Origin of the sequence: Niallia endozanthoxylica (assembly GCF_008710145.1) — a bacterium.
Taxonomy (GTDB): domain Bacteria; phylum Bacillota; class Bacilli; order Bacillales; family Cytobacillaceae; genus Bacillus_BD; species Bacillus_BD endozanthoxylica.
On sequence record NZ_VYKL01000015.1, the window covers coordinates 519,043 to 634,385 of the forward strand.

A 115,343-nucleotide genomic window follows, 5' to 3' on the forward strand; every position below is an offset into this window, starting at 1 on the left:
TCATTTAGAAATGTGCCTCGTACGGCTGAAGTTACCGTTTTTGAGCCGGGCTTTTTAACTCCACGCATAGTCATACACATATGTTCTGCTTCAATTACAACCATTACTCCATAAGGCTCTAAAGTTTCGTATATGCTGTCTGCAATAGTTGATGTAATTCTTTCTTGCAGCTGCGGTCTTTTGGCAACAGCCTCGACAGCACGGGCAAGCTTGCTCAGTCCGGTAACCTTTCCATTTCGCGGTATATATGCCACATGAGCCTTTCCAAAGAAAGGAACTAGATGATGTTCACACATCGAATAAAAAGGTATATCTTTGACTAATACCAGTTCTTCATGATCCTCACCAAAAATGGTTTCAAAATACTCCTTTGGATTTTGATTTAGTCCACTAAATACTTCTTCGTACATTTTCGCCACTCTTTTGGGTGTATCACGTATTCCTTCTCGATTTGGGTCTTCTCCGATTGCTTCGAGTATTAAACGTACCGCTTCCTCAATTTGGGTACGATTCACATTTGACATTTCCATTTCCTCCTACATTCTATATAAAAAAACAACCTGTTCACTAGAAAAATTCACTTTTCATCTATCAAAGGACTTTTCTTATGTATGGTGCTTTGTCTTTTACTTTTTATATTAGCATACTTATTCATTTTATATTAGGGGAAAAATAAGGGGAGAAACGAGACATCAAGAATATTTTTTAATAAAAAATAACGATAGGGGAACAAATGCTTAATAATAGGCCCATTCATATAAAGAACCGCGATTATCTCGCGGTTCTTTATAAGCACTTTATGTAATTATTTAACTGCATCTTTAAGCGCTTTACCTGGTTTAAATGCAGGAACTTTGCTTGCAGCAATTTCGATTTCATCACCAGTTTGAGGATTACGCCCCTTACGAGCAGCACGCTCACGAACCTCAAAGTTTCCAAAACCAATTAGTTGTACTTTATCTCCATCTTTTAAAGCATTTAAGATAGAATCAAAAACGGCATCAACTGCTTTAGTAGCATCTTTTTTTGAAAGCTCGCTTGCTTCAGCAACTGCGTTAATAAGTTCTGTTTTGTTCATGCCAGTCACCTCCTCCCAAGAAAACCTAAACTTTCCTAATTGTTTCTTACATACATTTGTAAACAAAATATGCCAATTCTATACGTTGTTGTCTATTTTTAATAACAAGCATATCTTAAAACAACAAATAGAATATTTCAACTGTTTTTTGGCAAAAAAACCTTTATTTACAAGGGATTAGTATTAATATTTAGTAATTCTGATAAAAGGTTATCATAATCATATAATGTTAGCAAGAAAAATTCTTAGCATGCGCATACTCTTTGCTATTTATGTCAAATATCCCACAAAAAAGATTATGAATATTTGCTAATCTTTTAACAGTATGGCCAAGAAGAAAGAGAAACAAACTGTTTGACCCCATTAAATTTAATGATTGACATAAGTATTCATAAAAAAAAACTCTCAAAATGAGAGTCCTTTAAAGAATAATAGCTATTAACCCGCCAGAGCCTTCGTTTATAATTCGTTCAAGAGTTTCCTTTAATTTATAGCGGGCATTTTCTGGCATTAATGATAACTTCGCTTGAATACCCTCTCTAACAATGGAACTTAAGCTTCTGCCAAATATATCTGAACTCCAAATAGATAATGGATCATCTTCAAAATCCTGCATTAAGTATCGGACCAGTTCTTCGCTTTGCTTCTCTGTTCCAATAATCGGAGCAAATTCACTTTCTACATCTACTTTAATCATATGAATAGATGGAGCAACCGCCTTTAACCGTACGCCAAACCTGGATCCCTGCCTAATAATTTCCGGTTCATCCAGACTCATGTCTGCTAGGGACGGAGCTGCAATACCGTAGCCTGTTTGTTTAACCATTTTCAACGCCTCGGCAACGACATCATATTCAGCTTTTGCATGAGCGAAATCCTGCATCAGTTCAAGCAGATGATCTTTCCCGCGAATCTCAACACCGACAATTTCTTTTAAGATATCATCATATAAATCATCAGGTGCATAAAGGTCAATTTCGGCAATTCCCTGCCCCATTTCAATGCCGGCAAGACTTGCCCGATCGATAAATTCAAAATCACTGAAGTGGTTAACCACTCTGTCAACATCCCGAAGTCGTTTGATATCCTTTACTGTTTCTTTTACGGCTTCTTGGTAGCTCTCACGCAACCAATGGTTTTCTCGTAATACCATAACCCAGCTCGGAAGATTCACATTTACCTCAAGGACAGGGAATTCATATAAGGCCTCTCTCATCACGTTTAGAACGTCTGATTCCCTCATACCCTCTACACTCATCGCCAGCACTGGAATATCATATTTCTCTGAAAGCTCAGCACGTAAGCTTTCTGTATTTGGATGATGTGGCTGTACACTGTTTATAACCATGATAAAAGGTTTACCAACTTCTTTAAGCTCATTTATGACCCGCTCTTCCGCTTCAATATAATTACTCCTAGGTATCTCGCCAATTGTTCCGTCTGTTGTAATCACTACACCTATCGTAGAATGTTCCTGAATGACCTTTCTTGTGCCAATTTCTGCTGCTTCATGAAACGGAATCGGTTCCTCATACCATGGAGTTGTGATCATACGGGGACCATTTTCATCTTCATAGCCCTTAGCGCCAGGCACGGTATACCCAACACAGTCAACCAAACGGATATTTACATCTAATCCTTCTCCGACATGAACCGTTGCAGCTTGGTTTGGTACAAATTTAGGCTCGGTTGTCATGATGGTTTTTCCAGCTGCACTTTGAGGTAACTCATCTTGGGTACGAGCGCGTTCGGCTTCATTATTCATGTTTGGCAATACAACCAATTCCATAAACTTTTTAATAAAAGTGGATTTCCCTGTACGAACTGCACCTACCACTCCAAAATATATATCACCGCCCGTTCTTTCGGCAATATCTTTAAAAATATCTACCTTTTCCAAGTGATCCCCTCCCGAATCCCTGCGTTAGTGGATAGTTATTATCCTATTATTTATTTTATGACAATATATATTTATGATGTTGTCCTACATCGTTATGACAGTTTTATATTTTTTAACCTCCTTGCCATTCAATTTACTAGTTTTCCATCTCTTCTTATTGACTCATTCCTCTAAAAAGAAGAAGTTTTTGCATTCACATAGCAGTATAGGATACGTTCACTTCTGAAATGATTGGAATAATTTCATTGGTAGTTTGAAACTGAGGGAATAAAAATACCCTTCTCCTACAATATATTTTGCAAAAGAAGGGTTATGACTATTTCGTTAATAAAAAGATGGGCTCTTTCGTATTGCCATCTACTGTATAGGGCAATGAATAGGCCGGAACAAATACCGAGTCCTTCAGTAACGTCTCTCGAATATCTTCCCCTGGCTGGTACTCCGTTTCTGCCTTTTTTAAAGCTTCAACTAAATCAGATCGGTAATCCACAAATATTTCAGCCTGGCCGTTTATAACAAAGGGAAGTTTCTTATTTGTATAAGGACTTATAACAAAAGGCTCCTCCTCATACCCAAGCTTTCCATAATCAAGTGTGTACACACCCTCAGCCACTCTTTCTTTATATGGAGGATAGCCTTGAACGTTAATTCGCATCTTCAATTCACTAATCATTTCTGAAATTCTAAGATCAAACATTTTAACCTCTGGATTATTTTCAGCATTAACAATTACATATTGAAAAACACCACCACTTTCGAAGGCATTTCCGGGGGGCTCTGATAGATATTTTGGAGTGATTTTTTTAAAATCAATTAAGTATTTTTGATAAATAGGGGTAGTCTCTTCAGAATTTTTTATCGGTAAAATGCCCCCGTTTTCATCTTTAAACTTCGTTACAGCTTCTTGAACTGTTTGGACCTGATCTTGATAAGGTATTTGATTTTGCACAAGCTTGTCCTCCGGATACATACACCCAGACAAAGCCACTACGAATAAACTCACTAACACAGCTATTAAACTTCTCTTCATTTTATCAATCCTTTAAGTCTATGCACTTTAAGCATTTGTTGGTCCGCTAAATACGACTAAAAACATGATAAAGCCGGATAATGCTAATAGAATGTACGCTATTACAGCGGAAATTGCCTTTAAAACACCATGTTTTAACTTATAACGGCTTAGAAAAATCAATACAATTGAAACGAACATAAACCCCATTGAAGCAAGCGAAATCCACATTTTCATTAACGCAGGTGACATCCTATCCACTCCTTTATTCGAGAGTATTATAACACAAGAAGGAATTATTTTTATATATTTTTAGTTTTTTCTGTAATTTTGATAAAAACAAAAAAAGACCTCTATAAAGAATTGGGGCAAATTCTTTATAGAGGCGCAAGTAGTGACTAAAATAACCCATACGCGCTTATTCAATACACTAGGTTGCTTCGATTGCATTTTATTCTAGATAAAGATGTTTTGCATCCTTAAAAAGCCAAAAAAAGAAATAATATTATTCATCTTGCAAACGGCCGACAAGTACGTTTGCTAAGTCTTCCATTTCATGTGTTTTCATCCTTGCCATTAAAGAATCTACAGCATCCTTAGCGTTCACTCCATTAAATAATACATCATAAAGCGCATTGGCAATCGGCATATTCACATTGTATTTTTGCGCAAGCTGATGCGCTGCTTTTGTTGTTCTGACTCCTTCTACGACCATTCCCATATTATCTAGTACTTCCTGCAGGTTCTTACCTTTCCCTAACAGATTTCCGGCCCGCCAATTTCGTGAATGTACACTTGTACAAGTAACAATCAAATCTCCAATTCCCGCAAGACCAGCAAACGTTAGAGGACTTGCCCCCATTTTTGTTCCGAGCCTCGAAATCTCTGCAAGCCCTCTCGTTATTAAGGCAGCCTTTGCATTATCACCGTATCCGAGTCCATCAGAAATCCCTGCTGCAAGAGCAATAATGTTTTTCAATGCTCCTCCTATTTCAACCCCGATAATATCAGGATTCGTATAAACACGAAAATGCTGATTAATAAACAAATCTTGAATGTGCTCCGCAGCATCCATATCCTTTGATGAAACGGTAACAGTTGTCGGTTGCCGAACACTTACTTCCTCCGCATGACTTGGACCGGATAACACGACAATATGCCTTATTAAATGCGCTGGCATTTCTTCTTCAATCACTTCTGAAATTCTTAGTAATGTATCTGGCTCAATCCCCTTACTTACATGGACAATGTTTAACGGCTCGTCCCGGATTTCCCTAATATTACGAAGAACCTCCCGAATCGCTTTTGCTGGAACTGCCAGCACCATAATAGCTACACCAGACAAAGCCTCCGCTAAAGAACCATAACCCATTATTGAGTCCTGCAAAATAACTTCCGGAAGATACTTTTTATTTGTATGAAGTGTATTAATTTCTTCAATTTGCTCTGGTTTATGACCCCATAACCGGACTTCATGTCCGTTATCAGCAAGGACCATTGCCAAGGCAGTCCCCCAGCTTCCTGCTCCAATAACGGCTACCTTTTCATGTATACGCTGCATATGCTCACAACCTTTAAATCAGTTTTTACTTTCTTTCACGGGGATAAATTTTGATTGGCGTTCCTTCAAAGCCAAATGCATCCCTGATTCGATTCTCCAAGAAGCGCTCATAAGAAAAGTGAAGTAACTCAGGTTCATTTACAAATACGACAAAGGTTGGCGGCTTTACAGCAACCTGAGTCGTATAATAAATCTTCAAACGCTTTCCTTTATCAGTAGGAGTTGGATTCATTGCAACAGCGTCCATAATAACATCATTAAGAACACTTGTTTCTACTCTTCGAGCATGATTTTCACTTGCTATATCTATCATTGGCATTAATGTATGAATCCGTTTTTTCGTTTTTGCTGATAAGAAAACGATTGGTGCATAATCCAAGAAAAGAAAATGCTCACGAATTTTCCGTTCAAACTCTTTCATTGTTTTTTCATCTTTTTCAACAGCATCCCATTTATTAACCACAATAACAACAGCCCGTCCTGCTTCATGAGCATAACCGGCAATTTTTTTATCCTGCTCGATAATCCCTTCCTCGGCATTAATAACAACAAGAACAACATCAGAGCGTTCAATTGCACGCAAGGCTCTTAACACACTATACTTTTCTGTTGTTTCATACACCTTTCCTTTTTTCCTCATCCCTGCCGTATCAATGATGACATATTTCTGACTGTTATAGGTTACATAGGAGTCAATAGCATCTCGCGTTGTTCCGGAGATATCACTAACAATTACACGCTCTTCTCCTAGAATCGCATTCACAAGTGAGGATTTCCCCACATTCGGGCGCCCAATTAGAGAAAAACAGATGACATCATCTTCATAGTCCTTTGTGTCTCTTTTCGGAAAATGCTTAGCAGCCTCATCAAGCAAATCCCCCAAACCTAAACCATGTGAACCTGAAATAGGAAAGGGTTCACCAAAGCCTAACGCGTAAAAATCATAAATTTGATCACGCATTTCTGGATTATCTATTTTATTTACAGCCAAAACTACAGGCTTTTTCGCTTTATATAGAATTTTTGCAACCTCTTCATCAGCAGAGGTCACTCCTTCTCTCCCATTTGTCAAAAAGATAATAACATCAGCTTCATCAATAGCTATTTCCGCCTGCTGACGAATTTGTTCTAAAAAAGGTTCGTCCCCAATATCAATACCACCTGTATCAATAATATTAAAATCATGATTTAACCACTCTGCTGAACTGTATATTCTATCTCTTGTCACACCCGGGATATCTTCAACAATCGAAATTCGCTCACCAACAATTCGGTTAAAAATGGTTGATTTCCCTACATTCGGACGTCCCACTATGGCAATAACCGGCTTTACCATAAATATCATCCTCCTCTTTTATGTTAAACTCCTATTTTATGTATCGGAATATATTTCCAGTATTTAGACAGGCCTAACTTAACTAGTTTATCAAAGGAAAAGCGTAATATCAATGCTTCACAATGATATAGACTTCATCTGTTATTGCATGTGCAATTCCATCCAAAATGGCTTCCAGATTGGTGGCATAATAATCCATTTCCTCTTTATTTTCGCATACAAATACAGATGCACCGCTTGGCACCCTTTTCGGATTTGTTGTAACAACCGCAAGTATATATTTTTCAATATTCATAACGAATTACTTCCTTCCGTTTCCACGTTTCTTTCTTTTGGCATACGAATGGCATTTTCTAATGTAGGAACAGCTCCGATGATCTCTATTGCTTTTTGAACATCCCGTTCCTGCGGCAGAACAAATACAGCCACTCTGCCATCATCCAAATCACGTTTTGCAAGCGGAACTAACGCAGGTGTTCCGGAATCCCTGTAGACACCCAATGCTGTAGAAACATCATGCAAAATAGCTTGTCTTTGTCCTAAATTGGCAATCGTAGAACGAGAATTGAAATTTTTCGGTTTTAAAATAAAACCCATTCCATACCGCAGCACTTCTTCTTGTCGTGCAGGTATCCCGATATTCATAATATAAATGTTATCCACATAAAGTCCCGCACCATCAAATCTCGGTTCAACATATGTAATATCAACAATATCCTTAATCTTGCTGCCAGCCATTAATTTTTTTGAAATCAAAAGTGAAATAAGAGCAACGATTAGACCAACCCACAGATTAAATACTAAGTAAGCCAAGGTAGATAACAAGGAAGTAAAAATGACTAAATAGTTTCGGCTTTCAAAGGCAACGGCGATGCCTTCAATATAGGTTTTTCCACGCGGGACCATTTCATAGCTGTCTAATTCCGTCAGGGTGTTACGTTCCATGTTACGAACATCCCGGAACTGCGAAGCAGCTAAAGTCAAAAAGGTTATAGCCGTAAAATCTTCCTCCATTATGGACGGTACGGCTACCGTCCCTAGACCAGCTGCAATAAAACCAAGTGCAATATGGATAATTTTCCCATGCAAATAGGTCGGATATTGACGATAATCCGTTCGAAGCATATAAATTCTCGTAAGTGTTCCAACAGTCATTCCTAGGATAATTGGATAAGTATATTCATTCATGTTAGTTTTTCTTTCTCCTTTTCTATAGAATGCAGATTTTTTTCAACATAACTTATAACAAATTCTAGTGTGTTCCAGCCAATTAATACAGCAGCGGCCAATGCCAAAGGATCAAGAGCGTATAACGATGCAATTGGATAGGAAAATGAATACCTCGTTAAGATAAAAGCATAGAGTATTTCACCTTGAATCATTCCAAGCAGCACCACAAGTAACCTTTGCTTTTTGTCAGAATGCAGAAGGACTACAACACAAGCTACCAGGATAGCCAAAAGCCAGTCCCTTTTTATCAGAATCCAGATTGGATCAAACAGTTCAAATAAAAGAAAACATACAGATGTCAGCATTACTATAAAGGAAGTTAACATAAAGTAAAGAAGCTTTTTAGCTGATAATTGAGCTGACCAAATATAAACGGACAATATAATAAATATACCTGTTCCGTGTATTTCAAAACCCATAATGTTTATTGAAACCGTTGATAATGTAATAGCTGCTAAAATCCAGGCAGAAAGGAGCAGGCGGTCAGGATGTGTCTTGCGATAAAAAAAAGTCGTAATAATCCAGCCAAACCAAAATAGCCAATAAAATAATAACCCATCCACGATAAGCACCCCCTATCCTTTCCATTATGGCTAAAGTTGATTGACTTTAGTCGTTTTGGTTTCCAATTTTCCAATTATCTTCTTGATAAATTTCCCTTACGGATGCATAATCCTGCGTACAAATACCATGTTAAAGAGAGGAGGTGTCAAAAGATTATGGGTAGAGACCGACAAGAGAAAAAGCTAAAAAATAGCGGACGTGTTGAATCTGACAGAGATCAAGCACTCCACTATCCTGGTGCAACGAAATTGCAAAGTCCCGAAGAAGCAAGACGATTAAACGACAATAAAGATGTATAAAGAAATAAAGCTCCCAATAATGGGAGCTTTATTTCTTTATACATCTTTGACTATATTGTTTTGTATCTATTCCCCGTTCTTGAAGCCAGTGGTGAGTTTTCCCGCTGATAACAAGCGGAGCCGTTTGCAACTCCGGTATAGTCGCAGCTCCAATTGCCGTCATAATGAGAGACAGCTCCTCTTGAAGAAGCTTTATTTCGTCGATTAAACCTTCTACTCCCTCATCAAGCAATATTTTAAGGAAATATCCCGCTATTCCTACCAGATTTGCGCCAAGAGCAATCGATTTAGCAATATCAAGACTGGTTTGGATACCGCCCGAGCTAATGATATCAATAGAGGTTCCACTATTTTTTGCCTCAGCAAGAGCGGCGGCAGTAGGGATTCCCCAATCATTAAAAAAACTGAGCAATCTCTGCCTTCGTTCATTTTCTATTTTGGCAAAATTAGTCCCTCCGTACCCGCCAACGTCAACTGCTTTTACCCCAATGGAAGCAAGTTTATTTACAACCGTTTGATTCATACCAAATCCAACTTCCTTGACAATGATAGGACAGTCAATTCCATTTACAATGGCTTCGATTCGCTTGAGTGCATCAGTAAAATCCCGTTCCCCTTCCGGCATTGTCAGCTCTTGAATGACATTTAGATGAATTTGAAGCATATTCGCTTCAATCATATCAACCGCTCTTTTAGCATGTTCAACCGTTGCCTCACTGCCAAGATTGCCAATAATGATACCATTTGGATTTTCCCTGCGAACAATTCTGTAGGTTTTTTCCTCCTCAGCATTTTTCAAAGCAGACATTTGTGAGCCGACAGCCATAACCATCCCGAACTCTTTAGCTGCGGCTGCCAAATCCCGATTAATTCGCATTGTTCTTTCCCCACCGCCGCCTGTCATAGCATTGATAAAAATTGGCGAACTTACAGAAAGTTCGCCAATTTTAGTATTCAATGAAATATGACTGACCCCAGTATCAGGCAGACTTTGGTGAATAAATACAATGTCGTCCAAACCGGTTACTCTTTCCTGCCCTGTTGTAATAGCATGCTGAATATGTTCCCATTTTCTCTTAGATCTGGACAAATTATATCACCATTATTTTTTCAGATTCTTTAACTGGTCACCAATCATATCCCCTAATTGGAAACCTTTTGATTCTTCAGGAAGTTCATAAGCAATTTCTTCCGTCACGTTTTCTTCTAGTTCCTTTATACTTAATGATAGGCGCTGATCTGCTTCATTGACATCAAGAACTTTTACTTTTATTTTTTCTCCATCGCTTAATACTTCATGCGGTGACCCAATATGTTTATGGGAGATTTGAGAAATATGAACAAGTCCTTCTACACCAGGGAATACTTCAACAAATGCACCATATGAAACAATTCGTTTTATTTGGCCATCTAAAACGGCTCCTTTTGGTGCTTTCTCTGCAATATTTGTCCAAGGTCCAGGCAGTGTTTCTTTAATTGATAATGAAATTCTTTCATTGTCCTGATCAACACTTAAAACTTTAACTTGAACCTTTTGGCCTTCCTCCACAACATCTGATGGTTTCTCAACATGCTGATACGATAATTGTGAAATATGAACAAGTCCATCAATACCGCCAATGTCAACAAACGCACCAAAATCTGTAATTCTTTGTACAGTTCCTTCTAGCACTTGACCTGCCTTTAGTGAAGATAATAACTGTTTCTTTTGTTTCCCCTTCTCCTCTTCTAATACAGCACGATGAGAAAGAATAATGCGGTTCTTCTCTTTATCAAGCTCAACAATTTTAAATGTAAGGGTTCTTCCTTTATAGTCAGAGAAATCTTCTACAAAATGTGATTCTACTAAAGAAGCTGGTACGAAACCGCGAACACCAAGGTCAACCACAAGTCCGCCTTTGACAACATCTTTAATCTCAGCTTCAAATATTTCCCCTTTGTCAAACTTTTCAACAAGCTGGTCCCAAGCCTTTTCAGCATCTACTTTTCGTTTTGATAATATCAGTGCCTCTTCTTCAACTTTTAACACTTGAAGATCAAGAGCATCTCCCTCAGCAACTACATCGCTGGCCTTTTCAATATGAAGACTCGATAATTCGCTGATTGGAATGATTCCATCAAGTTTACTCTCAGAAACTTCAACAATTACTTGCTTTTCTTCCACTTTTGTTACGATACCGCGAACAGTATCTCCTACTTCAAAATTTCTAACTTCTACTTGATTCATTTCTTCTGACATATGTATTCCTCCTTAGTTCGCAGAACTTGCTTTTTATATAAGATTATTTCCTTTGTCGCTATCATCCAAAATGAAGCTTAAAAATTCTATCGAAAGAATTTTCAAAAAAAATCTCTTTTTATAAACTTCTTATAAATGAGTCTTTTTGTCAAGCAAGACGAATCACTTATGGGCTAAGATAAGCTGTTTAATTTCATTCATAATGACTTCAGTCACTTGTTCAGCTGAAGCTTTATTCTGCCTGTATTCATCCATAGAAATCGGCTTACCATAAACAACTTTCAGCCTTTTAAATGGTTTATACGGTCCAATAATGGCGCATGGCACGATATGGGCATTTGAACGAAGTGCAAAAAAACCTGCTCCGGCTAACCCTTTACCTAATTCTCCGGTTTTACTTCTCGTTCCCTCCGGAAAAAGCCCCAATACGTTGCCAGCATTTAATACATCCAATCCCTTTCTTAAAGCTCCTCTGTCACTAAATCCCCGCTTAACTGGAAAAGCATTAATATGCGGCAGGATTTTCCCTAGAATTGGTACTGAAAATAATTCTTCTTTGGCCATGAAGTGAATCGGCCTTGGCGATGTAATACCAATAACCTCAGGATCAAAATTATTAATATGATTACAGCAAAGCAGCACACCGCCATCAGCAGGAACATTTTCCTTGCCAATTACCTTAAACTGATAAATTGGAAATAAAATAAAATTACAAATCGTTCGACCCAATGGATACAAATTCAACTCTATCTAACCCTTTCTTTTACCAGTTCCATTATCTTTTCAACAACCTGCTCAATCTCTAAAGCTGTTGTATCTATTTCAATTGCATCCTCAGCTTTTTTTAGCGGCGCAATTTCCCTCTCTGAATCAAGCTTGTCCCTCTGCTCTATTTCTTCTTGAAGTTTCTTTAAATCCGATGGGTAGCCCTTTATAAGGTTTTCTGCATGTCTTCTTTTAGCTCGCTCTTCTACCGAGGCAAGTAAAAATACCTTTACCTCTGCATGGGGCAGCACATGAGTACCAATATCACGACCATCCATTACAACACCGCCGTTAGCGGCAAAGCTCTGCTGCCTCTTTGTTAAATCATTTCTCACTAATGGATGACGAGCAACAATCGAAACAGAATTGGTCACGTCTGGTGTTCTAATTTCATTTGTAACATTTTTTCCATCTAAATAGATGGCTTGGCCGCCTTTTTCTGGAATTAATTCTATTTTAGTTTCAGCCAATATTTGACTTAGCTCATTCTCATTCTCGAGATTGGCCTGCCGAAGAATGGCCTTATATGTTACGGCTCTGTACATCGCTCCCGTATCGATATAAATGTAAGATAGGTTTTCAGCCACTCTCTTAGCAACTGTACTTTTTCCTGCTGCAGCAGGGCCGTCAATGGCGATTGATAGTTTATCCTTCATAGTGCCTCCTGTAGTAATAGTATATGTTCAATTTTTTTCCCAAAATATCCAATGAGTCACTTTTCTTTTTCCCCTAACTATTCTATTTTAACATATGTATATAATACCGTGTTATTTGAGGAATCTTTGTTATACAATTCAAAAAAGCAGGGAAGCCCCTGCAATTTATTTACCAGAAAAAGTTTCTAAAAACTCGGTTAAGTCATTTTCTGTTACTCCTTCATACTGTGCTATCTGCTGAAGCTCAGGAAATGAATTAAACCGGTGAAAAAAGACTTGAGTCAACAGTAAAAATACAAAATGGATAATAATCATTTTTAATAGCAATCTTTCTATTAATTTCATCCCATTCAAACCCCATATCTTGTTATACATATTTCTATTATGGGATGGACATAGGACTATTATTCGCTTAGCTCTATTCCTTTTTTCTTAAGAGCCATTTGTCTATCAAAAGTAAACCGAAGCAGCTGCTGTCTTTGCTGGGGAGTGACCTCTGAAAACAGGATTGAAAATAAATCCTGATGCGTATTTTCCTTTTTCACAATTCTAACTACTTTACTTTCCAAATTCATGTAATGAATCTCCCCATTCTGCATGGGTAAAACAAATACCGACCTGATGTTCATTCCCGGTTTCACATTTACTAAGTGATTTAAGACAGCTAAAGCTCCTCCGGCACTGAAATCCTTTGTAATCGTCGTAAAAGGCTGAAACTCATGATTAAATGGATGGATGGCAACATCAACAGCTGTATCTATACGTACAAATTTACGCCTCTGAATTTTTATTACATTTTCATTACCAGGATAGAAAAGTTTCACCATAGGTATTCCTTGCACGATTCTTCCCAATATTTCTGTGTCAAAAGAATAGACTGATTTTCCTTCAATAAAGGAAACTCGAAGCTGGGTACCATCTATCAAAAATGTAGTTTTGTTAGTCTCTATGTTTTTCGGATAATCAATATAAAGGATATTACCCTTTTTCTCAACTAATCTGCACTTGTATCTTTCCGTTTGCTCTGGATATTTCAGTTCTAAAGTAAGTGAATTTCCTGTTGTTATCATATAATCAATCTTTCCTTTAAGAGCTTCCTAATATGTAAATTATGCCATGCTCTAATATGTTGGTGCAATAAAAAGAATAAGTTTCATAGATTAAATCTTAAAACATGGCTTTGTTACAGAATATTGTTGGTTTTCGACTCATTTAAACTGAAATATTCATTTCACATGAATGAGTCGAAAATCTGGCTTATCAACATCGTACTTTAACACAGCCTAAAACATAAAAAAATCTGCGTGATCATTCACCCTTTGCTTAAGTCTTAAAATTCGAGCAAAGAGTGAGAAAGGAACACGCAGCATCTTGTATAGTTTCTAAACTACTTTTTCATAGATAGGTTCAGCATTTTTCATTTTCTCAACTTTTTCTTCAATTCCCGATTCAGCATTAATAAAAATTCGATACGTATCCTGATCAAGAGTACCCATAAATTCATAGCATAGCACTTCTTTATTCATATCATTCATTATAACAGCTAAACCATCATCCATTACTTTTACCTGTGGATTAATTTTCTTTCGCGCTTCATCAATCGTAAGGGATGGTTCCGCTATCTGTCTCTTATCATTTACCGATTTCAAGTAATCTTCTTCCGAAAAACCGACAATTTGCCCGTTATCAAGCGCTACCTTCATTTTTACGGATTCAGGGTAAATTCTTACCCCATTCTCCGTTTTCACAAAGGTAAATACCCCAAGATTATCATATTGAGCACTTTCAAACATTTCCAAGTTCTTAAAACCGTTTTCTTTCAAAAATTGCAATGCCTTGTTAGCAGCATCATTTAGGCTGATTTTCTGTTCATTGACATCCCTTGATAAGATATACCAAATGGGATAGCCTCCTTTTTTCGTTATATCCATATTAGCTATTTGTTTCGTTTTATTGTCTTCGATGGAAACGCTATAAAACTCATAATGTGAACCATCTCCGTTTTTTGTTACATTAACCTCTACATCTTTTCCCAAATTGGCATATTGAGCAGCTATCTTCATTGCCTCTTCTTTAGAGATGTTTTTGCCTGATAAATTATTAAATCCATCATCATCCTTCTGCATATTGACAAAAGCAGGTCCGAAGTCCGTCTCTCCGTAGCTGTCTACTGCTTTTTCAACCGTTTTAAATCCATCAATAATGGTGTTATCAGCTGTTTCTTTTCCTGTTGCTAATGCAAGCTCCACATCCATCCAGCGCAGATTATTTTCCAGCGCCATGTGCTGAACATTTCTCAATTCATTTTGAATCTCTTCTGCTTGACCGTATAATTCCTTCAGAGCTTTATACTCTTCATCACTTAATGGTTCTTTTTCTAAATCCCGAATGGCCGTTTGATAACTGAAATCTCCAATTTTTGATAAAAACTCTTCTGTTTTATTAAATGGAAGCAGAGTTAATGGCAATTGCCCGACATCATTATGTGCTTGGGAAGTAATTTTCCAAACCTCTGCCAGTGCCGGTGATAAAGACTCACGAGAATTCATTGCCAGCGTGGCGCCAATTTTGTCGTGCAATAAATCCATTTGATAGGACAAATCATGAAAAGCCCTTTGATAGTTATTTTCTGCATTAATTAATACAGCATTTTTTTCCCGATGCTCCTGGTATCCCCACAATGCCGTGCCTGCAACACCTAATGACAGAACTGTAATTAAAATTCCTCTAAACATGTTCTCACCTCTTTATTTACAGAATATATGCTTGCCAATCTTTTTAATTTGCGGGCGTGTCCAAATCCAGCCGCTAGTTGCCGTATCAGGATTGAAATAATATATCGCATCACCAGTCGGATCCCAGCCATTTATGGCATCAAGCACAGCTTGTTTGGCGTTTTCATTTGGTGTAAGCCATATTTGTCCATCTGCAACAGCTGTAAATGCACGAGGTTCAAAAATAACTCCGGATACTGTATTAGGGAACGATGCACTGTTTACCCGGTTCAAAATAACCGCAGCAACTGCCACCTGTCCGATATACGGTTCACCTCTTGCCTCTCCATATACAGCGTTAGCCATTAACTGAATATCGTTTTGAGAAAATCCGCCTGGAACATTTGCAGCGGTCGGTTTATTATTGCCCTCGGGTGCTGCTGTGTTCGGCTGTTGATTTGCTTGTGTTTGCGGTTGTGCCTGAGGCTCGGGAGTTTGTTTAGCTGGCGCCTGGTTTTGTTGATTACCTCCTGCCGGTGCTTTTTCCGGTTGTTTTTGTTTATTTATATCGGTTCCTCCATAATGAGTAAATTTATTCCCTTTATTTATTTGTTCCTTAACAAATTGCTTATTGTATTTAGATGCTTTCACAAGTTTACCCTTTGTTTCCGTTCCAGCTAAACCATCTATCGGCAGGCCAAACTCATATTGAAAATTCCGTAACGCCCAATATGTACCCCAGCCGAAGACGCCATCAATTTTCCCGTTATAAAAGCCTAAATATTGCAATCGAGATTGGAGTTCAATGACATCATCACCAACAGCTCCTTGTTGTATAATCTGGTTGGAAAAGGCATTCACTTCGTCTTCTAACGGGACAATGAATAAGAATATAGAGAAAAGGACAATGAGTTTGGATTGAAATGTTATTCTTTTCATGTATCTACTACCCCCAATTATAAATCATTCTCACATTAGTCGTATTTTTTGTAGTAATTGGTTTTTTATACAGCAAATTTACAAGAAGGATAAAATTTTCCCAAATATGAACAATGTGTAAGAACTATTTTCAAATAACAAAATGCAAAAAGCCCCTCATTCACAAGAATGAAAGGCTTTTTGCATTTCAGCATATTGTGCACTTAGTGTATGGGCTTTTTTTACTTTCCATAAGCCCAACCACCATAGAAAAATCATAAATGGAAGCATAATATAGACCCAGTTGGTTTGTGAAATAAGAATATAATCATAAATACCATGTAAGAGATAGGGAATGAGGAAAGATAAGATAAGCCATTTAAGGTTTGAGGATGATGAAAACTTTCCTTTTCCTAAATAATAACCCATAATAACACCAAACAAGGCATGGCTTGGAACAGGCAAAAGCGCACGGCCAATAGCAAATTCAAGCCCGTTTGCAATCAAATATAGAATATTTTCTGTAGTTGCGAAACCTAATGATACAGAAGCACCATATACAATACCATCATATGGCTCATCGAAATGAAAATGGAGAAATGCTGTATAGTAGACAATAAACCATTTAAAGAACTCTTCAAGTAAACTAGCTGATAGAAATGCATCAGCTAAATTAGAATGTATGATATTTTCCGTTTCTAGTACATACTGAATAAACATAATGGGAAAGACAAGAAGTGAGCCGAATAAAAATGTTTTTATAACCATTGAAATAGGTTCTACACCGAAACGGTCCTTTAAATAAAAATAGCATAATAAGGCTAAACCAGGTGCAATCCCGGCTGACAATATTCCTAGCATTAGCCGTCCTCTTTTCAATCTATTTTCCTTAATCCTACCATGATATGCTCATATTGAAAATGACCTATTTTATTAGATAGGAATATTTTGTAAACAAAAAGAGCTTCAGCTTTTTATTTTTTAGGCTTTGTTAAAGTACGATGTTGATAAGCAAGATTTTTAATTCATTCGTGTGAAATGAACCAAAAATCAACAATATTATTTAACAAAGCCGTGTTTTAAAGTTATACCATCATTATTTGGAGGCTTTTATATGTCAAAGAAAATCTTAATCATTCATACCGGTGGGACTATTTCCATGAGCGAGGATGAAACTGGCACTGTGAAACCAACAGATCATAATCCAATTACAAACCATACAAAAGAATTAACCGATTTAGGAGAGCTGATCATTGAAGAGCCCTTTCAATTGCCCTCTCCACATATTACCATAAAAGAAATGCTAATCTTAAAAGAAATAATCGAACAATATCATAAACGAGGAATTGATGGGGTTGTTATTACACATGGAACCGATACACTTGAGGAAACAGCCTATTTTCTTGATTTAACCATTGACGCTCCGTTCCCCATCATCGTTACCGGTGCTATGAGATCTAGTAATGAAATTGGTTCAGATGGCTTATATAATGTCATTTCATCGATTAGGGTCGCTTCCTGTGAAGAGGCCAAAAATAAAGGTGTACTTGTTGTGTTAAACGATGAAATACATACGGCAAGCAACGTGACGAAAACACATACGAGCAATGTCTCTACTTTTCAAAGCCCGCAATATGGCCCTATTGGTATTATCACAAAACGAGGAATCATTTTTCATCACTCGCCACTGGAACTGGAATATTACCGTATTGATCAGATTTCACAACGTGTTGCTCTATTAAAGGCACATGCAGGGATGGACTCTTCCCTATTTTATGCTATTAAAGAGCTGCATTATGACGGAATTGTGATTGAAGCACTTGGACAAGGGAATCTTCCGCCTGCAACCATTGATGGGATTAAACAATTACTAAATAAAAATATTCCAATCGTTCTTGTTTCTCGCTGTTTTAATGGAATTGCAGAAGATAACTATTCCTATGAAGGCGGAGGCGCTAATTTAAAACAGCTTGGTGTCATATTCTCAAATGGCCTAAACGGTCAAAAGGCAAGAATTAAACTTTTAATTGCTTTAGCAGTCATGAAAGATATCAAAAAGATTGAGCAAATGTTCCAATAAAAACCAAAATACCAAAAAGGTCCTTACTATGCTAAGGACCTTTTTAGTATTTTTACGACATCGATTGGGATTTTGTTTTCTTTAAGGCGTTAGCAATTTTCCCTCCATGAAAACGCCCATTTTCAATAAATATCTCATTCGCTTCATTTCCAGCAGCAATGACCCCGGCAATAAAAATGCCTTCTACATTTGTTTCCATCGTTTCCTCATTATAATGAGGACGTCCGGTTTCACCATCAATAATTACACCCATTTTTTTAAGAAAATCCTTATCAGGATGATAACCAGTCATAGCAAATACAAAGTCATTTTTAATCGTGTATTCCTGACCATCTTTTACATATGTCAATGTATTTTCTGTTATTTCTGTAACGGAGGATTCCCATACCATTCGGATACGCTCATTTCGAACATGTCCCTCAAACTCAGGCAGAATCCACGGTTTAATCTTAGGTGAATATTCACTGCCGCGATATAAAACAGTCACCCTTGCCCCCGCCTTTACAAGTTCAAGTGTTGTATCAACACCTGAGTTCTTTAATCCAATGACAACGACATCCTTATCAAAATATGGGTGTGCTTCTTTAAAATAGTGGTAGACCTTTGGCAAATCTTCACCCGGTACATGTAAATAGTTAGGATGATCATAATAACCTGTTGCTACCACAACAGAAGCTGTTTCATACTGCTCTTTACTAGTTGATACAATAAAGCTTGAATGATTCTTTTTAACATTTAATACTTTTTCAAAAGCATTTACACGCACATTTTTTCTTTTAACCACTTCTCGATAATAGGACAGAGCCTGACTCCGGTTTGCTCTGCGTGTTTCTGTTATAAAAGCTACATCCCCTATTTCTAATTTATCACTAGAGCTGAAAAAGGTTTGGTGTGTAGGGTAATGGTAAATAGCATTCACAATGTTTCCTTTTTCAATAACCAGCGGTGTAATTCCCACTTCTTGTAACGCAATGGCTGCAGCCAATCCACATGGACCGCCGCCAATAATAATGACCTCTTCCTGTCTCATTCTTTGTTCACTCCTAAACAAACATATCTATGAAATAATATGGCAATAAAATAATAACTCCTATCTATACTATGATAGGAGTTTTAATGAAAAGTTTCAATAATATATTAAACCCAGCCCCGATATCTGGAAGCTTCCGCCATTTTCCTTACGCCAACCATGTAAGCGGCAAGTCTCATATCAACACGGCGGTTATGGGCCGTTTCATATATCGTATTAAAGGCTTTGACCATCACTTTTTCTAACCTTTCAGCCACTTCTTCTTCTGTCCAATAATAGCCCTGATTGTTTTGTACCCATTCAAAGTAAGACACCGTTACACCTCCAGATGATGCCAACACATCTGGAACAAGAAGAATTCCTCGGTTTGTTAGAATTTCAGTTGCTTCTAAAGTTGTTGGCCCATTTGCAGCCTCTACTACAATTTTCGCATGGATATTATGTGCATTTTTTTCTGTAATTTGATTTTCAATGGCTGCTGGGACAAGAATATCACATTCCTTTTCCAATAGTTCCTGATTGGTAATCGTATGACTAAATAGCTTCGTAACCGTTCCAAAACTATCTCTTCGATCCAGTAAATAATCGATGTCAAGCCCATCTGGATCATAAAGCGCCCCGTAAGCATCTGATATTCCAATTACTTTTGCACCTGCATCATTCATAAACTTTGACAGAAAACTTCCGGCATTTCCAAAACCTTGAACAATTACACGAGCACCCTTTAGTTCGATTCCCTTCTTCTTAGCTGCTTCACGGATGCAAATGGTTACACCTTTAGCCGTAGCTGATTCACGTCCATGCGAACCCCCAAGAACAAGCGGCTTACCAGTAATAAAACCAGGAGAATTAAATTCGTCAATTCGGCTATATTCATCCATCATCCAGGCCATAATTTGTGAATTGGTAAATACATCAGGAGCTGGAATATCTTTTGTTGGACCAACTATTTGACTGATTGCCCTTACATAGCCTCGACTTAAACGTTCTAATTCTCGAAATGACATATCGCGAGGATCACATACAATTCCGCCTTTTCCACCGCCATATGGAAGATCAACAATTCCGCACTTTAAGCTCATCCAAATCGAAAGTGCCTTTACTTCATTTTCTGATACAGTTGGATGAAACCGAATACCTCCTTTTGTCGGTCCTACTGCATCATTATGCTGAGCCCGGTAGCCTGTATAGATTTTCGTTGATCCATCATCCATACGGACAGGTATCTTGACAGTCATCATACGAATAGGCTCTTTAAGAAGCTCAAACACTTCTTCTGGATACCCAAGCTTTTCAAGAGCTTTGTGAATGACGGTTTGGGTGGATTTTAATATATCATGTTTCTCTTCTTGCGACTTATTTTCTTTATTATGATCGGCTGCCATTTGTAAACCTCCTAAAAAAGACAAACGAGTGTTGTTATCTTAAAAAAATAATATAATCTTTGTACTCTTTATGCAAGAAGAAAGATTTTATATTTAAAATTTTAAGAATTTTTAACATAATATTACTTATGTACTGCTAAAATTTATACGATGATCCCCCACTTGCGGATAATATTGCACGAAACCAATGTGGGGGATTTTTAAAACATAGTAAGATTATCCTCATGTATGCAAAAACCTCCTTAACTGGAAGTTTTTTAGTCAAAATATGTCATAATTTGACTAACAGCATTATCCTTCATGATGGTTTTGCCATATTCCTGAATGACATGAATACTTCTAAAAGATGGATTACCGTATTCAGCCATTATCGCAACAATTTGAGTCTGAATGTCCGAACAAACATTATCAATTAAAAAATAATAAGCATTGTTCATTGAATATAACGTCCCACCTGAAAAACCAATTACTGCTAATCGTTTAGCCAATTGAATAACGTGCTCAAAGTCTTCTATTTCAAACAGAATCTCTACATTCCCCTCCATTGTAACTTGCATATCAATAAAACTGTCCCCAAAAACATCTTCCTCTTGTTCTTCCACGGTTACAATCATGACCATTCCCTGTGCCTGCATGGAGAAAATCTCTACTGCAACAGAACCCTGTATATCAACATCAAGGGCTTCACTTGCTTCCTCAAGCATATCGTGAAAAAGCTGGTGCCATTTTAATGAATCTTTCCAAATATCTTCTTTCGTTAAACCTCTGTCAAATAAGTCATCCAGAGATAAAAATATCTTAATTTTATTTGCATTCAATCGTTCTAAGCGCATGATTATGCCCCCTACCGTGAACAAACTCTTAATGTAGTGTATGAAAAAACGCTCTGTTTGTGAGTCGTCTACAATGACTGTAACTTAATATTATTCGAATCCACCTAGGAGGTCATTTCTAAAATGACTGATTGTGTCCCTGACAAATCGTCAAAAGATGTGTTTCTGCTTTAGCCCCAAGACGGAGCGGAACCCCCGTTGTTCCATAGCCATTACTAATAAGAATGGTACGATTGTGCTCCCTTTTTAATCTCCCTTTCTCATAAAGACTAAAACCTAGAATATGAATTTGTCCTCCATGGGTATGTCCAGACAACATAAGACTTATTCCTTGGTCCTCACGAATCTTCCTATTCATTTCCGGATTATGACTGACTAAGATTTTAAAACTATTGTCGTCTGTTTCGATTAACGCTTGATCAATATCCGCCCGATTTGTACTTAAATCATCAACACCAAGAATATAAAATCGCTCTCCTTGCTTAGACTCAAAAAAAATAGAACGATTGACGAGTACCTTTACATCTAAGCTTAAAAAAAGCGAGTCTAAAAGGGGAATTTCGATTTCATAATCATTATTACCCCGCACAAAAATGACTGGTCCGAGTTTCTTCAATTGAAGAATATTGTCTTTTACCCGTTCTAGCGGAACACCCTTTTCCGTCATATCACCACCGATAATAACAATATCTACGTTCCCTTTGACTTTTTCAATTATTTGATCCGATATCCGTCTACGATGGATATCGGATATAAAGAAAAGATTAACTTCACCAAAGCTCTCCGGAAAATCAACGAACTGTAATTCCTGATAGACTACTCTATCAGCAAACGCCTCTTTAAACATATAAAAAAGCAATCCTGCTCCTAGCAAAAAACATAGTATCAATATAAAGATAATTACCATAAGTCCCCCAATAATATTGAATTGGTTTTCCCTCACTTCTTTTTCAATCTTTAGAAATCATATCATAAATGACAAAAAAGACTACTATGACAGATTGCAGCCAATAAAAAAAGTACATAGAAAGAATTTTCTCTCATATGATTTAAAGACGCATACGAAGGAGGGATTGTATGTTTACGAATACAAAGTTTTATCATCCATATATAAGTCCATTTGATCCATGCAAACCAATGAAAACAAAAAAATATTCCACTCCTCCACATCTATATATAGGATTTCAGCCACCTAACCTCGAGCAATTTTCACCCATGGAAGCACTGCGGGCCGGAACACTTTGGAAAGCTTTTTATGACCCCTATTACAACTCCTATGAACTAGCTAAAGGAGGAATAAAAGGAGGAATAAAAGGATGAAGCAGCTGCCTCCAGAATATTATCAGTTACTCGAACAACTTCAAGCGGTTGATTTTGTTCTCGTTGAACTGACTTTATATTTAGATACCCATAATGAAGATGCAGAAGCGATTAACCAATTTAATCAATACGCAGCGGAACGAAAAAAAATAAAAAAGGCAATCGAAAGTAAATATGGTCCCCTCCAACAATTTGGCAACAGCTATTCCGGATGTCCCTGGAACTGGGATGACCCGCCATGGCCATGGCAAATCTAGGATGCGGAGGAGGCTTGCCCAGGGACGACAAGCATAAGACGAGCCGCCAAGAAGGTTGTTCTTTCATCTTCTTGGCGGATTGGCCAGACTTTCGTTCCTAGCCCTCGCAGCTCGACTGTCTAGAAGTGATGACGCCTTGTCCAGTCGCGGCAGTGTAATACCTCGTAAAAAAGGAGGAATCGAGCAGAATGTGGATATATGAAAAAAAATTACAATATCCAGTCCGAGTCAGTAAATGTAATCCAATGTTAGCGAAATTTTTAATCGAACAATACGGCGGGGCCGACGGTGAATTAGCTGCTGCTCTGCGTTATTTAAATCAACGTTACACAATTCCAGATAAAGTTGTCGGTTTATTAACAGATATCGGCACTGAGGAGTTTGCCCATTTAGAGATGATTGCAACAATGGTCTATAAATTAACGAAAGATGCCACTCCTGAGCAAATGAAAGCAGCAGGTCTTGATGGGCACTACGCGAACCATGATAAAGCCCTTTTTTATCATAATGCGGCCGGAGTGCCGTGGACGGCTACCTATATTCAAGCAAAAGGAGATCCAATCGCAGATCTTTATGAAGATATTGCCGCCGAAGAAAAAGCAAGAGCCACCTATCAATGGTTGATTAATATGAGTGATGATCCTGATATAAATGATAGTCTCCGCTTTTTAAGAGAAAGAGAAATCGTTCATTCCCAGCGTTTCCGTGAAGCCGTAGAGATACTGAAAGATGAGAGGAATCAAAAGAAAATATTTTAACCCCATTCAATATATGAAAACAAATAAGAGCAGGTACCTGCTCTTATTTGTTTTCATGATATAAATTAATATCATAATTCTTTTTCATCATTTCAAAAACAAGATGACGATTTTGCCATGCATCTTCCTTTTTCCATAAATCCTTACTTTTATCAATGATTTCACAGCGCAAAGCATGAAATTCCTTTTCTGCCTTATCTCTTTTTTGCCGATAAACATTCATCAAACCAAATAAGCCAAATATCACCATTAGCATGAATAAATTACTTGAATGATTAACAAAGTTTGAGAAAAGTGCAGCGAAAGAGTATGAATAGGGATTTATCGTTGTGAAATAAAGAAAAATTAAATAAACAAATGTAATGAGAATTGTACTCCACATAACCATTAAATGTAAGCGCGTTAAGTGATCAAATTTTTGTTTTCTTTCTACCACCTTTTGTAACATTTTTCTTGTAGCTTGATCGGTTCTTTCATCAAGCATCATAATGGATGATTCCATACTATCCCCGCCTTCCCCTAACAATCTATGAACTTGTCCGAGGATATATGATTAAAAAACCGGACTCAAGTATGAGACCGGTTTTACTTGTTAAACGGAATAATTAGAACCTGCCCTACCCTTATCTCATTTGAAGTAAGACTATTGGTTGCTTTTATTGTATCAATACCTACTTTCGATTGATAATACATCATAGAAATTCTAAAAATGGTTTCACCAGGCTTTACAGTATGATAGACAGTATCCTTTGGCGTTGAATCCGAACTTCCGTCACCTGCTTCAATCAAGGCGGATTTATCAATTGATTGATTATCCGCGTCCTGTTGATCAAGGCTCGCATCTATTTCTTCACCGCTCGGTTCCGTTTCTAGTAAACCTGAATCTTCTTCCGCACCATCATCCGTTGATTGGCTGTTTTCCACATCAGGAGAATTTTCTTCAGGATTATCTATATCAATAAATTCAAAACCATCCGTGGATTCTCCAACGGCCGGCTCTGAATCACCTATTTTATTCTTGGCCACCGCAGAGTAAATACTAAAGATAGTGATTGGAAGCAGAATAAAGAATAGCACTAGTAAGCGAATAACTGGATATTTCAACTTCCATTTATTCTTTTTCCTTTTCTGTTGATGAACACGGCTTCTTGGCGGCAGCTCCTCTCTATCGACAGCCTGTCCCTCTTCAAAATCCGCCGGTTTTATTCTTTGTCGAAGTTTTTCTGCTTGATCTCTATATGGACCTTCTTTATTCATGATTGTCCCTTCCTATTCAGTATGTTTCTTTGCTTTGTTTTTAATGACGCATCCTAGTAAAAAATCAATTAAAAAGTGCATAAAAATAGTAACAAGGATATTTTCTGTTTGTAAATAAATATAGCCAATCAAAAAACTTAATCCGATTACATTTATAAATAAAAACCAATTAAATAAATAGCGATAATGTACAAAAGCAAAAATAAGACTTGATATCACTAGACCGAGATGAGTTTGTATAATCCCTCGGAATAATATTTCTTCACTGATTGAGACAATAGCCGCTATAAAAGCCACTTGAAGTATGGATTTTCCTTGGAAAAGCCGGCTGTTTAATCCACCATCATCGTAATATTTATCTGGTAATATTCTCATCAATATCAAATCTAAAAAAAAGACAGCAAGTCCTGCGGTTCCACCAACTAATAATATATTCGGGTCATTCCATCTAAACAGCATAAAAAAAGCAGAGTAGTTATCAAATAAAAATATACCCAAAAAAAATGAACATAGGATAAGAAAAATTTGTGTAAAGTATAAAGAACGAATCAACTGTTCATCTGTAAGGTCTTGAATAAGGTCACGATACTTTTTTTTCATCGTTTCAGCTCTCTTATAGCATTTTTATAAACAACAACCCGTATTTTAATTTAATAATATATCAGCTAACCGCTGTTTCCAACTAAATTCGTCATTATTCTTGGCAAAATCAGGTGTTTTATCAAACTTACTCCATTCCAAACCGCAAATATCACAACAGTTTTCCGGTCTGTTATCTATCAGTTCTTTCTCTCCAAAATAAGTAAGGATGTGCTCTCTTCTGCAACTATTAGAGTTGCTCCAACTTGTCATGAACGAAATCTTTTCCCGTTTTAATTGCCTTCTACTTTCCAATTCTTTTTTATAATGACTAAAAATCTGTTGTACATCTTTCCTTTCATCCATCCGTAAGAGATAATCACATAACATCCGCCATTGAATATCAGTAAACCCCCCTATTTTTTTCCATTCATCTTGAAATGGTATCTGATAAACGGAAAAATTCTTTGATGTTTTCATCACTTCAACTAACCAATCCAACTGCTCCGAAGAGGGAATTTCTGACTCTGCCAGCTGATAGGCTATTTGCTCATCTCCTGTGGAATATAAGAGCACGGCAATACTTGGCTTTCCATCTCTTCCCGCCCTCCCAATTTCCTGAAGGTAAGACTCCATTTGCTGAGGCATATGAAAATGAATAACAAAACGAATATTTTCTTTGTTAACCCCCATTCCAAATGCACTTGTCGCACAGATAATATCAAGCTGATTATGTAGAAATTGTTGTTGAATTAAGATTCTTGACTCTTGGTCCATCCCGCCATGATAGGCCATTACCTTAGAAATTCCTTTATTTTGTAAAAAGCTAACTGCTTGTTCTGCCATTTTTTTACTTGAAAAATAAACAATACCAGGCTTTTCCAACTTCGAAACAAACTCATTCAATATTTCCCATTTCTCCTGATGACTGGCAATATTACGGACTGCCAAAGCAATATTCGGACGATCAACTGAAGCAAACACTTTTTTACAACGGTCAAGCTCCAATGTTTGAGTGATGTCTTGAATAACAAGTTTTGTCGCAGTTGCCGTTAAAGCTAATGTTAACGGCTGACCTAAGCTTTTACGAACAGCGCCGAGTTTAATATAGTCAGGCCGAAAATCATATCCCCACTGTGAAATACAATGAGCCTCATCAATCACAAATAACGAAATATTTAAACGCTTGAGGTTCTCTATTATTAGATCATTAGCCAATGTTTCAGGTGAAATAAAAATAAATTTATACTTTTCTAATTGCTTTAATACCTTTATTCTTTCCACTCTAGAAAGAAAAGAATTAATTGCTACCACACTTTTTTCACCATTCATTTTCATCTGCTCAACCTGATCCTGCATTAAAGATAATAATGGGGATACAACAAGCACTTGGCCTGGCAGCAAATAACCCGGTAATTGATAACAAAGTGATTTACCTGTTCCAGTTGGCAGCATTGCCATTGTATGACAGCCATTAAGAACAGAGGTAATGACTTCCTTCTGACCCGGACGAAATGAGGTATATTGAAAATATTGAAATAAATAATTTTCCAGTATCATAATTCTTCACCATACTTTGCTAAAACAAGTCTTATTTCGAAGTAATCAGTATTTGAGACCATACTGCGAATTTGCTTAAGCTGCTTTGTTTGCACTGCCTTTGCAGCCTTTTTTATTAATTCTTGTTTTTCAATTGATACATAAGAGTCAATCGAAAAACTTTTTATATTTAAAGCTAATTCAACAAGATGATCTTCAATTGTGCTTTTTTTTAGTCCACGAATGGTCATAATATCAGTAACGGAGTTACCTTGTTTTAATAAAGCATAGGTTTTTTCCGTTGAATTGGTCAGTTGATGCTTTTGTGATTTTCCCAGAAAGGAATGCAGTATTGGAAGTTGGCCCGGATTTTCTTCAATATAGCCAGTTACGTAATGAAGAGTACTTAAAAAATGATAATGGTAATAAGATAACTCCATTTGGAAGGTTTGCGCAGCTTGTGATTCTGTTAAACCCATGGAACGAAATCCGCTCAGTCTAATAACTAAGTATTCCGGCACTATTGAAAAGTCACTTTCTAAACACATGACCAATTCTTCATATAACTGCAATCCGAGAGCATCTCTGCTCAGCCTATTTTGCTTAAGAAATTGTCTCATCCACAAAAGTGTATCCGCTTTTCTTTGAATAGGTATATACTTTGATTCACGTTTTTTTAAATGCGAAATAACTTGAATAGCAAGAGATAATCTTTCCCAAAACACAATAGCTGTTCGTTGATATTTCCAGCCATTTAAATGATTAGGTATCGGCGTTTGCGCTAACGCTTGATTTAGCCGATTCTCGCCTTTTAATGTAACGGAATAATGCTGATTTGCTTTTTCAACAATTAACTGCTCGTTTAACAAGAAGGAAATATTTTTTTCCAATAACTCTCTGCTCATATTCGTATCGGTTTGAAAAAAAGGGGTTAACTGAAATAAATGGGCATCCTGAATAGTCTGCGAAGATTTTTTCCCATGTAATAAATGATAAATGGAATAGATTGTTCGTTCACCTTGAAGTTTATGTAAACAAAATAGAATAATCAATTGATTAAATGTCAGCATTATTTCATCACCATATTTTATCTTTTTTTGTCAAAATAATGAACACCGTAATACAAATCACAGAATTTTGTCTTATTACATCATATCATGAAAAAGTGGAACTAGTTATTATAATATATGTTTCACGTTTTTCATAATAAAAAGCTTAAATGGTATTCTCAATATTTTTTCTATTGAAAAGTTTTTCATACAGCTTTACAATAGGGATTAGAAAAGCGTTTATCGTTGAAATATTTTCGTTTAGACGATAACAATAAAAAGCTTATATTTTTTGGGAGGTTTTATTAATGGCAAAATATACTATCGTAGACAAGGAAACATGTATCGCATGTGGAGCATGTGGAGCAGCAGCACCAGACATTTATGATTATGATGATGAAGGTATTGCATTCGTAACACTAGATGATAATCAAGGTTCTGTCGAAATTCCAGATGTATTAATTGATGATATGATGGATGCTTTTGACGGCTGTCCTACAGATTCAATTAAAGTTGCTGATGAGCCATTTGACGGAGACGCAACTAAATTCGAATAATTCCAGCAAAAAAAGCTCTCTGCTTTCAGGGGGCTTTTTTTCACGGCTGTTTCATACTGTTTTTTATACACGCGATAAAAAGCACCCGTTAAGGTGCTTTTCATCGCGTGCATGATATTTAGATTTTATACTCCTTATAGGAAGTTTGTTTATTTAGCCATGTTCCCATTTTTGTAAAAAGAAGCATGAATACAAGGGACATCGCCAAACCTTTTATTAAATTAAACGGGAGAATACCTGCAACAATATATTGACGTATTTCCGTTCCGCTCATTGCTGGCCAATTAAGGAAAAATGTATATGCCGGTAAAATAATATAATAATTAAGAATACTCATAATGCCTGACATTAAAATGGATCCAATAATTAAGGCAAACGTCATGCCCTTTTTAGATTTCATTTTATTATAGATATAATAAGTTGGCAGGATAAAAAGAATTCCTGCAATAAAATTCGCCATATGACCTACAGGTACGCCAGTTTCACTGCCTGTCATAAAGTAATCAAGAACATTTTTTAATAATTCAACTAAGATACCCGCCATTGGACCAAAAATTAAAGCCCCAATTAATGCCGGAATATCACTGAAGTCGATTTTTAAGAAGTTTGGAAACGGCGGAATTGGAAAATTCACCAACATTAAAACATACGCTATGCTACTTAACATAGCAATTGACACTAGTGCTCTTACTTTGTTTTGACCTTTACCCATTTTACTTTCTCTCCTTCTTTTGGATCCATCATCTCCAAAGAAGCAGGTTTAGCATTTTATACCTGATAAAAATTCCACAAAAAAACCTCAAGCCTTATCACTTGAGGGAGAATTTTTATTAGAAGGTATGCTTAATAAACATTCAATAATTAAAATTTTTGAATGCTGCCAAACCCCCATCTTCTCCCATCCAGACTGTACTGTCGGCTTTGGAATTGCACCAAATCCTGCCTAAAAAATCAGGCTCACGGGCTTAGAGAATCTCATCTCATCACCGTCGGTCGGGAATTTCACCCTGCCCCGAAGATAGATCTTATTTTATTTTACAAGTTAATTATACTAGGGGATTACACCCTTGTGAATCCATTAGTTTAAAAATTATTCATTTATCTTTTCTATCGCCATTTTTTCAACAAAATCTCCATAAAAAAACAAAAGGACAGCTTGTCCTTTTGTTCTTTTTCGCATTATTTTAGAATCAACTTTTGCTCTGGAATAATAAGGTCATTTTTCAAATGATTTTTCTCTTTTAATTCCCAAACACTTATATTCATTTTTTTCGCAATAGAATACAATGTATCACCAGCCTGAACGACATATTCAGCTTTTACATCATCCATTAGGCGACCAGCTGTTTCAACTGCCAACTGATCTTTTTGGACCGCAGCAACTGCTTGTCCAACCTTTACCTCGCCTAATGCCAGCATCGGATTAAGCGCATTTTTTTTATCAACTGTCCAATGTGATTGATGTACTTCAAAATGCAAATGGACACCAGATGAATCTCCTGTGCTGCCCATTTTTCCAATGACATCACCCTTGTGCACTCTTGTCCCTTTTTGGACCATTCTTGCCTGTAAATGGGCATATACTGTCTCAAAGTTTTTATCATGTTTGATGAACACTACATTTCCATATGTATCAGAGTAATACGATTTAGAGACAACTCCGTTTTCCACTGCATGTATAGAAGTACCTGGGGATGATGCAATATCAATCCCCATATGCTGTCCCTGTCTTGTACCAAAAGAATCAGTAATAACCCCATCAGACGGCCACATCCAATTGGCTGTCACCTCGTTAATGCTGCTGGCAGCCTCAGCGTGTTTTATTCCAAAGAATAATAAACTAACACACACAGCCATTATTCCAGCAATCAAAAAACGCTTTATGTACTCTCGCAATTCTTTTCCTCCTTGTACTTGTACCTCTTTTCACACTATGAAAGCCTGGCTGAATTTAGAACTCCGGTTCTTGCAAAAACACATCTATTAGAATGCAGCCAAAAGGAAGATTTTATACAAGAAAAAAACAGATATTTACAAACAAAAAACACCTGTCGATGACAAGTGTTTTTGTTTCTTGTGAATCAAGAACAATCGGCAAGTTTTAACTTTTTTTTGCATTTCTCGGCAGATTAAACGAAAAGATTGTCCCTTTCCCAAGAATACTTTGTACAGTAATATGACCATGGTGTGCTTCAATGATATTTTTAGCAATAGCCAATCCAAGACCTGTACCAGACCGGCCACGCGTTCTTGCTTTATCTGCCTTATAAAAACGTTCAAAAACAAACGGCAAATCTTCTTCAGGGATGCCAGCTCCATTATCCTTTACTTCAATAGACAGTCCTCTTTCATCGCTGCGTTCGATAATTGTAACTGAACCGCCCTCCGGAGTATGACGAATCGCATTATCGATTAGATTAGTTAATACCTGTTCAATTCGATCTGAATCAAACTCAAAGCTTCCCTCATCATTTTCTCTATCAAACAATAGAGAAATCTTCTTTTCCTTAGCTAATCCTTGAAACTTACGGTTGATTTTATCCAAAAATGGTCCAATTTCAACCTTATCTAACATTAAGTTAAAATATCCAGATTCCATTCTTGCCAGGTCAAGCAGCTCATTGACAAGTCTACTCATTCTCAGTGATTCATCATAAATGATTTTAGCCATTTCTTTTTTCTCTTCGTGAGACTCCGCAATATCATCGACAATGGCTTCACTATATCCCTGCATCATAGCAATAGGGGTCCTCAGTTCATGAGATACATTGGCGATAAAATCACTTCTCATTTTATCTAGTGTTCGTTCTTCCGTCATATCCCTAACAACAGCAACAGCCCCGCGGATACTCTTATGGCTATAAAGCGGGCTCACAATCATTACCCAATAGCGTCCCTGGAGAGTTATTTCTCCTATCTGCTCTTTTTCCGTACTTACGGCTAATTCAAACAATTCCATTACCTTCGATGGTACAGCGTCAGAACTGTTTTCCTTATTTTTCTTTTCATAATACCAGCTTTGTAAAAACAATTCGGCGGGCGGATTGGTCATTAGAATGGTTCCATCTCGATTAAACGTGATAACACCATCAACCATCCCGCTTAAAATACTGGACAGAAGTTCTTTTTCTTGACTTAAAGCGTTTAAATTAAATTTCAGCTGTCTGCCCATCTGATTAAAAGCAGTGGCTAATTCTCCAATTTCATCGTGGGTTAAAATTGGAACTTTTGTATCAAACTTACCACGTGCCACTTCAAAAGCAGCCTGTTTCATCTTCCGGAGCGGTGCGTTAATCCTTGTTGACAAGAAAAAAGCAAAAAAGGTAGTTAATATAATGGCTACACCTGCAGCGAGTAAGATAAATTTAGTTGTTTCTCTTGCTGTTTCTTTTCCTACCTCAACCGATTGATATATATAGACAGCAGCGTTTTGGCCATCCTGAAGGTTTAAAGGCACACCAATAATAATAAGCTGATCAGCATCTGTCTGTTGATTTCCTGCAGTAAAGGAAGTAACAACCCTTTTCGTTTTCTTTTCATCCATTACTTTCGCTAACTCGTTATCTTCAAAAAAGTATGTAACAGGGAGTTTAAGCGTATTCTCCTTTTCAGGTGACGTGTAATACTCCTGTGGACTCAAGACAATCGTAGCGTTGGTTACATCATTAACAAATTCCCAAGAAATTTCTAGAGCAGTTGAAAGATCATATTTTCCGACAATTTCTGCAATTTTTTCAGCATTATGAACCAAATTTTCTTCATTTTGCGATGTCGAATAATTTTGTAAAAATTCCATAATCATAATGGAAACGATAAAAAGGATAAACGACACCAGTAAAAGAATGGTAAACCACAGTTTAACAACTACACTTCGCCAAAACATCATTCATTAATGACCTCAAATTTATATCCTACTCCCCAGACAGTAATAATCATTTTAGCTGCCTGCTCTGAAACTTTATTTAATTTCTCACGTAAGCGCTTAACATGTGTATCAACCGTTCGTAAATCACCAAAAAATTCATAATGCCATACTTCTTTTAGTAATTGTTCACGATCAAATACTTTATCAGGTGATTTTGCGAGGAAAAAGAGCAACTCATATTCTTTCGGTGTCAAGCTGACTTCTTGACCATTCGCGATTACCCGATGGGCATCATTATCGATTGTTAAATGCGGGAAAACAATGATATCTTTTGTAACAGGTTCCGTTTGAATATAATTCGTTTTTACAGAACGTCTTAGTAATGCTTTTACCCGTAAGACAACCTCACGTGGACTAAAAGGTTTCACGATATAGTCGTCAGTACCAACTTCAAAACCTTGAACTCTATTTACTTCTTCACCTTTTGCCGTCAGCATAATAACAGGTGTACCTTTTTTTTCACGCAATTCACGGCACACTTCAATTCCATCCTTACCTGGCATCATTAAATCAAGGAGAATGACATCATAATCATTTGCCAATGCCTTTGACAGCGCTTCATCTCCATCTTCAGCTTCTTCAATTACATAGTTTTCCCTTTCCAAATACATTTTTAATAAACGTCTGATTCTTTCTTCATCATCAACCACTAATATTTTCACATTATTATCCAAAAGAATACCCTCCTAGCAAGTCTATTGTACATAAAGAATTGGGTTTTTTCTATGATTTCATAGGCTTTGACAAAAAAAATTCTTTTTAAAAAAAGCCTGCACTTAAAAAGTGAGGCAAAAATAAAATAATATTCATCATGAACCCGCATACGAGTGTAAACCAACAATAACTAAATTAACCGCAACAAGGTTAAACATAATAATAACAAATCCAATAACAGCTAACCAAGCAGATTTTTCACCATGCCAGCCTTTTGACAGCCTTAGGTGTAAAAAGGCTGCATAGAAAAGCCAAGTAATCAGTGCCCAAACTTCTTTTGGATCCCAGCCCCAAAAGCGTGTCCATGCAATTTGTGCCCAAATCATGGCAAAGATTAAAGCACCTAACGTAAAAATAGGGAATCCAATTAAGACAGACCGATAGCTGATTTCGTCAACAAGATCTGACTGAATATTTTTTACTAGCGGCTTCAAAAGCTCACCGATACGTTTTCTGGCTATCAATCTGATGAGACCATATAATACTAGTCCGGCAGCCACTGACCAAATAACCGTATTAAGTTTTTTCGCATCAATAATGGCAGGCATATATAACATTGGCTCAAAATTTTCTTTTGTCAGAAGTTCTCCCTCATGAGGTCCAACCAGCGCCGGCATGGTATATTCAACTTCTGCTTCTGCACCACCCTTATCAACCCAATTGAATCCTGCCTTATAATCCATAACAGAAAAGGCAGTTGTTACTGTAATGAATCCTATTGTACATATTAACCCAAACATAACTATTTCAAGCCAAAATGTACTTTTGCTCCGTTTCGCTTGATTCACATGTTTAACAAGATAAATTAACCCGGCCGCAAAACTAATCGCCAAGATTGCTTCACCTAGAGCTGCGGTTGTCACGTGAATATGAAGCCAATCACTCTGTAAAGAAGGGATTAAGGGTGTAATATTTCTATTAAACATACTTGCATATGCAATAACCAGGATTCCAATTGGTAATGTAAACAAACCCAATAGCGGAGTTTTATAAATAAAAAATATCACGATGAAAGCACCGATAATAGCCATACCAAAAAAGGTTGTAAACTCAAACAAATTACTAACAGGAGCATGTCCCGAAGCAATCCAGCGCGTAATGAAATATCCCAGCTGCGCTGCAAAACCAATAACGGTAATAATTATTCCTAATTTCGCCCAACGATTTAAACCCTTCTTGCCTCGAAGACTTCGCTTATCCCTAATCGCCCCTCCAAAAAAAACGAGTGCAACTAAATAGAGAACGAAAGCTGTATATAATAAATTACTACTTAGGTTTACCAACCTATTTCCCCCTTATCCGTCCTTTTCTTTATCTAGTTGATCAATAGGCTCTGAAATACCAGTTCCCTCTAAAATTGCTGCTATTTCCTTTTTAAGTCCATGCCAATTTTTATTTGTATGTCCAGCTAACCATATCTCTCCATCTACTTTTCGAATCCAAATCCGACGATGGTTCCAATAGGAACCCTGTGCTACTCCAATCATAAAAATGGCACCGCCTAGAGCAAGGATCCAAAGTGTTAAGTCCTTTCTAATAGTCAATCCTGTTACATTTTTCGTTTCAACACCCTTAAAGGTCATTTTATATTGATTATCCCCAAAAGGCTCAATGTTTTGACGAATCGCTACGAAGCTAACTTCACCTTCTGGTTTATCAGGTGTAACCATTTTAAACACAAAACCTGGGTTATTTGGAATACTTGACTTTGTCGATGGTTCTCCCTCTTCATTAAATTGAAAATCTGGGAAATAGCTTAGCATTTCAACATAATAATCTTCGGAAAGTTTATATTTCTCTTCAGGATGCAATAAATCAACCGTCATCGTTCCATATTCTTCATTTGTAGCTTTATTCGTTAATGCAAACGTCATTTTATCTAATTGATTAAGCTTATATTCAGACTGATAGACAGCAAATTTTTCAAATTTCAACGGTTCGTTTACACGAATCTTATCATCTTTTACTTTTTCAAGCTCAGGTGTTTCGCCTGGAATCGAATCACCCTTCTTTTTATATAGGATTACATTTGATTGATAATTTTTCGGAACCATACCTGTCTGTTCAAGTGCAGCATCAAATACTTCCCCATCCTTTTTAGGATCGTATACTTCAAGGACAAACTTCTCATTTTCCAAATAATACTCGCCTTTTGTTTCCGGAATCACCTTTGTCTCTCCTTCACGGAGCCAAAGTACTTTATCTACATACATTCCCGGTACGAAACGAAGCATTCCACCAACTAAAAAGATGATTAGTCCAATATGGTTTACATACGGGCCCCATCTGGAAAAGCGGCCTTTTTCAGCAAGAATATTTCCATCTTCTTCTCTTACTCGATAACGCTTTGCTTGTAATTTTTGTTTAATATGATTAAATGTGTCGTCATGAACAGCTGCATTCGATTTACCAAATAAACGCTGGCGTTTTAAAAAGCCTTCATGTCTTGTTACGTTTTGCTTTTTTAATGCACGGTAAAGAGGTACAACACGGTCTAATGAGCAAATCACAAGGGAAACCCCTATAGAAGCAATTAATAATAAATACCACCACGAACTGTATAAATTATGAAATCCCAGTTCATAATATAATTGTCCTATTGTTCCATATTGATCCTTATAATACTCAGAAGCTGGTATCGTTGGAGGAATATACATTTCTTGCGGAAAAATTGTTCCTAACGCTGAAGCAATCAATGTAACAACAATTAAAGTTACGCCAACTTTAACGGATGAGAAAAAATTCCATATCTTATCAATAATTGTTTTATTATAAGTCTGTGAGCGGCGAGCACTGCCCTCATACCTCATGTCTAATAGCTGCTGGTCTGGCTCCAATTCATTTAATACTTTTCCGCACGCCTCACACAGTAATGTTCCGTGCGGATTGACGTGCCCACAATCACACTTTACCTCTTTCATCTATTAAAACTCCCCATGTTCAAGGTTGTATTTGTTTCATAAAATCATGTACCATTGCTTCAGTTAATTGTCCAGTATGAGATTTCACTACTTTACCTTCTTTGTCAATTAGGAAGGTAATTGGTAATGGATTAATTCCATATGCTGTTTGAACATCATTTGTTTTATCAATGACAGTAGGAAAAGTTAAATTATGACGTTTCATAAATTGATTAACAGCAAATTCTGTTTCCCCCACATTAACAGCCAGCACCTCAACACCTTGATTTTTAAATTGCTTGTACTGATTGTCAATATAAGGAAATTCCTCTTCGCAAGGCTTACAGTAGGTTCCCCAAAAGTTCAAAAATACTCCCTGACCTTCATAGTCTGACAGCCGATGTGTTTTTCCATTAAGGTCAACAAGTTCAAAGTCAGGAGCTTTTTCACCAATTTCTACTTTCTGAACCTTATCCTTTGTAGCGTTTGCATATAATGAATATCCGACAGCCACTACCAACAAGGACAGTATAATCGTTCTCATCCATAAGCGCCGTTTCTTCATTTTATCCCCCCTCCCCTTGCAACGTCATAAGACAAGAAACACAAACAATTTACTAGCATAATATCAGAAAATTTTGTAGTTTGACACTATTATACCATTTTCAGCATATCTATGTTATTTTTGCAAGAAAAACAGTGATGACACTTCTATGAATTTTCTGCCATCACACGAAGTTGCTTTACTTCATGCGCTGTCAGTTCTCTTGCTTCCCCAGCTTTCAAACCATGGAGTGTCAAAAATGCGTACCTTTCGCGGCGCAGCTTCATAACTGGACACCCTATTGCCTCAAACATTCTGCGCACCTGTCTGTTTCTTCCCTCATGAATGGTTAACTGAATAATTGAAGTTCCCTTTCGTTTATCAAGTGAAAGCATTTTAGCTCGTGCAGGTGCTGTTTTACCATCTTCGAGCACAATTCCCTTTTCTAAACTTCTTAACTGTTCTTTTGATGGAATTCCTTTAATCTTTGCGATATACTCTTTTTCGATTTCATTCCTTGGATGCATCAATAGATTGGCAAATTCACCATCATTCGTTAGCAGCAATAAACCTGATGTATCGTAATCAAGTCTGCCCACAGGATAAATCCGTTGTTTGATTTCAGGGAAGTAATCAGTAACCGCTTTTCTTCCCTTTTCATCTTGAACACTGGAAATAACTCCGCGAGGCTTATAAAAAAGAAAATAAACCGGCTCTTCCTTTTCCACCGGAATACCCTCAACTTCAATACGGTCCGTTGCAGATACTTTTATTCCCAGCTCTTTTACCACTTTTCCATTCACCTTTACTTTGCCATCGAGAATCATTTCTTCTGCTTTTCTTCTCGATGCAAAACCAGCATGAGCTATTACTTTTTGCAGTCTTTCCATTTAGTCACCTCTATTTGTATAACTTCCATCATTTTTCAAATCTTTCATCTTGAATTATGCCACAATATATTATTTTTTCAAAATAAAAGTGATAAATCGTTCAGTCATTTAGAAAAGCGCTGAATCTAGACCACTATTAACATAAAAAAACACAGACGCTAAATTTAGTATAATTTAGCGTCTGTGTTTTTTTAAAATACTAGAACAACTACGACAATAGCTGCAATGATTCCGACTAAATCAGCAAGAAGTCCAACTTTTAAAGCATCGCCCATTTTTTTTATCCCAACTGCTCCAAAATAAACAGTTAACACATAAAAGGTTGTATCGGTACTTCCCTGCAAAACAGCTGCCAATCGGCCTACAAACGAATCCGGTCCGTGCGCCGCAATAAGATCACTTGTCATCCCAAGCGCAGCATTCCCCGAAATAGGACGGATAAGTGCAAGAGGTGCAATTTCCGCCGGAACACCGATAGCTTCTAAAAACGGCCGTACTAAATTCATAAAGTAATCGAGTGCTCCTGAAGCCCGGAAAATGGATATCGCTACAAGCATTCCTACCAAAAACGGAATAATTGAAAATGCAATTTTAATCCCCTCTTTCCCGCCTTCAACAAAACTTTCATAGGTTGGCACTCGTTTAAATGTCCCATATAAAAGGATAAATCCTATCAATATAGGAATAAACCATAAGGATATTATAGACACTATCTCCATCATTCATCATCCTTTTCGCTTCCGGGATCTTCGATAATAGAACCAGCGGTCAATCAAAATAGCTCCCACAGCTGAGAAGCATGTCGCTAAAAGGGTTGGTCCGACAATATCTGTAGGAGAAGAAGCATTATAATTCATGCGAATAGCAATCACTGTAGTTGGAATTAACGTGATACTCGAGGTATTAACGGCAAGAAAGGTAACCATTGATCGGCTTGCTTCATTTTTGCCTCCATTTAATTCTTTCAATTCCTCCATAGCTTTAATTCCAAGCGGTGTTGCTGCATTACCTAGCCCAAATAAATTAGCCATCATATTCGATAGAATATATCCCATTGCCGGATGATCTTTAGGCACTTCTGGAAATATTTTGTTTACAATTGGGCGAAATAGCAGTGCTAACTTTGTAAGCAGTCCTGCCTCTTCAGCAATTCTCATAATGCCAAGCCAGAAAACCAATACACTGATTAACCCTATGCAAAGCGTAACAGCTTCTGATGCTCCTTTAAAAATAGCTTCATTTACTTCTTCCATCGTTCCATTTACCATAGCAAATACAATTCCAATCAATGTTAATAAAATCCATATGATATTAACCATCTGTTTTCACACCGATTTGAATGAGAAATAGTTTACGGACAGAATCAAAAAATGATTGCTTATCTTTAGTCTTTGAGTATTTATAGTAAAGATGTACTTCTTCTACAGGTTTATGATCAAAATAGATGATGGCTTTGCCGACTATATCTGGTACGCTCTCCTTCTCACGCCACTCTTTTTTTGGTTTTTGAAGCTTATATTCAATTTTAAAACGATCACGCTCCTCTTCAGTCACAGGATAGAAAATATCCGTTTTAACATATACCTTCTTTTTATAAAAGGAATCATCTATTCCTTTTACGAATCCTTCTTTCAACACTTTTACTAGCTCATAATGCTTAAAACCGTGCTCATACATATTAATATGGTCATTCCAATCATCCGGTCCATTTAATGTTACTGCAATGAGATCAAGCCCTTCCTTAGTTGCAGTTGTTACAAGTGTTCTTTTTGCTCTTTTTGTATAACCTGTCTTTCCTCCTGTTGTATATTCATATAATTCGGTAAGGAGACGATTCTTGTTTTTCCACACCCTGTCCCAATTTTCTGTTGGATTTGGAGCTCGATGCACCTTTGTTCCCGAAATCTTTTTATATGTATCATTCATCATTGCATATCTCGTTAACAAAGCCATATCATAAGCGGTTGAGTAATGATTTTCATGATCATCAAGTCCATGGGGATTAGCAAAATGAGTGTTTTCCATTCCAATTTCAGCAGCCTTTTGATTCATTAAATACACGAAGCCATCCAGACTCCCGCCAACATGTTCAGCAATAGCCACTGCTGAATCATTTCCAGACCGCAGCATTAGACCATAAACGAGATTCTCGAGCTTAATCTTTTCTCCAGGCTTTAAGTAAATAGAAGAGCCTTCTGCCCTCACTGCCTTTTCACTAACCGTAACAGTTTCATTTAACTTTCCAGATTCAATAGCTAAAATGGCTGTCATAATTTTTGTAATACTGGCAATTCGTCTAACTTGATGAGCCTTTTTTTCATATAAAACCCTTCCTGACTGTTGTTCCATTAAAACAGCGCTTGAAGCACTAGCATAAGCAGAGGCCTCGGCTCTAAAGGGAAAATACAGTGAGAAGGTTGAGGTGACAAGGGTCAAAATGATTACGATTTTTAACATTTTCATACCACAATCCCTCTTCTCCTTAATCGTTAGTACAAGTCTATGCAAGGCAAGTCCCTTTATATGACAAAAAAGAGCCCAAACATGTTTTGACGGCGGTTCCGCTTTCTATGTCTAGCTACACCGCCTAGGGACTCGGGTCTTAATCTGTCTCGAAGTGAAGGTTAAAGAACAACCTTCACTTCGAGCCATCTTAAGCCTGTCGTCCCCGGGCAAGGCGGTTCCGCTTTCTAGTTAATAAGGCTTCCATTTTAGCTCCTTTGCTTTTGTGAAGCGCTCTTCAACATTTTTCCAGCTTACAATACTCCACCAGTTATCAACGTAATTTGCTTTGTTGTTTTTATACTGCAGATAATAGGCATGCTCCCACACATCTAAGACAAGAAGCGGAATCGTATCCCACTGCGTTAAGAGCATATGTCTTTCCGATTGTAGAATTTCTAAATGTCTGGATCTTGGGGACCATACTAAAAGTGCCCAACCCACTCCCTCCACTTGTTTTGCAGCCTCACTAAAATGCTTTTTAAATGCATCAAAACTCCCAAAATACTTTTCAATCTCCTTCAATAATGCCCCCTTTGGTTTTCCTCCCCCTTTTGGACTCATATTGTGCCAAAAAATAGTATGGAGATAATGTCCTGATCCATGAAAAGCCAACTCTCTTGACCAATGTTTCACAAGGGAAAAATCACCGTTTTTCCTCGCCTTTTCAAGATTTTTCTCCGCTTTATTTAATCCATCGATATATGATTGGTGATGTTTTGTATGGTGTAACTGCATAATTTCTTCAGAAATAGAGGGTTGAAGCGCATCATATGTGTACGGCAGAGGAGGAAGAGTATGGCTTCCAATTTCTACAAAAGGTTCATTCATATAGACCGTACCAAGCTCCTGACGATTGACAAAATATTGTTCCATTTCACGATGAAGGACTTCCGCTTCACTTTGTATTCTCTCGAGCTCCTCTTGACTCAAATCCTTTTGAGAAATGTCTCCCATAATATCAGTAAATTTATCTAATCGACTCCAAATTTCAGCATGTCTTTCTACCTGCTCTGTTTCTAAAAATTGTTTTAAATCGCCATTCCATTTCATCACATTTTTAATATAATCATTGAATTGCCCCACAACCATCCCCCATTTCCTTTTAATCTGGTCCGTGACTATCCTATGAAATTGAAAGGAAATTATTGCTGTTTTTTTACCATTAGTCTAAATAGAAATGAAAAAAACCACCCTAGGGATGGTTTTCCATTCGATTTATTTTGATTGAATCATTTTTGTTCGATAGTCTGTTTCGTAATATTCCAACTCTTCACGGATCTTTTGAAATGGTCCTTCTAATTTTCTAAACAATTCTTTTACACTTAAAGGTGTTTCCTCTCTAAACTTTATCGAGTTTTTCCCGGTATAGGCAGAACGACTTTCCTCAAACCATGCATCACTTTTCGGGGAAAAAAACTCTTCGATGCATTGGTGATAAACCCGATAAAGAGTTTTTTCTGCAGCTGCTTTAGCAAATGGTTCATTTTTAACAATGATTCCGCAAACCTCTAAACACTCTTCACAAAAAACAAGAAGTTTACGTATATTAGAAAGAATCATTTTATAGTATTCTATATTTCCTTCTTTTTCCTGGATAAGCCCACTCAACGTAGCTTCGTTTAAAAAAGATTCAAACTCAATAATTGCTGCTTCAAGAAATTTCTTCACGTCTCTCATTTGTGACTGTACAAGAGTATTTCCCAATGGATTCACCTCTATAAATGACTTTCATTATTGCCTTATAAAATCCGAGTGGGACCGAAAAACACTTGATTTCTTATCCTCTAATTCCTGAAATAAACTCATTAGTTTGTCAATGTCCAGTCCTTCAAAGCATGAGGAGAATTCTGTCGGCTCCTTTATATATACCCGCTTCCGATTTCGATATTCAGGATGTTTAATGAAACAAGCCAATGCTGCCATGTCCTTTAACTCAATATCCCTCGTTCCCACTCTAAAAATTGGATTTTGTTGAAATGGTGTATACTCTTGAAGATTTTCTTCAAAATAGCGAAGATATAGAACATGAAACACCCGCTCTTTACCGTTTTCTTCTATCAATAATTCGCTTCGATTAAAAAAATCCTCTGAGGTATTGGGTTTCTCCTTTTGCAATTCATATCCACTACTGCTTTTGATGAGCAAGTAACCACTCCTCCCGATCTTTCATATTCGAAAGATATTTTATGTAATAAAATAAATAATGAGAAAATAATTAATTTTTATTCATTTTACCATATATCCACAAAAATGGTTTAAAAAATCAAACATTAAAATGATCTTCAAATCGCTCAAAGAACAAATCGGCTTCCTCCTGTACATTTACATCATCTACTTTCTCCGGAAGCGGCGGAAGCTCTTCAATACTTTTCAAACCGAAATAATCAAGAAATTCCTTTGTCGTCCCATATAAATAGGCTCTACCGGCTCCTTCTGCTCTCCCTACCTCTTTGATTAAAGCTTTTGCAGAAAGCGTTTGAAGAGGTCTGTCTGTTTTTACACCACGAATCTCTTCAATTTCAATTCTTGTAATAGGCTGTTTATAAGCAATAATGGCTAATGTTTCAAGAGCAGCCTGTGACAATGCTGTTGTGTGAGGGGACTCAACGAGTTTTTTTAAGTAAATAGAGTGTTCTTTCTTTGTTGCCAATTGATAGGTTCCTGCCAGTTCAACAAGCATAATACCCCGATTTGTATTCTCACTGTATTCAGTAATCAATTCCTGTAACACCTGATTAGCCAAGACTTCATCCATTTCAAGAACTTGGGCTATTTGCTTTAATGTAAGTCCTTCGTCACCAGCAGCAAACAGCAAGCTTTCAATGATTCCTTTCCAATTAATTAACTCCATCGTTGCCTTCTCCTTTCATTGCTGTAACAAAGATATCATCGAAGTTTTTTTCCTGCTCAACAAAGATTTCATTTAATTTCATTAACTCTAAAACTGCTAGAAAAGTCACCACTATATGTTCTTTATTTGGTATCGTAAATAAATCATCAAATCGTTTTCGACCTTTTGTGTTCTTTAAATCCCTTATTATTTCCTTCATTCTTTGTTCAATTGGTATCTCTTGGCGAGCTATTTTCGTTAGTAACGGTTTTTGCAGTTTTTTTCGTCGTAAAAGCTTTTGCAGGGCTCCAAGCATATCATATAAGGAGACATTTAATTCAGGCTTTTTTTCAATTTCAATATCCTTTGCGTACTCAGTTAAATCACTAGGAGGCTTTGTAAACATCAATCCCCGCTCTTGTTCTAGTGTTTTTAATTCATCAGCCACTTCCTTATACTTTCTATACTCAAGCAGACGTTCTACCAATTCTTCGCGCGGATCATCATCCATTTCCACCTCTAATTCATCATCTATGCCAGTTGGATTATGGTTAGGAAGCAGCATTTTACTTTTAATCTCTAATAATGTCGCCGCCATGACTAAGAACTCACTAGCCACATCCAGCTTCAATTCTTTCATTGTATGAATAAATATTAAATATTGCTCTGTGATTTTCGCTACAGGGATATCATATATATCAATTTCAAGGTGATTGATAAGATGCAGAAGTAAATCAAGAGGTCCTTCAAATGCATCAATTTTCACATTATATTGCATATGTTCCACCAATACTTTTCATTATTATTATTTTCTAAATGTTGAAAAGCAAATGCTTTCACAATCATTAAACTAATCATCTTCACTCTGCTACTAAATTAGTATAGAGGATACATAAAATGAATCCAATAGTAAATTTGGTAAACAGAATCAATAAAACCTATGTTACACTTACACTTTAAGCTTTGTTTATTAACATTGTTGATTTTTGACTCATCTAAAGCTGTATGGTAATGAAGTGACAGAAGAAAATTCATTTTCTCCTGTCACTTCATTACCATACAGCAACCTTTCAGCACAGCTGAAAGGCGTGAGAAATGAACATTTCTCACGGATGAGTCAAAAATCTAACTGATTAACATGATTCGTTAATATAGCCAAACTATAAAGGGGGGCAGGGGTAAATGACATTTCCACTGGAATATATTGATTTTTTAGTACATTTCCATGGCGATCGCGACTATTTTGAATGCCATGAACTACTAGAAGAATATTGGAAGGAAGTTGACATCAGAAATAAGGAGTCTGTGTGGGTCGGACTTATCCAGCTGGCTGTAGCTAATTATCATCATAGACGAGGTAATTTTAACGGAGCTCTAAGAACGCTAAAGAAAGCTTTACGAATTATCTCTTCAAATGAGGAGCTTATCCAAAAACTTGGACTCAATCCTCTCACTCTCGTTGACCAAATAAAGGAGCGTAAAGCCGCCATCGAAGAAAGACATGACTATCAAAGTATGAACCTTCCTATCCAATCTAGTGAGTTATTGGAACAATGCAAAGCACGTAGCAAAGAGTTATCTATGACATGGCTGTTGGAAAGCGACTTAACTAATACTCAAATTGTGCACCGTCATAAAGAAAGAGATCGTACAACTGTCATTGAAGAGCGCAATAAAGCCAAGCAAAAAAAAACAAATAGAAGGCAGTGAGCATATGCCACTACCTTCTATTTAAATACATTTATGAAAAAAATCCTTCGTTTCTTCATTCGCCTCAATATGCTTATCCGGATATAACTCCTTTAAAGCCCTCACCATATTTTTTCCAATCCCCTGACTGCGGTGTGATGGATTAACAGAGATATGATGAATAATGATTGTGGCTTCGTCCATCCAAATGCCGCCGAGAAGACCAATAATATCTTCGTCTTCCTTCCATAAAAACAAGCGCCAATTCTCGTCTGATTCATATTGCCTAATTGTCAGCTGGAGTTTTTTTATATCTTTTTCATTAGGCATAAAGGACAATAAGCCCATAGCAATTTTTTCAAAAGTTTTTTTATAACGAATTAGCATGATTAATCCCTCATTAATAAAACATTAAATCTAGTTTTACCATTTCAAAAGATTTTTAAACTACTTTAACCGGTGCGATTGGAATACCTAATTATTTTATACTATAATATCATACATAATTTAACTTCATCTTTCAATCACTAATCGTCTTAGAAGTATTAAGTTTCTATTAAAAATGCCTAATTGTATATCCGTTTCAACAATAAGAAGTTTTTTGCTGAGGTGAATAAATTTAAGCTATTGCTTTTCTTTCATTAAAAAGTTTCGTATGATTGTGTTGCATTAACTTAATTCGGTTATCCTACAAATAAGCATTTTTCTTAAAACACAGAAGTGAACTGTTTGCCCAAAAATCTCGGCTAATATATAGTAGGATAACCTTGAACAAAACAAGGAGAAGATATCATGAAAAACTTTAAAGTTGCGATTCTACTAATTTTATCATTGCTTATTTTTCCGTTTCGCGGATTTGCTGATGTTGCAGTAGGTGATATGATTATCACACTTGGGGAAAATTTATCAGAAGAACAAAAGAATATGCTTCTATCAGAAATGAATGCACCGGATCAGGCACAAATTATTACTGTTTCTAACGCAGAGGAACATCAGTATTTAGGAAATTATGTGTCTAAATCACTAATTGGAACAAGGGCTATCTCGTCCTCGGCTATTACCATAGCCGAAAAAAACTCAGGCCTAGAGGTAGAAACAAATAATATTAACTGGGTAACAGATGAAATGTATATAAATGCCCTCATTACTGCAGGAGTTAAAGATGCGAAAATATATATAACAGCTCCCTTCGAGGTATCTGGAACAGCTGCATTAACAGGCCTTATTAAAGCCTATGAAGTATCAGCAGAAAAGGCAATTCCAGAAGATGTAAAGCAGGCCGCAAATGAAGAAATGGTCAAATCCGCTAAGCTAGGTGATGAAATCGGAACTGAAAATGCATCTGCATTAATCACAAAAATCAAAGAAGAAATGGCCAATAATCCGCCTAAAACGGAGGCAGATTTACGAACAATCATTGAAAATGCAGCTAAGGAGCTGGGTATTACATTAACCGATGCGCAATTTCAAAGCCTGCTTGATCTCTTTAACAAGCTAAAGGAATTAAATATTGACTGGAATCAGGTAGGAGATCAATTGACAGCGGCCAAAGATAAACTCACCAATTATCTCGAAAGTGAAGAAGGGCAAGGATTTCTTGAAAGTCTAAAACAATTTTTCATTAATATAATTGATGCCATTAAAGCTATTTTCTCAAAATAATAAAAAATAAAAGCTAAGCATCTTACAGATGCTTAGCTTTTATTTTTTCGTTTAAAGAAAGATCAAGCCTCACTAGATCTTCGTATGTTTCCCTTTTTACAACTAATTCAGCCTTCCCATTTTCCACAAAAACAACAGGCGGCCTTGGAATTCGGTTATAATTGTTTGCCATCGAATATCCATAAGCTCCAGTACAGAATACAGCTAATATATCTTGTTCATCTGTTTCTGGCAATGGCAAATCCCATATCAACATATCGCCTGATTCACAGCATTTACCAGCAATTGAAACAACCTCTGTCGGCTTTTCAAGCGGTTTATTTGCCAAGACTGCTTCATATTTCGCCTGATAAAGTGCTGGTCTAATATTATCAGTCATTCCTCCATCTACTGCTAAATACTTACGTACATTTGGCACTTCTTTTCTTGAACCAATTTTATATAATGTGATTCCAGCATCCCCAACCAATGATCTACCAGGCTCGATTCCGATTTCCGGTACACTCAATGCATATAACTCTGCCTGCTTTTTCACTTCAGCAATAATTTCAACTACATAGTCCGCAGCAGCTTTTGGGTCATCTTCACTTGTATAGCGGATACCGAAGCCACCGCCAAGATTTAATATAGCCGGTTCAAAGGAGAAATTTGTTTTCCATTCATTCATCTTCTCAAAGATTTTCTGTACAGCAACTATAAACCCTGTCGTTTCAAATATTTGTGAACCAATATGACAGTGAATTCCAGCTGCAACTAACCAAGAGGATTGTAATACTTTACGTAAAGCTTCTTCAGTTTGTCCATTTTGAAGGCCGAAACCAAATTTTGAATCTTCCTGTCCAGTTAATATATAATCATGAGTATGTGCTTCAATCCCAGGAGTTATCCTTAACACAACATCCATTTGTTGCTTCTTTTCAGCACAAATTTCTTCTAGCATATCTAACTCGTAAAAATTATCAACCACAATATAGCCAATTTTATATTCCAAGGCCATTTCTAATTCTTCTCTGCTTTTATTATTGCCATGAAAATGAACGCGTTCCATTGGAAAATCAGCGGCTGCTGCTGTAAATAATTCTCCTCCAGATACAACGTCTAATGACAAACCTTCTTCTTCGGCTAATTGAACCATCGCTACTGTTGAAAAAGCTTTACTTGCAAATGAAACCTGCGCTTTGACTTCATTATTAACAAATGCTTCCCGAAAGCTTCTAGCTCTTTGTCTGATTAATGCCACATCGTAAACATAAACCGGGGTTCCAAATTCCTTCACCAGTTCAATTGTATCAACGCCGCCTATTTCTAAATGTCCTTTATCATTTACTGCAGTGGTTCCATAATAGTACATAACCGTCCCTCGTTCCTATAACTTAACTGTATCAATAATTGTGTTTTTATCTACATTTCACACTATTTTAAAAAATACTTTATCATAACATAGTTTAAATCGCAATAAGTTAAATAATCCAAATAATATTAATAATACTTGTCCATTTCATATTAAAAACAGAAAACAGAAGCAGGCATGCTTCTGTTCTACTGGCGCGGCTGTCTAATTCGGTTTTGCGTTTTAATAATACTTGGTCTGATTTGTGAACCAGGTATAGCACGCCGGATTAATATTTGTAAAAACGCCTTTGGATGAAAAGGTAAAAGCGGCCACAAATATGGAGTATTAAAGGACCTAATTCTAGATAATAAAATAATGTAGACTGTGACGCCAACTACTAAACCAAGGGTATGAAAAATCGCAACCAAAACAAGCATGAAGAGTCGTGCAAGTTTATTTGCGATGCTAAGTTCATAGCTTGGTGTGGCAAAATTCCCTATAGCAACTACTGCTATATATAAAATAACTTCTGGGACAAACAGTCCGACATCGATGGCAATCTGCCCAATTAAGACAGCTGCAACTAAACCCATGGCATTTGACAAGGCGGTTGGTGTATGTATGGCAGCCATCCGTAAAAATTCAATTCCTATATCAGCTAGAAAGATTTGCACAACCACTGGAATATTCGTTAACTCATTAGGGCCAATAAATGAAACTTTATTAGGTAAAAGATGAGGTTCCATAATAAATAAGAACCATATAGGCAGTAGAAAAAGGGATGAAGCAATCCCTAAAAACCTTACCCAGCGTACAAATGTCCCCACACCAGGAGATTGGCGATATTCTTCGGCATGCTGCATATGATGAAAAATGGTTGTCGGTGTAATAATAACACTGGGCGAGGTATCCACATAAATAATGACATGCCCCTCCAAGAGATGTGTTGCCGCAACATCCGCACGCTCGGTATATCGGACAAGCGGATATGGATTATACCCTTGTTTTAACAGAAACTCCTCAACGGTTTTATCTGCCATTGTCAAGCCATCAACCTTAATTGCCTGGAGTTCCTTTCTAATGATTTCAACCAGATTTTGATCGGCAATTCCATCAATATAGCCGATGGCAATATCTGTTTTGCCTCTTTCACCGATTCGCATAATTTCGAACCGCAAGCGCTCATCTCGTATTCTTCTTCTTGTTAAAGCGGTATTAATAATAATATTTTCTACAAAGCCGTCCCGAGACCCGCGAACTACTTTTTCGGTATCTGGCTCCGTTGGATTACGCCCTGGATAGCTGCGCACATCAACCACAAGTCCTTCTCCTGCTCCGTCTACAACAACACAAATTAAGCCTGATAGAACCTGGTCTACTAATTCATCCATTGTCTTAATAGGTGAAACAGACTGATGAACAAGTCTATTTTCAACAATATTGAAAAGATTTGTTGAAAGCTTCTCATTGTCATTAATTTTTATCAACTGCTCAGTAATTTCAATAATAAAACTAGTATCACATAAACCATTTACATAATAAAAGTGAACATCCTTTCGTAATATCTTTAATTTTCTTACCCCTAAATCAAAGCTTTTCCCAAGCCCGACTCGTTCCTTCATATATTCTTCAATTTCCCGTACAGATTCAGGAATCGGTTTTTTGTCTTTTGTTTCTGCCTCCATCATAACCACTCCTTTCCAGTATGAGTTCAACTGCTTTTCGAGTAATCGGAGATCCCTTTTCAAAATGATCCTTTCCGGCCATTTTTCCAATATCTCCTATCCCGACAATAAGAGGTACATTTAATTCATCGAGACAATAAACAGTATCTCCGTAAAGTTTCCCCACTTCCAATTCTTGTATTCCATATTTATCAACTCCATTGGCTGTTATTTCACCATCACGATCAATGCATACATCAACCTTCGTCCACTCTTCATGCCTAGGATTTGAAGCAACCGCAATAATTCCAAGAATCTCGATATCCTCATGGGCAGCAACATACCTCAATGCCTTTTCGCCAGCACCCTCACCAATAAAACCGCTGTCGTCAAACATCACAAGGACTGGGTCATATACCACTTTTTTGATTTGTTTTACAATAGTAGAACCATCCAATCTTGATGGATTTCCATTAGAAACAGAAAGACATCGGCCGCCAATTTCCTTTGCTACAATTTCAAGTGACTTACGAGCATACTTATCTCCATCCGTTATTAAAATGACTCGCCTTTTTGCACCTTCCATGTTTTGATGTCCTTTCGGGTAAAAGTGTCTATGCTATTGATCAACAAAATAAATCCAATGAAATAAAGAACCTAAAATTTTCCCAAATACAAGCGCCATCAATAATATAGCAATTTTATCGTCAACACCTATTCTTTTCGCCAAGATAGGCCAGACGTTAAGTACTTCTGTTAATGCACCTGCCATCATACCTACAAAGATGCCGCCTGCTAAACCAAAAATAATTAATACAAAAGGAAAAAAGTGAAAATGCGGATTTTGTAATACCGCCACTGTACCTGCAACCGCGCCTATTACTACACTCCATTCATACCATTGAATCAACTTCATCGTTTTTGTTAATTGTGTCAGTCTCGGGATAATGCCAAGAACAGTTAAAAAAGCAACATATCCGGCACCTACCGATAATCCCCCTGCAAAGCCAAGAAAAATAATAAATAATGGTTTAATGATCATGGAGCTTTTTCATACTTTCCTTATTTTCATGCATAATGACATATTGATCTAAATCCTGTTGATAATTAAACATCTCAACTTCAAGGGGACTAGGTTCCTCGTTAAGTCTTTTCTTAAAGACATGATTAAAGAATATGATCATCCCCAAACCTAATCCAATCGAGTAGGGGATTTGAAATAAAAGCGGCTTTTCATTATCTTGGCCTGTAATCATTTTATAAAGTTTTTGGTGAACATTCTGCATGCTTACATCTTCATGAAAGTTCATAATCGTTAACATAGAACCAAAAAATAATAAAAACCATGTTAGAGTAAATAAAATAATAGATGCTTTCTTTTTCTTATAGACTACCTCTACAATGGTTTGTGATGGACCTAATACTTGAACTTCAATGGATGAATCATATTTGGCTATCGCAGCAATCACCCTCATCACGTCAATAATGATAATATTTCGGTCTTGATCAGATATGCTGTATACAAGGAGTTGATTTAACTGCTTTTGCAGCACATCTTCGGCAATGATTTGTGTAATATCCTCCAAATATATCTTCTCATTAGGCCGAGCAAATACGCGGTTACGAAGCCGAATATAAATCGTTTTTTCCAACACACTCACATCCCACACAACTATTTCCTTTCTCATTAGTATTTCTTACAAATTAATCCTCATGAACTCCAATAAATGGTATATGAGAAATAGATTTTTAACTCATCCGTGTGAAATATACATTTCACACGCCGTTCAGCTTAGCTGAACGGTTGCGGAAGTAGAAATGAAAAGGCAGGAGAAAACGAGTTTTCTCCTGCCTTTTCATTTCTACTTCCGCTTAGATGTGTCAAAAATCTATTTCTCAACACAGTTTTCACGTTCTAAAGAGACCGTATGGAGCTAAATATCCATACGGTCTTTCATTTGCTGCAGTATTTTCTTTTCCAACCTGGATACTTGTACCTGTGAAATCCCAAGTCTTACCGCGACTTCAGATTGAGTTTGATCCTTATAATATCGTAAATAAACGATTAATCGTTCGCGGTCTTCAAGTTCTCGAATAGCTTCCTTAAGAGCAATTTTATCAAACCATTTCCCTTCATTACCATCATCAATTTGATCAAGCAATGTAATAGGATCACCGTCGTTCTCATACACAGTTTCGTGAATGGAGGAGGGCGTACGACTTGCTTCTTGGGCCATAATAATATCTTCTGTTGGTATGGATAAATACTCTGATATCTCATTTACCGTCGGTACTCGACCAAATGTTTTTGATAATTCATCCTTTGCCTTGCGAATTTTATTTCCCATTTCCTTCAATGATCGACTGACTTTAACAGTACCGTCATCACGAATAAAACGCTGAATTTCCCCAATAATCATAGGGACAGCATAGGTTGAAAATTTAACATCATACGATAAATCAAATTTATCTACTGATTTCAACAAACCAATACAACCAATTTGAAAGAGATCATCCGGTTCATAACCCCGATTTAAAAAGCGTTGAACAACAGACCAGACAAGGCGCATATTTTTCTGCACAATCATATCCCTTGCACTCTGGTCACCGTCCTGACTTTTTTTGATCAACGCTTTGACTTCATGGTCTTTTAAATAAGGTTGATTTTTTTCTGATTTAACCTCCACATCCATCGGCAAGACTCCTTAATTACAAAGCATTTTGCTTGTTGATAAATGCTTCCTTAATCGGATCTCGGTACCTTTACCTGGCTGCGATTTAACTGTGATGTCATCCATAAAATTCTCCATAATCGTAAACCCCATTCCAGACCTTTCTAATTCAGGCTTTGTTGTAAAAAGGGGCTGGCGAGCCTCTTCTACATCCGGTATTCCTATGCCTTCATCTTTAATACTTAACTCAACATATCCATCTTCTAGTGAAACAGAGATATAAACAATTCCATTTGAATCACTTTCATAGCCATGAATAATGGCATTTGTAACCGCTTCTGAAACAACTGTTTTGATTTCAGTCAATTCATCCATCGTTGGATCCAGTTGCGCAACAAAAGAGGCTACTGTTACACGGGCAAATGATTCATTCTGGCTAAGTGCACTAAATTGCAACTGCATCATATTTTTCATTTTCAAGCAACCCCCAATCTTTGCAAAGCATTTTCTTCTGTAGGCTCAAGACGAATAATTTTAAATAAGCCTGACATATCAAATAATCTTTGAACAGACGGGGAGATTGCACAAACAACCATCTCGCCATGCAGCTGTTTTATTTGTTTATAACGTCCCAGTATAACCCCCAGACCAGAGCTATCCATAAAGGATAAATGTTCTAAATTTAAAATGATATGGCGGATACCATGAGTTTCTATTGCATTCACCGCTTGCTTTCGAAGTTCATCTGCTGAATGGTGATCCAGTTCTCCGGACAATCGGATACATAAGACGTCTTGTTTCACTTCTAAATCAATGTTCAGACTCACTACTCGTTAGCCTCCTTATATAAGTGCTATTTCCTAGTGAGTCATTTCGATATGTCCTTCTTTATTTCCTTCACCTAAACAAAACTAGTGTCTATTCGCTAAAAAAAGTTATCATCTATTATCTTTTCGACAATCCGCCATTTAAGCATGATTGTTTGTGAAGCTGGCCGCATTACTCACTCCTTGTAAATATGCCTAAAGAACGTTTAAATAAGTCCCACCAGCTTGCTTCATCAATATTTTCTTTAGCCAAAAGCGGACTCTTGACCAATGTTTCGCCGTTTTTCTTTATTGTCAGTGTACCGATTTGATCGCCTTTTTTAATCGGGGCTTTTAAATCCTTTTTTAAGGTTACCTTTTGCTTTACATCCTCAATCGTTTCACCTTTTTTTGTTAATAATGAAATAGACTCACTTGTTACCATTTCTACTTTCTTCTTTTGTCCTTTACTAACCTTGGCCGCTCCCATTACATGGTTTCTTTCAAATATCGGATGTGTTTTATATTGATTAAAAGCATAATCAAGCATTTTTGTAACTTGTGCATTGCGTTCTTTAGAGGTAGGGGCACCAAACACAACAGCAATGACCCGCATTCCGTCCTTTTCAGCTGTAGCTGTTAAACAATACATGGCTTCTCTTGTAAAACCTGTCTTTAACCCATCTACACCAGGGTAAAATCGAACCAATTTATTTGTATTAACAAGCCAAAATTTTTTATCCGTATTTTCACGCAAATATGCTTCATAAGTGCCTGTGAATTTTGTGATATCTTCATACTTTAATAATTCTTTTGACATGATTGCCATATCGTAGGCAGTACTATAATGATCCTCTACCGGCAGACCTGTAGTATTCTTAAACTTTGTATCTTTTAACCCAAGTTCTTTTGCTTTTTTATTCATCATGTCTACAAATGCATCTTCTGAACCAGCAATTCGTTCTGCCATTGCAACAGATGCATCATTCCCAGAGCCGATGGCGATTCCCTTTAACATCTCTTGTACAGTCATTTCCTCGCCTGGCTCTAAAAAGATTTGCGAACCGCCCATTGATGCAGCATATTCACTCGCACGAACTTTTTCATTCATGGTGAGCTTACCTTCATCGAGCGCTTCCATAATCAGCAGCATGGTCATAACCTTCGTCATACTAGCGGGCGGTAATTGCTCATTACTATTTTTCTCGTATAAAACTTTGCCTGTATCACGCTCTATTAAGATAGCTGACTTTACGTTTTCTGCTAATTGAACACTCTTTTCTTCTGCCGAAGCAAATGGTACAGCAATTGCTATTAACAGCATAAATGCAAGCAAAATAGAAACAAGTCGTTTCATCACAAAACCCTCCATTCTTTCTATAAATTTCATTTTTTCCATAAAAACCAAATTTATACAGAAGGTGTAAAATGATGGAAAAGTTTTTTGCCAAAACATAAAAAAGCACAAAGGAAGTACTTCCTTTGTGCTTTTTTATTTGATTAGATCCTGATAAAAGCTTTTTCCGAATTGAGGCATGCTGACAGAGAAGTTTTCCGCAATGGTTGCACCAATATCTGCAAAGGTCTCTCGTAACGGAAGCTCTTCTCCCCCTTTCATTTCCTTATTGTAAACAAGAAGCGGAACATATTCTCGGGTATGGTCTGTTCCTTCGTGAGTTGGATCATTGCCATGATCAGCTGTAATAATCAGCAAATCGTCCTCACGCATGTTTTCAAACACTTCCGGGAGGCGATGGTCAAATTCTTCAAGTGCCTTCCCATATCCAATTGGATCTCGTCGATGTCCATAGAGAGCATCAAAATCGACGAGGTTAACAAAACTCAACCCTGTAAAATCCATCTTGAAGGATTGCAGAAGTTTATCCATTCCGTCCATATTTGAAACCGTGCGAAAATGCTCGGTTACCCCTTCGCCATCATATATATCATTTATTTTTCCAATCGCAATAACGTCAAGACCTGCATCCTTTAATTCATTCATTACCGTCCGGCCAAACGGCTTTAATGCATAGTCGTGACGGTTTGCTGTTCTTTGAAACTCTCCAGGCTTTCCTACAAACGGCCGGGCAATAATACGGCCAACCATATATTTTTCATCAAGAGTCAACTCGCGAGCAATTTTGCAGATTTGATATAATTCTTCAAGCGGGATAATTTCTTCATGCGCAGCAATTTGCAGGACAGAGTCTGCTGATGTATAAACAATCATTGCTCCCGACTTCATATGCTCTTCGCCAAGCTCTACAAGTATTTCTGTTCCACTTGCAGGCTTGTTTCCTATGATTTTTCTCCCTGTCTTCTCCTCAAGCTCTGAAATTAATTCTGGTGGAAATCCGTTTGGAAAAACGCGAAATGGTGTATCAATATTGAGACCCATAATTTCCCAGTGACCTGTCATCGTATCTTTTCCACTTGAGGCTTCCTTCATTTTTGTATAAAAGGCAAGCGGAGCTTCTGCCTTATTCATTCCTTGTATTTCTTCAATAGACCCGAGGCCGAGCTTTTCCATATTTGGCATTTTCAATCCGTTCATTTTCTCAGCAATATGCCCTAATGTATGTGAGCCCTTATCACCAAATTGTTCCGCATCCGGTGCCTCGCCTATTCCCACTGAATCCATTACAATTAAAAAGATTCGCTTAAATTTATATGAAGCCGTATTCATTCTTTTAATTAACCTCCCTAAACGTATCAGCGGCTATTTTGCCTTTTTTATAGCCATTTCCTTTTTAAGCTACCCTTTTTGGGCAGCAATAAATCGTTAAAAGAAAAACTGCCAGTATCTTTGGCAGCTTTTTAATCTTATATAAATCTCTCAGTCTATTAAGCGCGTGGATGGAACTGACTATAAACGTCCTTTAGCCTCGTTTTAGTTACATGTGTATAGATTTGCGTAGTGGAAATATCGGCATGCCCGAGCATTTCTTGAACTGCGCGAATATCCGCCCCATTTTCTAATAAATGAGTGGCAAAGGAATGTCTTAACGTATGAGGTGTCAATTCTTTCTCTATACCTGCTTCACGAACAATCTTTTTTAATATTTTCCAAAACCCCTGCCGCGTCAATTGCCTGCCATGATGATTTAAAAACAGGGCATTATCCTGTTGTTTTTTTGAAATGAAATGACTTCTGCCTTTATCAATGTATCGTTCAAGAGCATGAACTGCTGTTTTCCCAATTGGAATAATTCGTTCCTTATTCCCCTTTCCTATGCAACGGACAAATCCCATCGTTAAATGTACATCTTCCATCTGTAATCGAATTAATTCGCTGACACGAATCCCCGTTGCGTATAGTAATTCTAGCATCGCCTTATCCCTTAATCCGTAATGATCACTTGTCTTTGGGGTATCAAGCAGTATTTCGACTTCCTCCAAGCTTAAGACTTTTGGAAGCGAACGTTCTAATTGTGGTGTCTCAATATGAACAGAAGGATCGTGAACACTTGCTTTTTCTCGAAGTAAAAATTGATGAAAGGCCCTAATAGAAGCAATATGTCTAGCCAGAGTTCTTGATGATTTTCCCTGCTCCTTCAAATGCCCTAAAAAGTGGACAATATGAATGCGCTGCACATCATTAAAACTGTCAAGCTGTTCTACTTTTTTAAGGTACTGCGTGTAACTCTTTAAATCTCGTTCATATGAAACAATCGTATTTTGTGCCAGACCTTTTTCTACAATTAAAAAATGGGTAAAATCTCTTATTTGATCATCCATTTACACATTACTCCCCATTTAGATAAAACAAAATTAACCGATCAAACCAGCTAGAATTGTAATTATCTTCTACAGTTGTTACCTTAATAGCAGAACCTTTAGGCTCATCATAACGATGGTACTCTGCATATTCCTCATTTAACCACATAATAGCATAATAAAAAAGGATTGTGCATCCTGTAAACAAGACAAATACCTTCAATGTTTGAAACAACAGTTTAAACCAAGTTTTCATCTTCTTCCTCCAACATAACTTATGTAAATAAGAAAAGTGCAAGTGTCTGATCAGCCTCAGGCATAGCATAAGACAAGCCGGCATGAAGGTTGTTCTTTAACCTTCTTGGCTGATTGACCGAAATGTATAGGCGACTTGCTTAGGGACGACCGGCATAAGACAAGCGCTGACAGAAGGCGTTCTTTGCCTTCCGAAGTGATTGGCTTATGTCCCGAGTCCCTAGGAGCCGACACTAGACAGGCTAGACCCAAGAGGGGCTAGGCGCTGGAGCTAGACAACTAGATCATTTCGTTTTTACTAAATATTCATATTCATACATATGCCATGTTGGACAAGTTTTATACATCATTTGTTCCAATCCTTGAAAAAAAAACAAAACCTCTTCTATTTGCCGGAATAGAAAAGGTTTTGTTTTTATTTATGTTTTGGTTGTTTTTTCCCCTGACAACGATAACAAATTCCGTGAAACGTGAGGCGATGATCTTTAATCTTAAATTTCCAATCACGTTCAACTAATTCCTCTACATCGTCCAATAAATCTTGTTGAATTTCATCAACCGTACCACATTCAATACATACAAGGTGATGATGAAAATGCGCTGCTCCCTCTGTACGAAGATCGTAACGAGAAACACCATCGCCAAAGTTAATTTTATCGACTATTTTTAACTCTGTTAGTAATTCTAACGTACGATAAACAGTTGCTAAACCGATCTCAGGCGACTTTTCTTTTACTAGGAGGTAAACATCTTCAGCACTTAAATGGTCTTCCTCATGCTCCAATAAAACACAAACGGTCGCTTCACGTTGTGGTGTTAATTTATAGCTTGATGAGTGCAACTGCTTCTTAATTCTTTCTATTCTAGTTTCCATATCGAAGTTCCCTCCTCGCCACGTTCATTCTCATTATAGCAGATGAAGTGATGGAGTCAAACTAAAATGATTATAATCTATATTTAGAAATAATTATAATATAATATTAAATATAAGTTAATACTTTTATTTCACTGAATCAATAACGGCTTTCATTAATGAGGGAGATAAATAGGCTTCAATCCCTGCTGCTACAGCAAGTAACATGCCTGCTGCAACAAATAATAGTACGTATTTTCCAAGCATCGGCAAAATGGGTTCACTTATTTTCTTCATAAATTGCCGTCTAATCATTTTCAATGAAATGGAAACCGCAACTGTTGCTGTAATAATAAATACAGGGATAATGAGAAAATTTTGCGGCAGCACAGAAACAAATGAGAGAAGAAATCCGTTCCAGCCCATCTGATTCACAAGAAAACCAACGGTAAAACCAACTACCATTCCTTTTATGAATAATAGAATCAAAATGATAGGCAGACCAATAATAGAGATACCTAAAAGCCACATCATTCCGATATATTTACTGTTATGCATAAAGCTCTGCAGAAATAAATCATTTGATGTGGCTATTTTCCCAATTGACACTTGTCCAAAAAATTGTGACAAATAATAATACAAGTCTTCCTTCTGACTAAAGCTTAAACTATTGACAACTACTGCACCAAAAATGACTCCCATTAAAAATAGCACAATCACAAAGAGATAGATTGAGGAATGCTCTCGCAAGTGTGTGACGACAATGTTCTGGTACATTTTTTTCTTCATTATTTGCTCTTCCTCCTGCCAATCAATTACTACATTGTATGAGAGGAAGATTCCATCTATGACGATTCTAGTAAATTTTACTAGAAGCCCTACATAACCTTTCCATACTTTCCAGCTCCGCCTGCTGCAAGCTGCAGTGTACCCGTTCTTGCAGCAATAATTCGTTCAGCCATTGCTTGAGGGACAACCTGCTTTAAATGATCATAGGACACTTCATGTAAAATGGCCATTTCCGTGCCAAAATGATCTAATAGTTTTTCTCTCATTTTCGGTCCAAGTCCCGGAATAAATTCGAGAGGAATTTGATGAATATAAGGCGGACGCTCAGGGGTGTTTTCACAAGCTTCAGAAAGCTCTGCAATTCGATCAGCTACACCCTTTACATATTTATGATGACCGCAATTTTCACATTTCTCATCATCCGGATGAAAAGGATGCTGGCATTTTTCACATGCCGTTTGGTGATACTTACCGAGCAGCGGATCTAATCCATAGTTGGCTGTTATCCTCCTGCCCCCCTCTTTGGACAATGCCTTTCTTAATTCTTCAAAAGTCGGCTCATTCATGGCAATCGTTTGATATTCACGGGCAATTTTGCCAAGTGAATGGGCATCTGAATTAGAGATAAACGTATACGAATGCAATTCTCTAATTCCATCTGCCATATATGTATCAGAACTTAACCCAAGCTCTATAGCATCTATGAATTCAGCATTAAACACCTCTGTTAATGAGTCTTGAACCCCTTTTCCATACAAACTTTTAAACGGTGTAAAAACATGAGCAGGGATGAACAGACCACCCAATTCCTTTACTTTGTACTGGAGCTCCTTTCCGCTTACATAGATTCGTTGTGAACTGAGATGAATATTTTTCAGATTGTCCTCAAGCCAACCGGAAAATCTTTTTAACCCATTCATATCTGCAAAAAAACAAAGGACATGAATGGGCCCGTGACAGTTTTCATCATATATCTCAAGTTCAGATCCTGGAATAATGGTTAAGCCGCCGTAGGAAAGTCCTCCACCAGCTAGCTCAATTAATTCTCCTGCAGCCATATGCTCTTCCATTTCCAAAATCACTTCCGGAGAATGACAATCAATAATCCCAATCATATTTAGACCTTTTTTATCTCTTGCATGATCAATAATATTGGAAAAAGTTAAGCTTTTCGCTCCGGTAATTTTCACCGCTCTCCCGCTTTTGGTCCGGCCAATATGAATATGAAGATCCGTATAGTATTGATTCATTTATTTTCCCAACACCTCTTGCAGTTGTAAGTATTGAACAGCAAAGACCGTTTTGGCGTCGCAAATTCGATTCTCCTTAATCGCTTGCTGTGCTTCATCAAGGGTCATTTCCATGAGATTCACAAATTCATCTTCATCAAGACCTGCAGCATTTTCCTTTTTTGATAAACCTTTTGCCAGGTAAACATGAACAATTTCATCAGCAAAACCAGGGGATGTATAGAAAGAATTTAATAGTTCCATGCTTTCACACTCATAGCCGGTCTCTTCCTCCAATTCCCTCTTAGCACAGTCAGCCGGCTCTTCTTCTTTTTCCAGCTTTCCCGCAGGAATTTCAATGATTGTCTTTTCAAGTGCTTTACGAAATTGCTCTACCATCACAATCCTATTTTCAGTTGTTATAGCAATGATAGCAACAGCGCCGGGATGTTTGATTAATTCCCTTTTGGCCGTCTTTCCATTAGGCAGCTTTACTTCATCTACTTGTAGATGAATAACCTTTCCCGAAAATATTTTTTCTGTAGATAACGTTTTTTCTTCTAGGAGACTCATTTTTAAAAAAACCCCTGTTCTATTCAAATTTAGCAATACATCTATTTTATCATACTCTATTTAAAGGAAAAAAATCTAAAATGTACCTTTATGGCTGCCTGCACCTATTAAATGGTATAAATAGGATAGGAGGTGTTATTTTTGGAAAAAAGACGTTTAGGTCAATCAGATTTACTTGTTTCAAAGCTTGGGTTGGGCTGTATGTCAATTGGTACAGATGCTAAGAAGGCAGAATCTATTCTGCGGACTGCTTTTGAGGAAGGAATCAATTACTTTGACAGTGCTGATTTATATGATTACGGTGAAAATGAAAAAATCATTGGATCCTCACTTAAATCCGTCCGTGATCAAGTGATTATTGCAACAAAGGCAGGTAACCGTTGGAATAAAGAAAAAGATGGCTGGCACTGGGATCCATCAAAAGAATACATAAAGGAAGCTGTCAAGAAAAGTTTGATGAGACTGAACACAGAATATATTGATTTATATCAGCTTCATGGGGGGACAATGGATGATCCAATCGAGGAAACTATTGAAGCTTTTGAAGAATTAAAAAAGGAAGGATATATCCGTTATTATGGGATTTCTTCCATTCGGCCAAATGTTATTCGAGAATATGTAACAAAAGCAAATATCGACTCTGTCATGATGCAATACAGCCTTCTAGACAGACGACCAGAGGAAGAAGCTCTTCCACTATTGCATAAACATCAGATAAGTGCAGTTTGCCGCGGCTCGCTGGCAAAGGGACTCTTAAGTGATCAAATGCTGGCAAAAGCATCACCTTCTGTAAAGGAAAATGGTTACTTGGATTATTCATTTTCTGAATTAACAGAGCTGCTTCCTTCATTAAAGGCGCAATTGAATCGTCCGTTCAATGAAATAGCACTTCATTACACCCTGTCCCATCCTGCTGTCGCTTCTGTTATTGTTGGCGCCAGCTCTGCTATGCAGTTAAAAGAAAACATTCGTGCCGCCAGCAGCAAAGCTTTAACTAATGATGAAATTGACTTCATCAGACAGCATACAAAGGAAAATAACTATACTTCACACCGCTAATTTTTTAGCAAAAAGAAAAGGAGCCAATCCTCTTACTTAAGGACCGGCTCTTTTCCTTCTGCTTATTTAAAATCCTTCCAGTTAAACTCACTTTCATTTAGCATTTCTTCAAACGATTTATTTTTTTCCTTTAATTTACGTTCTTCCCGCTTTTGTTCCTCCAGCGCTAACCGTTTTTGTTCCTCTTGATTCTCTAGCTCTTTTTTCCTGCCCTTTAATTCATTAACTAGATCGGCATTCAGGAGATCACCAAGGGTAACCGGTTTTTCTTGTGCTTGTGCTTTTTTTTCTTGTCTTTTTTTCATGGCAAAATCCCCTTTTTCTGATGATGACCATATTATATCACGACTTCGCCGGGAAGAAACGGCAAATGAAACATAGGCACATACTAGTAAGCATCAAGGATGACTGAGTCATCTGTCATTAATGCTGGTTCGGTTGATTGGATAATATCCTCGACCGTATAGCCTTTGGCCACTTCGATGAGCTTTAACCCAAGAAGAGTGACATCGAGAACAGCCCGGTCTGTAATAATTCGATTGACAACCTTTTGTCCGGTTAAGGGCAGACTGCATTTTTTCAAAATTTTTGCTTCGCCTTTTTTATTCGTATGTTCCATGATGACAATTACTTTTTTCGCACCATGGACAAGGTCCATTGCTCCTCCCATTCCTTTAATCATTTTTCCTGGAATCATCCAGTTCGCTAAATCTCCCGTTTCAGAGACTTCCATCCCGCCGAGAATTGCCAGATCAATGTGTCCTCCCCGAATCATGGCAAACGATTCAGCACTGTCAAAATAAGCCGCTCCTTTTATCGCTGTCACTGTTTCTTTCCCTGCATTAATTAGATCAGGATCAACTTCCTGTTCCTCCGGATACGGTCCGATACCTAAGAGACTATTCTCTGATTGAAGAACCACTTGTTTATTTTCGCTAATATAATTCGCTACTAATGTCGGCATGCCAATCCCAAGGTTTACATAGAAACCGTTTTCAATTTCCTTTTCAGCCCGCCGAGCAATCTTTTCCCTGACACTTTCTTTTCCATTTGTCATGTACTTCTCCTCTCTTCCTTGATTCTAAGCCCCGCTTGGCTTCATACTACCACTCCTCGTATATTGTTAACCTTACGTTCACATATCTTGTTTTACCCGTAACCGCTCAATCCGCTTTTGCTGTCTGCCTTCTACAATGGTTTGCACATAGATGCCAGGTGTATGAATTTGGTCCGCCTCAAGCTGACCCGTATCGACTAATGTTTCTACTTCAGCAATCGTAACCCGTCCTGCCGCAGCCATCATTGGATTAAAATTCCGGGCTGTTTTATGATAAACTAGGTTTCCAAGCTTATCTCCCTTCCACGCCCGTACAATACTAAAGTCCGCCATTAAAGCTTCTTCAAGCAAATATTCTTTCCCATAATACGTCCGTATTTCTTTTCCTTTAGCTATTTGGGTCCCAACTCCTGCCGGTGTATAGAAGGCTGGAATTCCCGCTCCGCCGGCCCTAATTTTTTCGGCTAGTGTTCCCTGTGGCAGAAGCTCTACATCGAGTTCTCCAGCAAGTACCTGCCTCTCAAACTCTTTATTTTCACCCACATAAGAACCAATCATTTTTTTGATTTGACGGTTTTTTAGAAGAAGACCCAGCCCCCAATCATCTATCCCGCAGTTATTGGAAATGATGGTTAAATTTTGTACATTCTTCTCTACTAATGCCAAAATTAGATTCTCCGGAATGCCGCATAAACCAAATCCGCCTACCATTAATGTTGCCCCGCTTTTGATCTCCGCTACTGCTTCTTTAAACGACGAACAAATCCTCTTCATTACTCAACCTCCACACACCTTCTATTGCTCGACAGCACCTTTGAGCATCATACGATTCTTACTTTCATAAAGTGGTAGTAAAAATAGATATTCTATTTTAAGTCTCATTCGTTTAATACATTTACACCTTCTAAATTGAGATTATGATGTGGAGGAAAAAAAATGACACTTCTGTTGCCAAAAAAAGTTACGATTATTGAAGTTGGTCCGCGTGATGGTCTGCAAAACGAGAAAAACTTTATTCCTACTGCAGTTAAAATAGATTTTATTACTAGATTACAGGAATCAGGGCTTCAGGAAATGGAATTAACCTCCTTTGTTTCACCCAAATGGGTCCCGCAAATGAGCGATGCAACCGACATCATCTCTTCGTGTCTTAACATGAAAACGAGAAATATCGTTCTTATTCCCAATCGTAAAGGAATGGAGCGAATCTTGCTGACACCTTGCCGGGCTGTTGCGGTATTTGTCGGTGTAAGCGATGAGTTTAACAAGCGAAACATCAACAAAACGACAGCCGACAGTATGAAAGAGGTGCTCCCCGCTATTATCGCATTAAAGGGGAAAGGCTATTTTGTTCGGGCTTGTATCTCCACTGCTTTTTACTGCCCCTATAAGGGAAAGATAGCAGAAGCTGACACAATCAAGCTTTGCCAGCAGTTTATCAATGCCGGTGCAGATGAACTTAGTGTGGCGGATACAATAGGAATGGCTTCCCCAAATGAAAGCTTTTCTCTATTTTCAAAATTAAGGGAACGTTTTCCTCATCATATGATTACTGCTCATTTTCACGATACAAGAAAAATGGGGTTGGCTAATATTTATGCAGCTCTCGAGGCAGGGATTATTCGGTTTGATACATCTGCTGCCGGTCTTGGCGGCTGTCCTTTCGCAAAAGGAGCAACAGGAAATGTAGCAACGGAAGATGTGGTTTATATGCTTTCAAGGATGGGAATTGAAACGGGAGTAGATTTAGAAAAGATAGTCAGTGCCATTGATGTGATCCGTCCTCATCTATCTCGTCCAATTGAGAGCGCCTTTTACAGGCTTCATTCCTCCACTGAATAATTTCTTTCCTTCTAATCCATGTTATAGTTGTATTCTATTTTTAAGGAGATGGGTTGCATTGAGTCAAAAACGTGATAAAGGCTACAGCCAAAAAGGGAAACCAAATGCTGATACAGTAAAGCAGACTATAGCCGCTGAAGATTTAGAAACTGCTATTCACCCGACAAAAAGACAAAATTCAGAGCAGTAAACCGCTTTTCATAAGCGGTTTTTTTGTTTTACCTTTTCGTCAATGTTAAAATAAAACGTATCCAGTTTTTCCTAATCACGAAAAATATGCTCGGAGGCATCCATAATGAAAAAGATGAGAAAACTGTTTCGAATTCTTTTTTCAGTCATTTTTTTTCTGACATCTTTTGGTGTTTATTTTACAAATCGGATTATGTATATAAAGAAAAAGGATGACCAATCCATTCTTAAACGTGAAAAAGATGCCGGTCGTTTCAATCCCGATGAGTTCCAATATTTACAAAAAAGAGAAGTAACCATCCCCTCCCCTTTCGGATATGAATTAAAAATGATTCTTGTCGAACCACATTCCTCTAACCACTATATTATTATTTCACACGGCGTGACAGAGAATAAAATCAACTCGGTGAAGTATATGAACCTTTTCCTCGAAAGAGGCTTTAATGCCGTCATTTATGATCACCGCCGCCATGGTGAATCAGGCGGAAAGACCACCAGCTATGGCTATTATGAAAAATTCGATTTAAAAGCGGTTGTTCATTGGTTAAAAGAAAAAAAAGGGCCTGATTTGCTGCTGGGAATTCACGGAGAGTCCATGGGTGCAGCCACAATGCTCTTATATGCCGGAATGGTTGAGGATGGTGCTGACTTTTATATTTCTGACTGCTCCTTTTCTGATTTTAAAGAGCAGCTCTCTTACCTACTGAAAACAGAAATGAAACTTACACCAAAGCCGTTGCTTCCCCTAGCAGATGTTTTCTTGCGAATGCGGGAAAGATATTCAATACGCGATATTTCTCCTATTTCTGTCATCCATCAAATTAAGAAACCTATACTTTTTATTCATAGCAAACAAGATACCTATATCCTGCCTTCTATGACAGAAGCTCTGTTTGAAAGAAAAACAGGACCCAAAAAGCTGTTTCTTGCGGAAAATGGTGCACATGCCCAGTCCTTAAACAAAAATAAGGAAGCTTATGAAGCAGCTATTGATGAATTTTTACTTGAGTTTGTTTTACCAAAAAAAGAATAACAATAGAAGAGGGAGTTTTAGCCTCCCTTCTATTGCTATTCCCTCTTGTCAAATATACTCATTCTTGGATTCAAATATTGATTGGGACTTTTCAATTGAAAACAATTCGTTCCGTCATGGAAGTCAATCGTCAGAATATCATCTAGAAAGAGTTCCTTTGATTTTTCAACATAGATAGTATCATGGTTTGTTTCAACTGCATAGTCATCATCTTCCAATTGATTCACAAGCCATAAATTGGTCACGCCGCACATCACACAGCCGCATTCTTCGGTATCATATTTTAGCTTTAATAAGCCTTGTTTCTCCGTGCGGAACTCTGATATTTTTTCTGCTGCCCGGTCTGTTATTTTTATTTCCATCTTTCACCGCTCCCTTTCTAGAAGTAGCATCTTGACGATTGTAGCATACTTTTGAAAGCGGACCGTAGTAATAAACACTTTTAACTTATTCCCTAATGCAGAAAAAATCAGACCGTCATTTTACCTGGTTTTGCCTACTTCCTTTCCTACCTTGCTTGGTGATGGCCTTTCTTCTCTCGTGATTCCACTCAGGTTGGTGCGGTTAAACTTACTGCCATCATCACCGATTGATGGAGCGCTGATATTGGACATGGGGAGTTGTTCCAGTTCTTTTCCTCTCGGCATTCTCTAACACCTCCTTACTTTTAAGGTACTCCCCTTTATCTATTCAAGTCATTACAGTTATTTCCAAAGTTATCAGCCTGTTTGCTGCATATATTTCCTATCCCTAAAATGAAATAACCTTAGTATAAACGAAGAAAAACCACAAAGCGCTAGCTTAATGGTTTTTCGTTTTCAACATTATTTTGTACTCATAATCGATTTTTGATTAAAGGAACGCTTCTGCCAAACAAAAGTGGTTATGAATGTCAAAGCTAACAAAATAAGCCCAAGAATGAATGGATAGCTGATTTCGACATCGTATAAGATTCCCGCAAGCGTTGGCCCAAGTACATTCCCAATACTCATATAGGCGTTATTCATCCCCATCGCAAAGCCTTGCTCATTTCCAGCGAGCTTTGAAATAAGAGTATTTAAAACAGGCCGCAGGATAGAAGTCGCCAGGAAGATTAATAGAGTAATTCCGAAAAACAACAGATAGCTTGACGCAACTAAGGAAAGAAGAAAACCAACCGTGGCAACCCCTAGAAAAATATTCAATACTGTCGCTTCACCGAAACGACTAACAATACGGTCCACAACAAAGAGCTGTACAATTACACTGATAACTCCCGTTGACGTAACCATAATGGCAATATCCTGAGGCGTGGCACCGAACTCGTTATCAACAAAAAGGCCTAATACTGATTCATATGCCATTAATCCAAAGCTCATGGAAAGAGTAATAACAAGCGGAATAAAATAAGGCATTTTAACGGACCGTACCATTTTCTTAGCCATTGATTCCTCTGTAGGAATGTCTAAAGCACCATGCTGAACAACCTGGCTTTCTTTCAGGACGATAACAGAAAAAATCACTGCAACAAGGGACACAAGAGCCGAGATTAAAAACGGCATTTTTAAACCAAAGTCAGCAAGGAATCCCCCGATTCCCGGTCCAATGACAATTCCAAGCGACATAGCAGCAGATACAAAGCTGTTTCCTTTTGCCCTTTGGTCCATTGTTGTAATATCAGCAACATAGGCAAAAATGGCAGGTACGAGAAAAGCACAGCCAATCCCGCCAATTACACGAGAAGCATACAGCCACCAAATAGAGTCAAAACCATAGAAAATAAAACTTGAAAGCGTTAGACCAATAAGTCCAAATATAATCATTTTTCTACGACCATATTGATCAGTCCATTTTCCAGAAATCGGCGAGCATACAAGCTGGGCACCGGCAAAGATGGCAATCATTAATCCCGCCGCTGTCCCGCCTTGGTTAATAGACTCTAAATAAGCAGGTAAAATCGGAATGACAATACCAAAACTTCCAATTGCAATAAACATATTAACCATTAAAACAATCAACTTTTTCCGTTGATCTGCTGACATGAAAAACACCTCTTTTCAAATTTTCATAATGCTCATAGTTACTAACATAAAAATATAAATTTATCCACTCAAAAGAAATTAATATTACATGACAATCAAAGAGACGTCAATAAAAAAGCCCCCAAATCTTATTTGGGAACCTCAACTTCTAATGCAAGGTCTATTCCACTATAAAGGGAGTGTGGGTATTCTAAATTTTTTCCTTAAAAGCCTAATTAAATCCGTTCGATTGATGCTGAGGTCTTTAGAATCCGCTATATCTGCAGCATGTTTATAATCTTCGAAATCACCTTGATAAACTAAATGAAAAAGCGGGATTTGCTGAAGGTCATGCGGTGTTACATGTGAAGGGTGCTTCGGTAACTCAATCACATGTGCCTCCTTTAAAACAGTAGATACAAATTGAGAACAAAAAAACCTATACTCACGATTAATTTCCTTATTTAAAGCAATGGCAAATAAACCAAGTAAATTGTAACGGTAAAGGTCCTTTTGCGACTCTATCAGTCTAATAAACTGATTCATTTTCAGATATTGACTTTCTGTAATCGTACAACAATAAATAGCACATTTCGCCCGCTTTAATAGACCCTTGTGAATACTTTCCCTGACAAACCCTCCAGAAAATGGGTTCCTTGGTCTCTTTCTTCCAAAGCTGTAGAGTTCTGAAAGGTGAGGATCAAAAGAAAGAGAAGCATGATTGAAAGGCTGTTTCGTATAGAACTTTATCATTCTAGTAAAAAATGTGCCGGTATCAGTTAGAACTAAATAAACTTTTCTTTCCATGGTCCGTACTCACCTCGACTCCATATTATAGTAAGCAGAAGTAAATAAATGAATCTTCGATTACAGAAAAACCAGTAAAAATAATAACTGCATTCAATTATATTTTAACAGGGAATTTTCATATATAAAGGTACCTCGAGCTTTAATTTACTATAAGACTTTAGCCTTAGTTAGACAATGTAAGATTATTACCAATAGAAAGGATTATCTTAAGTAGAACAAAAAAGCATTTTTATTACAGAACCCGTCATTTCAAAAAAGCTATGTTAACGAATCATGTTGATTAGTCAGATTTTTGACTCATCCGTGAGAAATGTCCATTTCTCACGGATGAGTCAAAAATTAACAATGTTAATAAACAAAGCTAAAAAAAAGAAAACCATCTTGATGTAGATAACACATCAAGATGGTTTTTTTCAAAATTAATAAGCTAAGCTAAAAAGGCCTTTAATATGTGATAGGTAACGTACATTACTTGCTTCCTTCATTAAAGTAGCAGGCAGGCCTTTAAGAGGAGTTGAGTTTCCACCAATTTCTGCTACCGCATCTTTACGTCCAAGGCTGGCAAGAGTACCAGAATTAATTGGAGCAAATCCTTCAAATGATTTGTCCATTAAGTACGCATATAGGTTGTATCCAACAAGCTCTCCCATCTGCCAAGCATTTTGAGCTGTTGGTGCATAAGGACGTCCGCCTTCAGGAGGGAATGCCACAGCACTATCTCCTACAACAAATACGTCTTTATGTGAAGTTGATTGAAGGTATTCATTGACAGTTGCTTTGCCGCGGTCTACTTCTAGTCCTGATTCAGCAACAATTGGAAGTGCCTGTACGCCGCCAGTCCATACGAACGTGTTGGCAGTAATTTTGCTTCCATCCTTAAGATCGATCACATTTCCTTGAACATTTGTTACAGGAAGTCCTGTTAAGAATTCAACACCGCGAGCCTCTAAACTTGAAACAGCACGTTCAATTAAATGATCCGGTAATACAGGAAGAACCTTAGGACCTGCTTCAACAAGCTTTAATTTGATATCTTTTGGATTTATCCCGTAACCTTTGGCAATCTTCGGAAGGTTGTCAGCCAGTTCACCAACTAATTCCATTCCTGTTAAACCGCCGCCGCCAATTAAAATGGTTGCATCTGCTTCATTTTTCGTTTTCGCATATTCACGAATACGGCCTTCGATATGAGTTCGAATTTGATTCGCGTCATCAACAGATTTTAACACCATGCTGTTTTCTTCAAGTCCAGGGATTCCAAAATAAGCTGTTTTACTTCCTAAGCCTACAACAAGAGCATCATAGGTTAACGTTGTGCCGTCTGAAAGGAAAACCTTTTTATCGTCTACTGAAAAACGTTCAACCTTCGCGATTTTCAAGTCGATATCTTTTCCTTTTAACAACTTATCTAAAGGAAGAGCTACAGAACCTTCACCTGTTGTACCGCCTGCAAGACGGTGCAGTTCGGTAATAATTTGGTGTGTTGGATATTGGTTAACAACTGTTACATACGCTTCTTGGCTATTTAAATACTTACGAACAGTTAATGCAGATAAAAGTCCGCCATAACCCGCTCCTAAGATCACAATATGTTTTGACATGTATTTCCACCGTCCTTAACTATTTCGAAAGATTATTTATGATTTTTTTGTTCAGATGAAATTTCAAGGAATGCATGAATAAAACGGAATAATTTTTGCGCTTGTGGATCTTTGAGCATTTTTAAAAGCCCAAAAAGACCAATTACTTCTGTACTTTCGTCAGCGCGGTCTTTTGCTTCAATTGCTGTCGCAGCTAGACTTTTAACAGTTTCTGTTACAGGTTCAGCAATTTCTTTAATCGCCCCTACTGTATCATTTTTTAAAACTTCATCAGTAGCAAGTGACTGGGCAATGTCATAAGATTTTGTTAAAACATTAACAAGTTCAGTAAGTTTTGGAAGCTGTTCTACCAATACCGTTAAAGATTCTTGAACCTCAGGTTTTAAAAGTTGATCAAGAATATCATTCTTTCCTTGTCCAGCAGACAAAAGTTGAGAGTCCTGCTCAATCTTTTCTAATGTATTTGTTTCTGCCATGCTCGATTCCCCTTTACCTAGAGTATTTTTTTAATAATTGTGTGTCCATTTAATATTTTTTCAACCCATAAAGCTTCAACTGTGATAAAAATCCTTTACAATTAATGCTCTATGTAATTCGCCTTCTCTATTATACATGATATTGTTAATAATTTAACATATTTATTAATATTTTTTTTACACTTATTACGTTATCAATATAACGATCAAATGATAAACTCATTATCAATGTAAATTTGGACTATACGAGTAGTGTTATCAATAACTAAACCGACCATGCAAAGGTATTCTATTAGGCTTTATTTGCCCTAAAAGTAAAAATACCCCAATAGAAACTCCTATTGGGATATCATATTTACACTTATTTATTTCAAACTGCGATTTAAAAAGGCTTTCGTCCGCTCATGTTTAGGATTAGTAAACAATTCTGATGGATGACCAGCTTCAACAATTTCACCATTGTCCATAAAAATGACGCGGTTTGCCACCTCTTTAGCAAATTCCATTTCATGTGTGACAACGATCATCGTCATATGCTCTTTTGCGAGATCCTTCATTACTTGTAAAACTTCCCCAGTTAATTCCGGGTCCAATGCGGAGGTTGGTTCATCAAAAAGAAGGATATCAGGATTCATCATAAGCGCACGCGCAATGGCTACCCGCTGCTTTTGCCCTCCGGAGAGATTGGCTGGATAAGCATTTCCCCTCTCGGTAAGACCGATTTTCTTCATCAATTCCATACTTCTTTTAGAGGTAATGGACGAATTCTCCTTTTTGACTAATTTAGGGGCAAGTTCCAGATTTTCTTTAACGGTTAGATGCGGAAACAGATTAAAATGCTGAAAAACCATGCCCATTTTTGATGTAATTATTTTAAGTTCATTCGGCTTTGCGTACACCCCATCCTTTACCAAATATTCACCGGATACACAAATACTGCCTCCGTTGACTTCTTCGAGATGAACCAAACTGCGAAGCATCGTACTTTTTCCTGAACCAGACGGACCTATCACAGCAACTACATCTTTTTTGTCTACATCAAAGGAAATTCGTTTTAATACTTCGAGGTTGCCATATGATTTTTTGAGGTCAGAAACTTCAATGATAGCCACAATCTCTTCTCCTTCTTATTCAAATTTGAAGCGTTTTTCGAGCCATTTAAAGAACAATGTTAAAACGACTGTCATCAGTAGATAGATTACACCTGCAACGAAGAATGGGACAATTGTAAAGTCGCGATTCACTGCTGTTTGAGCAAAATGTAACAGTTCTGGAACAGCAACGGCGTAGAGTAATGCAGTATCTTTGACTAACGTCACCGATTCATTGGCGACAGATGGTAAGGCAATCCGAAACATCTGCGGTAACACAATCTTTATCGTCGTTTGCCATTTACTTAATCCGAGCACTTTAGCCGCTTCATATTGACCTTTGTCAATAGCAAGCAGGCCGCCGCGAAATATTTCTGCAAAATAAGCAGCATAGTTCAAAATAAACCCTAGACAGGCTGCAACAAAGCGATCTAAAATTAAATATTCACCAATTACCGGAATCATAGGTAAACCAAATGTGATAATTAAAAGCTGTAATAACAGTGGTGTTCCGCGCATGATGTAAATATAAGCCTGAGCCAGCCAAGATAAAGGCTTTATACTGCTCCTAACTGCTAAAGTCAATAAAAAACCGAACGGAATGGACACCACAATCGCAAGGATAAATAAAAGAATCGTGGTTTGCGCCCCTTCAAGCATTGGTTTTAAAATCGTAATTAAATAATCTAAGGACATGAAAGGATTCCTCCAAAACAAAACAGGGTTTCCGGTTGGAAATCCTGTTCTGCATAATATTTGTACTTATTATTTTAAAACCTTATCTTCACCAAACCATTTTTCTGAGATTTCAGCTGCTGTTCCATCTTCATTCATTTCATCTAAAGCAGCTTGAAGTTTGTTTAATAATTCTTCGTTACCTTTTTTTACACCAACAGCATATTCTTCAGGTGCAAGTGATTCATCAAGAACTTTATATGTGCCTTCTTCTTGAGTCATGTAATAGTCCATAACTACTTCATCAATAACCACTGCATCTACACGACCGTTAACTAAATCTTTAAGAGCCAGTACATTTGTTTTATATTCAGTTACTTCATTTACCTCTTCATTAATTGGATGTGCATTTAATGCATCAATAGCAGAAGAAAGTGATTGAATCCCAATATTTTTACCTGCTAAATCATTTAATTTAGATAAATCAGACTCAGCTAACGTAACAACCACTTGAGAATTGCTCAAATAAGGCTTTGTAAATAATACTTTTTTCTTACGCTCATCTGTAATGGTATACCCATTCCAAATAAGATCAATACGGCCGCTGTTTAATTCAGTTTCTTTGGTTGTCCAATCAATTGGCTGAATTTCAACATCTACTTCCATCTTTTCGGCTGCAGCTTTCGCCATATCAATATCGAAACCGACAATTTCATTATTCTCATCACGGAATCCCATCGGGGCAAAAGTATCATCGATTCCAATGACTAATGTATCTTTTTCAGCTGTTCCAGATTTAGAGTTTGAGTCATTTGTTGCAGATTTAGAGCCTGAATCTGAACTTGCGCATCCGACAAGAAGGGCGAAAACAGACGCAATGACAAACATAAATAAGGCTATACGCTTCATATAATTATTAACCACCTTTATTCCAAAATATAATTACTTTAGTACGTTACTACATTATTAGATTACCATAATAATATTTTTAGTTGTAGTCCTAAAATATTATTTAAATATTCAGTTTAGTGGAATAATAAATCTCTCTGCTGCCTCATAGTGAAAATTGACTACTCATATAAATAATTATTATAATTATCGGGAAATGGAGTGAAATATATGTTAGAAACAAAAAGGGCATTGCCTATTCTTTTTGCTGTTATGTTTCTCGTTATGGTCGGTTTTGGGATTATTATCCCTGTCATGCCCTTTTATGCAGAAAATATCGGAGCATCACCATTAGAATTGGGATGGCTGATGGCTGTCTATTCACTGATGCAGCTTATTTTCGCACCCGTTTGGGGACGAGTATCTGACCGGATCGGCCGAAAGCCGGTTATTATGATTGGCATTTCAGGGCTAGCACTTTCTTTTATTCTAATGGGGCTTTCATCCGCACTTTGGATGTTATTTGCAGCCAGAGTAATAGGGGGAATCTTATCTGCAGCCAATATGCCTACCGTTATGGCGTATGTCGCAGATATTACATCTGCTGAAGATCGCGGTAAAGGAATGGGAGTAGTCGGTGCTGCTACGGGGCTCGGGTTTGTTTTTGGACCGGCACTTGGCGGCGTTTTTTCAAAAATGAGCTTAAGTATACCGTTCTACATAGCAGGAATATTATCTCTTTTTACTTTTTTTCTTGTCTTATTTTTATTAAAGGAATCCTTGCCTAAAGAAAATAGAGGAAGGCAGAAAAATGAAACGTCCTCCATTTGGGAAACGTTACAAGGCCCGCAATCCATATTGTATTTTCTGCAATTATTTATTTCCTTATCACTATCGGGGTTAGAAGCTACCTTCGCTTATTTTGCAGCCGTAAAAGCTGGTTTAGGGGCAGTAGAGCTGGGCTATATTTTTATGATTATGGGATTTGCCGGGGCCCTTGTACAAGGCGGGTTAGTCGGAAGAATGACAAAGCGATTTGGCGAAGGCATCGTGATTCAATTCGGAATTATTATTTCCGCCATTGGCTTCGGACTCATTTTATTGGTCGATAATTTTACAACGGCAGCGATTTATCTAACGATATTTGGAATCGGTAACGGGGTTATTCGCCCAAGTGTTTCCGCCCTTTTGACCAAAACATCCTCAGCAGGACACGGCAGTACAACAGGTTTACTTTCTTCCTTCGATTCATTAGGAAGAATTGCCGGTCCACCGCTGGGAGGCTGGCTGTTTCATATGGCAATCGGCTTACCGTATATTTCAGGTATCATTTTATCTATACTGGCCTTTATGCTGTATCTTGTCTACAATGCCCAAACAAAGAAATTATTATCTGTCAGATAATAGAATGGAGGCCTTTAAAATAATGAATGGACAAAACAGAAAAGATATCCTTCCTGGAACAATGGTTGATATTGTCCTAAAATCCGATCAAAAAACCGGAAAACTAACCAGTGGGATTGTAAAAGATATATTAACAAAATCAAGCTATCATCCACATGGAATCAAAGTGAGACTTACAGACGGACAAATTGGAAGAGTGCAATCCATAAAGTGAACCTTCCATCAGTGGGGGTTTCCTTCATCCCCCACTGATGGTTAGTTGAGGCCCACAGGATGTGGGTCACACAGACTTTGCCACAAATGTGGCGTTCTTAGTCTGTGATTCCGCGAATGGACCTTTACGGGCAGTTGATTCCCCACCTATCTTCTTTTGTATACTCAGAATCTTGAGGTGGGGGGTCTTACTGCCCGTTAAGAGTGGGATAAATAAACAATAACCATGCGAGTTAAAAAAGTGATGACCCCCTTTAGTCATCACTTTTTTAACACTTGTACATAGCCTTTATTTTTTATTTAATGCCTTTTTCCCTACCCGTTCAAATAAACTAGGAAAAAGAGCAAAAAGGATGCTGCCGACATTCATCCAGCGAGGTAAATTGATTTCCCTTGTATTAGTCAGCATTCTGTCAACGACCTTTCTTGCGACAAAATCAGGTTTTAGTATAAATCTTTCCACACTTTTTACATAGGTCCCCGACTCATCAGCAATCGAATGGAAATCCGTTTCAATCGGTCCCGGATTTACTGCTGTTACTGACACATTAAAATCCGATAGCTCCATTCTAAGGCTGTTCGTGTAACCAAGAACGGCATGCTTAGTTGCCGAATACACACTTGATTTTGGTGTCGCAATTTTCCCAGCCTGGGAGGCGATATTAATGATATGTCCTTTTCTTTGCTGTCTCATTAATGGTAAAACACTCGTTGTACAAGCAATTAATCCAACAACATTTACATCAAACATTCCTTTTACATCCTCCATGGCTACCTCATGCGCAGCCCGAAAGACGCCAAAACCAGCGTTATTAACAAGCACATCAATCGTAGAATGCTCCTTCAGAAGCTTGGAGAATACAGCTTTAACCTCCTCTGAATTTGAAACATCGAGTTTATATACTTGTACGTTGACAGAAAAATGCTCCTCTAAATCTTGCTTAATTTGTTCTAATATATCAAGTCTTCTGGCCAATAAAACGAGATTAGCTCCTCTTTCAGCACAAAGGGACGCGATAGATAATCCAATCCCGCTGGAAGCACCCGTAATAACGATATTTTTATTTTTCAGTCTCCCTGTTGTCAATATGGTCACCTCTCATCACGATATTACCTAACAATTATTTCACGGTAAAGTAAAATGAGCCTCCTGCTTATCCTTTCATATTCAGTGCTGTTATACTTATATATGAGAAAAGAAAAGGAGGCTAGCTGTCATAATGGCTAATACAAAATTATTTTCACCCTATACACTTAAAAATGTCACGTTAAAAAACAGGATTGTTATGGCACCTATGTGTATGTATTCATGTACTAACCAAGATGGAAAAGTGACCCCATGGCATTACACGCATTACATAAGCAGAGCTGTCGGACAAACCGGCCTGCTCATTCAAGAAGCAACAGCTGTTTCCCCTGAAGGCCGTATCTCCCCATATGATTTAGGAATATGGGATGATGAGCATATCGAAGGACTTTTGCAACTTACAACTCTGATTAAAGAAAATGGCGCCAAGACTGGTATACAATTAGGACATGCAGGACGTAAAGCGGTGCTTGATGGTGAAATTCTCGCTCCTTCAGCCATTCCTTTTGATGAACAAAGTAAAACACCAAAGGAAATGACGAAAGAAGATATTCATGGGGCTGTTACAGCATTTAAAAAAGCGGCTGAACGTGCGAAAAAGGCTGGTTTTGATGTAATTGAAATTCATGGGGCTCATGGATATTTAATTAATCAATTTTTATCGCCTCTGTCCAATCACCGCAGTGATGAATATGGCGGAAGTCCACAAAATCGCTATCGTTTCTTAAAGGAAGTCATTGAGGCTGTGAAATCGGCTTGGGATGGACCATTATTTGTCCGCGTATCTGCAACTGAATACCATCCGGAAGGGCTAACTGTTGAGGATTATGTCGAATACAGCCGTTGGATGAAGGAGCAGGGCGTTGATTTAATTGATGTAAGTTCAGGTGCTATTGTGCCAGCAGCTATCAACATTTATCCAGGCTATCAAGTGCCTTTAGCAGAAAAAATAAGGCATGGTGCCGAGATTCCAACCGGTGCTGTCGGCTTAATTACATCAGGGCTTCAGGCAGAGGAAATTCTCCAAAGTGAGCGAGCTGACCTTATTTTATTGGCTCGAGAATTACTGCGTGATCCCTATTGGTCAAGAAGGGCTGCACAGGAGCTCGATGTTGAAATTGAAAGTCCTGTACAATATGAAAGAGGCTGGAAGCAAAGAAGAAATCAGCGCTAAACGAAAAAAGGTGGACAATTTGTCCACCTTTTTTCTAGATGATATCTGTCACATCAAGGAATACAACAATGATCACAATCGGTACTACATAACGTAACAGAAAATACCAAGCTTCAAACAAAAAACTATATTTTGCGTTTTGAATCAATTCACTTTTTAAGATATTCTTTTTCATCCTATAGGAGACAAAGATAGAAATTAATAATGCACCGACTGGCATTAATATATTACTTACAAGATAGTCAGCTGCATCAAAGATACTTTTTCCAAAGATGGAAATTTCAGACCAAACACCAAAAGATAATGCTGATGGGATGCCTACAACAAATACGAGAATCCCGATGATCCAAGAAAGACGATTTCGTCCGCCCTTTCCCCTTGAAACGGAAGCAACGATAATTTCTAGTAAAGAAAACGCTGATGTAAGCGTGGCAAATAAAAATAAAACTAAGAAGATGAGTAAAAAGATATTGCCAAAAACCATTTTTTCAAACACAGATGGAAGAACGATGAACAGCAACCCTGGACCGGCAGCCGGTTCAAATCCTAACGAAAATACGGCCGGAAAAATGGCAAGACCCGCAAAAATGGAAATAAACAAATTCATCGTTACAACTGAGAAGGCAGGCTGAACGATGCTGTCTCCTTTTGGAAGATAGGAGCTGTAGGTCACCATAACTGAAACCCCAACACTTAATAAAAAGAATGATTGCCCTAGAGCAAATAATATAGATTCTGAATTTAATTTACTGAAGTCCGGATTGAAAAGGAATGATACGCCCTCCATGGCATTTTCAAGTGTCAAGGAGCGAATAATTAATACGATAAATAATACAAATAGAGCGGGCATCATAAATTTACTTGCTTTTTCAATCCCTGTTTGGATTCCTTTCCCGACAACCATAATGGTGATAATCATGAAAAGAGCCTGTGCCCCGACAGATAGAAGCGGATTTGTTACAGACTCCGTAAAGAGCATTTCGTAGTCTGTATTCCCTCCACCGACTTGTCCTGTAAGACAAAATACAATATATTGAATAATCCATCCGCCAATCACACTGTAAAACGATAATAAAATAAAGCAGGTAACAACGCCAAGATAACCAATCCAATGCCAGTTTGAGCCAGGGGCAATCTGTTTGTATGCCGAAATCGCTTCTTTTTGTGTACTGCGGCCAATGATAAACTCAGCAAGTAAAAGCGGAAAACCAATTAATAGGGAAAGAAGGACAAATAAAAGAATAAACGCTCCCCCACCGCTCATTCCAGTTACATACGGAAGTTTCCAAATAGCACCAAGCCCAATTGCTGATCCGGCCGACGCAAGGATAAAGCCGATTTTTGACGACCATTGTTCTTTCTGTTCCAATGTTGTTTCCTCCTGATTGTTAAGATAATAGACATCTTCTAACAATAAAGCTTTGTTTATTACCATTGTTGATTTTGGACTCATCTAAAGCTGTATGGTTATGAAGTGACCCTTCAGCGCAGCTGAAAGGCGTGAGAAATAGACATTTCTCACGGATGAGTCAAAAATCTGACTTATCAACATGATTTGTTAACATAGCCAACAATAAAAAAAGTCAATGCAATAAAAAGGGACGTGCAGAGCACGCGGTACCACCCTTTTTGAAAGCATTGACTTTCCACTCAATTAGATAACGGGACTGTCCGTTTTCTCATACAAATACATGTAAAAGAAAAAAGCTCCAAGCTGAAATTCACCAGTATCTTTGTATCAGCTTCCACCAGCCGCTGACTCTCTTTTCCACAGGGAGATATGGCTTACTAAACACTCTTCATAGCCTTTAAAATTATGATTTGATAATAAAGTATAATTGGAATTATACGTGAATAGCAATAATAAAGTCAATAAAACACTTATGAAAATTTCCATTTTTAATTATATTAATAAAACTTTTTCATCCATTTAGCGGGGAATAGCAATACTTTTAAAATCATCTGCAATTTCTGTATTTGGGAATATATGCCGAGCTTCCTGCACCAGATCTTGTGCAGCGTTTCGATCGTATCGTGAACTAATATGAGTAATACAAAGTTTTTTTACATTAGCACGCTTAGCAATTTCTGCAGCCTGGCTTGTGGTAGAATGATAATAATCATGAGCTAATGCTTCTTCCCCATTTGCAAATGTAGCTTCATGAACCAATACATCTGCTTCACTCGCAAGAATTCTTGCTTCTTCACACATCCTTGTATCCCCTAAGATTGTTACCACTCTTCCCTGTTGTTTTGGACCAACAAAACGAGCCGCGTCTAACACCGTTCCATCCTCCAAGGTAACGGATTCACCTTCTTTTATTTTTTTATATATTGGACCAGGCTTGACTCCCGCTTCATTTAATTTATCCACTAACAAAGTCCCTGGGCGATCCTTTTCAACAATCCGAAATCCATATGAAAGAATCCCATGGTCAAGTTTTCGTGCCTCCACGATGAATTGATCGTCTTCAAATAAAACTCCTTCATTAATTTCAACTATTTCCAGTGGATATTTTAGATAGGTTCCGCTTACTTTTAAAGACGTCTCCACATATGATTTTAAACCTGAAGGACCAAATACCGTTACTTTTGACTCTCCTCCTTGAAAGGAACGGCTTGCAAGCAAGCCTGGAAGTCCATATATATGATCTCCATGTAAATGAGTAATAAAGATATGTTCAATTCTTGAAGGTTTGATTGATGTATGCAGTATTTGATGCTGTGTAGCTTCACCACAGTCAAACAGCCAAATGGAGCCTCTCTCCTCCAATAATTTTAATGCGATTGATGTTACATTCCTAAGTTTTCCAGGTACTCCAGCACCGGTTCCAAGAAAAAATAATTCCACTAGTAAGCTCCTTTCTCCAATCCATACTTCCATTATTATAGCCAAGTTACAATAAACAAGAAATATTGAGACTTTTCATTCCATTCAATTAACATATATTTAGATACAAAGCATTTGCTTATTTTGATATAAATCGATAAAATTTTAGCATCATTAGACATATTTTTCGGATTGAATTTCAAATTAAATAAAAGCAAACCCTAAAATAGATGTCAATTTTTTATGAAAAGAGGTTTTACAAATCATGAAACATAACGAAAAACCATCAGCTTTGATCATGATTTTTGGTGCAACAGGTGATCTAGCCAACAGAAAGCTTTTTCCTTCTTTATATCGATTATTTGAAAAAGGAAATCTTTCCGAAAACTTTGCCGTCATCGGTGTTGCCAGAAGATCACTTTCTAACGAACAATTCCAAGAAAATGTAAAAAACTCCGTACAGTCAGTTGCATCGAATAGTAATAATATTGATGAGTTTGCCTCACACTTTTATTACCATTCACATGATGTAACGGATTCAGATTCTTACGTTGCACTAAGAGAAATGGCTGTCCAATTGGATGAACAATATCAAACAAAAGGAAATCGTATATTCTATTTAGCGATGGCTCCAGAGTTTTTTGGAAGTATTGCGACTCATCTAAACGAAGATGGTTTAACGAATGTCCAAGGGTTTAAACGACTAGTTATCGAAAAACCTTTCGGCCATGACTTGAAATCCGCTAAAGAATTAAATAATCAAATTCGTACTGCCTTCTCCGAGGATGAAATCTATCGAATTGACCATTATTTAGGAAAAGAAATGGTCAGAAACATTGAAGTAATCCGATTTGCTAACGCGATATTTGAACCATTATGGAATAACCGCTACATATCGAATATCCAAGTTACCTCTAGTGAAACATTAGGTGTGGAAGAACGCGGCCGATATTATGAAAACAGCGGTGCATTGCGTGATATGGTTCAAAATCATATGCTGCAGATGGTTGCTCTCTTGGCTATGGAACCGCCTATAAAACTAAATACAGAAGAAATCCGTTCCGAAAAGGTAAAGGTACTGCGTGCCATGCGGTCAATAAAAGACGATAAAGTAGATAAATATTTTGTTCGCGGTCAATACGGAGAAGGAATATTGAATGGTCAAAAAGTTTCCGCTTATCGGGATGAACAGATGGTTGACCCACAGTCAAACACAGAAACGTTTGTAGCGGGCAAGCTCTTGATTGATAATTTCCGTTGGGCAGGTGTTCCTTTCTATATTAGAACAGGCAAACGAATGAAATCGAAATCTACCAAAATTGTGATCCAATTTAAGGACATTCCAATGAATTTATATTATAAAACGGAACAAACATTAAATCCAAATTTGCTTGTTATCCATATACAACCTGAAGAAGGTATTACATTGCATTTAAACGCGCAGAAAACCGGTAATCATATGAATGCTACCCCTGTGAAACTAAGTTATTCCAATACTGGTATCGATGGTATTAATACACCCGAAGCATACGAAAAGCTATTATATGATTGCATGCGAGGTGATGCGACAAACTTCACACACTGGGATGAGGTAGCACTTTCTTGGAGTTTTGTCGATAATATTTCGCAGCATTGGCAACAAACACAGACACATTTCCCAAATTATGAATCAGGTTCAGCAGGACCAAAAGATAGTGATGTTTTACTTGCTAGAGACGGTTTCTTCTGGTGGCCAATCGGTGATTTGGAAGTAGAGAAATACCAATAAAGCGAAGCTTCCATTAGTGGGGGTTTTCTTCAGCCCCACTGATGGTTAGTTGTGGCCCACAGAATGTGGGTCACACAGGCATTTCCACAAATGTCGCGTTCTTTAGTCTGTGATTCCATAAATGGACCTTTACGGGTAGGATAGTTAATCCCCTACCTATCTTCTTTTGCATAATCAGAATCTTGAAGTGGGGGTCTTACCGCCCATTAAGAGTGGGATAAAAAACAACGAAAACCCTCTTCGCTTGGCAAAGAGGGTTTTCGTTGTAATCTATTCCATCCAATTTGTATGAAAAGTTCCTTCACGGTCAATCCGTTCATATGTATGTGCCCCAAAATAATCACGCTGTGCTTGCAGTAAGTTAGCAGGCAGTACAGCCGTACGATAGCTGTCATAATAGGCAATGGCAGATGAAAAGCTTGGAACCGGAATTCCGTATTGCACAGCAAAGTTAATCGTTTCCCGTAACGAATGCTGATAGCTTTCCACAATTTCCTTAAAATAAGGATCAAGTAAAAGATTTTTGAGACCTGGCTCGCGGTCATAGGCATCCTTAATCTTTTGTAAAAATTGGGCCCGAATAATGCAGCCGCCACGGAAAATCATCGCAATGTCCCCGTACTGAAGATTCCAATCATATTCCTCTGATGCAACTCTCATCTGGGCAAACCCTTGTGCATAAGAACAAATTTTGCTCATATACAAGGCTTTACGAACGGATTCAATAAAGGATTTCTTATCCCCAGTAAATTTCTTTGCTTCTGGCCCTCTTAACAGTTTGCTCGCTGCCACCCGTTCCTCCTTCATAGCAGAAATAAAGCGGGCAAAAACGGATTCAGTAATAATCGGCAGCGGCACCCCTAAATCAAGGGCGTTTTGGCTCGTCCACTTTCCTGTACCCTTTTGTCCGGCAGTATCTAGTATTATATCAACGAGAGGCTTACCTGTTTCATTATCAATTTTTGTAAAAATATCTGTCGTAATTTCAATTAAGTAACTATCAAGCTCACCTTTATTCCATTCCGCAAAAACTTCGTGAAGCTCTTCAGCCGAAAGATCAAGTACATTTTTTAATAAGAAATATGCTTCACAAATCAGTTGCATATCGCCATATTCAATTCCATTATGAACCATTTTAACATAATGACCCGCTCCATCTGGCCCAATATAAGTTGTACAAGGTTCTCCATTTACCTTTGCAGAAATATCCTTAAAAATCGGTGCTACTAATTCGTAAGCTTCCCTTTGACCTCCTGGCATGATGGAAGGACCTTTTAACGCTCCTTCTTCACCGCCTGATACACCTGTCCCGATAAAATGAATGCCAAGATCACTTAGCTTTTTATTACGGCGCTGCGTATCAACAAAGAACGTATTGCCTCCGTCTATTAATATATCTCCTTTTTCTAAATGTGGAATAAGCTGTTCAATGGTGGCGTCTGTGGGAGCACCGGCCTTTACCATTAACATAATTTTACGCGGACGTTCAAGAGACTGAACAAATTCTTCTATGGAGTAGGTTCCCTTTAAATTACGCCCCTTTGTCTCAGCAAGTACTTCTTCTGTTTTTTCACTTGAACGGTTGTAAATGGAAACTGAATATCCTCTTGACTCAATATTCATGGCTAAATTTTTCCCCATAACCGCCATTCCAATTACACCAAACTGTTGTTTTGTCATCTTTTTACATCCCTTCTAACAAAATCAAATTCGCTCGTCGAATTTGCGTCCGGATTTTTATTGAGCCCGCTCAATAAATTACCCTTAAAAAGACCATTTTACTTTAGCTTAATCCACATATATTTGCAAATATTACTTTTACTATTAGTTTGTCAATTCAATTGAGAATTAATCAATCATTATTTGTTAGAAAAAATCAAGAAAATCCTTGCTAAAGCTTGTTTCAGACGTACTATTTTCTTGACCATCTTTTGCAGGCGCTTTTTCAACCGCACTTTCAATAATTCCTTTGCCATATTTATTTCGCAACTGATTCAGTGCCTCGAGCAAAGGTTCCTTTTTGGCATCCTTTTCATAAGAAAAAATATCAAGCTGTTTTACAGCCTGTTCTTTTTCCACTAAATCAGCTCCAGTTACACCTAAGAGACGAACAGAATCTCCATTCCAGTTTTTTAAAAAGAGCTGCTTGCTTTCTTCATAAATATCCTCTTTTTGACTGATTGGATTCAACAGTTTTTTACTTCTTGTTATCGTCTGTCGGTTTTTATAACGGATAGTGACTCCAACTGAAGTGGCCATTACCTTTTTTCTCTTCATACGGACAGCTACTTTCTCAGCCAGACTTTCCAAAACGAGCAGGAGCTCATGCTGATTGGAATTATCATTGGGGAGTGTAGTCGAATTCCCGACACTTTTAAACTCATTAGCAGCTTCAGGATCAACCGGTCTATCGTCAATTCCGTTGGCCCTTTCCTTTAAGCGCAGACCATTGATTCCTAAAAGTGCTTTTAGTTGAATTTCATTTGCCTCTGCCAAATCCTTTATTGTAAAAATACCGCGTGAATTTAACTTTTCAGCCGTTTTATTACCGACTCCATGCATTTCTACTACAGGCTTGGGCCATAAAACATTTTTTACCTCGCGTTTTCGCAATACAGTAATCCCCAGTGGTTTTTTCATATCGGAAGCCATTTTCGCGAGGAAACGATTGGGCGCGATGCCAATGCTGCACGGCAAGTCCAGCTGCATAAGAATTTGCTTTTGTATTCTTTCAGCAATTTCTAATGGTGATCCTAACGTAAAACTATCTGTAATATCAACATAGCCTTCATCAATTGAAACAGGCTCAACAAGCTGTGAATATTCATGTAAAATATCAAACATTCCTTGGGATGCTGCCCGGTATCGTTCAAAATGAGGGCTCATAATAATGAGCTCGGGACAAAGCTTTTTAGCTTCCCAAATTGGCATCGTTGTTTTTACACCGTATTTTCTTGCTTCATAGCTGCAGGTAATGATAATCCCTCTGCGCTCTTGCGGGTTACCGGCAACAGCTAGCGGCTTTCCTTTTAAAGAGGGATCAAATGCCATCTCAACAGAAGCATAGAAACTATTCATATCCACATGTAAAATAACTCTGCCATTTTTAGGATACATTTCTTTCATTCTCGACCACTACCTTATAGAAAAGTACAGGCGCCTTTTTCTCTTTCATTTTAGCATGTACTGCGAACAGGACCCGCAAATAGCGGGTCCTGTTTCTTTATTACTTCGCTGTAATAGAATTTCCAGCCATCTCAACGGCAGCTTCTTTTGCATGTTTCTTTGCCTTTTCCATGATTTCAGGAATCTGCTTAGGGAAATGGTCTAATCCCTCTGCCACAATTGTATCCATTACTTCAATGCCAAGAAAGGTAAGTGCCTTTCGTACATACTGATCTCCCATCTCAAATTCTGCCATGGGTCCTGTTGAATAAATACCACCGCGTGTCTGAATATGGATCGCCTTTCTTCCGGTCAATAACCCTTTTGGGCCATCCTCAGTTGTAATAAAAGTCTTTTGATTAAGGAACATGTTATCCATGAAATCCTTTAGAATCCCCGGAGCACCCAAATTCCAAATCGGAGTTACAAAAACATAGTAATCAGCGGCAATGAATCGATCTGCGAGATTATGCATCCTTGTAAACTTATCTCTTTCAGACTCTGTCAGCTGATCGACCGTATATCCCATAAAGGATGTTTTCGCACGTGCGTATAGTAAATCTGTGTCGATTCTTGTTATGCCCATATCATACAAGTGCATTCTTTCAATTTCAACATCCGGACGTTCCTTTTGAAAGGCTTCTAAAAATACTTCGCCGATTTGAGCACCTTTCGATAGACTTACGTCTTTCTTTGGATTTGCCGTAATGTAAAGTAATTTTGACATACTAGCATCCCTTTCCTTAAACAAATAGATAACTATCCCAATCATAACGAATTCACGCTTGTTCGGCGTTTTAAAAACAGTAAAAGTTATGAAAGTTTTATGTCAATTGCAAGTAAACAACGATGAGAAGCCATAGGTTATACTTATTGTCCTGCTACCTCTTCAATAATCGCAACGGTCATCTCAGCTAATTTATATAATTCTTCTACTGGCATACGCTCATTTGTCGTATGAATTTCTTCATATCCGACAGCAAGATTCACTGTTGGAATGCCAAAGCCGGCAATTACGTTTGCATCACTGCCGCCTCCGCTATGTAATAACTCACAGCTTCGTCCGATTTTTGCTGCTGCTTTTTTAGCTACTTCAACTACATGATCTCCATCTGAAAATTTAAAGCCTGGGTACATGACCTGCACTTCTATCTCTGCTTTTCCGCCCATTTCCTGTGCTGCACTTTCAAATGCTTCCTTCATTTTCTGCACCTGAGCTTCCATTTTTTCAGGAATTAAAGAACGGGCTTCTGCTAATATATCAACGTGATCACAAACAATATTTGTTTGCTGACCGCCGGCAAAGCGGCCAATATTTGCTGTTGTTTCTTCATCAATACGTCCAAGCGGCATTCTTGAAATCGCTTTTGCAGCAATGGTAATCGCTGAAACTCCTTTTTCAGGCGCGACACCAGCATGGGCTGTTTTACCTAGAATGGTAGCCTTAATATGCGCTTGAGTAGGTGCAGCCACAATAATATTTCCAACCTTTCCATCACTATCAAGAGCATAACCGTACTTTGCTTTCACTAGTGATCGATCAAGTGCTTTAGCACCAACAAGACCTGATTCTTCCCCAACTGTGATAATGAATTGAATCTCTCCATGAGGAATATTTTGCTCTTTTAATATTCTTACGGTTTCAAGCATAACAGATATTCCGGTTTTATCATCTGCCCCAAGAATAGTTGTTCCATCTGTTACGACATAACCATCCTTAATAGAAGGCTTTACCCCTTTTGCTGGAACAACGGTATCCATATGGCAGGTAAAATAGATGGAATCTACTCCTGCTTTTGTACCAGCCAATGTACAAATGAGGTTACCTGCTCCATGTCCCGTTACAGATGTTGTATCATCCTCAAAGACATCCACACCTAAATCGGAAAACTTTTGCTTTAATACTTTTGCAATCTCTGTTTCATACTTTGTTTCAGAGTCAATTTGAACTAGCTCAAGGAATTCATTTAATAAACGCTCTTGATTTATCATCATGAATGATAACCTCCAAATCTTCTATTTCCCTTAATAGTATACATCTATGATTATTTGCCTTCAAATAGATATACACTTATCGTTTACAGCAAGGATAGTATGATGAATTCATTTATTTTTGACCGATTCATACAAATTATTTATATGACAAGTAAATTAATTGAACTTATTTGCAAAAAAAGATTGGCTATGGCACCAATCTTTTTTTAATAGATAGATTATTTTTATAGTGGAATATTTCCATGCTTTTTCTTTGGTCTGGAGTCCTTTTTATTTCTAAGCATATCCAGAGACTGAACAATTTTAATTCTTGTTTCACGCGGGTCAATGACATCATCAACCATCCCCTTACTTGCAGCCACATATGGATTAGCAAATTTCCTGCGGTATTCTTCAATTTTTTGCGCGCGTGTTTCTTCAGGATTTGGACTTTGACTAATTTCTTTGGCGAAAATGATATTAGCTGCCCCTTGTGGGCCCATCACAGCAATCTCGGCATTCGGCCAAGCAAAAACAAGGTCTGCACCAATTGATTTACTATTTAAAGCTACGTATGCACCACCATAGGCTTTACGCAGAATGACGGTTAACTTAGGCACAGTTGCTTCTGAGTACGCATACAAAATCTTAGCTCCATGACGAATAATCCCGCCGTGCTCTTGTTTAACTCCAGGGAAAAATCCAGTTACATCTTCAAATGTAATAATTGGGATATTAAAAGAGTCGCAAAAACGGATAAACCTGGCAGCTTTATCAGACGAATTGATATCTAACCCTCCGGCCATAAATTTAGGCTGATTACATACAAGCCCAATGACTTCCCCCTTCATGCGGGCAAGTCCGATTACAATATTTTTCGCAAAATCCTTTTGGACCTCCATAAATGAATGTTCATCAACAACCTGTTCAATTACCTTTCTTACATCGTACGGACGAAGAGTATCAAATGGAATCACGTCTGTTAAATCAGGACGATAATCATCCTCCTCTTCATAAGAAAGAACAGGAGGTTTTTCTTCATTATTTTGCGGCAGGTAGCTTAAAAGCTTGCGTACCTGCTCTATTACGACTTCTTCAGACTCACCTCGGAAATGCGCATTTCCGCTTATTGAGTTATGAACCTTTGCACCACCTAAATCTTCAGACGAAATTTTTTCTCCTGTAACCGTCTCAATGACCTTAGGCCCTGTAATAAACATTTGACTTGTCTTTTCAACCATCAAAACAAAATCAGTTATAGCAGGCGAATAGACAGCGCCTCCTGCACACGGCCCCATAATAACAGATATTTGCGGAATAACTCCCGAATAAATAGAATTTCGATAAAAAATCTGTCCATAGCCGTCAAGAGAGGCAACACCTTCTTGGATTCTCGCACCTCCTGAATCATTTAAGCCAATAAAAGGCGCACCATTCTTAGCGGCTAAATCCATTACAGCAGCAATCTTTTTAGCATGCATTTCACCAAGCGCACCGCCAAATACAGTGAAATCCTGGGCAAATAAATAGATTGGACGTCCGTTTACCTTTCCATAACCGGTTACCACACCATCACCGGGACTCTTTTGCTGCTCAAGTCCAAAATCGTTACAGTTATGTTCGATAAAAGGATTAAATTCAACAAATGTACCTGGATCAACTAGAAGATTTATACGCTCACGAGCAGTTAACTTCCCCTTTTCATGCTGCTTTTCAATCCGCTCGTCTCCGCCGCCCATCTCAACTTCCCGTTTACGATCATATAAATCATGGATTTTATCATAGATATCATTCATGATTATTCCCTTCTTTCTTCTCGCATAATTCGTAAAGGACACTTCCAGTTGACTTCGGATGCATGAATGCAATATTTGCTCCGCCAGCTCCAATTCTAGACTTTTCATCTATCATTTTGATACCATTCTTTTTCATGTCCCGGATTCTTTCTTCGATTGATTCCACTCCTAATGCGACATGATGGATTCCTTGACCACGAGAAGCAATAAATTTAGCAATTTCACTTTCTTCACTAACAGGCTCTAAGAGTTCAAGCTTTGTTTCACCAGCTTTAATAAATGCCACCTTAACCTTTTGATTCTCAACTACTTCTATGCCAAGCAGCTCTAATTTTAGCACTTCCGTGTAAAAAGGTAGTGCCTCTTCAATAGAGCTCACAGCAATGCCAATGTGATCTACTTTTTTAATCATGATTCATTCATCCCCAATTAATAGATCAAATCTTTAAACACTGCCAAATTTTTAGAAATATCATAATAGTTGTAAAATTCTGTATAGTTGTTCAAAATCCTTCTTTTTTTACACGGTTGTCCAAATTATTTTTTGCTAGTAAAATATGAATAGGATCATAACTTATGAAACAAGAATGATGGAGGGATAAAGTTTTGTCCAAAAAGAGGAAAAAAACGCAAAAGATTTTTGTTTATTTAATGATCTTTGCCATGCTAGCGTCAACCTTACTTGCTGGAGTAGCAATGTTTTTTTGATAAACTAAAGCAAAAGGGAGTTGTCAAAAATTGACAATTCCCTTTATTTTACTGCATTATATTCAAGTGCCAATTCCTCAAACGATTTTGATGATGAGATGATTAAAATTTTTGTCCCTAGCGGTATGAACTCATATAATGCTTCGATTGCTTCATTTTGTAACCGAATGCATCCTTCAGAAACATAATGACCAATTGATGCTGGATTATTGGTCCCATGCAAACCATAAATTCTCCCATCTGTTCCTTTTGCATCAAAACCAATCCACCTAGTACCAAGAGGATTATCGGCTGTACCTCCTGGGATGTTTTTTCTGCGATAATAAGGATTTTCTGCTTTTACCGTTACAATAAATAACCCTTCAGGTGTCAAATCCTGCGTTTTTCCCGTACCAGCTTGTACGACTGTCTGTACTCGGTTATCATTAATCAAGGCTAATTCATTTGTTGACTTATTTACAATCACAAAGGGATCACCAGGTAATGGATTCACCCCAAGCGGCCAAATGGGAGAAAAGGAAATGACTAAAAACAGACTTGAAATCAATTGAAGCATTGCGATCACCCGCCTATTTCTTTTGCTTAGTTTTCTCCTCCAAGCCGTTCCTTATGCACCACTATTTGTCTTTTTATTCCTTTAAAATTCTGTTTAATAAGCAAGTACTGTTCCATTTCTTTAATAAAGTGAAAAAGGGCTGCTCGAATTTCAAATTCACTCCTGGTTTTGGGAAGATCCATATTTTCAAATACCCGATGCATTTCTTTAAGCTTTTCCAGATAAATATGTGCTGTATTTCCTGCATGAATATGTTCAGCTAGCTCCTCGATAAAATCAGCAATCATCTTTCCCTGCTCAACAGTATGTGTAATGGACGTGATAATTGGAAGAACCCGTTCCATTATTTCAAATTGTTTCTCCCTGATTTCAAAATAGGTATAATACAAATCATCCTCTTCATTATGTATAAATTGATTTTCCATAACCTGAAAAGACAGCACTTTGGCGTTTTTAATTAAATGGATGGTTTCGGCAATTTCCTTTCCATCCCAATTACTATCTCCCAAGCGCAAATATTTTACAATTTCAAGGAATATCTTTCTAAAGTTAGCCTCAATCCTCTCCTGATATTCCGCAATTTGATTATCTAAGCTTGGCATGTATAAGTTTGCCAACAAGGCAATACCGATTCCAATAAATATGATGGCTAATTCATTGAAGATAAAGGACACTGTAACCTGTCCTTCTGAGAAAAAATGCAAAATAATAACCGTGCTTGATACAATTCCTTCACTTGCCTTCAGCATAACAACAGTGGGGATATATAGTACTAATAATAAGCCAATGACAATTGGATAATAGCCAAGTACTTCAAAGAAAATAATCGAAAATACGATAGCCGTTAGACAGGCTAGGATGCGGTCCCATGATGCCCGCAATGATTTCTTCTTTGTTACTTGAATACAAAGGATTGTAATAATTCCAGCAGAGACAAAATTTTGGAATCCTAACAACTCAGCCAGCATAATGGATACAGTTGCACCGACAGCAGATTTAATTGTTCTATAACCAATTCGAAACTTCATTTTTCTTCTCCTATTAACTCGTCCTTTCATATTAGTGTACCATGGAATAGAGCCCCAATATGGAAAAAAGGTGATCTTTTCGACCACCTTTTTCCATCTTTATTAGATTATTAGAGTATTTTCTCGAGAAAGTCTTTAGCTCGCTGACTTTTTGGATTTGAGAAGAATTCATCTGGAGATGCATCCTCTGCTAGAACCCCGCCTTCTAAAAACAGAACCCGGTCGGCAACTTCCTTGGCAAATCCCATTTCATGAGTAACAATAGCCATCGTCATGCCTGACTGGGCTAAAGTCTTCATGACATCTAATACTTCTTTAACCATTTCCGGATCGAGCGCAGATGTCGGCTCATCAAACAGCATAACCTGAGGTTCCATCGCTAACGCACGAGCTATCGCAACCCGCTGTTTTTGGCCTCCTGATAGGCGTGTCGGATAAACATTGGCTTTTTCAGCTAATCCTACCTTCTCTAATAAAGCCATCCCTTTCTTTTCTGCATCCTGCTTTGACATACGCTTCACCTTCATAGGAGCATAAGTCAAATTTTCCATGACTGTTTTATGTGGGAATAAATGAAAATGTTGAAAAACCATGCCGACATTTTGTCTTATTTTCATGATATTTGTTTTCTTATTTGTGATGTCTACTCCGTCAATATAAATATGGCCGCCTGTCGGTTCTTCTAATAAATTTAAACAACGAAGGAATGTTGATTTTCCTGATCCGGATGGACCGATAATCGCAACCACTTCTCCTTCATGAATAGTTGTAGAAATGCCCTTCAGGACTTCAAGTTTGCCGAAATGCTTAGTTAATCCCTCAACCTTAATCACTTTTTCTCATACTCCTTTCGACAAGCTTTCCGATCAACGTTAATGCCATAACAATTAAATAATAAATAACCCCGGCTAATAACAACGGCTCAATAAAGCGAAATTTATCTGCTCCGACTTGATAGGCTCGACGCATGATATCCATAACACCTATCGTCGTCACAATCGCTGATTCCTTTGTTAAAGTGATAAACTCATTCATTAATGACGGTAAAATATTTTTTATTGCCTGTGGCAAAACAATATTCAGCATCATCGAACGGTATGGAACACCTAACGCCATTGCTGCTTCGCTCTGCCCTTTATCAACAGCAAGAATACCGCCGCGAATAATTTCTGATATATAGGCAGTTGAATTCAAAGCAAAAGAAACAACTGCTGCCGTAAATGGATCGATTTGGTAGCCTAGTACCTGAGGGGATCCAAAGTAAATAATCATCAACTGCAATACAAGCGGTGTGCCGCGAAAAATAGAAGTATAAGCATCCGCAAACCAACCTAAAAGCTTTATATTACTAATTTTAAATAATGACAGTATAATACCAAATACGAACCCTAATACCCCCGAAAGAAGAGCAATTTGTATAGTTACAACAATACCTTTTAAGATAAAGGGGAACGATGGGAGAACGGATGAAAAATCTAAATTCATATAAAATCATTCCTCTCACAAAATGAATTAGAAGTATATAAAAAACGTCCAGAAAACGATTCCTTTCTGAACGTTTTTACTTTTTTCTTTATTACTCTGCGTCAAACCATTTCTTAATTATTTGTTCTATTTCACCATTTTCAATCATTTTCTTTAATTCTGCATTAAATTCTTCTGTTAACTCACTATCTTTAGGAAAAGCAATCGCATATCCGCCATCAGCATCTTCAATGGTAATACCTGCAATATCTTTTGTTTCTTCTAAATATCCTTTTGCCACCGTATCTTCAATAATCGCTGCATCCAAACGGCCGGCAAGAATTTCTTGGATCAACTCTGGGATACGGTTACGGCTTTCGTAGGTGAAATCTGTTGTTTCAGCAAGTTCCTTCGCTTTTTCTTCTTGAATGGAACCTAATTGCGCCCCAACCTTTTTACCTTTTAAATCCTCACTACTTTTAATCCCGCTATCCTTTTTCGAAACAATAACGTGTTTAGATGTGTAGTACGTATCACTAAAGTCTACACTTTTTTTACGTTCATCTGTAGCAGACATGGCTGCCATAACAAAATCAGCTTGTCCACTTTGCAACGCAGAAATAAGACCGCCAAAATCCATATCTTGGATTTCTAGTTCATAGCCTAGTCTTTCAGTAATTGCCTTTGCAATATCAATATCAAGACCGATAATTTGGTCTCCTTTTGCCGTATCAATATATTCAAATGGTGCATAATCGCCAGACGTAGCCATTTTTAATACTTTTGCATCTGAATCTTTGTTGTCTCCTTCTCCTGCTGATTGATCACCGGCACCTCCGCAGGCAGCAAGTATACCTATAATCAGTACACTCATTAATAATATTGAAATAATCTTCTTCACACTATTTCCTCCTTTTTTGTCCATTATTTTATAGTATTAGCCTTTAATAGAAAGAATACAAAAGAATATCTAACTAATAATTATTCATCTAAACGAATTTTAACACATTCCTTTACATATGCAACAAAAATTTATATTAAAATACTATTTTAATATTATAAATATTATCAAAAAAGAAGTGTATGATCATTACAATCATACACTCCTCAACGCATTCCATGCCCTTATTTAGATTTCTTCACAATATTTATCAAAAGCATCTTGAAGCTTTTTCATAACAGCTGCTGGTTCATGTCCTTCAATTTCATGCCGCTCAACCATTGTTTGGATTTTTCCATCCTTTAAAAGAGCAAAGGACGGTGAGGAAGGGGGATATCCTGTGAAGTAGGAACGCGCCTTTTCCGTAGCCTCTTTATCTTGACCTGCAAATACTGTTACTAACTGATCTGGACGTTTATCATAATGAATGGCATGACTTGCCACTGGACGGGCAATTCCACCAGCACAGCCGCAAACCGAATTAATCATAACTAAGGTTGTTCCTTTTTTCGCAAATGCCTCTTCCACTTCCTCAGGTGTCTTTAATTCGGTATATCCCGCTGTGACAATTTCCTGCCGTGCTTGACGAACATGGTCGTTCATAAACAAGTTAAAATCAATATTCATTTGAACTCTCCTTATTCTCATTATTGTTCATTTACATCATATCAATAGATTTTAGTTAAGTACAAATAAGACGCTTTTTATGTTAACGTTTGAAATATTGTTCAAATAATTCTTCCACAGCTGAGGTCACTGTTTTATTACCTGAAATCACCTGGTTTTCAACCTTTGGCAGTAGCTCTTTAATCGCTTTGTTATGAAAAAAACTGTTTTGCAGCTGGTCAATAATCATACTTTTCATCCATTCTTTTATTTGCGACCTTCTTCGATCAGCAAATACACCTGACTGTTTAGTAGTCGATTCAAAATCCTGTATCATGTCCCATATTTCCTTAATACCATCATTCATTAAGGCTGAGCATGTGCAGGCTTTTGTTTCCCAACCCTTTGTTGCCTGTTGGAGAAAATGTAATATCTGATTATATTCTTTTTTCGTCTTTAGTGCCGTTGCTTTATTTTCTCCATCCGCTTTATTAATCACAATTGCATCAGCCAGTTCCATAATCCCTTTTTTCATCCCCTGTAATTCGTCACCTGCACCGGTTAAAACTATTAGCATAAAAAAATCAACCATGTCCCGCACGATTACTTCACTTTGTCCGACACCAACCGTCTCTATTAAGATTACATCAAAACCATATGCCTCACATAAAAGCATTGTTTCTCTTGTTTTTCGGTGTACACCGCCAAGCTTCCCACCTGAAGGAGAAGGCCGAATAAACGCCCTTGGATTACGTCCCAGTTGCTCCATGCGTGTTTTATCACCGAGAATGCTGCCTCCGCTTCTACTTGAGCTTGGATCTACTGCAAGAACGGCTACCCTTAATCCCAGATTACATAAATGCATCCCAAAAGCTTCAATAAAAGTACTTTTTCCTGCCCCAGGCACTCCTGTAATTCCGATGCGCACCGCCCTTCCAGTATGGGCCAAAAGTTGTTGCAGAAGCGTTTGAGCTTTCTGAAAGTGGTGTTCTGCGTTACTCTCTATTAATGTAATCGAGCGGGCCAGCATACTGCGGTCACCATTCAGAACTCCTTCCGCTAACTGCTCACAGGTAATTTCAACAGAAGTTTTCTTTTTCCGAAACGTACTGTTTGTAACCAGATTCTCTTGCGGAACGGCTTCTACCCCTTTTCGAATAGAGGTAGAAAACATATCCGGTTCATCCTGATTCACCCATTCGGGTCTTTTATCTTCAGACATTTATGCTTTCACTTCCTCATAGCCGAGTCTTTCATAAATAGCTCGGATAACCTTTTGAGCAGCAATAGGAATGACCGTTCCTGGCCCAAAAATGGCAGAAGCTCCATGTTCATATAAGTATTCATAATCCTGCGCCGGGATTACTCCGCCGACAACCACAACAATATCCTCCCGGCCAAGGTTCTTCAATTCAGCAACAAGCTGAGGGAGCAGGGTTTTATGTCCTGCTGCAAGCGAACTCATACCAATTGCATGAACATCATTTTCAACAGCCTGTAAAGCCGTTTCCTCCGGTGTTTGGAATAAAGGACCGATATCAACATCAAAGCCTAAATCGGCAAATGCGGTTGCAATAACCTTCGCCCCTCGGTCATGACCATCCTGTCCCATCTTAGCAATTAAAATCCTGGGACGGCGGCCTTCATTTTCAAGAAACTCATCTGTCATTTTCTTGACCGCTTCAATTTCTCTCTCGTTTGAAAAGGCGGAACTGTATACACCGCTTATGGAACGAATCGTTGCTTTATGACGACCGGATACTTTTTCGATAGCTAAAGAAATTTCACCTAATGTGGCCCGTACACGTGCAGCTTGTACAGCCAGCTCCAAAAGATTTCCTTTGTTTGTTTCACAGGCTTTTTCGATTGCCGCTAGGGATTCTTGTACCTTTTCCTTATCACGGGAAGTCTTAAGTTGGTTTAACTTTTCAATTTGTTTTAGTCGAACAGTCTTATTATCCACCTCTAGAATCTCAATGGGTTCTTCTTTTTCTAAACGGTACTTATTAACCCCGACAATCGTTTCTTTTCCTGAGTCAATTTGAGCCTGTCGTCTAGCCGCCGCTTCTTCAATTCGCATTTTCGGGAGACCTGTTTCTATCGCTTTTGCCATTCCACCTAGGTTTTCAATTTCTTCTATATGTTCCCAAGCACGTTTCATTAACTGGTCAGTCAAAACCTCTACATAGTAGGATCCTCCCCATGGATCAATGACGTTTGTGATTCCTGTTTCTTCCTGTAGATACAACTGAGTATTTCTAGCAATTCTCGCAGAGAAATCAGTTGGCAGAGCAATTGCCTCATCTAGTGCATTTGTATGCAGGGATTGAGTATGTCCCATTACCGCAGCATGGGCTTCAATGAATGTCCGAGTCACGTTATTAAATGGATCCTGCTCCGTTAAACTCCATCCTGATGTCTGTGAATGCGTACGTAATGCCAATGATTTGCCGTTTTTCGGCTCAAACGTTTGCATCATTTTAGCCCATATACAACGGGCTGCCCGCATTTTTGCTACTTCCATAAAATAATTCATGCCGATTGCCCAAAAGAATGACAATCTTGGCGCAAATGAATCAATATCAATGCCTGCCTTTAAGCCAGTTCTAACGTATTCCAGGCCATCAGCCAATGTATAGGCTAACTCAATGTCAGCAGGTGCTCCGGCTTCCTGCATATGGTAACCAGAAATACTGATGCTATTAAATTTTGGCATGTATTTAGATGTATACTCAAAAATATCAGCAATAATCCTCATGGACATGTTCGGCGGATAAATATACGTATTACGAACCATGTATTCTTTTAAAATATCATTTTGAATGGTACCTGACAGCTTTTCTTGAGAAACTCCCTGTTCTTCAGCTGTGACAATATAAAAGGCCATAATCGGAAGCACGGCTCCATTCATTGTCATTGATACCGACATTTTGTCTAACGGAATATCGTTAAACAATGTCTTCATATCAACGATTGAATCGATAGCAACCCCTGCTTTTCCAACATCTCCTACAACGCGTGCATGATCTGAATCATAGCCCCGATGTGTCGCAAGATCAAAGGCAACAGACAACCCTTTCTGGCCCATGGCTAAATTCCTTCGGTAAAAAGCGTTGCTCTCCTCAGCTGTTGAAAAGCCTGCATATTGGCGGACTGTCCATGGTCTATTCACATACATGGTCGGATATGGCCCTCTTGTATAAGGAGGAAGCCCCGGGAAATCTCCTAGATGCTTAGCAGCTGCTAAGTCCATTTTAGTATATAAAGGCTTAGTCCTAATATGTTCATTGGTTTCAAATAACAGATGATCAATCGATGCAGAAATCTCCTTTGCTGCTTTCTGTTTCCAAACTTCTTCAGTAACTGATTTAGTTGTATCTAATATAACCCTTTTAAAATCCGGTTTTTGGGCCATTAATTATTCCGCCTCCATTTCAGCTAAAATGGATGCCGCTATTTCATAGCAAATACTTTTTAAATGAATAAACTGAGAGATTCCATTATCTAGTAAGACTTTTTGATCGGCTCTCTCCGGTAAACCGGCTAAATAAAGCATAGCTTTAGGGAAATTAGATTTAATAGCCTTCACGATTGCTAATCCTACTGCCCTATAATCATCATCTGAGCCGCAAAGTATATAATGATGAAACTTTGTTTCATTAACAAAATTCATAGCATCATTGATTTCTTCAACTTCCCGGCTTCTTACTGTTTTAATTCCTCCAGGAGCTAAAATATCACTTATAAAGTCTGCACGAGCCTTATGATTTTTCAGTTTTCCTAGACAAACCAGACCAACTGCAGGTGAAGTTTTTTCTTTCGCCAATTTCTCAGCTCTTTTTCTTAGCTTTTCATACGGCTCTGCTAACCTCGTTTGTTGCACAGGACGTACAGTTGATGAGATTGTTTTTAAATCTTCTGAAAACTCAACTTTTAAAGGTGTATCTTCCAAATTAGCATATTTATTAATTCCTACAATTGACTGTTTACGAGAAAAGATATCCTTTTGCCTCTTTACAGCTACCTCCTTGATTTCCTCCTGCAGCCAATTCGATTGTAAGGCAGGAAGAATACCACCTTTCTCTTCTATCTTAAGGAAAAGAGTCCAAGCCTGTTCCATTAATTGATTCGTTAACGATTCAACATACCAGGAGCCTCCTGCTGGATCAACAACCGAACTCAAGCTCGCTTCTTCCTTGAGAATGAGCTGAGTATTCCGAGCCATTCGATCTGAAAATAATGTTGCTCTGCCTTCGGGCTCATTAAAGGGGCTCACATGCAGAAATTGAATACCTCCAAGTATAGCAGCAAAGGCTTCATTACTTGCTCGTAATACATTCACATATGGATCATAAGCCGTTTTTGTATACCATGAGGTTTCAGCAGAAATGACCATTTTTCCTTCAGCTTCAGGAGCAGCGTCATAGGCCTCGACAATTTTGCTCCATACACTTCTTGCTGCCCGCAGTTTTGCAATTTCCATAAAAAATTGACTGCCGATAGAAAAATGAAATACTAATTTATTAAGTATATCCTTAACTCCCATACCTCTTGATTTCAGCTGTTCTATATGATGGACGGCAGTCGAAAGAGCAATAGCCAATTCTTGAACGGCATTAGCACCTCCATTATGATAAACCGGCGTATCTACTAAAAGCGTTTTCAATCTAGGGCATGCCGATGAAGCTGCTTGAATCGTTTCCACTAAACGATCATAAACAGAATCCAAATAATCTTTTTCTCCGCCTTGCTTTGCAAAAAGCGAAATAGGGTCTTTTCCTACATAGCCGCTTATTTTTTCAGAATTTTGTAAAGCCGCCATTCCGTATATGATTTCATTTTGGAACTGAGCTCCATTTACGCTGAATGGATACGATTGATAATAGTTGGTAATGAGCTCTGGTAATTCTTTTACTATAGAAACAGAGGGGATAAACGCAATGGCTGTCTGTCCTTTTGCGATACTGTCCTTTAATTTTTCTTTAAAATCTTCAGGATTTTCCGCAACAATACGTTGAGCAATTTCCCATGGATTTCCAATATACCCTAAGGCTTCACTTCCACGTCGAAAATCACCGCTGCCAGGAAATTGTGATAATGTCTTTTCATTCACATCCTCTTTTGTATACAGAGGTTTTAATTGAATATTTTCATATGTTTCTCTTGATAAAGAGTCTATACTTTTTCCCTGTAATGCTTCTTCAGCTTTTTGCTGCCAGGTTTCAACCGTTTGCTGTGAAAATGAATAATCCATCATCTTTTTTAGATCCATCTGACGCCGCCAAAAGTCAGCAGCCTTCCCTCCTAACTTTTAGAAAAATTTTAAAATTCAAAATTATCTTTCTTTTTACCATTTTATTATACATATGTCATACACACAATCACTATTTTGGAAGCATGTGGAATAAAAAGAAAAAACGCTGCTCATATCAGCAACGTTAGAGAGAATTATTTATTAATATATTGGTGTGTTATCTTTCGTTGTATTTTCAAGAATTTCCTTCACTCTATTCATGAATTTTCCGCAAATAAATCCATCAAGAATTCGGTGGTCAAGCGAGAGACATAAATTCATCATATCTCGAACAGCAATCATGTTTTGATTCATAACAACAGGACGTTTAATAATAGACTCTACCTGCAGGATGGCCGCCTGTGGATAATTAATAATGCCCATTGATTGGACAGAACCAATTGAACCAGTATTATTAACAGTAAAGGTTCCACCCTGGAAATCCTCAACCTTTGTAGTGCCGGTGCGGACCTTTTCAGCAAGAACAGAAATTTCTCGAGCAATCCCTTTAACCGTTTTTTCATCTGCATGTTTAATGACGGGAACAAATAGAGCATCCTCTGTTGCTACAGCAATAGAAAGATTAATCTCTTTTTTACGAATAATTTTATCACCCGCCCACATGGCATTCATTTGCGGGAATTCCTTAAGAGCTTGGGCCACTGCTTTTACAATAAACGCAAAAAAAGTTAAATTAAATCCTTCCTTCTGATAAAATTCCGTCTTAATTTCATTGCGATATTCAACCAAGTTTGTAACGTCCGCTTCGACCATCATCCAAGCGTGAGGAATTTCATGCTTGCTTTTTACCATATTTGCCGCAATCGTCTTCCTTAATCCTGTAACAGGGATTTCAGTATCTCCAGTCGCAGCTATAATCTTACTATTTTTTTGTCCAGGAGTATCAGCTATTCTAGCCTCCGAAACGACATCTGCAGAAGAGTGAGAAGCAGAAGGCTTTGGCATTTCATTTTGTTCAGTCTGGCCGCCAGATGAGACCAATTGCAGGAGATCCTTACGAGTAATCCTCCCTCCAGCACCTGTTCCCTTAACCCTTTTTAAATCAATTCCATACTCCTGTGAAAGTTTTAAAACGGCAGGAGAATAACGGAGTTTTAAAGCGGGCTCTTTTCTCCCTTCATGATAGAAACTGACCTTCTGCTCTACTCTTTTCTGACCCTCAGAAGACATATCATCTTCAATTACTGGCTCTAGTTCTGTTTCTATTACACAAATCGCTGCTCCTACGGGTAATGTATCCCCCTCACCTACCATCAATTCCTTAATGATACCTGTAAAAGAAGATGGAACTTCAGCATTCACCTTATCTGTTATAATTTCAGCAAGCGGGTCATATTTCTTGACCCTGTCCCCGACAGAAATAAGCCATTTAGAAAGCGTTCCTTCCGTTACACTTTCACCTAACTTGGGCATAATAATTTTTTCAATTGTCATACCGGCCCCTCCTTCCTCTTAAAATTCGGCAAGTTCACGCATTGCTTTTTCTATTTTTTCCGGGTTGACCATAAAATGCTTTTCCATTGTTGGTGCATACGCAACTGCTGGTACATTAGGGGCTGCTAGTCTTTTAATCGGTGCATCTAATTCAAATAAACAGTGCTCGGCAATGATAGCTGAAACCTCGCTTATAATGCTGCCTTCTTTGTTATCCTCTGTCACAAGCAAGACTTTCCCCGTTTTTGAGGCCGCTTCTATAATTGCCTCTTGATCGAGTGGATAAACCGTGCGTAAATCTAAAATATGAGTCGAGATACCATCCTTCGCTAACCTTTCTGCCGCCTGGAGTGCAAAATGTACACAAAGGCCGTAAGTGATAACCGTTATATCTTCACCTTCCCGCTTCACATCCGCTTTCCCAATCGGAAGAACATAATCACTTTCCGGAACTTCACCTTTGATTAACCGGTAGGCCCGCTTATGTTCAAAAAACAGCACAGGATCTTCATCACGGATGGCTGCTTTAAGAAGTCCTTTTACGTCGTAGGGAGTTGACGGCATGACAATTTTCAATCCCGGCTGATTAGCAAACACAGCCTCTACTGATTGGGAGTGATACAAGGCACCGTGAACGCCGCCTCCGTAAGGAGCCCGAATGACAATCGGACAGCTCCAGTCATTATTTGATCTGTAGCGGATTCTTGCCGCTTCTGAAATAATTTGATTGACTGCGGGCATAATAAAATCAGCAAATTGCATTTCTGCTATTGGTCTCATACCGTACATGGCCGCACCGATTCCTACGCCTGCAATGGCAGACTCAGCTAAAGGGGTATCCATGACTCTTTGTTCACCAAATTGCTCATATAAACCTTGTGTTGCTTTAAACACACCACCTTTTTTCCCAACATCCTCACCTAATACAAATACTCTTCTGTCTCTTTCCATTTCCTCGCGAATCGCCATTGTAACGGCTTCTATATAAGAGATGATTGCCATTATTATCCCCCTATCCTCTTGCATACACGTAATCAAATACTTGTTCAGGGTCAGCATATGGCGCTTGTTCAGCATAATCCGTTGCTTCGTTTACAAGTAATGTCACACGGTCATTTATTTCCTTTTCCTTTTTCTCATCTAGAACACAGGCATCTTTTAAATATGTTGTAAAGGCAGCAATGGGATCTTTTGTTTTTGCTTCTTCTACTTCCTCTTGTGTTCGATAACTCCTGTCATCATCATCTGAGGAATGAGGTGTGAGACGATACGAGATTGTTTCAATAAGGGTAGGTCCTTCACCTCTTCTTCCTCTTTCAGCCGCTTTTTTTACAGCTTCATAAACTGCAAGCGGATCATTTCCATCAATGGTATATCCTGGCATCCCATAGCCAATTGCACGGTCAGACACCTTTTCGCAACCAAGCTGTTTATCGATTGGAACTGAAATCGCATATTTATTGTTTTCGCACATGAAAATAACCGGCAGCTTGTGTACGCCTGCAAAATTAGCTCCTTCATGAAAGTCGCCTTGGTTTGAAGAACCTTCTCCAAATGTAACGAAAGAAACAATATTTTCTCCAGACATTCTTGCTGCAAGAGCTATTCCTACCGCATGGGGAACCTGTGTCGTTACAGGTGATGACCCAGTAACAATTCTATTTTTCCGTTGGCCGAAATGCCCGGGCATCTGCCGTCCGCCAGAGTTTGGATCCTCAGCCTTCGCAAATCCTGAAAGCATAATTTCTTTAGCTGTCATTCCGAATGCAAGAACAACCCCTACATCTCTGTAATAGGGAAGGACATAATCATGCTTCCGATCAAGAGCAAACGCAGCTCCAACCTGTGCTGCTTCCTGGCCTTGACAGGATATAACAAACGGAATTTTCCCTGCTCTATTTAATAACCACATTCGTTCATCGATTTTCCGTGCTAAGAGCATGGTCTCATACATTTCTAATACGGTATCATCACTCAAACCTAATGAACTGTGACGGTTTTCTGCCATAAAAAAACCTCCTGAAGCTTCATATTTAAATTACCCATCGCTCCCACGACGGGGGTATTAGCGTTTCATCCATGAATCGCCTTTCCTTCAATTAGCCATGCCGCCTCACCGACTACCTCTGAAAGGCTTGGGTGCGGATGAATCGTTTGCCCTATCTCCCATGGTGTTGCATCAAGAACCCTTGCAAGACTTGCTTCTGATATTAAATCTGTTACATGAGGTCCAATCATATGAACGCCGAGTAAATCATTCGTATCTTCATCTACAATCATTTTGACAAACCCATCAACTTCGCCAAAAACTAAAGCTTTCCCTATGGAGCGAAAAGAAAATTTGCCTGTTTTAATTTGATATCCTTTATTTCTAGCTTCCTCTTCTGTTAAGCCTACCTTTGCTGCCTCAGGGTAACTGTAGATACAAGTGGGAATATGAGAATAATTAAGGGGATTCGGTTCCTTGTTTGCTATATGCTCAATCGCTGTCATTCCTTCATGTGATGCAACATGAGCAAGCTGAATCCCTCCAATACAATCTCCAATTGCGTAAATATGGGATTCTTTTGTTTGATAATACTCATTTGTGATAATAAAGCCCTTATCAATCCCAATATCCGTATTCTCTAGTCCAATGCCCTCTAGATTTGCCTGTCTTCCGACGGAAATCAGCAGCTTTTCTGCTGAATACGCCTTGACTTCCCCCTTTACTTCAGCTGAAATCACAACCCCATCACCTGTTTTTATGGTATCTGGAAGCACTTTTGCACTTGTTATTACTTTAATGCCTCTCTTTTTAAATAAACGCTGCATTTCTCTTGATATCTCTTTATCTTCAGCAGGGATAAGTGATTCGGCATATTCCAAAATGGTTACATCCACTCCAAAGTCTGACAATAACGATGCCCACTCAACACCAATCACACCTCCGCCAATAATTAAAATGGATTTTGGCAAGGTTTCCATATCTAATGCTTCATCAGATGTCATAACAAAATGACCGTCTGCCTCTATACCAGGCAATTGCTTGGGTCTTGAACCAGTTGCAATAATCACATTTTTCGGAATGAGCATTTCATTTTCTTCACCATTATTCATTTCAACCGAAATCGTGCCCGGTAATGGAGAGAAAATAGAAGGACCTAAAATTCGCCCTGTACCCTCAAAAACATCAATTTTTCCTTTTTTCATTAAATGCTGTACACCATTATGAAGCTGCGAGACAATTTTATCCTTACGCTCTTGAACTTTAACTAAGTTCAATGTCACTTCATTTGTCTCAACACCAAACTCCTCACTGCCTTTTGCCGTTCGATAAACTTCCGCACTTCTTAGCAATGCCTTGGTCGGTATACAGCCTTTATGAAGACAAGTACCACCAAGTTTATTTCTTTCCACTATCGCCGTTTTAAAACCTAGTTGTGCAGCTCGGATTGCAGCCACATATCCCCCAGGGCCTCCACCGAGTATGACAACATCATATTCCTGTGCCAAAGAAAAACCTCCCTTACCTATTTAACAAACCTTCTGATTTACCCATGTATTCCTTAGCTAGTTCTTCTCCTCGTAAAACCCTTAAAGCACCTTCAGCTAATGCAAGCAGTTCATTTTCACCAGGATGTACATATACATCAGCAATCCAACATACGCGATCACTAATTTCCCTGACAAAGTTCTTTTTTGAAGCTAATTCTCCGGTTAAGACAATTCCATCAACCTTCCCTTTTAACACTACACTGGCTGCACCAATTTCCTTTGCTATTTGATAAGCCATCGCAGAATATATTAAGCCGGCTTTTTTGTCACCTGCAGCAATTCTCTCTTCAATTTCATCCGGATTATTTGTACCTAAGTAACCAATAAACCCGCCTTTTCCAACTAGCAATTTCATTACTTCTTCCTTGGACAATTCACCTGAAAAACATAAATCAACAACATCGCCTACAGGAACAGCTCCTGCTCTTTCCGGACAAAAAGGCCCTTCCCCAAGCAAGCCATTGTTGACATCAATCACCCTTCCTTTCTGATGTGCTCCAATGGTAATTCCGCCGCCCATATGGGCCACAATTAAATTGACGGCTTCATAATGACTGTTCAACTCTTTTGCAACCCGGTGCGCTACTGCTTTATGATTTAAAGCATGGAAGATACTTTTTCGTTCAATGATTGGCAGCCCCGATACTCTTGCAATTTCGTCCAGCTCATCTACAACCACCGGATCTACAATATAAGCAGGTATATTAAGCCCTTGAGCAATATCAAAGGCAAGTAATCCTCCGAGATTTGAGGCATGCTCTCCTGAATAACCTTGTTTTAAATCCGAGAGCATTTTTTCATTTACTTGATATGTTCCTCCCTCAATTGGACGAAGCAAACCGCCGCGTGCGCATACAGCATGAAGCCTTGAAAGATTAATGCCTTCTTCATGCAGCGCTTGAAGGATACTATCTTTCCGGAAATCAAATTGCTCTATAATGTTGGAATAAGACTCTGTTGCTTCAATATTATGTTTGATATTTTTTTCCCAGATAGAAATTTCATTTTCAAACACAGCAATTCTTGTACTTGTAGAACCAGGATTTATGGTTAAGATGCGATGCTTTTGTTCGCGCAATAGAGCCACCTCCTAAAGATTGGTCATTCTGACACAGGCCATTACCATTTTGTTATGTATCATTATGGAGGATAGAAGTCCCTCTTCTGTCCCCCACATGCATAATCCAGTTCCAATGTCTAACTCCCACGCCTGCTTAAGATATGATGACCATTCTGCAGAAATTGTGCTCGGGAATGTTTTATACTATTTATTCTTTCTTCGGCTATCCTGTCAGCCGCTTTATAGGTTGGAATTTGATCCCGTTTTGAAATCGCAATTACTCTTTCAATATTGTGATAAATCATCGTCTCTACTTTTCTCATAGCCCGATCACGATTATAACCATACAGCTCATCTGCGACATTAATGACACCGCCGGCATTTATAATATAGTCAGGCGCATATACAATACCCTTTTCATGAAGCATATCTCCATGTTTTGAATCCTTTAACTGATTATTTGCAGAACCGGCAATCACTTTTGCCTTCAACTTCGGTATGGTCATGTCATTTAAGGTTGCTCCAAGAGCACAGGGTGAATAAATATCGCATTCGACTGAATAGATATCTCTAGGATCAACGGCTGCTGCATTAAACTCTTGAACTGCTCTGTTTACAGCATCCTTATTAATATCTGTCACAATAAGCTTTGCCCCTTCTTCATGCAGATGACGACAAAGAGCGTATGCTACGTTCCCTATTCCTTGAACTGCGACAACCTTTCCCTCTAGTGAATCCGAGCCAAATACTTCCTTTACTGCTGCTTTCATTCCCTGATACACTCCATATGCTGTGACAGGGGACGGGTTCCCCGAAGACCCAAACTCGGGCGAAATCCCGGTTACAAAATCTGTCTCTTCACGAACCATATCCATATCAGAGACGGTTGTTCCCACGTCCTCTGCGGTTATATACCTGCCATTTAAGCCTTGAATATAGCGTCCAAATGCGCGAAATAAGGCTTCACTTTTATCCTTACGCGGATCACCAATAATGACGGCTTTCCCTCCTCCAAGATTTAATCCAGCCGCAGCATTTTTATAAGTCATTCCCCGAGCTAGCCTAAGCGCATCTTCTATAGCTTCGGCTTCTGATGCATATGTCCACATTCGGGCTCCCCCTAATGCCGGTCCCAATGTGGTATCATGAATAGCAATAATCGCTCTTAAGCCCGATGACCGATCTTGACAAAAAACAAGCTGTTCATAATCATACCTTTCTAAATGTTCAAACAAATCCATGATGATCACTCCAAGGTGTAATATATTTTTTACCTCCCAGCCTGACCCTTCAAACCTATTCATTTATCAATTATAGCTGCGAAGTCTTTCGTCAAGTTGATTCTCAAAACAACAATGAGTATTTACGTCTTTATCTCTCCAATGTTTAATGCAAGAATCATGCCAACATTTTAATAAAAAGCTGTAAACGGCTCATGAAGCTAAATGTCTAGTAATAACCACACACCCATCGCGAACACAGACGTCAGTGTATTCTATTCAAATTCATTTTGTACAATCAGTTAAGAAAATTCTTGCATGCAAATGAAATTTATTGCATGCTTATATTTGCAATTTTATATTTTTCAAGCTTGTAGTATAAATTCCTTATTGATAAACCGAGCTCCTTGGCAGTCATTGTTTTATTTCCAGCGTTTTTCATAAGAGCCTTGGAAATGATTGCTTTCTCAAAATCCTCTACCATCGCAGCTAAAGATCCGCCTAGTTTGAAATCCTCTGACGCATTCTCATTCACCTGCGATCTTGTATGAAGATCTAATAAATGATTTACCGCAATAAGCGTTTCATTATTATTCATAAAAATAATCGCTCTTCTTAAGATATTGTCAAGCTCTCTGACATTTCCCGGCCAATCATAAGCCTTAAGTTTTATTAAAGCCTGCTCAGTCAGTCCTTCGATATTTCTGCCATATTCCTGGTTAATTTTTTCAATTAATCGGGAACTTAATATCTCAATATCCTCTTTACGCATTTTAAGCGCGGGAATATGAATCGGCATTTGATTTAAACGATAAAATAAATCCTCCCGAAAAGCACCATTTACCATTCCTTTTTCTAAATTGACATTTGTTGCTGCAATGACGCGGACATTTAATGATATCGGTTTTGTTCCGCCCACTCTGATAATCTCATTTTCCTGAAGAACCCGAAGTAATTTCACTTGTGTACTTATTGACAATTCTCCAATTTCATCCAAAAAAATGCTTCCATTATCTGCTTCTTCAAATAGCCCTCTTTTTCCGCCTCTTTTCGCACCTGTAAACGCTCCTTCTTCATAGCCAAATAACTCGCTTTCTAGTAATGATTCATTTAAAGCTGCGCAATTTACACGAATGAATTTATTGTATTTACGATCACTGGCATTATGAATCGCATGAGCAAACAACTCTTTCCCTGTCCCCGACTCCCCGCGAAGCAATATGGTTGCCGGCGTTTTCGCCGCCAGTTTTGCCTGTTCAAGTGCCAGCTTCATAATGTCAGAGGTACCGACAATATCCTCAAATGAATATTTTGCTTCCAGTTTACGAATGATTTGTCTTGCTCGATGAAGTTCTCTATTTAAATTTTTTATTTCTGAGACGTCATGGATGACACCAACACTACCCTTTAATTTGCCATCAACTATAATAGGAGCACCATTCACAATAACCTCTCGCTTATTGGGACCTACCCTCATGGGAACTCCCCGTACCTCCCTCCTTGTTTTCAACACCTTCATATGCACACTTTCACCCTCTGCAATATCGGTTGTCGCAGGCTTCCCAATGACCTGTTCCTCCATTAAACCTGTGATTCTTGAATAGGCTGGGTTAATCATCATCCCAATTCCATGCTCGTCCACAACAGATATGGCTTCATTACTCGAATGAAAAATGGCTTCCAACTTTGTCTGGAATTCCTTCAAGTCAGTAATTTGTTCGGCCAAATGTACCGCTTCCGTTATTTCTTTAAATACAGCAACTGCCCCTATCAATAACCCATGTTCCTCGATAATAGGGATTCTTGTTGAAATAATTTTCATGCCATTCTCTAGCAGCAGTTCTTGATTTGCTTCAACCTTTCTTGTCCTCATAACCCTTGGAAGCAAGCTTGACGGAATCACATTCCTAATATGCTTTCCAACTGCATCCTTCATCCTTGTTCCGATCATATTTTCCGCACTCTTATTGAGAAGTATGACATTCTCTTCATGATTGATCACAATCATGCCTTCAGTAGTTGAATTAAAAATTAAATTATACTTATACGTTTCATTTTGGATTCTCTTAATAAGCCTTTCTTTGTCTTTAAACAATTTAACAAGTAAAAAGGCTACACTCCCTGGTATTAATACAGTTTCTTTACCGAAAACATTTCGCAAGTCACTAAAAACCTCACTTTTACCGGTAACCTCTATGATCATATCTATTTTCTTGTCCTTATAAAGACGCCAGTCTAAATCGGTTCTCAGCCCCTTTTCTCTGGCCCATTTCATACCTGGAGCTTCAGGATTCACATCAATTACGGCCTCTAATGTCAGTGCAGTTGACTCCTGAATAATTTGAAGGAGGGCTGTTCCACCTCTGCCCGCTCCCACAATCATAACTGTTTGCATATATACTCCCCTTCTATGCAATTTATTTCGTACTTCATTATATTTATGAAAAATCTTTCATATTCATATAGTCATGTTACCATATTTCTTGACAAATGCCCCCAATGCTTTATCATTTTTATATACAAGTGAATGAAGGGATTATTTGTTATGAATAGAATTGTAGCACTAGTGATATTATTAATTCCTGGAATTATCGCGGCAATTGGCGTGAAGCTAATGAGAGATATGGTGTTTAACATCCTGCATAATCCTTTTCCTTTTTTATGGCTTCAATTTCTCATTGGATTATTAATGTTTCTTGCAGGTCTGTGGTTTATTGCTGGTTTCATTCTGCATCGGGATCGAAAAAGAAATAAGGTACAGCCTCGTTTCCAAACAGAGAATAAAAAAGAAGAAAACAAGAAATAAGAGACCATCCAAAATGCGTAACTTCTGCCCATTCTGAAGCTACGCTTTTTATTTTTGGAAATGATCTCTTTTCCTATCAATATTTTGTTTCCTTGTCTATTTGTTTCCTCACCCGAAGAGCCCTGACTGGATCATCCGTTATTAAGCCTGAACAGCCCAGCTTAATAAAATGAACCATATCCTTTTCTTTATTCACTGTATAGGGTCTTACGGCCACTCCAGATTCTTCTGATTTTTTCACTACTTCATCTTTAAGTGTTTTGTACTTCGGGTGAATTCCTTTTGCACGAATAGATTCAGCATAAATCCAGGGCATATACACCACTTGTCCCATAAGCGGAGCAGTTTCTATCTCAGGTGCTCTGCGATAACAATTAACAATACTATAATGGTTAAAGGAAGAGATAATGATTCTTTCTGTTAGCCTATATTCACGAATAAGTTCAATGACCTTTTCTTCCATCCCCTGGTATGGAAAGATACTATTTTTCAGTTCGATATTACATATCAGACTATTTCCAGTTAACCATTTAAGAACTTCCCGCAGTGATGGTATTGGCTCTTTTTTTAAGTTCATTTTCATTCTAAAGCCAGCATTCAGTCTCTTTAACTCAGCATAGGTTAAATCCTTCACATATCCTTTTCCATTTGTTGTCCGGTCCACCGTTTCATCATGGATGACCACGACTTCTCCGTCCTTTGATAATTGAACATCTAGTTCAATTCCTTCAGCACCTGCTTTTTCCGCTTCTTTAAATGCTAACATCGTATTTTCTGGATAGAGTGCAGAATAACCTCTATGTGCAAAAATTAAGGTCATTATTATTCCCTCCAATAAAGGCCTTTTCCCCTTCATACCACATATATCAAATTCACCCGCCAAATTTGCGCCCGGATTTTTATAAAGCTTGCTCGATAAATTTCCTTTAAAAAATCGCAAGACTCGCCGGAGACTTAACTTTATTCAGCCTGAGTTTGAACCCCCACTGAATTAGATAGTTTTTTTGCATTCATCCCCTACTTATAGAAGTGGAGGACTTCTGCTGAATGAAGCTAAATAAAAGGTCTGATTTCATTCATTCCGGTATAGTATATATATCCGGATAAAATGAAATCAGACCTTTTTTTCACTTTTATTCTAACTCTTTCAAGAAGCTCGATGCTCTAAGCGCAGTTTATCCGCAACCATGGCGATAAACTCACTGTTGGTTGGTTTAGCTTTTGTCATAGAGACTGTGTAGCCAAATAAAGAAGAAATGGATTCAATATTCCCTCTGCTCCATGCTACTTCAATAGCATGACGGATGGCGCGTTCCACTCTGCTTGCCGTTGTATTATATTTTTTCGCAATATCAGGATATAAAACTTTAGTAATCGAACCTAATAATTCAATGTCATTATAAACCATTGAAATGGCTTCTCTTAAATACATATATCCCTTAATATGTGCAGGTACGCCAATCTCATGAATAATGCTTGTAATACTTGCGTCTAAATTTTTTGGCTTAGATTCTGCTTGAGTGCGATAACCGTTAGCTGATTTTTTTAACACGGAAGTTGACTTGCCGCTTACTTGGCGAATATGGCTCGCTAAATGCTCCATGTCAAAAGGTTTTAAGATGAAATAAGAAGCACCTAATTCTACAGCTTTTTTCGTTACATCCTCCTGACCAAAGGCTGTCAGCATAATAACATTTGGAGAAGGTTGTATACCCATTTCACGTATTTTGCCAAGTACTGCAAGCCCATCTAGATGCGGCATAATAATATCAAGAACAAGAACATCTGGATTTACACTTTCAAGCATTTCAAGACAATCCTGACCATTATGGGCAACACCTGCTACTTCCATGTCTTCCTGAGAATCGATAAATTCTTCTAACAAATTTACTAGTTCGCGATTATCATCCACTATACATACTTTTATTTTTTTCACTACTGGTTTCCTCCTCATTCCCATAATTTCTCATTATTCATATTAAACGTGTACGATATACATCTTTGTCCGAAAGCATCATAAAATAGTATATATTTATATTCTAAATGAGAAATTCGACAATGCAACCGAAAATCCTTTTCATTTTTTATTTTTTCTAAATAAATCATTAAAATCATTACTTTTCTTTCATTTTCTCTCGTTTTCGACTTAATATGATATGATTTTGTATATTTGTCGAAAAATCTTTATTTTATGTAAAAAGACGGGAATATCCCGCCTTTTTTATTAGGAAGCTTTTTCCTGCGGCTTCTCATAAATATCAATTCCGGCCTCATTTAACATCCACTCAAGATGTACACCATAACCAGAGGTTGGATCATTTACAAATACATGGGTTACTGCACCAATTAATTTTCCATCTTGGATAATTGGACTGCCGCTCATTCCTTGAACAATTCCACCTGTTTTACCAATTAGTTCTGGATCTGTTACTTTAATCACCATCCCCTTTGTTGCAGGGAACTTTTGTGGAATGGTACTGACAATCTCAATATCAAATAACTTGACTTCATCATCATCAACGACTGTTAATATTTGTGCAGCTCCCTCTTTCACTTGGTGAGACAAGGCAATTGGAAGTGGTTCGTCCATAATTCCATTTTTTATATCACGGTTTAATTCCCCGAAAATACCATACGGACTGTTTCTTTTTATATTTCCAATCACTTCTTTATCGGAAGAAAAACGAGCTAACTTTTCACCCGGATTTCCGTTACTGCCTTTTTCAATTGAAGTAACAGTAGATTTCACAATTTGTCCATCATCTACAACAATTGGTTTTTTTGTATCCATATCGGAAATAACATGACCTAATGCTCCGTATTTCTTCGATTGAGGATGATAAAAAGTCATCGTTCCAATTCCGGCAGCCGAGTCTCGTATATACAACCCAAGCTTATAATTTTCCTCCCCTTTTTCTTTTTGCGGCATTAGCTCTGTTTCAACCTTACCACTTTCTCTTGTCAGCGAAATTTTTAGAGGCTCTTGTTTTTGTCCTGCTTCTTGAACAAAAGGGGCTACATCAGACATTTTCTCAATTTTCTGTCCATTAATTTCTGTTATAATGTCCCCTACTTGGATACCTGCTAATTCACCTGGTGAAACTTTTCCTTCCGCTGCTGTCACTTGATGATGTCCAACTACTAGGACACCGATTGTATTTAATTTTACTCCAATAGACTGACCGCCTGGAATCACCTTAAAATCCTTAAGTACATTGACATCAACTTTTTTTACCGGAAAACCAGCAAGTTCTAAAAACATTTCATTTTTCCCTTGTTCTTTTGCCTGCAGAGAGACTGACTTGTAATCCTGACTAAGGGTAACAACAGAACTATCTGAGGATAACGCAGCTGAAACTGGAGCTGCCTTAGCCACATCAAGCTTTTGACCTTCAAATAGCGTTATATGATTTGGAATATAAAGATATTCCTGAACTGGTTTCATAAAACAAATAGCAATTAATGAAACAAGGAGAATTCCACCAATTAGTTTTCTATAGAAGTCTTTCCTCAAAACATTCACTCTCCTCGCTTCTAGTCCAACCCGTCTTAATGGCTACATCATTAATTTTGCCTGCAAGTAGCACATTTATAACCTCGCCGTCAATAAAAAAACTGTACGAGTAGGAAATAAATCGCAGTATAAAGTGAAACTTCCATCAATGGGGGTTTTCTTCATACTCCGCTGATGGTTAGTTGAGACCCACAGAATGTAGGTCTCACAGACATTGCCACAAATGTGGCGCTTTTAGTCTGTGATTCCACGAATGGACCTTTACGGGCAGTCGGAACTCCCACCTATCTTCTTTATCTCCTCAGAATCTTGAGGTGGAAGTCTTACCGCCCATTAAGAGTGGGATAAAAACTGACGTATTAAAAATATCAAAAACCTCTGAAACCAAATCGGCTTCAGAGGTTTTATTAGAGCACCTTACTATTATGTGCTAATAGAAGCAATTCTTTTGCATGTTCCTTTGTTAAATCTGTTATCTCCGCACCAGAAATCATACGACCAATTTCTTTAACTTTTTCTTCCTCGCTAAGCGGTGTCACCTTTGTTTTTGTACGGCCATCCTGCATTTCTTTTGTAATATATAGATGAGTATCCGCCATCGCAGCTACCTGCGGTAAATGAGAAATACAAAGAACTTGGGAATCAACCGACACGTGATGGATTTTCTCAGCTATAGACTGTGCAACTCTTCCGCTAACACCCGTATCAACTTCATCAAAAATAATAGATGTAACCTCTTGGTGTTTGGAGAAAATACTTTTCATGGCAAGCATAATACGTGAGAGCTCGCCGCCTGAGGCAATTTTGGATAAAGGCTTTAACGGTTCACCTGGATTAGTGGAAATATAAAACTCAACATTGTCCAATCCGGCTTTGGAAACAAACTTTTCTCCGCTTTCTATACGCACTTCAAAAACAGTCTTTTGCATATAAAGCTCTTTTAATTCAGCATGAATAGAATCCGTCAACTTTCGGGCAAACTTCTTTCGCAAATTACTTAGTTCAATCCCTTCAATCAATAGATCCTTTTTCAGGGATTGAAGTTCTTTTTGCAGCTGTTCAATATGCGTTTCTTTATTTTGAAGCTTTTCCAACTCTTCTTCAATCTTTGCCCCGTACTCTAAAATCGCTTGTATCGAGCTTCCGTATTTGCGTTTTAGCTGATTTATTTCATTTAATCTATCTTCAATCATACTTAATCGTTCCGGATCAAATTCAAGATGATCAAGCTCCGAACGAAGCATTTTAGCCGCATCTTCTAATAAATAATAACTATTCGCAATGGACTCGGCGAGCTCCTTATACTCAGGATTTAAAGCGGCTGCATCTTCCATTTGGCTCATAACAAGACTAATCCAATCCAATCCTTTTTGTTCACCTTGAAGAGCATTATAACTAGCATGAACTGCCTCATATATACGTTCAAAATTTGAAAGCCGTTTTTTCTCTTCCCAAAGTGCTTCATCTTCATTTAATTGCAAATTAGCCTGCTGGATTTCTGAAAGTTGAAACTGGATTAAATCAAGACGATGGGCCATTTGTTGCTCATTTTCATTTAAACTTTTTAACTTCCGTACAGTCTGTTCATAAGCATGATAGATATTACTATACTCCTCAACTGCAGCAGCAATTTGAGGTTTTCCATATTGATCTAAGAGTGACAAATGTCTGGATTCATCCATCAATTCCTGATGCTCATGTTGTCCGTGTATATCAACAAGTGTGCTGCCAATTTCACGCAGTGTTGAGATAGTCACAAGCTTTCCATTTATTCTGCAGACACTTTTACCGCTTTTTGAGATTTCGCGTCTTAAAACAATCATTTCATCTTCAATCTCAATACCAAATTCACTTGCTTTCGTATGTACTGGATGTGTAGCTTTCTCAATTTGAAATAGCCCTTCTATTTCTGCACGGGCCTCACCGTGCCGGACAAAATCAGAAGAACCTCTTCCGCCAACAAGTAAATGAATAGCATCAATAATGATGGATTTGCCAGCACCCGTTTCCCCGGTTAAAACGGTCAAACCTTTTTCAAATGAAATAGAAAGAGCCTCAATAATAGCAAAGTTTTTAATTGATAATTCACTCAGCAAGTCTTCCACCTCTTTAATCTCAATCGTTAAAGCAATTCAAGAAAACGATTTGAAATGGTTTCTGTATCCTCTTCGGTACGGCAAATGATTAATATTGTATCATCTCCACTTACTGTCCCTAATATTTCATCCCATTCAAGATGGTCTATCAGAGCCGCAATGGCCATTGCATTTCCCGGCAGAGTTTTCATAACAAGAAGATGACTGGCTGAATCAATTCGAACAAAGGCATCAATTAAATTTCTTTTTAATTTTTGCAGCGGGTCAAATCGCCGATCAGCGGGAAGACTATATTTATACCTTCCATCTGTTAAAGGTACCTTTATTAGATGAAGTTCTTTAATATCCCGAGAAACGGTTGCTTGTGTCACATTATAACCCGCACTTTTTAGCGCTGCTACCAAGTCATCTTGTGTCTCAATATCATTATTTGTAATTATATCGCGTATTTTTATATGTCGTTGG

Annotated in this window: 121 protein-coding genes, 1 riboswitch and 1 other annotated feature (2 of these 123 only partly in view); of the genes, 18 read left to right on the plus strand and 103 right to left on the minus strand. The window is 37.9% G+C overall.

Annotation, left to right across the window (positions count from 1 at the left end; all coding sequences use genetic code 11):
• The 10 genes from folE to F4V44_RS09700 all read right to left on the minus strand — a co-directional run.
• A protein-coding gene (gene folE / locus F4V44_RS09655; protein WP_150439781.1) for a GTP cyclohydrolase I FolE crosses the window boundary here: on the minus strand, positions 1 to 524 show its 5' portion. The gene continues 43 nt to the left of window position 1, outside the view; the window shows 524 of its 567 coding nt (coding positions 1–524); its start codon is at positions 522 to 524; its stop codon lies beyond the left edge, outside the window.
• A gap of 281 nt (positions 525 to 805) precedes the next feature.
• Entirely contained in the window at positions 806 to 1,078 is a 273-nt protein-coding gene (locus tag F4V44_RS09660; RefSeq protein WP_071395596.1) for an HU family DNA-binding protein, read from the minus strand.
• Positions 1,079 to 1,499: 421 nt separating this feature from the next.
• Positions 1,500 to 2,978 carry a stage IV sporulation protein A gene (gene spoIVA / locus F4V44_RS09665; RefSeq protein WP_150439782.1) on the minus strand — a complete coding sequence of 493 codons (1,479 nt, stop codon included), beginning with the start codon at positions 2,976 to 2,978 and terminating at the stop codon, positions 1,500 to 1,502.
• A 316-nt stretch (positions 2,979 to 3,294) separates the two neighbouring features.
• The gene (locus F4V44_RS09670; RefSeq protein WP_150439783.1) at positions 3,295 to 4,008 is read right to left on the minus strand and encodes a hypothetical protein; all 714 of its coding nucleotides are present in this window, start codon (positions 4,006 to 4,008) and stop codon (positions 3,295 to 3,297) included.
• 27 nt (positions 4,009 to 4,035) lie between these two features.
• Positions 4,036 to 4,239 (minus strand): DUF2768 domain-containing protein, encoded by a 204-nt coding sequence (locus F4V44_RS09675; protein ID WP_150439784.1) that lies wholly within the window; start codon positions 4,237 to 4,239, stop codon positions 4,036 to 4,038.
• A 253-nt stretch (positions 4,240 to 4,492) separates the two neighbouring features.
• Positions 4,493 to 5,548, minus strand: coding sequence for an NAD(P)H-dependent glycerol-3-phosphate dehydrogenase (locus tag F4V44_RS09680; protein WP_150439785.1), 1,056 nt, complete (start codon positions 5,546 to 5,548; stop codon positions 4,493 to 4,495).
• Positions 5,549 to 5,573: 25 nt separating this feature from the next.
• Positions 5,574 to 6,884: a ribosome biogenesis GTPase Der gene (gene der, locus F4V44_RS09685; RefSeq protein ID WP_150439786.1), complete on the minus strand. Its 1,311-nt coding sequence runs from the start codon at positions 6,882 to 6,884 to the stop codon at positions 5,574 to 5,576.
• Positions 6,885 to 6,993: 109 nt separating this feature from the next.
• Positions 6,994 to 7,179 carry a capping complex subunit for YIEGIA gene (locus tag F4V44_RS09690; RefSeq protein ID WP_150439787.1) on the minus strand — a complete coding sequence of 62 codons (186 nt, stop codon included), beginning with the start codon at positions 7,177 to 7,179 and terminating at the stop codon, positions 6,994 to 6,996.
• Complete coding sequence (locus F4V44_RS09695) at positions 7,176 to 8,072, minus strand: YIEGIA family protein (RefSeq protein ID WP_150439788.1); 897 nt, start codon at positions 8,070 to 8,072, stop codon at positions 7,176 to 7,178. Before F4V44_RS09695 ends, F4V44_RS09690 begins: the two co-directional genes overlap by 4 nt.
• Entirely contained in the window at positions 8,069 to 8,677 is a 609-nt protein-coding gene (locus F4V44_RS09700) for a YphA family membrane protein (protein ID WP_150439789.1), read from the minus strand. The genes F4V44_RS09695 and F4V44_RS09700 overlap by 4 nt, the downstream gene beginning before the upstream one ends.
• A 156-nt stretch (positions 8,678 to 8,833) precedes the next feature.
• Between F4V44_RS09700 and F4V44_RS09705 the strand changes: the two genes are divergently transcribed.
• Positions 8,834 to 8,977 carry a YpzI family protein gene (locus F4V44_RS09705; protein ID WP_150439790.1) on the plus strand — a complete coding sequence of 48 codons (144 nt, stop codon included), beginning with the start codon at positions 8,834 to 8,836 and terminating at the stop codon, positions 8,975 to 8,977.
• 28 nt (positions 8,978 to 9,005) lie between these two features.
• Here F4V44_RS09705 and fni read toward each other — a convergent pair whose 3' ends face one another.
• The 9 genes from fni to prsW all read right to left on the minus strand — a co-directional run bounded on the left by fni (position 9,006) and on the right by prsW (position 17,130).
• Positions 9,006 to 10,067: a type 2 isopentenyl-diphosphate Delta-isomerase gene (fni, locus tag F4V44_RS09710; RefSeq protein ID WP_150439791.1), complete on the minus strand. Its 1,062-nt coding sequence runs from the start codon at positions 10,065 to 10,067 to the stop codon at positions 9,006 to 9,008.
• Between the two features lie 12 nt (positions 10,068 to 10,079).
• Complete coding sequence (rpsA, locus tag F4V44_RS09715) at positions 10,080 to 11,216, minus strand: 30S ribosomal protein S1 (RefSeq protein WP_150439792.1); 1,137 nt, start codon at positions 11,214 to 11,216, stop codon at positions 10,080 to 10,082.
• A gap of 162 nt (positions 11,217 to 11,378) precedes the next feature.
• On the minus strand, positions 11,379 to 11,960 hold the full coding sequence (locus F4V44_RS09720) for a lysophospholipid acyltransferase family protein (RefSeq protein WP_150439793.1): 582 nt from the start codon (positions 11,958 to 11,960) through the stop codon (positions 11,379 to 11,381).
• A gap of 2 nt (positions 11,961 to 11,962) precedes the next feature.
• Positions 11,963 to 12,637, minus strand: a complete 675-nt coding sequence (cmk, locus tag F4V44_RS09725; protein ID WP_150439794.1) for a (d)CMP kinase — start codon at positions 12,635 to 12,637, stop codon at positions 11,963 to 11,965.
• 165 nt (positions 12,638 to 12,802) lie between these two features.
• Entirely contained in the window at positions 12,803 to 12,982 is a 180-nt protein-coding gene (locus tag F4V44_RS09730) for a YpfB family protein (RefSeq protein ID WP_150439795.1), read from the minus strand.
• A gap of 59 nt (positions 12,983 to 13,041) precedes the next feature.
• A complete protein-coding gene (locus tag F4V44_RS09735) occupies positions 13,042 to 13,707 on the minus strand; it encodes a flagellar brake protein (RefSeq protein ID WP_150439796.1) in 666 nt (221 codons plus the stop codon).
• 312 nt (positions 13,708 to 14,019) lie between these two features.
• The gene (gene ypeB, locus F4V44_RS09740; protein WP_150439797.1) at positions 14,020 to 15,372 is read right to left on the minus strand and encodes a germination protein YpeB; all 1,353 of its coding nucleotides are present in this window, start codon (positions 15,370 to 15,372) and stop codon (positions 14,020 to 14,022) included.
• A 12-nt stretch (positions 15,373 to 15,384) separates the two neighbouring features.
• Positions 15,385 to 16,290 carry a spore cortex-lytic enzyme gene (sleB, locus tag F4V44_RS09745; RefSeq protein ID WP_150439798.1) on the minus strand — a complete coding sequence of 302 codons (906 nt, stop codon included), beginning with the start codon at positions 16,288 to 16,290 and terminating at the stop codon, positions 15,385 to 15,387.
• Between the two features lie 156 nt (positions 16,291 to 16,446).
• On the minus strand, positions 16,447 to 17,130 hold the full coding sequence (gene prsW / locus F4V44_RS09750) for a glutamic-type intramembrane protease PrsW (protein WP_150439799.1): 684 nt from the start codon (positions 17,128 to 17,130) through the stop codon (positions 16,447 to 16,449).
• A 253-nt stretch (positions 17,131 to 17,383) separates the two neighbouring features.
• Here prsW and F4V44_RS09755 point away from each other — a divergent pair, with 253 nt between their 5' ends.
• A complete protein-coding gene (locus F4V44_RS09755) occupies positions 17,384 to 18,349 on the plus strand; it encodes an asparaginase (RefSeq protein WP_150439800.1) in 966 nt (321 codons plus the stop codon).
• A 52-nt stretch (positions 18,350 to 18,401) separates the two neighbouring features.
• Here F4V44_RS09755 and F4V44_RS09760 read toward each other — a convergent pair whose 3' ends face one another.
• From F4V44_RS09760 to F4V44_RS09775, 4 genes are all read right to left on the minus strand, one after another.
• A complete protein-coding gene (locus F4V44_RS09760) occupies positions 18,402 to 19,379 on the minus strand; it encodes a YpdA family putative bacillithiol disulfide reductase (RefSeq protein ID WP_150439801.1) in 978 nt (325 codons plus the stop codon).
• Positions 19,380 to 19,486: 107 nt separating this feature from the next.
• The gene (locus F4V44_RS09765; RefSeq protein ID WP_150439802.1) at positions 19,487 to 20,764 is read right to left on the minus strand and encodes a Glu/Leu/Phe/Val family dehydrogenase; all 1,278 of its coding nucleotides are present in this window, start codon (positions 20,762 to 20,764) and stop codon (positions 19,487 to 19,489) included.
• Between the two features lie 257 nt (positions 20,765 to 21,021).
• Positions 21,022 to 21,597, minus strand: a complete 576-nt coding sequence (locus F4V44_RS09770; RefSeq protein WP_150439803.1) for a genetic competence negative regulator — start codon at positions 21,595 to 21,597, stop codon at positions 21,022 to 21,024.
• A 118-nt stretch (positions 21,598 to 21,715) separates the two neighbouring features.
• Entirely contained in the window at positions 21,716 to 22,444 is a 729-nt protein-coding gene (locus F4V44_RS09775) for a metallophosphoesterase (RefSeq protein WP_223881845.1), read from the minus strand.
• Between the two features lie 230 nt (positions 22,445 to 22,674).
• Here F4V44_RS09775 and F4V44_RS09780 point away from each other — a divergent pair, with 230 nt between their 5' ends.
• From F4V44_RS09780 to cotJC, 3 genes are all read left to right on the plus strand, one after another.
• A complete protein-coding gene (locus F4V44_RS09780) occupies positions 22,675 to 22,917 on the plus strand; it encodes a spore coat associated protein CotJA (protein ID WP_150439804.1) in 243 nt (80 codons plus the stop codon).
• Positions 22,914 to 23,174 carry a spore coat protein CotJB gene (locus F4V44_RS09785; RefSeq protein WP_150439805.1) on the plus strand — a complete coding sequence of 87 codons (261 nt, stop codon included), beginning with the start codon at positions 22,914 to 22,916 and terminating at the stop codon, positions 23,172 to 23,174. Before F4V44_RS09780 ends, F4V44_RS09785 begins: the two co-directional genes overlap by 4 nt.
• Positions 23,175 to 23,362: 188 nt before the next feature.
• Positions 23,363 to 23,932, plus strand: coding sequence for a spore coat protein CotJC (cotJC, locus tag F4V44_RS09790; protein WP_150439806.1), 570 nt, complete (start codon positions 23,363 to 23,365; stop codon positions 23,930 to 23,932).
• 43 nt (positions 23,933 to 23,975) lie between these two features.
• On the opposite strand, the gene F4V44_RS09795 is transcribed toward cotJC, so the two are convergent.
• The 5 genes from F4V44_RS09795 to F4V44_RS09815 all read right to left on the minus strand — a co-directional run bounded on the left by F4V44_RS09795 (position 23,976) and on the right by F4V44_RS09815 (position 28,377).
• Complete coding sequence (locus F4V44_RS09795; protein ID WP_150439807.1) at positions 23,976 to 24,434, minus strand: YpbF family protein; 459 nt, start codon at positions 24,432 to 24,434, stop codon at positions 23,976 to 23,978.
• Positions 24,435 to 24,517: 83 nt separating this feature from the next.
• Positions 24,518 to 25,189 (minus strand): LysM peptidoglycan-binding domain-containing protein, encoded by a 672-nt coding sequence (locus tag F4V44_RS09800; RefSeq protein WP_150439808.1) that lies wholly within the window; start codon positions 25,187 to 25,189, stop codon positions 24,518 to 24,520.
• A gap of 12 nt (positions 25,190 to 25,201) precedes the next feature.
• The gene (locus tag F4V44_RS09805) at positions 25,202 to 25,789 is read right to left on the minus strand and encodes a CPBP family intramembrane glutamic endopeptidase (RefSeq protein ID WP_150439809.1); all 588 of its coding nucleotides are present in this window, start codon (positions 25,787 to 25,789) and stop codon (positions 25,202 to 25,204) included.
• A 45-nt stretch (positions 25,790 to 25,834) separates the two neighbouring features.
• Positions 25,835 to 27,328: a RecQ family ATP-dependent DNA helicase gene (locus F4V44_RS09810; protein ID WP_150439810.1), complete on the minus strand. Its 1,494-nt coding sequence runs from the start codon at positions 27,326 to 27,328 to the stop codon at positions 25,835 to 25,837.
• Complete coding sequence (locus F4V44_RS09815) at positions 27,325 to 28,377, minus strand: helix-turn-helix domain-containing protein (protein WP_223881846.1); 1,053 nt, start codon at positions 28,375 to 28,377, stop codon at positions 27,325 to 27,327. The genes F4V44_RS09810 and F4V44_RS09815 overlap by 4 nt, the downstream gene beginning before the upstream one ends.
• Before the next feature lie 287 nt (positions 28,378 to 28,664).
• Between F4V44_RS09815 and F4V44_RS09820 the strand changes: the two genes are divergently transcribed.
• Complete coding sequence (locus F4V44_RS09820) at positions 28,665 to 28,913, plus strand: ferredoxin (RefSeq protein WP_150439812.1); 249 nt, start codon at positions 28,665 to 28,667, stop codon at positions 28,911 to 28,913.
• A 118-nt stretch (positions 28,914 to 29,031) separates the two neighbouring features.
• On the opposite strand, the gene F4V44_RS09825 is transcribed toward F4V44_RS09820, so the two are convergent.
• From F4V44_RS09825 to F4V44_RS09900, 16 genes are all read right to left on the minus strand, one after another.
• A complete protein-coding gene (locus tag F4V44_RS09825; RefSeq protein WP_150439813.1) occupies positions 29,032 to 29,625 on the minus strand; it encodes an ECF transporter S component in 594 nt (197 codons plus the stop codon).
• 174 nt (positions 29,626 to 29,799) lie between these two features.
• A riboswitch (FMN riboswitch) is annotated at positions 29,800 to 29,937 on the minus strand.
• A gap of 155 nt (positions 29,938 to 30,092) precedes the next feature.
• On the minus strand, positions 30,093 to 30,770 hold the full coding sequence (locus F4V44_RS09830) for a peptidoglycan DD-metalloendopeptidase family protein (protein ID WP_396897495.1): 678 nt from the start codon (positions 30,768 to 30,770) through the stop codon (positions 30,093 to 30,095).
• A gap of 244 nt (positions 30,771 to 31,014) precedes the next feature.
• Complete coding sequence (locus F4V44_RS09835; protein ID WP_150439815.1) at positions 31,015 to 32,799, minus strand: ATP-binding protein; 1,785 nt, start codon at positions 32,797 to 32,799, stop codon at positions 31,015 to 31,017.
• Positions 32,796 to 33,512: a response regulator transcription factor gene (locus F4V44_RS09840; protein ID WP_150439816.1), complete on the minus strand. Its 717-nt coding sequence runs from the start codon at positions 33,510 to 33,512 to the stop codon at positions 32,796 to 32,798. The genes F4V44_RS09835 and F4V44_RS09840 overlap by 4 nt, the downstream gene beginning before the upstream one ends.
• A gap of 135 nt (positions 33,513 to 33,647) precedes the next feature.
• The gene (gene ccsB / locus F4V44_RS09845) at positions 33,648 to 34,835 is read right to left on the minus strand and encodes a c-type cytochrome biogenesis protein CcsB (RefSeq protein WP_150439817.1); all 1,188 of its coding nucleotides are present in this window, start codon (positions 34,833 to 34,835) and stop codon (positions 33,648 to 33,650) included.
• A 12-nt stretch (positions 34,836 to 34,847) separates the two neighbouring features.
• A complete protein-coding gene (resB, locus tag F4V44_RS09850; protein ID WP_150439818.1) occupies positions 34,848 to 36,473 on the minus strand; it encodes a cytochrome c biogenesis protein ResB in 1,626 nt (541 codons plus the stop codon).
• A gap of 19 nt (positions 36,474 to 36,492) precedes the next feature.
• Positions 36,493 to 37,017: a thiol-disulfide oxidoreductase ResA gene (gene resA, locus F4V44_RS09855; protein ID WP_150439819.1), complete on the minus strand. Its 525-nt coding sequence runs from the start codon at positions 37,015 to 37,017 to the stop codon at positions 36,493 to 36,495.
• A gap of 146 nt (positions 37,018 to 37,163) precedes the next feature.
• Positions 37,164 to 37,886 carry a 23S rRNA pseudouridine(2605) synthase RluB gene (gene rluB, locus F4V44_RS09860; protein WP_150439820.1) on the minus strand — a complete coding sequence of 241 codons (723 nt, stop codon included), beginning with the start codon at positions 37,884 to 37,886 and terminating at the stop codon, positions 37,164 to 37,166.
• 191 nt (positions 37,887 to 38,077) lie between these two features.
• Complete coding sequence (locus F4V44_RS09865) at positions 38,078 to 38,605, minus strand: spore maturation protein (protein ID WP_150440111.1); 528 nt, start codon at positions 38,603 to 38,605, stop codon at positions 38,078 to 38,080.
• A gap of 6 nt (positions 38,606 to 38,611) precedes the next feature.
• On the minus strand, positions 38,612 to 39,205 hold the full coding sequence (locus F4V44_RS09870; RefSeq protein WP_150439821.1) for a nucleoside recognition domain-containing protein: 594 nt from the start codon (positions 39,203 to 39,205) through the stop codon (positions 38,612 to 38,614).
• Complete coding sequence (locus F4V44_RS09875; RefSeq protein ID WP_317978316.1) at positions 39,198 to 40,349, minus strand: D-alanyl-D-alanine carboxypeptidase family protein; 1,152 nt, start codon at positions 40,347 to 40,349, stop codon at positions 39,198 to 39,200. Before F4V44_RS09875 ends, F4V44_RS09870 begins: the two co-directional genes overlap by 8 nt.
• Positions 40,350 to 40,580: 231 nt before the next feature.
• Complete coding sequence (locus tag F4V44_RS09880) at positions 40,581 to 41,474, minus strand: superoxide dismutase (protein WP_150439822.1); 894 nt, start codon at positions 41,472 to 41,474, stop codon at positions 40,581 to 40,583.
• 132 nt (positions 41,475 to 41,606) lie between these two features.
• Positions 41,607 to 42,095 carry a YpuI family protein gene (locus tag F4V44_RS09885; RefSeq protein ID WP_150439823.1) on the minus strand — a complete coding sequence of 163 codons (489 nt, stop codon included), beginning with the start codon at positions 42,093 to 42,095 and terminating at the stop codon, positions 41,607 to 41,609.
• Between the two features lie 27 nt (positions 42,096 to 42,122).
• Positions 42,123 to 42,536, minus strand: a complete 414-nt coding sequence (locus F4V44_RS09890) for a hypothetical protein (RefSeq protein WP_150439824.1) — start codon at positions 42,534 to 42,536, stop codon at positions 42,123 to 42,125.
• Between the two features lie 118 nt (positions 42,537 to 42,654).
• Positions 42,655 to 43,242, minus strand: a complete 588-nt coding sequence (scpB, locus tag F4V44_RS09895; protein ID WP_150439825.1) for an SMC-Scp complex subunit ScpB — start codon at positions 43,240 to 43,242, stop codon at positions 42,655 to 42,657.
• Positions 43,229 to 43,999, minus strand: coding sequence for a segregation/condensation protein A (locus F4V44_RS09900; RefSeq protein WP_150439826.1), 771 nt, complete (start codon positions 43,997 to 43,999; stop codon positions 43,229 to 43,231). The genes scpB and F4V44_RS09900 overlap by 14 nt, the downstream gene beginning before the upstream one ends.
• Before the next feature lie 404 nt (positions 44,000 to 44,403).
• On the opposite strand from F4V44_RS09900, the gene F4V44_RS09905 reads away from it, so the two are divergent.
• Positions 44,404 to 44,931 carry a DUF309 domain-containing protein gene (locus F4V44_RS09905; RefSeq protein WP_150439827.1) on the plus strand — a complete coding sequence of 176 codons (528 nt, stop codon included), beginning with the start codon at positions 44,404 to 44,406 and terminating at the stop codon, positions 44,929 to 44,931.
• Positions 44,932 to 44,952: 21 nt separating this feature from the next.
• Here the strand turns inward: F4V44_RS09905 and F4V44_RS09910 are convergent, their stop codons facing one another.
• Positions 44,953 to 45,297, minus strand: a complete 345-nt coding sequence (locus tag F4V44_RS09910; protein ID WP_150439828.1) for a GNAT family N-acetyltransferase — start codon at positions 45,295 to 45,297, stop codon at positions 44,953 to 44,955.
• 405 nt (positions 45,298 to 45,702) lie between these two features.
• On the opposite strand from F4V44_RS09910, the gene F4V44_RS09915 reads away from it, so the two are divergent.
• Positions 45,703 to 46,572 (plus strand): DUF1002 domain-containing protein, encoded by an 870-nt coding sequence (locus F4V44_RS09915; protein WP_150439829.1) that lies wholly within the window; start codon positions 45,703 to 45,705, stop codon positions 46,570 to 46,572.
• Positions 46,573 to 46,594: 22 nt separating this feature from the next.
• Here F4V44_RS09915 and lysA read toward each other — a convergent pair whose 3' ends face one another.
• The 16 genes from lysA to F4V44_RS09995 form a co-directional block, all read right to left on the minus strand.
• The gene (gene lysA / locus F4V44_RS09920; RefSeq protein WP_150439830.1) at positions 46,595 to 47,923 is read right to left on the minus strand and encodes a diaminopimelate decarboxylase; all 1,329 of its coding nucleotides are present in this window, start codon (positions 47,921 to 47,923) and stop codon (positions 46,595 to 46,597) included.
• A 188-nt stretch (positions 47,924 to 48,111) separates the two neighbouring features.
• Entirely contained in the window at positions 48,112 to 49,590 is a 1,479-nt protein-coding gene (locus F4V44_RS09925; protein WP_191090633.1) for a spore germination protein, read from the minus strand.
• On the minus strand, positions 49,553 to 50,155 hold the full coding sequence (locus F4V44_RS09930; RefSeq protein WP_150439832.1) for a stage V sporulation protein AE: 603 nt from the start codon (positions 50,153 to 50,155) through the stop codon (positions 49,553 to 49,555). The genes F4V44_RS09925 and F4V44_RS09930 overlap by 38 nt, the downstream gene beginning before the upstream one ends.
• Positions 50,156 to 50,188: 33 nt before the next feature.
• The gene (locus F4V44_RS09935; protein ID WP_150439833.1) at positions 50,189 to 50,611 is read right to left on the minus strand and encodes a stage V sporulation protein AB; all 423 of its coding nucleotides are present in this window, start codon (positions 50,609 to 50,611) and stop codon (positions 50,189 to 50,191) included.
• Positions 50,601 to 51,221 carry a stage V sporulation protein AA gene (locus tag F4V44_RS09940; protein ID WP_150439834.1) on the minus strand — a complete coding sequence of 207 codons (621 nt, stop codon included), beginning with the start codon at positions 51,219 to 51,221 and terminating at the stop codon, positions 50,601 to 50,603. The genes F4V44_RS09935 and F4V44_RS09940 overlap by 11 nt, the downstream gene beginning before the upstream one ends.
• 282 nt (positions 51,222 to 51,503) lie before the next feature.
• Positions 51,504 to 52,262, minus strand: coding sequence for an RNA polymerase sporulation sigma factor SigF (gene sigF / locus F4V44_RS09945; RefSeq protein WP_150439835.1), 759 nt, complete (start codon positions 52,260 to 52,262; stop codon positions 51,504 to 51,506).
• Between the two features lie 12 nt (positions 52,263 to 52,274).
• Positions 52,275 to 52,715: an anti-sigma F factor gene (gene spoIIAB / locus F4V44_RS09950; protein ID WP_150439836.1), complete on the minus strand. Its 441-nt coding sequence runs from the start codon at positions 52,713 to 52,715 to the stop codon at positions 52,275 to 52,277.
• Between the two features lie 2 nt (positions 52,716 to 52,717).
• Positions 52,718 to 53,068, minus strand: a complete 351-nt coding sequence (spoIIAA, locus tag F4V44_RS09955; RefSeq protein WP_150439837.1) for an anti-sigma F factor antagonist — start codon at positions 53,066 to 53,068, stop codon at positions 52,718 to 52,720.
• A gap of 172 nt (positions 53,069 to 53,240) precedes the next feature.
• The gene (locus tag F4V44_RS09960) at positions 53,241 to 54,404 is read right to left on the minus strand and encodes a D-alanyl-D-alanine carboxypeptidase family protein (protein WP_150439838.1); all 1,164 of its coding nucleotides are present in this window, start codon (positions 54,402 to 54,404) and stop codon (positions 53,241 to 53,243) included.
• 135 nt (positions 54,405 to 54,539) lie between these two features.
• A complete protein-coding gene (gene deoB, locus F4V44_RS09965) occupies positions 54,540 to 55,733 on the minus strand; it encodes a phosphopentomutase (protein ID WP_150439839.1) in 1,194 nt (397 codons plus the stop codon).
• A gap of 158 nt (positions 55,734 to 55,891) precedes the next feature.
• Complete coding sequence (gene xerD / locus F4V44_RS09970; RefSeq protein ID WP_150439840.1) at positions 55,892 to 56,785, minus strand: site-specific tyrosine recombinase XerD; 894 nt, start codon at positions 56,783 to 56,785, stop codon at positions 55,892 to 55,894.
• Positions 56,786 to 56,792: 7 nt separating this feature from the next.
• Positions 56,793 to 57,020, minus strand: coding sequence for a YqzK family protein (locus F4V44_RS09975; protein ID WP_150439841.1), 228 nt, complete (start codon positions 57,018 to 57,020; stop codon positions 56,793 to 56,795).
• 414 nt (positions 57,021 to 57,434) lie between these two features.
• The gene (gene fur / locus F4V44_RS09980) at positions 57,435 to 57,893 is read right to left on the minus strand and encodes a ferric iron uptake transcriptional regulator (RefSeq protein WP_150439842.1); all 459 of its coding nucleotides are present in this window, start codon (positions 57,891 to 57,893) and stop codon (positions 57,435 to 57,437) included.
• A gap of 126 nt (positions 57,894 to 58,019) precedes the next feature.
• Positions 58,020 to 58,661: a stage II sporulation protein M gene (spoIIM, locus tag F4V44_RS09985; protein ID WP_150439843.1), complete on the minus strand. Its 642-nt coding sequence runs from the start codon at positions 58,659 to 58,661 to the stop codon at positions 58,020 to 58,022.
• Positions 58,662 to 58,750: 89 nt separating this feature from the next.
• Positions 58,751 to 59,911: an endonuclease Q family protein gene (locus tag F4V44_RS09990; protein WP_150439844.1), complete on the minus strand. Its 1,161-nt coding sequence runs from the start codon at positions 59,909 to 59,911 to the stop codon at positions 58,751 to 58,753.
• Entirely contained in the window at positions 59,912 to 60,463 is a 552-nt protein-coding gene (locus F4V44_RS09995) for an NUDIX hydrolase (protein WP_150439845.1), read from the minus strand. It lies immediately after the preceding gene.
• A gap of 141 nt (positions 60,464 to 60,604) precedes the next feature.
• Here F4V44_RS09995 and F4V44_RS10000 point away from each other — a divergent pair, with 141 nt between their 5' ends.
• Positions 60,605 to 61,522 carry an aldo/keto reductase gene (locus F4V44_RS10000; RefSeq protein ID WP_150439846.1) on the plus strand — a complete coding sequence of 306 codons (918 nt, stop codon included), beginning with the start codon at positions 60,605 to 60,607 and terminating at the stop codon, positions 61,520 to 61,522.
• Positions 61,523 to 61,584: 62 nt separating this feature from the next.
• Here the strand turns inward: F4V44_RS10000 and F4V44_RS10005 are convergent, their stop codons facing one another.
• The 3 genes from F4V44_RS10005 to F4V44_RS10015 all read right to left on the minus strand — a co-directional run bounded on the left by F4V44_RS10005 (position 61,585) and on the right by F4V44_RS10015 (position 63,353).
• Positions 61,585 to 61,827: a YqkE family protein gene (locus F4V44_RS10005; protein ID WP_150439847.1), complete on the minus strand. Its 243-nt coding sequence runs from the start codon at positions 61,825 to 61,827 to the stop codon at positions 61,585 to 61,587.
• Positions 61,828 to 61,910: 83 nt separating this feature from the next.
• Complete coding sequence (locus F4V44_RS10010; RefSeq protein WP_150439848.1) at positions 61,911 to 62,579, minus strand: CoA transferase subunit B; 669 nt, start codon at positions 62,577 to 62,579, stop codon at positions 61,911 to 61,913.
• A 78-nt stretch (positions 62,580 to 62,657) separates the two neighbouring features.
• Positions 62,658 to 63,353, minus strand: coding sequence for a CoA transferase subunit A (locus F4V44_RS10015; RefSeq protein WP_150439849.1), 696 nt, complete (start codon positions 63,351 to 63,353; stop codon positions 62,658 to 62,660).
• A gap of 162 nt (positions 63,354 to 63,515) precedes the next feature.
• Between F4V44_RS10015 and F4V44_RS10020 the strand changes: the two genes are divergently transcribed.
• The 3 genes from F4V44_RS10020 (at position 63,516) to F4V44_RS10025 (ending at position 65,643) form a co-directional block, all read left to right on the plus strand.
• On the plus strand, positions 63,516 to 64,421 hold the full coding sequence (locus F4V44_RS10020) for a hydroxymethylglutaryl-CoA lyase (RefSeq protein ID WP_150439850.1): 906 nt from the start codon (positions 63,516 to 63,518) through the stop codon (positions 64,419 to 64,421).
• Positions 64,422 to 64,479: 58 nt separating this feature from the next.
• Positions 64,480 to 64,611 carry a hypothetical protein gene (locus F4V44_RS28120; RefSeq protein ID WP_263406658.1) on the plus strand — a complete coding sequence of 44 codons (132 nt, stop codon included), beginning with the start codon at positions 64,480 to 64,482 and terminating at the stop codon, positions 64,609 to 64,611.
• Between the two features lie 114 nt (positions 64,612 to 64,725).
• A complete protein-coding gene (locus tag F4V44_RS10025; RefSeq protein WP_150440113.1) occupies positions 64,726 to 65,643 on the plus strand; it encodes an alpha/beta hydrolase in 918 nt (305 codons plus the stop codon).
• A 35-nt stretch (positions 65,644 to 65,678) separates the two neighbouring features.
• On the opposite strand, the gene F4V44_RS10030 is transcribed toward F4V44_RS10025, so the two are convergent.
• From F4V44_RS10030 to F4V44_RS10065, 9 genes are all read right to left on the minus strand, one after another.
• Positions 65,679 to 66,005 (minus strand): iron-sulfur cluster biosynthesis family protein, encoded by a 327-nt coding sequence (locus F4V44_RS10030; RefSeq protein WP_150439851.1) that lies wholly within the window; start codon positions 66,003 to 66,005, stop codon positions 65,679 to 65,681.
• Between the two features lie 120 nt (positions 66,006 to 66,125).
• Positions 66,126 to 66,290: a hypothetical protein gene (locus F4V44_RS27310; protein ID WP_191090617.1), complete on the minus strand. Its 165-nt coding sequence runs from the start codon at positions 66,288 to 66,290 to the stop codon at positions 66,126 to 66,128.
• 177 nt (positions 66,291 to 66,467) lie between these two features.
• Entirely contained in the window at positions 66,468 to 67,664 is a 1,197-nt protein-coding gene (locus tag F4V44_RS10035) for an MFS transporter (RefSeq protein ID WP_150439852.1), read from the minus strand.
• Between the two features lie 168 nt (positions 67,665 to 67,832).
• Positions 67,833 to 68,450, minus strand: coding sequence for a hypothetical protein (locus F4V44_RS10040; RefSeq protein ID WP_191090618.1), 618 nt, complete (start codon positions 68,448 to 68,450; stop codon positions 67,833 to 67,835).
• A gap of 422 nt (positions 68,451 to 68,872) precedes the next feature.
• Positions 68,873 to 70,054, minus strand: coding sequence for an NAD(P)/FAD-dependent oxidoreductase (locus F4V44_RS10045; protein ID WP_150439853.1), 1,182 nt, complete (start codon positions 70,052 to 70,054; stop codon positions 68,873 to 68,875).
• A 32-nt stretch (positions 70,055 to 70,086) separates the two neighbouring features.
• The gene (locus F4V44_RS10050; RefSeq protein ID WP_150439854.1) at positions 70,087 to 70,530 is read right to left on the minus strand and encodes a DUF1641 domain-containing protein; all 444 of its coding nucleotides are present in this window, start codon (positions 70,528 to 70,530) and stop codon (positions 70,087 to 70,089) included.
• 365 nt (positions 70,531 to 70,895) lie between these two features.
• A complete protein-coding gene (locus tag F4V44_RS10055; protein WP_150439855.1) occupies positions 70,896 to 71,642 on the minus strand; it encodes an amino acid ABC transporter ATP-binding protein in 747 nt (248 codons plus the stop codon).
• A 15-nt stretch (positions 71,643 to 71,657) separates the two neighbouring features.
• Positions 71,658 to 72,317: an amino acid ABC transporter permease gene (locus F4V44_RS10060; RefSeq protein WP_150439856.1), complete on the minus strand. Its 660-nt coding sequence runs from the start codon at positions 72,315 to 72,317 to the stop codon at positions 71,658 to 71,660.
• A gap of 69 nt (positions 72,318 to 72,386) precedes the next feature.
• Entirely contained in the window at positions 72,387 to 73,205 is an 819-nt protein-coding gene (locus tag F4V44_RS10065) for an amino acid ABC transporter substrate-binding protein (protein WP_150439857.1), read from the minus strand.
• Between the two features lie 210 nt (positions 73,206 to 73,415).
• On the opposite strand from F4V44_RS10065, the gene F4V44_RS10070 reads away from it, so the two are divergent.
• Together F4V44_RS10070 and F4V44_RS10075 are read left to right on the plus strand one after the other, a co-directional pair.
• Positions 73,416 to 74,588 (plus strand): MFS transporter, encoded by a 1,173-nt coding sequence (locus tag F4V44_RS10070; RefSeq protein WP_150439858.1) that lies wholly within the window; start codon positions 73,416 to 73,418, stop codon positions 74,586 to 74,588.
• 22 nt (positions 74,589 to 74,610) lie between these two features.
• Positions 74,611 to 74,802, plus strand: a complete 192-nt coding sequence (locus F4V44_RS10075; protein WP_150439859.1) for a YwbE family protein — start codon at positions 74,611 to 74,613, stop codon at positions 74,800 to 74,802.
• Between the two features lie 288 nt (positions 74,803 to 75,090).
• Here the strand turns inward: F4V44_RS10075 and F4V44_RS10085 are convergent, their stop codons facing one another.
• Positions 75,091 to 75,888: an SDR family NAD(P)-dependent oxidoreductase gene (locus F4V44_RS10085; RefSeq protein WP_150439860.1), complete on the minus strand. Its 798-nt coding sequence runs from the start codon at positions 75,886 to 75,888 to the stop codon at positions 75,091 to 75,093.
• Positions 75,889 to 76,021: 133 nt separating this feature from the next.
• Between F4V44_RS10085 and namA the strand changes: the two genes are divergently transcribed.
• On the plus strand, positions 76,022 to 77,062 hold the full coding sequence (namA, locus tag F4V44_RS10090) for an NADPH dehydrogenase NamA (protein WP_150439861.1): 1,041 nt from the start codon (positions 76,022 to 76,024) through the stop codon (positions 77,060 to 77,062).
• 34 nt (positions 77,063 to 77,096) lie between these two features.
• On the opposite strand, the gene F4V44_RS10095 is transcribed toward namA, so the two are convergent.
• On the minus strand, positions 77,097 to 78,431 hold the full coding sequence (locus tag F4V44_RS10095) for a sodium-dependent transporter (protein WP_150439862.1): 1,335 nt from the start codon (positions 78,429 to 78,431) through the stop codon (positions 77,097 to 77,099).
• A gap of 225 nt (positions 78,432 to 78,656) precedes the next feature.
• Positions 78,657 to 78,874 (minus strand) — a binding site (T-box leader).
• A 118-nt stretch (positions 78,875 to 78,992) separates the two neighbouring features.
• Positions 78,993 to 79,913, minus strand: coding sequence for a ribonuclease Z (rnz, locus tag F4V44_RS10100; protein ID WP_150439863.1), 921 nt, complete (start codon positions 79,911 to 79,913; stop codon positions 78,993 to 78,995).
• A 244-nt stretch (positions 79,914 to 80,157) separates the two neighbouring features.
• On the opposite strand from rnz, the gene zwf reads away from it, so the two are divergent.
• Positions 80,158 to 81,660 (plus strand): glucose-6-phosphate dehydrogenase, encoded by a 1,503-nt coding sequence (zwf, locus tag F4V44_RS10105; protein WP_150439864.1) that lies wholly within the window; start codon positions 80,158 to 80,160, stop codon positions 81,658 to 81,660.
• 270 nt (positions 81,661 to 81,930) lie between these two features.
• On the opposite strand, the gene gndA is transcribed toward zwf, so the two are convergent.
• The 6 genes from gndA to mce form a co-directional block, all read right to left on the minus strand.
• Positions 81,931 to 83,340 carry an NADP-dependent phosphogluconate dehydrogenase gene (gene gndA, locus F4V44_RS10110; RefSeq protein ID WP_150439865.1) on the minus strand — a complete coding sequence of 470 codons (1,410 nt, stop codon included), beginning with the start codon at positions 83,338 to 83,340 and terminating at the stop codon, positions 81,931 to 81,933.
• A gap of 186 nt (positions 83,341 to 83,526) precedes the next feature.
• Positions 83,527 to 84,786, minus strand: coding sequence for a DNA polymerase IV (locus F4V44_RS10115; protein ID WP_150439866.1), 1,260 nt, complete (start codon positions 84,784 to 84,786; stop codon positions 83,527 to 83,529).
• A gap of 100 nt (positions 84,787 to 84,886) precedes the next feature.
• Positions 84,887 to 85,552 (minus strand): FMN-dependent NADH-azoreductase, encoded by a 666-nt coding sequence (locus tag F4V44_RS10120; protein WP_150439867.1) that lies wholly within the window; start codon positions 85,550 to 85,552, stop codon positions 84,887 to 84,889.
• A gap of 143 nt (positions 85,553 to 85,695) precedes the next feature.
• Positions 85,696 to 86,817, minus strand: a complete 1,122-nt coding sequence (locus tag F4V44_RS10125) for a tripeptidase T (protein ID WP_150440115.1) — start codon at positions 86,815 to 86,817, stop codon at positions 85,696 to 85,698.
• Positions 86,818 to 87,044: 227 nt separating this feature from the next.
• The gene (locus F4V44_RS10130; RefSeq protein WP_150439868.1) at positions 87,045 to 88,595 is read right to left on the minus strand and encodes an acyl-CoA carboxylase subunit beta; all 1,551 of its coding nucleotides are present in this window, start codon (positions 88,593 to 88,595) and stop codon (positions 87,045 to 87,047) included.
• A complete protein-coding gene (gene mce / locus F4V44_RS10135; protein WP_150439869.1) occupies positions 88,588 to 89,007 on the minus strand; it encodes a methylmalonyl-CoA epimerase in 420 nt (139 codons plus the stop codon). The genes F4V44_RS10130 and mce overlap by 8 nt, the downstream gene beginning before the upstream one ends.
• A gap of 194 nt (positions 89,008 to 89,201) precedes the next feature.
• On the opposite strand from mce, the gene prli42 reads away from it, so the two are divergent.
• Positions 89,202 to 89,303 (plus strand): stressosome-associated protein Prli42, encoded by a 102-nt coding sequence (gene prli42 / locus F4V44_RS10140; RefSeq protein WP_150439870.1) that lies wholly within the window; start codon positions 89,202 to 89,204, stop codon positions 89,301 to 89,303.
• A 43-nt stretch (positions 89,304 to 89,346) separates the two neighbouring features.
• Here the strand turns inward: prli42 and F4V44_RS10145 are convergent, their stop codons facing one another.
• From F4V44_RS10145 to F4V44_RS10220, 16 genes are all read right to left on the minus strand, one after another.
• Positions 89,347 to 89,859, minus strand: a complete 513-nt coding sequence (locus F4V44_RS10145) for a L,D-transpeptidase (protein WP_150439871.1) — start codon at positions 89,857 to 89,859, stop codon at positions 89,347 to 89,349.
• 26 nt (positions 89,860 to 89,885) lie between these two features.
• On the minus strand, positions 89,886 to 90,887 hold the full coding sequence (locus F4V44_RS10150) for an aromatic acid exporter family protein (RefSeq protein WP_150439872.1): 1,002 nt from the start codon (positions 90,885 to 90,887) through the stop codon (positions 89,886 to 89,888).
• A 110-nt stretch (positions 90,888 to 90,997) separates the two neighbouring features.
• Positions 90,998 to 91,720: an amino acid ABC transporter ATP-binding protein gene (locus F4V44_RS10155; protein ID WP_150439873.1), complete on the minus strand. Its 723-nt coding sequence runs from the start codon at positions 91,718 to 91,720 to the stop codon at positions 90,998 to 91,000.
• The gene (locus F4V44_RS10160) at positions 91,713 to 92,372 is read right to left on the minus strand and encodes an amino acid ABC transporter permease (protein WP_150439874.1); all 660 of its coding nucleotides are present in this window, start codon (positions 92,370 to 92,372) and stop codon (positions 91,713 to 91,715) included. The genes F4V44_RS10155 and F4V44_RS10160 overlap by 8 nt, the downstream gene beginning before the upstream one ends.
• A 91-nt stretch (positions 92,373 to 92,463) precedes the next feature.
• A complete protein-coding gene (locus F4V44_RS10165) occupies positions 92,464 to 93,252 on the minus strand; it encodes a transporter substrate-binding domain-containing protein (RefSeq protein WP_150439875.1) in 789 nt (262 codons plus the stop codon).
• A 228-nt stretch (positions 93,253 to 93,480) separates the two neighbouring features.
• Entirely contained in the window at positions 93,481 to 93,918 is a 438-nt protein-coding gene (locus F4V44_RS10170; protein ID WP_150439876.1) for a BrxA/BrxB family bacilliredoxin, read from the minus strand.
• Positions 93,919 to 94,000: 82 nt separating this feature from the next.
• Positions 94,001 to 95,119, minus strand: coding sequence for a methylmalonyl Co-A mutase-associated GTPase MeaB (gene meaB / locus F4V44_RS10175; RefSeq protein WP_150439877.1), 1,119 nt, complete (start codon positions 95,117 to 95,119; stop codon positions 94,001 to 94,003).
• Entirely contained in the window at positions 95,120 to 97,312 is a 2,193-nt protein-coding gene (scpA, locus tag F4V44_RS10180) for a methylmalonyl-CoA mutase (protein WP_150439878.1), read from the minus strand.
• A 3-nt stretch (positions 97,313 to 97,315) separates the two neighbouring features.
• On the minus strand, positions 97,316 to 99,169 hold the full coding sequence (locus F4V44_RS10185) for a methylmalonyl-CoA mutase subunit beta (RefSeq protein WP_150439879.1): 1,854 nt from the start codon (positions 99,167 to 99,169) through the stop codon (positions 97,316 to 97,318).
• Positions 99,170 to 99,352: 183 nt separating this feature from the next.
• Complete coding sequence (locus tag F4V44_RS10190) at positions 99,353 to 100,645, minus strand: dihydrolipoamide acetyltransferase family protein (RefSeq protein WP_150439880.1); 1,293 nt, start codon at positions 100,643 to 100,645, stop codon at positions 99,353 to 99,355.
• Positions 100,646 to 100,663: 18 nt separating this feature from the next.
• Positions 100,664 to 101,647, minus strand: a complete 984-nt coding sequence (locus tag F4V44_RS10195) for an alpha-ketoacid dehydrogenase subunit beta (RefSeq protein ID WP_150439881.1) — start codon at positions 101,645 to 101,647, stop codon at positions 100,664 to 100,666.
• A 10-nt stretch (positions 101,648 to 101,657) separates the two neighbouring features.
• On the minus strand, positions 101,658 to 102,653 hold the full coding sequence (locus tag F4V44_RS10200) for a thiamine pyrophosphate-dependent dehydrogenase E1 component subunit alpha (protein WP_150439882.1): 996 nt from the start codon (positions 102,651 to 102,653) through the stop codon (positions 101,658 to 101,660).
• Between the two features lie 65 nt (positions 102,654 to 102,718).
• A complete protein-coding gene (gene lpdA / locus F4V44_RS10205) occupies positions 102,719 to 104,140 on the minus strand; it encodes a dihydrolipoyl dehydrogenase (protein ID WP_150439883.1) in 1,422 nt (473 codons plus the stop codon).
• Between the two features lie 13 nt (positions 104,141 to 104,153).
• Entirely contained in the window at positions 104,154 to 105,260 is a 1,107-nt protein-coding gene (buk, locus tag F4V44_RS10210; RefSeq protein ID WP_150439884.1) for a butyrate kinase, read from the minus strand.
• 119 nt (positions 105,261 to 105,379) lie between these two features.
• Positions 105,380 to 106,483 (minus strand): Glu/Leu/Phe/Val family dehydrogenase, encoded by a 1,104-nt coding sequence (locus tag F4V44_RS10215; RefSeq protein ID WP_150439885.1) that lies wholly within the window; start codon positions 106,481 to 106,483, stop codon positions 105,380 to 105,382.
• 310 nt (positions 106,484 to 106,793) lie between these two features.
• The gene (locus tag F4V44_RS10220) at positions 106,794 to 108,857 is read right to left on the minus strand and encodes a sigma-54 interaction domain-containing protein (protein ID WP_150439886.1); all 2,064 of its coding nucleotides are present in this window, start codon (positions 108,855 to 108,857) and stop codon (positions 106,794 to 106,796) included.
• 150 nt (positions 108,858 to 109,007) lie between these two features.
• On the opposite strand from F4V44_RS10220, the gene F4V44_RS10225 reads away from it, so the two are divergent.
• Positions 109,008 to 109,268, plus strand: coding sequence for a DUF2627 domain-containing protein (locus F4V44_RS10225; RefSeq protein WP_150439887.1), 261 nt, complete (start codon positions 109,008 to 109,010; stop codon positions 109,266 to 109,268).
• 76 nt (positions 109,269 to 109,344) lie between these two features.
• Here the strand turns inward: F4V44_RS10225 and F4V44_RS10230 are convergent, their stop codons facing one another.
• The 5 genes from F4V44_RS10230 to ahrC form a co-directional block, all read right to left on the minus strand.
• Positions 109,345 to 110,088, minus strand: a complete 744-nt coding sequence (locus tag F4V44_RS10230; RefSeq protein WP_150439888.1) for a glycerophosphodiester phosphodiesterase — start codon at positions 110,086 to 110,088, stop codon at positions 109,345 to 109,347.
• Between the two features lie 327 nt (positions 110,089 to 110,415).
• The gene (gene spo0A, locus F4V44_RS10235; RefSeq protein WP_150439889.1) at positions 110,416 to 111,204 is read right to left on the minus strand and encodes a sporulation transcription factor Spo0A; all 789 of its coding nucleotides are present in this window, start codon (positions 111,202 to 111,204) and stop codon (positions 110,416 to 110,418) included.
• Between the two features lie 288 nt (positions 111,205 to 111,492).
• Positions 111,493 to 112,782 carry a SpoIVB peptidase gene (spoIVB, locus tag F4V44_RS10240; RefSeq protein WP_150439890.1) on the minus strand — a complete coding sequence of 430 codons (1,290 nt, stop codon included), beginning with the start codon at positions 112,780 to 112,782 and terminating at the stop codon, positions 111,493 to 111,495.
• 407 nt (positions 112,783 to 113,189) lie between these two features.
• Positions 113,190 to 114,878, minus strand: a complete 1,689-nt coding sequence (gene recN, locus F4V44_RS10245) for a DNA repair protein RecN (protein WP_150439891.1) — start codon at positions 114,876 to 114,878, stop codon at positions 113,190 to 113,192.
• Between the two features lie 26 nt (positions 114,879 to 114,904).
• Positions 114,905 to 115,343, minus strand: the 3' portion of a protein-coding gene (ahrC, locus tag F4V44_RS10250) for a transcriptional regulator AhrC/ArgR (protein ID WP_150439892.1). The gene runs 11 nt beyond the window's last position; only the last 439 of its 450 coding nucleotides appear in the window; its start codon lies beyond the right edge, outside the window; its stop codon occupies positions 114,905 to 114,907.

Coding starts and splice junctions, on each gene's coding strand:
- F4V44_RS09810 (WP_150439810.1), bottom strand. CDS start 27,328: ATGATACTGGAAAATTATTTATTTCAATATTTTCAATATACCTCATTT.
- F4V44_RS09835 (WP_150439815.1), bottom strand. CDS start 32,799: ATGATGTTTTGGCGAAGTGTAGTTGTTAAACTGTGGTTTACCATTCTT.
- gndA (WP_150439865.1), bottom strand. CDS start 83,340: ATGACAAAACAACAGTTTGGTGTAATTGGAATGGCGGTTATGGGGAAA.
- F4V44_RS09755 (WP_150439800.1), top strand. CDS start 17,384: ATGTCAAAGAAAATCTTAATCATTCATACCGGTGGGACTATTTCCATG.
- xerD (WP_150439840.1), bottom strand. CDS start 56,785: ATGGATGATCAAATAAGAGATTTTACCCATTTTTTAATTGTAGAAAAA.
- F4V44_RS10020 (WP_150439850.1), top strand. CDS start 63,516: ATGACACTTCTGTTGCCAAAAAAAGTTACGATTATTGAAGTTGGTCCG.
- F4V44_RS10025 (WP_150440113.1), top strand. CDS start 64,726: ATGAGAAAACTGTTTCGAATTCTTTTTTCAGTCATTTTTTTTCTGACA.
- F4V44_RS09705 (WP_150439790.1), top strand. CDS start 8,834: ATGGGTAGAGACCGACAAGAGAAAAAGCTAAAAAATAGCGGACGTGTT.
- rluB (WP_150439820.1), bottom strand. CDS start 37,886: ATGGAAAGACTGCAAAAAGTAATAGCTCATGCTGGTTTTGCATCGAGA.
- spoIIM (WP_150439843.1), bottom strand. CDS start 58,661: ATGAAGAAAAAAATGTACCAGAACATTGTCGTCACACACTTGCGAGAG.
- F4V44_RS09820 (WP_150439812.1), top strand. CDS start 28,665: ATGGCAAAATATACTATCGTAGACAAGGAAACATGTATCGCATGTGGA.
- F4V44_RS09910 (WP_150439828.1), bottom strand. CDS start 45,297: ATGCTAATTCGTTATAAAAAAACTTTTGAAAAAATTGCTATGGGCTTA.
- F4V44_RS09730 (WP_150439795.1), bottom strand. CDS start 12,982: ATGAAATTAATAGAAAGATTGCTATTAAAAATGATTATTATCCATTTT.
- F4V44_RS09675 (WP_150439784.1), bottom strand. CDS start 4,239: ATGTCACCTGCGTTAATGAAAATGTGGATTTCGCTTGCTTCAATGGGG.
- F4V44_RS09935 (WP_150439833.1), bottom strand. CDS start 50,611: ATGATCATTAAACCATTATTTATTATTTTTCTTGGCTTTGCAGGGGGA.
- F4V44_RS09775 (WP_223881845.1), bottom strand. CDS start 22,444: ATGTTTAAAGAGGCGTTTGCTGATAGAGTAGTCTATCAGGAATTACAG.
- F4V44_RS09975 (WP_150439841.1), bottom strand. CDS start 57,020: ATGAAAACTTGGTTTAAACTGTTGTTTCAAACATTGAAGGTATTTGTC.
- F4V44_RS09930 (WP_150439832.1), bottom strand. CDS start 50,155: ATGGAAGGTGCAAAAAGGCGAGTCATTTTAATAACGGATGGAGATAAG.
- ypeB (WP_150439797.1), bottom strand. CDS start 15,372: ATGTTTAGAGGAATTTTAATTACAGTTCTGTCATTAGGTGTTGCAGGC.
- F4V44_RS09770 (WP_150439803.1), bottom strand. CDS start 21,597: ATGCGCTTAGAACGATTGAATGCAAATAAAATTAAGATATTTTTATCT.
- F4V44_RS10200 (WP_150439882.1), bottom strand. CDS start 102,653: ATGGCAGAAAACCGTCACAGTTCATTAGGTTTGAGTGATGATACCGTA.
- F4V44_RS10190 (WP_150439880.1), bottom strand. CDS start 100,645: ATGACAATTGAAAAAATTATTATGCCCAAGTTAGGTGAAAGTGTAACG.
- F4V44_RS09900 (WP_150439826.1), bottom strand. CDS start 43,999: ATGCAATATAATGTGAAAATTGATGCATTTGAAGGACCTCTTGATTTA.
- mce (WP_150439869.1), bottom strand. CDS start 89,007: ATGATTAAAAAAGTAGATCACATTGGCATTGCTGTGAGCTCTATTGAA.
- F4V44_RS10220 (WP_150439886.1), bottom strand. CDS start 108,857: ATGCAAACAGTTATGATTGTGGGAGCGGGCAGAGGTGGAACAGCCCTC.
- F4V44_RS10160 (WP_150439874.1), bottom strand. CDS start 92,372: ATGAATTTAGATTTTTCATCCGTTCTCCCATCGTTCCCCTTTATCTTA.
- F4V44_RS10045 (WP_150439853.1), bottom strand. CDS start 70,054: ATGTCAAAACATATTGTGATCTTAGGAGCGGGTTATGGCGGACTTTTA.
- fur (WP_150439842.1), bottom strand. CDS start 57,893: ATGGAAACTAGAATAGAAAGAATTAAGAAGCAGTTGCACTCATCAAGC.
- F4V44_RS10015 (WP_150439849.1), bottom strand. CDS start 63,353: ATGAAGAGGATTTGTTCGTCGTTTAAAGAAGCAGTAGCGGAGATCAAA.
- rpsA (WP_150439792.1), bottom strand. CDS start 11,216: ATGTCAGAAGAAATGAATCAAGTAGAAGTTAGAAATTTTGAAGTAGGA.
- resA (WP_150439819.1), bottom strand. CDS start 37,017: ATGAAGAAACGGCGCTTATGGATGAGAACGATTATACTGTCCTTGTTG.
- F4V44_RS10115 (WP_150439866.1), bottom strand. CDS start 84,786: ATGAAAGAAATGTATCCTAAAAATGGCAGAGTTATTTTACATGTGGAT.
- F4V44_RS09865 (WP_150440111.1), bottom strand. CDS start 38,605: ATGGAGATAGTGTCTATAATATCCTTATGGTTTATTCCTATATTGATA.
- spoIIAB (WP_150439836.1), bottom strand. CDS start 52,715: ATGAAAAATATGATGCAGTTGCAATTTAGTGCACTTAGCCAGAATGAA.
- F4V44_RS09760 (WP_150439801.1), bottom strand. CDS start 19,379: ATGAGACAGGAAGAGGTCATTATTATTGGCGGCGGTCCATGTGGATTG.
- lysA (WP_150439830.1), bottom strand. CDS start 47,923: ATGTACTATTATGGAACCACTGCAGTAAATGATAAAGGACATTTAGAA.
- F4V44_RS09995 (WP_150439845.1), bottom strand. CDS start 60,463: ATGAGTCTCCTAGAAGAAAAAACGTTATCTACAGAAAAAATATTTTCG.
- scpB (WP_150439825.1), bottom strand. CDS start 43,242: ATGGAGTTAATTAATTGGAAAGGAATCATTGAAAGCTTGCTGTTTGCT.
- F4V44_RS09875 (WP_317978316.1), bottom strand. CDS start 40,349: ATGAAAATGTTAAAAATCGTAATCATTTTGACCCTTGTCACCTCAACC.
- F4V44_RS10170 (WP_150439876.1), bottom strand. CDS start 93,918: ATGAATATTGATTTTAACTTGTTTATGAACGACCATGTTCGTCAAGCA.
- F4V44_RS10035 (WP_150439852.1), bottom strand. CDS start 67,664: ATGTCAGCAGATCAACGGAAAAAGTTGATTGTTTTAATGGTTAATATG.
- F4V44_RS10060 (WP_150439856.1), bottom strand. CDS start 72,317: ATGTCCTTAGATTATTTAATTACGATTTTAAAACCAATGCTTGAAGGG.
- F4V44_RS10230 (WP_150439888.1), bottom strand. CDS start 110,088: ATGACCTTAATTTTTGCACATAGAGGTTATTCTGCACTCTATCCAGAA.
- F4V44_RS10075 (WP_150439859.1), top strand. CDS start 74,611: ATGAATGGACAAAACAGAAAAGATATCCTTCCTGGAACAATGGTTGAT.
- F4V44_RS10145 (WP_150439871.1), bottom strand. CDS start 89,859: ATGCTTCAATTGATTTCAAGTCTGTTTTTAGTCATTTCCTTTTCTCCC.
- F4V44_RS09785 (WP_150439805.1), top strand. CDS start 22,914: ATGAAGCAGCTGCCTCCAGAATATTATCAGTTACTCGAACAACTTCAA.
- F4V44_RS10120 (WP_150439867.1), bottom strand. CDS start 85,552: ATGTCAAAATTACTTTACATTACGGCAAATCCAAAGAAAGACGTAAGT.
- F4V44_RS09905 (WP_150439827.1), top strand. CDS start 44,404: ATGACATTTCCACTGGAATATATTGATTTTTTAGTACATTTCCATGGC.
- F4V44_RS10150 (WP_150439872.1), bottom strand. CDS start 90,887: ATGAAGTTTCGAATTGGTTATAGAACAATTAAATCTGCTGTCGGTGCA.
- sleB (WP_150439798.1), bottom strand. CDS start 16,290: ATGAAAAGAATAACATTTCAATCCAAACTCATTGTCCTTTTCTCTATA.
- F4V44_RS10065 (WP_150439857.1), bottom strand. CDS start 73,205: ATGAAGCGTATAGCCTTATTTATGTTTGTCATTGCGTCTGTTTTCGCC.
- F4V44_RS10005 (WP_150439847.1), bottom strand. CDS start 61,827: ATGAAAAAAAGACAAGAAAAAAAAGCACAAGCACAAGAAAAACCGGTT.
- F4V44_RS09870 (WP_150439821.1), bottom strand. CDS start 39,205: ATGGTTAATATCATATGGATTTTATTAACATTGATTGGAATTGTATTT.
- F4V44_RS10185 (WP_150439879.1), bottom strand. CDS start 99,169: ATGGATCTAAAAAAGATGATGGATTATTCATTTTCACAGCAAACGGTT.
- F4V44_RS09780 (WP_150439804.1), top strand. CDS start 22,675: ATGTTTACGAATACAAAGTTTTATCATCCATATATAAGTCCATTTGAT.
- F4V44_RS10225 (WP_150439887.1), top strand. CDS start 109,008: ATGAATAGAATTGTAGCACTAGTGATATTATTAATTCCTGGAATTATC.
- F4V44_RS10040 (WP_191090618.1), bottom strand. CDS start 68,450: ATGGAAAGAAAAGTTTATTTAGTTCTAACTGATACCGGCACATTTTTT.
- zwf (WP_150439864.1), top strand. CDS start 80,158: ATGAAACATAACGAAAAACCATCAGCTTTGATCATGATTTTTGGTGCA.
- F4V44_RS10195 (WP_150439881.1), bottom strand. CDS start 101,647: ATGGCAATCATCTCTTATATAGAAGCCGTTACAATGGCGATTCGCGAG.
- F4V44_RS10125 (WP_150440115.1), bottom strand. CDS start 86,817: ATGATAAATCAAGAGCGTTTATTAAATGAATTCCTTGAGCTAGTTCAA.
- meaB (WP_150439877.1), bottom strand. CDS start 95,119: ATGTCTGAAGATAAAAGACCCGAATGGGTGAATCAGGATGAACCGGAT.
- F4V44_RS10070 (WP_150439858.1), top strand. CDS start 73,416: ATGTTAGAAACAAAAAGGGCATTGCCTATTCTTTTTGCTGTTATGTTT.
- F4V44_RS10010 (WP_150439848.1), bottom strand. CDS start 62,579: ATGACAAATGGAAAAGAAAGTGTCAGGGAAAAGATTGCTCGGCGGGCT.
- F4V44_RS09735 (WP_150439796.1), bottom strand. CDS start 13,707: ATGATAACAACAGGAAATTCACTTACTTTAGAACTGAAATATCCAGAG.
- F4V44_RS09795 (WP_150439807.1), bottom strand. CDS start 24,434: ATGGAATCATCCATTATGATGCTTGATGAAAGAACCGATCAAGCTACA.
- F4V44_RS09680 (WP_150439785.1), bottom strand. CDS start 5,548: ATGCAGCGTATACATGAAAAGGTAGCCGTTATTGGAGCAGGAAGCTGG.
- resB (WP_150439818.1), bottom strand. CDS start 36,473: ATGAAAGAGGTAAAGTGTGATTGTGGGCACGTCAATCCGCACGGAACA.
- cotJC (WP_150439806.1), top strand. CDS start 23,363: ATGTGGATATATGAAAAAAAATTACAATATCCAGTCCGAGTCAGTAAA.
- F4V44_RS09815 (WP_223881846.1), bottom strand. CDS start 28,377: ATGCTGACATTTAATCAATTGATTATTCTATTTTGTTTACATAAACTT.
- F4V44_RS10030 (WP_150439851.1), bottom strand. CDS start 66,005: ATGGAAATAAAAATAACAGACCGGGCAGCAGAAAAAATATCAGAGTTC.
- F4V44_RS09660 (WP_071395596.1), bottom strand. CDS start 1,078: ATGAACAAAACAGAACTTATTAACGCAGTTGCTGAAGCAAGCGAGCTT.
- F4V44_RS09670 (WP_150439783.1), bottom strand. CDS start 4,008: ATGAAGAGAAGTTTAATAGCTGTGTTAGTGAGTTTATTCGTAGTGGCT.
- namA (WP_150439861.1), top strand. CDS start 76,022: ATGGCTAATACAAAATTATTTTCACCCTATACACTTAAAAATGTCACG.
- F4V44_RS09925 (WP_191090633.1), bottom strand. CDS start 49,590: ATGGAGGCAGAAACAAAAGACAAAAAACCGATTCCTGAATCTGTACGG.
- F4V44_RS09990 (WP_150439844.1), bottom strand. CDS start 59,911: ATGAATCAATACTATACGGATCTTCATATTCATATTGGCCGGACCAAA.
- F4V44_RS09695 (WP_150439788.1), bottom strand. CDS start 8,072: ATGAATGAATATACTTATCCAATTATCCTAGGAATGACTGTTGGAACA.
- F4V44_RS27310 (WP_191090617.1), bottom strand. CDS start 66,290: ATGCCGAGAGGAAAAGAACTGGAACAACTCCCCATGTCCAATATCAGC.
- F4V44_RS09830 (WP_396897495.1), bottom strand. CDS start 30,770: ATGGCTGTGTGTGTTAGTTTATTATTCTTTGGAATAAAACACGCTGAG.
- F4V44_RS10130 (WP_150439868.1), bottom strand. CDS start 88,595: ATGAATGATATCTATGATAAAATCCATGATTTATATGATCGTAAACGG.
- F4V44_RS10050 (WP_150439854.1), bottom strand. CDS start 70,530: ATGGCAGAAACAAATACATTAGAAAAGATTGAGCAGGACTCTCAACTT.
- F4V44_RS09690 (WP_150439787.1), bottom strand. CDS start 7,179: ATGAATATTGAAAAATATATACTTGCGGTTGTTACAACAAATCCGAAA.
- F4V44_RS09960 (WP_150439838.1), bottom strand. CDS start 54,404: ATGAAACGACTTGTTTCTATTTTGCTTGCATTTATGCTGTTAATAGCA.
- F4V44_RS09805 (WP_150439809.1), bottom strand. CDS start 25,789: ATGAAAAAAAAGTATCGTGACCTTATTCAAGACCTTACAGATGAACAG.
- F4V44_RS10215 (WP_150439885.1), bottom strand. CDS start 106,483: ATGGATTTGTTTGAACATTTAGAAAGGTATGATTATGAACAGCTTGTT.
- scpA (WP_150439878.1), bottom strand. CDS start 97,312: ATGGCCCAAAAACCGGATTTTAAAAGGGTTATATTAGATACAACTAAA.
- F4V44_RS09915 (WP_150439829.1), top strand. CDS start 45,703: ATGAAAAACTTTAAAGTTGCGATTCTACTAATTTTATCATTGCTTATT.
- F4V44_RS09765 (WP_150439802.1), bottom strand. CDS start 20,764: ATGGCAGCCGATCATAATAAAGAAAATAAGTCGCAAGAAGAGAAACAT.
- F4V44_RS09800 (WP_150439808.1), bottom strand. CDS start 25,189: ATGAATAAAGAAGGTCCATATAGAGATCAAGCAGAAAAACTTCGACAA.
- F4V44_RS09825 (WP_150439813.1), bottom strand. CDS start 29,625: ATGGGTAAAGGTCAAAACAAAGTAAGAGCACTAGTGTCAATTGCTATG.
- sigF (WP_150439835.1), bottom strand. CDS start 52,262: ATGGATGTGGAGGTTAAATCAGAAAAAAATCAACCTTATTTAAAAGAC.
- deoB (WP_150439839.1), bottom strand. CDS start 55,733: ATGAATACGGCTTCATATAAATTTAAGCGAATCTTTTTAATTGTAATG.
- der (WP_150439786.1), bottom strand. CDS start 6,884: ATGGTAAAGCCGGTTATTGCCATAGTGGGACGTCCGAATGTAGGGAAA.
- prsW (WP_150439799.1), bottom strand. CDS start 17,130: ATGCTAGGAATATTGTCAGCCGGGATTGCACCTGGTTTAGCCTTATTA.
- cmk (WP_150439794.1), bottom strand. CDS start 12,637: ATGAAGGATAAACTATCAATCGCCATTGACGGCCCTGCTGCAGCAGGA.